At 61.0% G+C, this 112,761-nt stretch carries 108 protein-coding genes, 3 tRNA genes and 2 riboswitches (2 of these 113 running past the window's edge); of the genes, 62 read left to right on the forward strand and 49 right to left on the reverse strand.

All coding sequences use genetic code 11. The features are described from left to right. The 5 genes from gyrB to YH62_RS23330 form a co-directional block, all read right to left on the reverse strand. A protein-coding gene (gene gyrB / locus YH62_RS23310; protein ID WP_046796699.1) for a DNA topoisomerase (ATP-hydrolyzing) subunit B crosses the window boundary here: on the reverse strand, positions 1-16 show its beginning. Its footprint begins 2,420 nt before the window's first position; only the first 16 of its 2,436 coding nucleotides appear in the window; its start codon is at positions 14-16; the stop codon falls past the left edge of the window. Positions 17-163: 147 nt separating this feature from the next. Beyond that, positions 164-529: a helix-turn-helix transcriptional regulator gene (locus YH62_RS23315; RefSeq protein WP_046796700.1), complete on the reverse strand. Its 366-nt coding sequence runs from the start codon at positions 527-529 to the stop codon at positions 164-166. Beyond that, positions 526-1,095, reverse strand: a complete 570-nt coding sequence (locus tag YH62_RS23320; protein ID WP_046796701.1) for a Smr/MutS family protein — start codon at positions 1,093-1,095, stop codon at positions 526-528. Before YH62_RS23320 ends, YH62_RS23315 begins: the two co-directional genes overlap by 4 nt. Beyond that, on the reverse strand, positions 1,092-2,213 hold the full coding sequence (locus YH62_RS23325) for a murein transglycosylase A (protein WP_046796702.1): 1,122 nt from the start codon (positions 2,211-2,213) through the stop codon (positions 1,092-1,094). Before YH62_RS23325 ends, YH62_RS23320 begins: the two co-directional genes overlap by 4 nt. Beyond that, positions 2,210-2,908 (reverse strand): Tim44/TimA family putative adaptor protein, encoded by a 699-nt coding sequence (locus tag YH62_RS23330; RefSeq protein WP_046796703.1) that lies wholly within the window; start codon positions 2,906-2,908, stop codon positions 2,210-2,212. Before YH62_RS23330 ends, YH62_RS23325 begins: the two co-directional genes overlap by 4 nt. Positions 2,909-3,024: 116 nt before the next feature. Between YH62_RS23330 and YH62_RS23335 the strand changes: the two genes are divergently transcribed. Together YH62_RS23335 and secB are read left to right on the forward strand one after the other, a co-directional pair. After that, positions 3,025-3,531, forward strand: a complete 507-nt coding sequence (locus tag YH62_RS23335; protein ID WP_046796704.1) for an FxsA family protein — start codon at positions 3,025-3,027, stop codon at positions 3,529-3,531. Positions 3,532-3,619: 88 nt separating this feature from the next. Continuing rightward, on the forward strand, positions 3,620-4,096 hold the full coding sequence (secB, locus tag YH62_RS23340; protein WP_046796705.1) for a protein-export chaperone SecB: 477 nt from the start codon (positions 3,620-3,622) through the stop codon (positions 4,094-4,096). Between the two features lie 24 nt (positions 4,097-4,120). Here the strand turns inward: secB and dnaQ are convergent, their stop codons facing one another. The 5 genes from dnaQ to YH62_RS23365 are packed head-to-tail and all read right to left on the reverse strand — an operon-like array spanning position 4,121 to position 7,753. Next, positions 4,121-4,858, reverse strand: a complete 738-nt coding sequence (dnaQ, locus tag YH62_RS23345) for a DNA polymerase III subunit epsilon (protein ID WP_046796706.1) — start codon at positions 4,856-4,858, stop codon at positions 4,121-4,123. Next, entirely contained in the window at positions 4,851-5,459 is a 609-nt protein-coding gene (gene coaE, locus YH62_RS23350; RefSeq protein ID WP_046796707.1) for a dephospho-CoA kinase, read from the reverse strand. Before coaE ends, dnaQ begins: the two co-directional genes overlap by 8 nt. Further along, the gene (locus tag YH62_RS23355; protein WP_046796708.1) at positions 5,456-6,316 is read right to left on the reverse strand and encodes a shikimate dehydrogenase; all 861 of its coding nucleotides are present in this window, start codon (positions 6,314-6,316) and stop codon (positions 5,456-5,458) included. The genes coaE and YH62_RS23355 overlap by 4 nt, the downstream gene beginning before the upstream one ends. Continuing rightward, positions 6,309-6,902 (reverse strand): Maf-like protein, encoded by a 594-nt coding sequence (locus YH62_RS23360; protein WP_046796709.1) that lies wholly within the window; start codon positions 6,900-6,902, stop codon positions 6,309-6,311. Before YH62_RS23360 ends, YH62_RS23355 begins: the two co-directional genes overlap by 8 nt. A 29-nt stretch (positions 6,903-6,931) precedes the next feature. Beyond that, complete coding sequence (locus YH62_RS23365; protein ID WP_046796710.1) at positions 6,932-7,753, reverse strand: pyruvate, water dikinase regulatory protein; 822 nt, start codon at positions 7,751-7,753, stop codon at positions 6,932-6,934. Positions 7,754-8,155: 402 nt separating this feature from the next. Between YH62_RS23365 and hemE the strand changes: the two genes are divergently transcribed. From hemE to YH62_RS23405, 8 genes are all read left to right on the forward strand, one after another. Next, positions 8,156-9,190 (forward strand): uroporphyrinogen decarboxylase, encoded by a 1,035-nt coding sequence (hemE, locus tag YH62_RS23370; protein WP_046796711.1) that lies wholly within the window; start codon positions 8,156-8,158, stop codon positions 9,188-9,190. Positions 9,191-9,195: 5 nt separating this feature from the next. Continuing rightward, positions 9,196-9,732, forward strand: coding sequence for a protoporphyrinogen oxidase HemJ (hemJ, locus tag YH62_RS23375; protein WP_046796823.1), 537 nt, complete (start codon positions 9,196-9,198; stop codon positions 9,730-9,732). A gap of 198 nt (positions 9,733-9,930) precedes the next feature. After that, complete coding sequence (gene rho / locus YH62_RS23380; RefSeq protein ID WP_137326768.1) at positions 9,931-11,196, forward strand: transcription termination factor Rho; 1,266 nt, start codon at positions 9,931-9,933, stop codon at positions 11,194-11,196. Positions 11,197-11,272: 76 nt separating this feature from the next. Continuing rightward, a complete protein-coding gene (gene mnmE / locus YH62_RS23385; protein ID WP_046796713.1) occupies positions 11,273-12,577 on the forward strand; it encodes a tRNA uridine-5-carboxymethylaminomethyl(34) synthesis GTPase MnmE in 1,305 nt (434 codons plus the stop codon). A gap of 41 nt (positions 12,578-12,618) precedes the next feature. Next, a complete protein-coding gene (gene mnmG / locus YH62_RS23390) occupies positions 12,619-14,499 on the forward strand; it encodes a tRNA uridine-5-carboxymethylaminomethyl(34) synthesis enzyme MnmG (RefSeq protein WP_046796714.1) in 1,881 nt (626 codons plus the stop codon). After that, the gene (gene rsmG, locus YH62_RS23395) at positions 14,499-15,110 is read left to right on the forward strand and encodes a 16S rRNA (guanine(527)-N(7))-methyltransferase RsmG (RefSeq protein WP_046796715.1); all 612 of its coding nucleotides are present in this window, start codon (positions 14,499-14,501) and stop codon (positions 15,108-15,110) included. The genes mnmG and rsmG overlap by 1 nt, the downstream gene beginning before the upstream one ends. Before the next feature lie 22 nt (positions 15,111-15,132). After that, on the forward strand, positions 15,133-15,924 hold the full coding sequence (locus YH62_RS23400) for a ParA family protein (protein ID WP_046796716.1): 792 nt from the start codon (positions 15,133-15,135) through the stop codon (positions 15,922-15,924). Between the two features lie 27 nt (positions 15,925-15,951). Further along, positions 15,952-16,833 carry a ParB/RepB/Spo0J family partition protein gene (locus YH62_RS23405; protein ID WP_046796717.1) on the forward strand — a complete coding sequence of 294 codons (882 nt, stop codon included), beginning with the start codon at positions 15,952-15,954 and terminating at the stop codon, positions 16,831-16,833. Positions 16,834-16,893: 60 nt separating this feature from the next. Here the strand turns inward: YH62_RS23405 and holA are convergent, their stop codons facing one another. Genes holA through leuS form a run of 3 tightly spaced genes read right to left on the reverse strand, consistent with a single transcriptional unit; the run spans position 16,894 to position 21,093 of the window. Then, a complete protein-coding gene (gene holA / locus YH62_RS23410; RefSeq protein WP_046796718.1) occupies positions 16,894-17,934 on the reverse strand; it encodes a DNA polymerase III subunit delta in 1,041 nt (346 codons plus the stop codon). After that, a complete protein-coding gene (locus tag YH62_RS23415; RefSeq protein WP_245282165.1) occupies positions 17,922-18,473 on the reverse strand; it encodes a hypothetical protein in 552 nt (183 codons plus the stop codon). Before YH62_RS23415 ends, holA begins: the two co-directional genes overlap by 13 nt. Continuing rightward, positions 18,463-21,093, reverse strand: coding sequence for a leucine--tRNA ligase (leuS, locus tag YH62_RS23420; protein ID WP_046796720.1), 2,631 nt, complete (start codon positions 21,091-21,093; stop codon positions 18,463-18,465). Before leuS ends, YH62_RS23415 begins: the two co-directional genes overlap by 11 nt. A gap of 180 nt (positions 21,094-21,273) precedes the next feature. Here leuS and YH62_RS23425 point away from each other — a divergent pair, with 180 nt between their 5' ends. Then, positions 21,274-21,933: a YggS family pyridoxal phosphate-dependent enzyme gene (locus YH62_RS23425; protein ID WP_046796721.1), complete on the forward strand. Its 660-nt coding sequence runs from the start codon at positions 21,274-21,276 to the stop codon at positions 21,931-21,933. Positions 21,934-22,019: 86 nt separating this feature from the next. Continuing rightward, positions 22,020-23,954 (forward strand): propionyl-CoA synthetase, encoded by a 1,935-nt coding sequence (locus YH62_RS23430; RefSeq protein WP_046796722.1) that lies wholly within the window; start codon positions 22,020-22,022, stop codon positions 23,952-23,954. 60 nt (positions 23,955-24,014) lie between these two features. On the opposite strand, the gene YH62_RS23435 is transcribed toward YH62_RS23430, so the two are convergent. Next, on the reverse strand, positions 24,015-24,722 hold the full coding sequence (locus YH62_RS23435; protein WP_046796723.1) for a DUF1013 domain-containing protein: 708 nt from the start codon (positions 24,720-24,722) through the stop codon (positions 24,015-24,017). A gap of 343 nt (positions 24,723-25,065) precedes the next feature. Between YH62_RS23435 and acs the strand changes: the two genes are divergently transcribed. After that, on the forward strand, positions 25,066-27,018 hold the full coding sequence (acs, locus tag YH62_RS23440; protein ID WP_046796724.1) for an acetate--CoA ligase: 1,953 nt from the start codon (positions 25,066-25,068) through the stop codon (positions 27,016-27,018). Positions 27,019-27,054: 36 nt separating this feature from the next. On the opposite strand, the gene YH62_RS23445 is transcribed toward acs, so the two are convergent. From YH62_RS23445 to YH62_RS23455, 3 genes are all read right to left on the reverse strand, one after another. After that, positions 27,055-27,399, reverse strand: a complete 345-nt coding sequence (locus YH62_RS23445; protein ID WP_046796725.1) for a nuclear transport factor 2 family protein — start codon at positions 27,397-27,399, stop codon at positions 27,055-27,057. A 31-nt stretch (positions 27,400-27,430) separates the two neighbouring features. Beyond that, complete coding sequence (locus YH62_RS23450) at positions 27,431-27,892, reverse strand: thermonuclease family protein (RefSeq protein ID WP_046796824.1); 462 nt, start codon at positions 27,890-27,892, stop codon at positions 27,431-27,433. Between the two features lie 201 nt (positions 27,893-28,093). Beyond that, the gene (locus tag YH62_RS23455; RefSeq protein ID WP_046796726.1) at positions 28,094-28,312 is read right to left on the reverse strand and encodes a DUF1674 domain-containing protein; all 219 of its coding nucleotides are present in this window, start codon (positions 28,310-28,312) and stop codon (positions 28,094-28,096) included. Positions 28,313-28,419: 107 nt separating this feature from the next. Between YH62_RS23455 and htpX the strand changes: the two genes are divergently transcribed. The 4 genes from htpX (at position 28,420) to purH (ending at position 34,268) form a co-directional block, all read left to right on the forward strand. Further along, entirely contained in the window at positions 28,420-29,382 is a 963-nt protein-coding gene (htpX, locus tag YH62_RS23460; protein WP_046796825.1) for a zinc metalloprotease HtpX, read from the forward strand. A gap of 11 nt (positions 29,383-29,393) precedes the next feature. Further along, entirely contained in the window at positions 29,394-30,785 is a 1,392-nt protein-coding gene (locus YH62_RS23465) for a transcription antitermination factor NusB (RefSeq protein ID WP_046796727.1), read from the forward strand. Between the two features lie 98 nt (positions 30,786-30,883). Continuing rightward, positions 30,884-32,566 carry a heparinase II/III family protein gene (locus YH62_RS23470; protein WP_046796728.1) on the forward strand — a complete coding sequence of 561 codons (1,683 nt, stop codon included), beginning with the start codon at positions 30,884-30,886 and terminating at the stop codon, positions 32,564-32,566. An 85-nt stretch (positions 32,567-32,651) separates the two neighbouring features. Then, entirely contained in the window at positions 32,652-34,268 is a 1,617-nt protein-coding gene (gene purH, locus YH62_RS23475) for a bifunctional phosphoribosylaminoimidazolecarboxamide formyltransferase/IMP cyclohydrolase (protein WP_046796729.1), read from the forward strand. A 140-nt stretch (positions 34,269-34,408) separates the two neighbouring features. Here purH and YH62_RS23480 read toward each other — a convergent pair whose 3' ends face one another. Continuing rightward, positions 34,409-35,794, reverse strand: coding sequence for an MFS transporter (locus YH62_RS23480; RefSeq protein ID WP_245282166.1), 1,386 nt, complete (start codon positions 35,792-35,794; stop codon positions 34,409-34,411). A 36-nt stretch (positions 35,795-35,830) separates the two neighbouring features. Then, positions 35,831-40,603, reverse strand: a complete 4,773-nt coding sequence (locus tag YH62_RS23485) for an NAD-glutamate dehydrogenase (protein WP_046796731.1) — start codon at positions 40,601-40,603, stop codon at positions 35,831-35,833. Positions 40,604-40,817: 214 nt separating this feature from the next. Here YH62_RS23485 and pdxY point away from each other — a divergent pair, with 214 nt between their 5' ends. Continuing rightward, on the forward strand, positions 40,818-41,690 hold the full coding sequence (pdxY, locus tag YH62_RS23490; RefSeq protein WP_046796826.1) for a pyridoxal kinase PdxY: 873 nt from the start codon (positions 40,818-40,820) through the stop codon (positions 41,688-41,690). A gap of 86 nt (positions 41,691-41,776) precedes the next feature. Beyond that, positions 41,777-42,460, forward strand: a complete 684-nt coding sequence (locus YH62_RS23495) for a carbonic anhydrase (protein ID WP_046796827.1) — start codon at positions 41,777-41,779, stop codon at positions 42,458-42,460. A gap of 9 nt (positions 42,461-42,469) precedes the next feature. Here the strand turns inward: YH62_RS23495 and YH62_RS23500 are convergent, their stop codons facing one another. Together YH62_RS23500 and YH62_RS23505 are read right to left on the reverse strand one after the other, a co-directional pair. Continuing rightward, positions 42,470-43,282 (reverse strand): lytic murein transglycosylase, encoded by an 813-nt coding sequence (locus YH62_RS23500; RefSeq protein ID WP_046796732.1) that lies wholly within the window; start codon positions 43,280-43,282, stop codon positions 42,470-42,472. 194 nt (positions 43,283-43,476) lie between these two features. Beyond that, complete coding sequence (locus tag YH62_RS23505; RefSeq protein ID WP_046796733.1) at positions 43,477-44,511, reverse strand: aspartate-semialdehyde dehydrogenase; 1,035 nt, start codon at positions 44,509-44,511, stop codon at positions 43,477-43,479. 563 nt (positions 44,512-45,074) lie between these two features. Here YH62_RS23505 and YH62_RS23510 point away from each other — a divergent pair. Further along, positions 45,075-46,958, forward strand: coding sequence for an MFS transporter (locus YH62_RS23510; protein ID WP_046796734.1), 1,884 nt, complete (start codon positions 45,075-45,077; stop codon positions 46,956-46,958). 105 nt (positions 46,959-47,063) lie between these two features. On the opposite strand, the gene leuB is transcribed toward YH62_RS23510, so the two are convergent. From leuB to YH62_RS30845, 4 genes are all read right to left on the reverse strand, one after another. Then, on the reverse strand, positions 47,064-48,176 hold the full coding sequence (gene leuB, locus YH62_RS23515; RefSeq protein WP_046796735.1) for a 3-isopropylmalate dehydrogenase: 1,113 nt from the start codon (positions 48,174-48,176) through the stop codon (positions 47,064-47,066). 106 nt (positions 48,177-48,282) lie between these two features. Beyond that, the gene (locus YH62_RS23520; RefSeq protein WP_046796736.1) at positions 48,283-48,672 is read right to left on the reverse strand and encodes a RidA family protein; all 390 of its coding nucleotides are present in this window, start codon (positions 48,670-48,672) and stop codon (positions 48,283-48,285) included. A 12-nt stretch (positions 48,673-48,684) separates the two neighbouring features. After that, a complete protein-coding gene (leuD, locus tag YH62_RS23525; protein WP_046796737.1) occupies positions 48,685-49,290 on the reverse strand; it encodes a 3-isopropylmalate dehydratase small subunit in 606 nt (201 codons plus the stop codon). 135 nt (positions 49,291-49,425) lie between these two features. Then, positions 49,426-49,653: a hypothetical protein gene (locus YH62_RS30845; protein WP_046796738.1), complete on the reverse strand. Its 228-nt coding sequence runs from the start codon at positions 49,651-49,653 to the stop codon at positions 49,426-49,428. 109 nt (positions 49,654-49,762) lie between these two features. Here YH62_RS30845 and YH62_RS23535 point away from each other — a divergent pair, with 109 nt between their 5' ends. Beyond that, positions 49,763-50,665 (forward strand): CoA ester lyase, encoded by a 903-nt coding sequence (locus YH62_RS23535; protein WP_046796739.1) that lies wholly within the window; start codon positions 49,763-49,765, stop codon positions 50,663-50,665. Continuing rightward, on the forward strand, positions 50,662-50,868 hold the full coding sequence (locus tag YH62_RS23540; RefSeq protein ID WP_046796740.1) for a DUF1737 domain-containing protein: 207 nt from the start codon (positions 50,662-50,664) through the stop codon (positions 50,866-50,868). Before YH62_RS23535 ends, YH62_RS23540 begins: the two co-directional genes overlap by 4 nt. A gap of 15 nt (positions 50,869-50,883) precedes the next feature. Here YH62_RS23540 and YH62_RS23545 read toward each other — a convergent pair whose 3' ends face one another. Beyond that, positions 50,884-51,321 (reverse strand): metallopeptidase family protein, encoded by a 438-nt coding sequence (locus tag YH62_RS23545; protein ID WP_046796741.1) that lies wholly within the window; start codon positions 51,319-51,321, stop codon positions 50,884-50,886. A gap of 171 nt (positions 51,322-51,492) precedes the next feature. On the opposite strand from YH62_RS23545, the gene YH62_RS31120 reads away from it, so the two are divergent. From YH62_RS31120 to YH62_RS23560, 3 genes are read left to right on the forward strand one after another with little or no spacing between them, the layout of a single operon-like run. Beyond that, positions 51,493-52,440 carry a hypothetical protein gene (locus YH62_RS31120; RefSeq protein ID WP_046796742.1) on the forward strand — a complete coding sequence of 316 codons (948 nt, stop codon included), beginning with the start codon at positions 51,493-51,495 and terminating at the stop codon, positions 52,438-52,440. Between the two features lie 10 nt (positions 52,441-52,450). Beyond that, positions 52,451-53,896: a DNA polymerase Y family protein gene (locus YH62_RS23555; protein ID WP_348625789.1), complete on the forward strand. Its 1,446-nt coding sequence runs from the start codon at positions 52,451-52,453 to the stop codon at positions 53,894-53,896. Then, a complete protein-coding gene (locus YH62_RS23560; protein ID WP_046796744.1) occupies positions 53,893-57,372 on the forward strand; it encodes an error-prone DNA polymerase in 3,480 nt (1,159 codons plus the stop codon). Before YH62_RS23555 ends, YH62_RS23560 begins: the two co-directional genes overlap by 4 nt. Positions 57,373-57,411: 39 nt before the next feature. Here YH62_RS23560 and YH62_RS23565 read toward each other — a convergent pair whose 3' ends face one another. Then, positions 57,412-57,648 carry an Lrp/AsnC ligand binding domain-containing protein gene (locus tag YH62_RS23565; protein ID WP_046796745.1) on the reverse strand — a complete coding sequence of 79 codons (237 nt, stop codon included), beginning with the start codon at positions 57,646-57,648 and terminating at the stop codon, positions 57,412-57,414. Between the two features lie 270 nt (positions 57,649-57,918). After that, positions 57,919-58,833 (reverse strand): LysR family transcriptional regulator, encoded by a 915-nt coding sequence (locus tag YH62_RS23570; protein ID WP_046796746.1) that lies wholly within the window; start codon positions 58,831-58,833, stop codon positions 57,919-57,921. Between the two features lie 100 nt (positions 58,834-58,933). Here YH62_RS23570 and YH62_RS23575 point away from each other — a divergent pair, with 100 nt between their 5' ends. From YH62_RS23575 to YH62_RS23585, 3 genes are read left to right on the forward strand one after another with little or no spacing between them, the layout of a single operon-like run. Beyond that, a complete protein-coding gene (locus tag YH62_RS23575; protein WP_046796747.1) occupies positions 58,934-60,217 on the forward strand; it encodes an FAD-binding oxidoreductase in 1,284 nt (427 codons plus the stop codon). A 27-nt stretch (positions 60,218-60,244) separates the two neighbouring features. Further along, complete coding sequence (locus YH62_RS23580; RefSeq protein ID WP_046796828.1) at positions 60,245-61,786, forward strand: aldehyde dehydrogenase family protein; 1,542 nt, start codon at positions 60,245-60,247, stop codon at positions 61,784-61,786. Between the two features lie 4 nt (positions 61,787-61,790). Beyond that, entirely contained in the window at positions 61,791-62,789 is a 999-nt protein-coding gene (locus tag YH62_RS23585) for a P1 family peptidase (protein WP_046796748.1), read from the forward strand. Here YH62_RS23585 and cobD read toward each other — a convergent pair. Further along, complete coding sequence (gene cobD, locus YH62_RS23590) at positions 62,782-63,807, reverse strand: threonine-phosphate decarboxylase CobD (RefSeq protein ID WP_046796749.1); 1,026 nt, start codon at positions 63,805-63,807, stop codon at positions 62,782-62,784. The genes YH62_RS23585 and cobD overlap by 8 nt on opposite strands. Positions 63,808-63,811: 4 nt before the next feature. Between cobD and cbiB the strand changes: the two genes are divergently transcribed. Next, complete coding sequence (cbiB, locus tag YH62_RS23595) at positions 63,812-64,780, forward strand: adenosylcobinamide-phosphate synthase CbiB (protein WP_046796750.1); 969 nt, start codon at positions 63,812-63,814, stop codon at positions 64,778-64,780. Here the strand turns inward: cbiB and YH62_RS23600 are convergent. The 4 genes from YH62_RS23600 to YH62_RS23615 are packed head-to-tail and all read right to left on the reverse strand — an operon-like array spanning position 64,764 to position 67,793. After that, on the reverse strand, positions 64,764-66,221 hold the full coding sequence (locus YH62_RS23600; protein WP_046796751.1) for a cobyric acid synthase: 1,458 nt from the start codon (positions 66,219-66,221) through the stop codon (positions 64,764-64,766). The two genes, cbiB and YH62_RS23600, sit on opposite strands and share 17 nt — an antisense overlap. Before the next feature lie 3 nt (positions 66,222-66,224). After that, positions 66,225-66,839, reverse strand: a complete 615-nt coding sequence (gene cobO, locus YH62_RS23605; RefSeq protein ID WP_046796752.1) for a cob(I)yrinic acid a,c-diamide adenosyltransferase — start codon at positions 66,837-66,839, stop codon at positions 66,225-66,227. Then, a complete protein-coding gene (locus tag YH62_RS23610) occupies positions 66,836-67,603 on the reverse strand; it encodes a CbtA family protein (RefSeq protein WP_046796753.1) in 768 nt (255 codons plus the stop codon). Before YH62_RS23610 ends, cobO begins: the two co-directional genes overlap by 4 nt. Before the next feature lie 13 nt (positions 67,604-67,616). Continuing rightward, entirely contained in the window at positions 67,617-67,793 is a 177-nt protein-coding gene (locus YH62_RS23615; RefSeq protein ID WP_046796754.1) for a CbtB-domain containing protein, read from the reverse strand. Positions 67,794-67,828: 35 nt separating this feature from the next. Then, positions 67,829-68,026, reverse strand: a riboswitch (cobalamin riboswitch). Between the two features lie 59 nt (positions 68,027-68,085). Then, a riboswitch (cobalamin riboswitch) is annotated at positions 68,086-68,293 on the forward strand. A 112-nt stretch (positions 68,294-68,405) separates the two neighbouring features. On the opposite strand from YH62_RS23615, the gene YH62_RS23620 reads away from it, so the two are divergent. From YH62_RS23620 to YH62_RS23650, 7 genes are read left to right on the forward strand one after another with little or no spacing between them, the layout of a single operon-like run. Continuing rightward, positions 68,406-68,804, forward strand: coding sequence for a DUF1636 domain-containing protein (locus YH62_RS23620; RefSeq protein ID WP_046796755.1), 399 nt, complete (start codon positions 68,406-68,408; stop codon positions 68,802-68,804). After that, positions 68,801-69,850, forward strand: a complete 1,050-nt coding sequence (gene cobW / locus YH62_RS23625) for a cobalamin biosynthesis protein CobW (protein ID WP_046796756.1) — start codon at positions 68,801-68,803, stop codon at positions 69,848-69,850. The genes YH62_RS23620 and cobW overlap by 4 nt, the downstream gene beginning before the upstream one ends. A gap of 18 nt (positions 69,851-69,868) precedes the next feature. Next, complete coding sequence (gene cobN / locus YH62_RS23630) at positions 69,869-73,330, forward strand: cobaltochelatase subunit CobN (protein ID WP_046796757.1); 3,462 nt, start codon at positions 69,869-69,871, stop codon at positions 73,328-73,330. Continuing rightward, positions 73,327-74,640: a precorrin-3B synthase gene (gene cobG / locus YH62_RS23635; RefSeq protein ID WP_052760493.1), complete on the forward strand. Its 1,314-nt coding sequence runs from the start codon at positions 73,327-73,329 to the stop codon at positions 74,638-74,640. Before cobN ends, cobG begins: the two co-directional genes overlap by 4 nt. Beyond that, entirely contained in the window at positions 74,637-75,266 is a 630-nt protein-coding gene (locus YH62_RS23640; protein ID WP_046796758.1) for a precorrin-8X methylmutase, read from the forward strand. Before cobG ends, YH62_RS23640 begins: the two co-directional genes overlap by 4 nt. Further along, the gene (locus tag YH62_RS23645) at positions 75,263-76,003 is read left to right on the forward strand and encodes a precorrin-2 C(20)-methyltransferase (protein WP_046796759.1); all 741 of its coding nucleotides are present in this window, start codon (positions 75,263-75,265) and stop codon (positions 76,001-76,003) included. Before YH62_RS23640 ends, YH62_RS23645 begins: the two co-directional genes overlap by 4 nt. Then, positions 76,000-76,776 (forward strand): precorrin-3B C(17)-methyltransferase, encoded by a 777-nt coding sequence (locus YH62_RS23650; RefSeq protein WP_046796760.1) that lies wholly within the window; start codon positions 76,000-76,002, stop codon positions 76,774-76,776. The genes YH62_RS23645 and YH62_RS23650 overlap by 4 nt, the downstream gene beginning before the upstream one ends. Here YH62_RS23650 and YH62_RS23655 read toward each other — a convergent pair. Beyond that, positions 76,740-77,507, reverse strand: coding sequence for a cobalt-precorrin-6A reductase (locus tag YH62_RS23655; RefSeq protein WP_046796761.1), 768 nt, complete (start codon positions 77,505-77,507; stop codon positions 76,740-76,742). The genes YH62_RS23650 and YH62_RS23655 overlap by 37 nt on opposite strands. Before the next feature lies 1 nt (position 77,508). Between YH62_RS23655 and YH62_RS23660 the strand changes: the two genes are divergently transcribed. The 3 genes from YH62_RS23660 to cobM are packed head-to-tail and all read left to right on the forward strand — an operon-like array spanning position 77,509 to position 79,937. Further along, positions 77,509-78,753, forward strand: a complete 1,245-nt coding sequence (locus YH62_RS23660; RefSeq protein ID WP_046796762.1) for a bifunctional cobalt-precorrin-7 (C(5))-methyltransferase/cobalt-precorrin-6B (C(15))-methyltransferase — start codon at positions 77,509-77,511, stop codon at positions 78,751-78,753. A gap of 6 nt (positions 78,754-78,759) precedes the next feature. Next, positions 78,760-79,146: a cobalamin biosynthesis protein gene (locus YH62_RS23665; RefSeq protein WP_082118475.1), complete on the forward strand. Its 387-nt coding sequence runs from the start codon at positions 78,760-78,762 to the stop codon at positions 79,144-79,146. Beyond that, positions 79,143-79,937: a precorrin-4 C(11)-methyltransferase gene (gene cobM, locus YH62_RS23670; RefSeq protein ID WP_046796764.1), complete on the forward strand. Its 795-nt coding sequence runs from the start codon at positions 79,143-79,145 to the stop codon at positions 79,935-79,937. Before YH62_RS23665 ends, cobM begins: the two co-directional genes overlap by 4 nt. On the opposite strand, the gene YH62_RS23675 is transcribed toward cobM, so the two are convergent. Further along, the gene (locus tag YH62_RS23675; protein WP_046796765.1) at positions 79,913-81,034 is read right to left on the reverse strand and encodes a cobalt-precorrin-5B (C(1))-methyltransferase; all 1,122 of its coding nucleotides are present in this window, start codon (positions 81,032-81,034) and stop codon (positions 79,913-79,915) included. The two genes, cobM and YH62_RS23675, sit on opposite strands and share 25 nt — an antisense overlap. Positions 81,035-81,080: 46 nt before the next feature. Here YH62_RS23675 and cobA point away from each other — a divergent pair, with 46 nt between their 5' ends. After that, entirely contained in the window at positions 81,081-81,869 is a 789-nt protein-coding gene (cobA, locus tag YH62_RS23680; protein ID WP_046796766.1) for a uroporphyrinogen-III C-methyltransferase, read from the forward strand. Further along, entirely contained in the window at positions 81,866-83,179 is a 1,314-nt protein-coding gene (locus tag YH62_RS23685) for a cobyrinate a,c-diamide synthase (RefSeq protein ID WP_046796767.1), read from the forward strand. The genes cobA and YH62_RS23685 overlap by 4 nt, the downstream gene beginning before the upstream one ends. An 18-nt stretch (positions 83,180-83,197) precedes the next feature. Here the strand turns inward: YH62_RS23685 and YH62_RS23690 are convergent, their stop codons facing one another. The 3 genes from YH62_RS23690 to YH62_RS23700 all read right to left on the reverse strand — a co-directional run bounded on the left by YH62_RS23690 (position 83,198) and on the right by YH62_RS23700 (position 84,936). Further along, positions 83,198-83,524, reverse strand: coding sequence for an Atu4866 domain-containing protein (locus tag YH62_RS23690; protein WP_137326764.1), 327 nt, complete (start codon positions 83,522-83,524; stop codon positions 83,198-83,200). Between the two features lie 74 nt (positions 83,525-83,598). After that, positions 83,599-84,129, reverse strand: coding sequence for a nuclear transport factor 2 family protein (locus tag YH62_RS23695; protein WP_046796769.1), 531 nt, complete (start codon positions 84,127-84,129; stop codon positions 83,599-83,601). 84 nt (positions 84,130-84,213) lie between these two features. After that, on the reverse strand, positions 84,214-84,936 hold the full coding sequence (locus tag YH62_RS23700) for an SDR family oxidoreductase (RefSeq protein WP_046796770.1): 723 nt from the start codon (positions 84,934-84,936) through the stop codon (positions 84,214-84,216). 99 nt (positions 84,937-85,035) lie between these two features. Here YH62_RS23700 and YH62_RS23705 point away from each other — a divergent pair, with 99 nt between their 5' ends. Further along, on the forward strand, positions 85,036-85,923 hold the full coding sequence (locus YH62_RS23705) for a LysR family transcriptional regulator (RefSeq protein ID WP_046796771.1): 888 nt from the start codon (positions 85,036-85,038) through the stop codon (positions 85,921-85,923). An 11-nt stretch (positions 85,924-85,934) separates the two neighbouring features. Here YH62_RS23705 and YH62_RS23710 read toward each other — a convergent pair whose 3' ends face one another. After that, a complete protein-coding gene (locus YH62_RS23710; RefSeq protein WP_046796772.1) occupies positions 85,935-86,552 on the reverse strand; it encodes a TetR/AcrR family transcriptional regulator in 618 nt (205 codons plus the stop codon). Between the two features lie 76 nt (positions 86,553-86,628). Between YH62_RS23710 and YH62_RS23715 the strand changes: the two genes are divergently transcribed. Next, on the forward strand, positions 86,629-87,540 hold the full coding sequence (locus YH62_RS23715) for an SDR family oxidoreductase (protein WP_046796773.1): 912 nt from the start codon (positions 86,629-86,631) through the stop codon (positions 87,538-87,540). A 103-nt stretch (positions 87,541-87,643) separates the two neighbouring features. On the opposite strand, the gene YH62_RS23720 is transcribed toward YH62_RS23715, so the two are convergent. Next, positions 87,644-87,733 (reverse strand) — tRNA-Ser (locus YH62_RS23720). Positions 87,734-87,929: 196 nt separating this feature from the next. On the opposite strand from YH62_RS23720, the gene YH62_RS23725 reads away from it, so the two are divergent. Together YH62_RS23725 and YH62_RS23730 are read left to right on the forward strand one after the other, a co-directional pair. Continuing rightward, positions 87,930-91,058: a type ISP restriction/modification enzyme gene (locus tag YH62_RS23725; protein ID WP_046796774.1), complete on the forward strand. Its 3,129-nt coding sequence runs from the start codon at positions 87,930-87,932 to the stop codon at positions 91,056-91,058. After that, a complete protein-coding gene (locus tag YH62_RS23730) occupies positions 91,048-91,812 on the forward strand; it encodes a DUF429 domain-containing protein (protein WP_046796775.1) in 765 nt (254 codons plus the stop codon). The genes YH62_RS23725 and YH62_RS23730 overlap by 11 nt, the downstream gene beginning before the upstream one ends. Positions 91,813-91,918: 106 nt before the next feature. Here YH62_RS23730 and YH62_RS23735 read toward each other — a convergent pair whose 3' ends face one another. Then, positions 91,919-92,503, reverse strand: a complete 585-nt coding sequence (locus tag YH62_RS23735) for a hypothetical protein (protein WP_046796776.1) — start codon at positions 92,501-92,503, stop codon at positions 91,919-91,921. Between the two features lie 199 nt (positions 92,504-92,702). Between YH62_RS23735 and YH62_RS23740 the strand changes: the two genes are divergently transcribed. Continuing rightward, entirely contained in the window at positions 92,703-93,287 is a 585-nt protein-coding gene (locus tag YH62_RS23740; RefSeq protein ID WP_046796777.1) for a recombinase family protein, read from the forward strand. Here YH62_RS23740 and YH62_RS30285 read toward each other — a convergent pair. From YH62_RS30285 to YH62_RS23755, 4 genes are all read right to left on the reverse strand, one after another. Next, complete coding sequence (locus tag YH62_RS30285) at positions 93,261-93,458, reverse strand: hypothetical protein (protein ID WP_156176996.1); 198 nt, start codon at positions 93,456-93,458, stop codon at positions 93,261-93,263. The two genes, YH62_RS23740 and YH62_RS30285, sit on opposite strands and share 27 nt — an antisense overlap. A gap of 71 nt (positions 93,459-93,529) precedes the next feature. Beyond that, positions 93,530-93,745, reverse strand: a complete 216-nt coding sequence (locus YH62_RS23745; RefSeq protein ID WP_046796778.1) for a hypothetical protein — start codon at positions 93,743-93,745, stop codon at positions 93,530-93,532. A gap of 217 nt (positions 93,746-93,962) precedes the next feature. Then, positions 93,963-95,126, reverse strand: coding sequence for a hypothetical protein (locus tag YH62_RS23750; RefSeq protein ID WP_245282167.1), 1,164 nt, complete (start codon positions 95,124-95,126; stop codon positions 93,963-93,965). Positions 95,127-95,959: 833 nt separating this feature from the next. After that, the gene (locus YH62_RS23755; protein ID WP_046796779.1) at positions 95,960-96,979 is read right to left on the reverse strand and encodes a site-specific integrase; all 1,020 of its coding nucleotides are present in this window, start codon (positions 96,977-96,979) and stop codon (positions 95,960-95,962) included. A 181-nt stretch (positions 96,980-97,160) separates the two neighbouring features. On the opposite strand from YH62_RS23755, the gene YH62_RS23760 reads away from it, so the two are divergent. The 4 genes from YH62_RS23760 (at position 97,161) to YH62_RS23775 (ending at position 100,843) form a co-directional block, all read left to right on the forward strand. Continuing rightward, complete coding sequence (locus tag YH62_RS23760) at positions 97,161-98,444, forward strand: PAN domain-containing protein (RefSeq protein WP_245282168.1); 1,284 nt, start codon at positions 97,161-97,163, stop codon at positions 98,442-98,444. Next, positions 98,441-99,205, forward strand: a complete 765-nt coding sequence (locus tag YH62_RS23765) for a hypothetical protein (RefSeq protein WP_046796780.1) — start codon at positions 98,441-98,443, stop codon at positions 99,203-99,205. The genes YH62_RS23760 and YH62_RS23765 overlap by 4 nt, the downstream gene beginning before the upstream one ends. 173 nt (positions 99,206-99,378) lie before the next feature. Beyond that, positions 99,379-99,711 carry a type II toxin-antitoxin system RelE/ParE family toxin gene (locus YH62_RS29650; protein ID WP_082118476.1) on the forward strand — a complete coding sequence of 111 codons (333 nt, stop codon included), beginning with the start codon at positions 99,379-99,381 and terminating at the stop codon, positions 99,709-99,711. A gap of 43 nt (positions 99,712-99,754) precedes the next feature. Further along, positions 99,755-100,843, forward strand: a complete 1,089-nt coding sequence (locus YH62_RS23775; RefSeq protein WP_046796782.1) for a HigA family addiction module antitoxin — start codon at positions 99,755-99,757, stop codon at positions 100,841-100,843. A 9-nt stretch (positions 100,844-100,852) separates the two neighbouring features. On the opposite strand, the gene YH62_RS23780 is transcribed toward YH62_RS23775, so the two are convergent. The 4 genes from YH62_RS23780 to YH62_RS23795 all read right to left on the reverse strand — a co-directional run bounded on the left by YH62_RS23780 (position 100,853) and on the right by YH62_RS23795 (position 102,213). Then, on the reverse strand, positions 100,853-101,554 hold the full coding sequence (locus YH62_RS23780) for a hypothetical protein (RefSeq protein WP_046796783.1): 702 nt from the start codon (positions 101,552-101,554) through the stop codon (positions 100,853-100,855). Positions 101,555-101,600: 46 nt separating this feature from the next. Then, a tRNA-Tyr gene (locus YH62_RS23785) sits at positions 101,601-101,670 on the reverse strand. Positions 101,671-101,749: 79 nt separating this feature from the next. Beyond that, positions 101,750-101,971, reverse strand: a complete 222-nt coding sequence (locus YH62_RS23790; RefSeq protein WP_046796784.1) for a hypothetical protein — start codon at positions 101,969-101,971, stop codon at positions 101,750-101,752. Between the two features lie 152 nt (positions 101,972-102,123). Continuing rightward, positions 102,124-102,213, reverse strand: a tRNA-Ser gene (locus YH62_RS23795). Between the two features lie 316 nt (positions 102,214-102,529). Between YH62_RS23795 and rplU the strand changes: the two genes are divergently transcribed. The 12 genes from rplU to YH62_RS23855 form a co-directional block, all read left to right on the forward strand. Next, the gene (rplU, locus tag YH62_RS23800; RefSeq protein ID WP_046796785.1) at positions 102,530-102,841 is read left to right on the forward strand and encodes a 50S ribosomal protein L21; all 312 of its coding nucleotides are present in this window, start codon (positions 102,530-102,532) and stop codon (positions 102,839-102,841) included. Positions 102,842-102,872: 31 nt separating this feature from the next. Then, positions 102,873-103,142 carry a 50S ribosomal protein L27 gene (gene rpmA / locus YH62_RS23805; RefSeq protein ID WP_046796786.1) on the forward strand — a complete coding sequence of 90 codons (270 nt, stop codon included), beginning with the start codon at positions 102,873-102,875 and terminating at the stop codon, positions 103,140-103,142. Between the two features lie 130 nt (positions 103,143-103,272). After that, on the forward strand, positions 103,273-103,905 hold the full coding sequence (locus tag YH62_RS23810; protein ID WP_046796787.1) for a GNAT family protein: 633 nt from the start codon (positions 103,273-103,275) through the stop codon (positions 103,903-103,905). Next, positions 103,902-104,489, forward strand: a complete 588-nt coding sequence (locus tag YH62_RS23815) for a GNAT family N-acetyltransferase (protein WP_046796788.1) — start codon at positions 103,902-103,904, stop codon at positions 104,487-104,489. Before YH62_RS23810 ends, YH62_RS23815 begins: the two co-directional genes overlap by 4 nt. A gap of 183 nt (positions 104,490-104,672) precedes the next feature. Further along, positions 104,673-105,734, forward strand: coding sequence for a GTPase ObgE (gene obgE, locus YH62_RS23820; protein WP_046796789.1), 1,062 nt, complete (start codon positions 104,673-104,675; stop codon positions 105,732-105,734). Further along, on the forward strand, positions 105,731-106,909 hold the full coding sequence (gene proB / locus YH62_RS23825; RefSeq protein ID WP_046796790.1) for a glutamate 5-kinase: 1,179 nt from the start codon (positions 105,731-105,733) through the stop codon (positions 106,907-106,909). The genes obgE and proB overlap by 4 nt, the downstream gene beginning before the upstream one ends. Continuing rightward, positions 106,902-108,182, forward strand: coding sequence for a glutamate-5-semialdehyde dehydrogenase (locus tag YH62_RS23830; RefSeq protein ID WP_046796791.1), 1,281 nt, complete (start codon positions 106,902-106,904; stop codon positions 108,180-108,182). Before proB ends, YH62_RS23830 begins: the two co-directional genes overlap by 8 nt. A 42-nt stretch (positions 108,183-108,224) precedes the next feature. Further along, positions 108,225-108,845, forward strand: coding sequence for a nicotinate-nucleotide adenylyltransferase (locus YH62_RS23835; protein WP_046796792.1), 621 nt, complete (start codon positions 108,225-108,227; stop codon positions 108,843-108,845). 177 nt (positions 108,846-109,022) lie between these two features. Further along, the gene (gene rsfS, locus YH62_RS23840) at positions 109,023-109,412 is read left to right on the forward strand and encodes a ribosome silencing factor (protein ID WP_046796793.1); all 390 of its coding nucleotides are present in this window, start codon (positions 109,023-109,025) and stop codon (positions 109,410-109,412) included. A gap of 109 nt (positions 109,413-109,521) precedes the next feature. Continuing rightward, positions 109,522-110,004: a 23S rRNA (pseudouridine(1915)-N(3))-methyltransferase RlmH gene (gene rlmH / locus YH62_RS23845; RefSeq protein ID WP_046796794.1), complete on the forward strand. Its 483-nt coding sequence runs from the start codon at positions 109,522-109,524 to the stop codon at positions 110,002-110,004. A gap of 89 nt (positions 110,005-110,093) precedes the next feature. Then, positions 110,094-111,515 (forward strand): murein hydrolase activator EnvC, encoded by a 1,422-nt coding sequence (locus YH62_RS23850; protein ID WP_046796795.1) that lies wholly within the window; start codon positions 110,094-110,096, stop codon positions 111,513-111,515. Beyond that, positions 111,505-112,761 carry the 5' portion of a S41 family peptidase gene (locus tag YH62_RS23855; protein ID WP_046796796.1) on the forward strand. 75 nt of this gene lie beyond the right edge of the window, so only the first 1,257 of its 1,332 coding nucleotides appear in the window; its start codon is at positions 111,505-111,507; its stop codon lies beyond the right edge, outside the window. The genes YH62_RS23850 and YH62_RS23855 overlap by 11 nt, the downstream gene beginning before the upstream one ends.

Genomic DNA, 112,761 nt, shown 5'->3' on the forward strand with positions numbered 1-112,761 from the left:
CGGGTGTATCGGTCATCAAAGAACTTTCCATCTGATCGAGAGCGGGGCGATCGCCGCAAGCGAATCACCAGCCTTTTTCACTCTCGAATATAGGGAATCCAAGGCGATTTCTAAAGGTTAAGACCAGCCGAATGCGGCAGAAAGGAGGGGATGCAACAGCAACTCAGCGCCGGATAGAGGCCTTATCCAAAAGTTTCTCCATTTCGTCTATCACATCCGGCGGCAAAGAGCGAATCTCGCGGGCTATGCGATTGGCAAAAGCGGTGTATTTCGGCCCCAGGCCGGCGGTATCGAGCACTATGCGGGGATGGGAGGCTTCGGCCAGGAGGAAGAGATCTTCGGCCTCGTCCCAGATGATGTTGAAATAGCCCGCGACCCGCTGAAGGAAATCGAAGCTCGGCCTTCCCCGCCGGCCATGCTCCAGCGCCGAAAGATAGGCCGGCGAAACGCCGATCGCCCGAGCCATCTCGCTCTGGGTCACGCCCTTGCGGGCTCTCAACTCGCGCAATGCCTGCCCGAAAGGTGTCATGGGCGCTCCCCTCCCCTATGGCGGGCGAGGCGCACATACATTGCCCCTTCACCGCCGTGATGGCGCGCCGCCGGCTCATAGGAGGAGATGAGGAAGCGGAATTCCGGCTTGGAGAACCATAACGGCACCGCGCGGCGAAGCGCGCCCTCGCTGCCGAGCGAACTGCCCTTGCCGGTGATGACAAGCACATGCCGCAGCCCCCGTTCATGGGCGCGGAAGAGAAAGTCGAGAAGCAGATCGTGCGCTTCGCCTTGGAAAAGGCCGTGCAGGTCGATGCGCGCCTCGATCGGCAGATGGCCCTTGGCAAGCTTCTTCTTCACCGGTCTTTCGAGCGGATGGTGGGTGCCGGCCGGGCGTTTCGGCCGCGGAACCGGCGGCGCAAGAGCCTGCTCTTCGGGAGGATGCGTGAGCTTCGGCCTGACGGCCTCCGCCGCGGCGCGTTCTGCCGCCAGTTCCTCCTCGAATTCGAGGATTTCCTTCATGCGGCCCGGCAGGGCATGCGTGCTCTTCGCAACCTTGCCCCAGAGAATCCGCTCTTCCGGATCCAATTTGCGACCGCTCTTCATGCGCCGAACCTGACTGCCGCCACTCTCGGGACAAGAATATAAAAATCCGCCTCGTTGCGCACCGTGCCGGCAGCCTCGCCGGCGGCCTCGCCCGAGCCGGTGAATATATCGCCGCGAGCGGGCCCGACGATCGCCGAGCCGGTATCGAGCGCAAGCATGAGCCGCGCGAAGGGCTTGCCGGCATCGAGATGGGTCAATGTTTCCGAGCGGATGAAAAAGGGAAAACCGAAGGTGTGTATAGACCGGTCCACCGCCAGCGAACGGTTCGGGATCAACGGCACCTTGGCCGCAGCGACCGGCCCGAGCGCCGGATCGTCCACTTCCGCTTCGCGGAAGAAGATATAGGACCGGTTATGCCAGAGGACCTCATCGACCTTAGCCGGATTCTCCGCCAGCCAGGCACGAATGCTCTGCATGGAAACGGTGGCGGGATCGATCTCGCCACGATCGATCAGCAGGCGTCCGATCGGCGAAAAGGGATGGCCGGCCTTGGCCGCATAGGTGACCCGGCATGAGCGGCCATCAGGATATTTCAGCCGTGCCGCGCCCTGGATGTGCACGAAGAAGACATCGACCTTTGATTTCGCCCATGCGATTTCCAGTCCCCGCCCCTCTAGAAAACCTCGATCGATCGCCTCGCGATCCGGATAGGGCGTGACGATGCCGTTCTCCTGCCGCCCTAAGGCGTAGGAAGGGTCCATGCCATGAGGTCGGTTGGCCTCGTCGAGGTCGACCAGATCGTCAGGGCGACGGTAGAAGGGAAATCTCCAGACCTCGTCGCGCGTCTCGCGGACTTCTATTTCCGGCTCGTAGAAACCGGTGACGAAGCCACGGTGCGCATCCCCGCGGTTGATCAGGAACGGTGTGCAGTGCTCTTCGAAGAAGGCGCGGGCGGAGGCAGCATCATGAGGCTGGAAAACGGATGCGGCTTCCAGCAGCGGCTCGAGATCGGCGCTCGTCAAACCGAGAGAGCCGGTGCGATAGGGTTTGACGGAACGGATATGTTCCAGACAGGCGCGAAGGCCGGGGAAAAGCGGCGTGGGATCGTCGTCTTGCCATCCCGCAAGATCGGAAAAGGAAACCGAACGAAGCGCGAAATCCGGCAAAGCAGCGGTCATTGCTCGGATTCGGTGGCGATCAACTTCCAGTTAGGATCGCGCGATCGAATGTCGCGGGCGAAGGTCCAAATATCGGTGACCTCCGCAACCGTCTCCTGGTCACCCTCGATGAGCGTGCCGGCCTTATCATAGGTCGCGGAAATGAGTTGGCTGATGATGCGCAACGTCACCTGCTCCTCGGAATCCTTGATCGTCGCATTGGTGATATCGGCCTTCTCGATGCCGACAAAGGTGGACTTCACCACCTCGCCCCTCGCTTCGCGTTCCGAAATCGCCGCGTCGAAGCCGTCATGAACTTCCTTCGACAGCAAGCCCTTCAAGGTCTTCCGGTCACCATCGGCAAAGGCCATGACGATCATTTCATAGGCCATCTTCGCGCCGTTGAGGAATTCCCTCGGCTTGAAGGAGGGGTCGGCCTTGGCAATATCACGCAGCGACGCGTTGAGCGCAGTGCCGGGCTTGGCGAAGGTATCGATATCGGAGAAACGCTCCTCCTCCTCCTGGGCATCGCGACGAGGCAGCGTCACGACCTTGCCGTCATCACCGCCCGGAGCCCTTGCGACATCGCGAGGGCTGAACGGATCGAGCGGCGGCTTCTCGTTTCCGGTCCGCCGGCCCAGCACGCTGCGTAGCTGCAGGAAGATAAGAACTGCCGCGACCAGAAAAAAGAGAGTTATAAAGTCGTTCGAGCCCATCTTCACCCGCAATTGCCGTTTAAATCTAAAGCGTGTTTTCTCATATAGTCCGCATCCGCCAATCATTCAAATGGCGATGCTGTTATGAGCCGATTACCTGGAGGAACGACCAACACATGCGTCTATTCATCGTGCCGCTCATCCTGCTTGGACTACCGCTGGCCGAAATCGCCGGGTTCGTCGTCGTCGGCCGGGCACTTGGGCTTTGGGCGACCCTCGGACTGGTAATCCTGACGGCCGTTGCGGGTGCGCTTCTGCTCAGAAGCCAGGGGCTCCACATTCTCCGGCAGCTTTCCGCCGAGAGCCGGGAAGGCCGCCTGCCTGGCGAAACCCTGGTGGATGCGGCGATGATCGTGGTGGCCGGGATCCTGCTGCTGCTTCCAGGCTTCATCACCGACATCATCGGGCTTGCGCTGTTCATTCCGTTCGTGAGGCGTCTGGTCTGGTCGGCGATCGGCCGGCATATCGTCATCGTCGGCCCCTCGGGCGGAGGAAGCTACCGCCATACGCGCGAGCCTTCCGGCAAGGTCGGCCCAGGGCCCGTCGTCGATCTCGACGAAGAGGACTACACACGCGACCCCAATTCATCCTCGCCCTGGTCCCGGCAGAAGCGGGAGGAGTAACCCCAAGCCGCCGGCTGCGGCTGCAAGGGTTGTAAGGCCGGGGCCGAAATGCTAGAGCGCCTCAAAATTCAAAGTCGCGAGGAATCTCATGGCCAACGAAGACACCAAAGCAGCAAGCCCGTCGCTCAACATCCTTGCGCAATATACCAAGGATCTTTCCTTCGAAAATCCGGGCGCGCCGCGCTCCCTGCAGGCCCGTGACAAGGCCCCGGCGATCAACATCAATGTGAATGTGAACGCCAATCCGCTTTCGGATACGGATTTCGACGTGGTTCTGTCGCTGAATGCCGAGGCCAAGGAAGACGACAAGGTGGTCTTCGCCGTGGAACTCGTCTATGGCGGCGTCTTCCGCATCTCCGGTTTCCCGCAGGAACACATGCTGCCCGTGCTTTTCATCGAGTGCCCGCGGCTTCTCTTCCCCTTCGCGCGGCAGATCATCGCCGACGTGACGCGTAATGGCGGCTTCCCGCCGCTGCTGATCGACCCGATCGACTTCGCGCAGATGTTCGCCCGCCGCGTGGCCGAAGAACAGGCTCGCGCCAAGGTTCAGCCGCTGAACAGCTAAGCGGCGCAGTTTTTACGGATATTTTCAGGAAGCCCGGACTTGAACGTCCGGGTTTTTCGTTTCTGCGGTTTCGTATTTCGTCCAGATCGCCTTCTGGCCGAGCGATGCGACGAGCGCCTGATGCGCCTGGAGCTGCTCTTCGGTGAGGCGGGGGGCAAGCGGGCGGGGCCGGCCGGTGGCGCCAACCACCATTTCCTCGATTTCGATCACGGTCGCCGACTGCTCGACACCCGTCAGGCCGAGCGCCGCCTGACGGCCGCCGGTCATCTCGATATAGACTTCAGCGAGAAGCTCGGAGTCGAGGAGCGCGCCATGCTTGGTGCGGTGGGCATTGTCGATGCCGTAGCGCCGGCAGAGCGCATCGAGCGAATTCGGGCCCATCGGATGCTTGCGGCGCGCGAGCGCCAACGTATCCACTACCCTGTCCATCGTGACCGGAGGCAGGCCGATCCTTTCGAACTCCGCATTCACGAAGCCGATATCGAAGTTGGCGTTATGGGCGATCCACTTTGCACCATCGAAGAACTCGACGATCTTGTGGGCGACATCGGCGAATGCCGGCTTGTCCTTCAGGAACTCGTCGGTGATCCCATGTACGGCAAGCGCATCCGGATGAACCTTGCGATCGCCGGGATTGATGTAGAGATGCAGCGTATTGCCGGTCGGGAAATTGTTGATGAGCTCGATGCCGCCGATCTCGATGATGCGATCGAACTTCGATTCCAGGCCTGTCGTTTCCGTATCGAAGATGATCTCACGCATGATCTTTCCCGCTCCTTGTGCCTGACCGAAGGGCGGCGATGATTTCTTCCACCCTGGCTCTGGCCGCTTCCATGCCGTGCCCGGTATCGACCAGGAAATCGGCTCGTTTGCGCTTCTCCGCATCCGGCATCTGCCGGGAGAGAATCATGTCCAATTTTTCCTCGGTCATGCTGGGTCGCGCAAGCACTCTTTCACGCTGGATCTGTGGATCGCATGTGACGACCACGATGACATCCACGCGCGCTTCACCCCCGGCTTCGAAGAGGAGCGGTATATCGAGGAGGACCATGTCGGAATTGAGAGCGCGGTGACGCGCGAGAAATTCCGCCTCCCGCTTTCGGACCAGCGGATGGACGATCGATTCGAGGCGGCGAAGAGCTGCCGGATCGCCGGCAAGCCGGCGGCTCAGTTCCTGCCGATCCACCACGCCTTCCTTCACCGTTCCCGGAAAAGCGTGCTCGACCGGCCCGGCCGCTTCGCCGCGGTAAAGATCGTGCACCACCGCATCGGCATCGTTCACCGGAATGCCGGCTTCCGCGAACATTTTCGCGGTCGTCGATTTTCCCATGCCGATGGATCCGGTGAGGCCGATGATGATCATCCGTGCGTTTCCATGTCGGCAATAACGAGCTCGCGGAGCGCCTGGTCGACTTTCGGGCGCACGCCGAACCACTTCTCGAAACCGGGAGCTGCCTGGTGCAGCAACATGCCGAGCCCATCGACGATCGCAAAGCCCTGAGTTTCCGCCTGGGCGAGAAGCGGCGTCTTCAGCGGCACATAGACGATATCCGTCACCACCGCCCCTTCCGCCAACCTCGAGAAATCGATATGCGGCACTTCCCCGCCATCCATGCCGAGGGACGTGGTGTTCACGAAAAGCCCGGCACCCGCCATGACCTCGCCGAGGGCTTCGGTGGGATGGGCACGAACCTTCGGGCCGAAGCGATCGGCCAATTCCCGGGCGCGTGCGACCGTGCGGTTCACCACATGGATCTCGCCGACGCCGCGATCGCGGATCGCCTGGATAACCGCCCGGCTCGCGCCGCCGGCGCCAAGGACGACAGCGCGGGTCGCGCGATCCCAGCCGGGATGCCGGTCATCCAGATTGGCGACGAAGCCGTGGCCATCGGTATTGGTCGCATGCAGCAGGCCTTCATCCATCCACAGCGTATTGGAAGCGCCGAGTTCTTCCGCCAGCGCATCCGGCCGATCAGCAAGCCGGTAAGCCGCCTCCTTGTGCGGGATGGTGACATTGCCGCCCCGATAGCCGGAAGCGCCGCTTTTCAGCTTTTCGATGAAGCGCGGAAAATCCTCCTCGCTCACCGCTTCGGCGCGATAATCACCCTCAAGTCCGAGCCGCTTCAGCCAATATCCATGGATGAGCGGGGAGCGCGAATGCCGGATCGGCCAGCCCGTTACGAATGCTTTAACCATGATTGTTTCACGTGAATCATCCATCGATTGCCCCGATTTCGCGGAGCTTTGCCAAAAGCGGCAGCATCGGCAGGCCCAGAATGGTGAAGTAATCGCCTTCTATCGCCGAGAAAAGCTGGATGCCTTCGCCTTCCAACTGATAGGCGCCGACGCTGGAAAACGCCTTGCTCCCGACGCTGGCGAGATAGCGATCGACGAAATCTTCCGACAGCGTCCTCACCGTGAGATCCGCGTGGGCGACATGCCGCCATACGATCTGTCCATCCCGCACCAGGGCGACCGCACTGTTCAGGCGATGCGTCTTTCCCGAGAGCGAGAGCAGGTTTTCGCGCGCCTCGGCAAGGCTTTTCGGCTTGTGGTAGACCCGAGCCCCGAGCGACATGGTCTGGTCGGAGCCGATCACCAGTGCGCCGGGGACGTGCCGGCTGACATCTTCGGCCTTCGCGAGCGCGAGCGCGGCGGCAATTTCATCCGGCGATGCATCTCCGAGACCTGCCTCGATCGCGCGTTCATCGATATCAGCGGCACGGGCATCGAAAATCAGCCCGGCGTTCTCCATCAGCATGCGACGGAAGGGGCTGGAGGACGCCAGCACGATGGGCAGATTCACTATATATCCTCCTCGGATGATCGTCTCGCTTAGCGCAGCTTCAGGCGCAGCGCAACGATGGCCGCCGCCGTCTCTTCGATCGAGCGATGGGTGACGTCTATGACCGGCCAGTTGTGGCGGGCGCATAAAGCGCGCGCATATTTTAGCTCTTCGTTGGTGGGGGGGCGGTCCGTATAATGTTGCCGGTCAAAGCCTTGCGTGGTTCCGAGTTCCCGGTTTTCACGAACCTGGGAGATCCGGTTTGTGGTCGCCACCAGACCGACGATCAGCGGGCGCGTAGCGCGGAACAGATTTTCGGGAAGCTCCATGCCCGGAACGATCGGGATATTGGCGGTCTTGATGCCCCGATTGGCGAGATAGATGCTGGTGGGTGTTTTAGACGAGCGGCTGACGCCGACCAGAACCACATCCGCCTCGTCGTAATCCTCCGGCATCTGGCCGTCATCGTGATCCATGGTGAAGTTGAGCGCCTCAATGCGTGCGAAATAATCTGCATTCAAGGCATGTTGCGCGCCCACCCGGCGGCGGGAAGGCGCACCGAGATAGGCCTGAAAAGTGGCCATGATCGGTTCCAGAACGTTGACGCAGGGAATGCCGAGTTCGCGGCAGCGCCCGTCGAGAAGCTCTGCGAGTTCCTGATCGACCAGGGTATAGAGCAGGATGCCGGGCTCGCGATCCACCGCATCCAGGACCGCCAGGAGCTGCTGGCGATTTCGAATCAGAGGATAGACGTGCTCGATCGCCATGGACGCTTGAAACTGCACGGAAGCAGCCCGCCCCGCGGAGATGAGAGTCTCTCCCGTGGAGTCAGAAATGAGGTGCAGATGGAAGAAGTTTTTTTTGTTCTCCACGCTAATCCTTGCCCTTTGTTGAAAACCGGGGAGAGGTGGACGATGTTTCCGGCCGGGAGTTCAGCATGCGGGAAAACTGCCTGTTTTTCCACATTCGGCGCTCCGGTTCATGAGGAATTCGGCTTCTTGTGAGTTGCGGGGATTAACCGAGGTGGCTTTCAATTCTTCCACATATTCTCCACAGCCAAGTGCCTACTATCAGCATAGCCATCATTCTGGAATCCCGACAGGAATCGAACTCCTCCACAAGAGCGGAAGACTTGAGGAATTGTTTTTCCTCCTTCCCTGACGATGGCGGCAGATCGTCGCGTTTTCTGTGAGCTGCGTTTAATCCTTGCTACCCACAGACTCTAAGAAATAGAAACCTATTCAAATTTCCTTTTTTTAATTGGGGAGAACACATTGACCGGCGCACCCCGGAAGATCGTCGAAGTGCTGGAAGGCAAAACAGTGAGCCCTCCCCCGATCTGGCTGATGAGACAGGCGGGGCGCTATCTCCCCGAATATCGCGAGACACGCGCGAAGGCCGGAGGCTTCCTCGATCTCTGTTATTCCCCCGAGCTTGCCGTCGAGGTGACGCTACAGCCGATCCGGCGGTATGGCTTCGACGCGGCAATTCTCTTTTCCGATATCCTAGTCATTCCCGATGCCTTGAAACGGAATGTCCGTTTCGTCGAAGGCGAAGGCCCGCGCATGGACCCGATCGATGAGGGAGCCATCCGGCTCTTGAATGGTGACGGCGTCCTGGATCATCTCGCTCCGGTCATCGAGACTGTGCGGCGGCTGAGGAGGGAACTGCCGGAAGAAACCGCCCTGCTGGGCTTCTGCGGCGCACCGTGGACGGTCGCGACCTACATGATCGCCGGCCGGGGGACACCCGACCAGGCGCCTGCCCGTCTCTTCGCCTATCGCTTTCCGCAGGCTTTCGAACAGCTTCTGAGCTTGCTTGCGGAGATTTCGGCCGAATATCTGATCGAGCAGATCGATGCCGGCGCCGATGCGGTGCAGATTTTCGATTCCTGGGCGGGTGTACTGGGCGAACGGGAATTCGAGGCCTATGCGGTCAAGCCCGTGGCCCGGATGATCGAGATCGTGCGGAACCGCAGGCCGCAGGCGAAAGTCATCGCATTTGCCAAGGGCGCCGGTATGAACCTCAAGGATTATCGCCGCAAGACCGGCGCTGATGCGATCGGGCTCGATTGGTCCGTTCCGCTTTCCTTTGCCGCTGAACTTCAAAAAGACGGGCCGGTGCAGGGCAATCTCGATCCGATGCGGGTGGTTGCCGGAGGCGTTTCGCTGACCGAAGGGGTCGATGCCATACTGCAGGCGCTCGGTAACGGGCCGCTGATCTTCAATCTCGGCCACGGGATCACGCCGGAAGCCGATCCCGCTCATGTGGCGGAGCTCGTGGAGCGCGTGCGGGGGATGCGGCCGTGACCGAGATCGAGAAACAGACATCGGAAAAGGCGGGCAGCCGGGCTTCGGCGCGCGCCTTCACAGCACTTGCGGTTTTCGCGGGCATTCTGGCGGCGCTGTATTTCTGGCAGCCGGAAAATTTCTATCTCTGGGTCAAGGCCTTCCATGTGATCGCGGTGATCTCTTGGATGGCGGGCCTCTTCTACCTGCCGCGGCTTTTCATCTATCACAGCGATGCCGAGCCCGGTTCGCAGCAATCCGAGATCTTCAAGGTGATGGAGCGGCGACTGCTCAAGATCATCATGAACCCGGCGATGATGCTGACCTGGATGTTCGGGCTCTATCTCGCCTGGGATGTCTACGGATTTCGCGGCGGCTGGCTGCATGCCAAGATCGGGCTCGTCGTCCTGATGACAGTCGTGCATGTGTTCTTCAGCCGCGCGGTGCGGAATTTTGCCGCCGACGGCCCCCGTAAACCCCCGCGCCATTGGCGGCTGATGAACGAGCTGCCGACCCTGCTGATGATCGCCATCGTGATCCTGGTCGTCGTCAAACCATTCTGACAGCGTTCATCTGTTGCGGTTTGTTGAGGAAGATTTGCACCTCCCCCTCTTGCGGCGCTTTCCATGAGTCGCTATTTTCGCCCCATCTCATCTCGTGGCATGCGTGTTAATCTCATCGCTCCCGGATCATTTTCCGCGGTGGCGAATTTCCCCTACACGCCTGACTTCCCCCTTAAAATCTCAACGTGGTCCCCCTTCATGGCTGAAATGAAGCTTCAAGAACTCAAAAACAAATCGCCGACCGATTTGCTGACCTTTGCCGAATCGCTCGAGGTCGAGAACGCCAGCACGATGCGCAAGCAGGAGCTGATGTTCGCAATCCTCAAAATGCTGGCAAGCCAGGACGTCGAGATCATCGGCGAAGGCGTAGTCGAGGTCTTGCAGGACGGATTCGGTTTCTTGCGTTCGGCCAATGCCAATTACCTGCCGGGTCCCGACGATATCTACATCTCTCCTTCGCAGATCCGCCGCTTCTCGCTGAAGACCGGCGATACGGTGGAAGGCCCGATCCGCGGGCCGAAGGAAGGCGAGCGCTACTTTGCCCTTCTGAAGGTCAACACGATCAATTTCGACGACCCGGAAAAGATCCGTCACAAGGTTCACTTCGACAACCTGACGCCGCTTTACCCGAACGAGCGGTTCAAGATGGAACTCGACGTTCCGACCTCCAAGGACCTTTCCGCCCGCGTCATCGACCTCGTGGCACCGCTCGGCAAGGGGCAGCGCGGGCTGATCGTGGCGCCGCCGCGCACCGGTAAGACCGTTCTCCTGCAGAACATCGCCCATTCCATCACCGCCAATCATCCGGAATGCTATCTCATCGTTCTTCTGATCGACGAACGCCCGGAAGAAGTGACCGATATGCAGCGTTCCGTGCGCGGCGAGGTGGTCTCCTCGACCTTCGATGAGCCGGCGGTTCGTCACGTTCAGGTCGCCGAAATGGTGATCGAAAAGGCTAAGCGCCTCGTCGAGCACGGCCGCGACGTCGTCATCCTGCTCGATTCGATCACGCGCCTGGGGCGTGCCTACAACACCGTGGTGCCCTCCTCCGGCAAGGTTCTGACCGGTGGTGTGGATGCCAATGCCCTGCAGCGCCCGAAGCGCTTCTTCGGTGCCGCCCGCAATATCGAGGAAGGCGGTTCGCTGACCATCATCGCGACCGCGCTCATCGATACCGGCAGCCGCATGGACGAAGTCATCTTCGAAGAGTTCAAGGGCACCGGCAACTCGGAAATCGTGCTGGACCGCAAGGTGGCCGACAAGCGCATCTTCCCGGCCATGGATATCCTCAAATCCGGCACCCGCAAGGAAGACCTTTTGGTGCCGCGCCAGGATCTCCAGAAGATTTTCGTCCTCCGCCGCATTCTCGCACCGATGGGAACGACCGACGCGATCGAGTTCCTCATTGATAAGCTGAAGCAGACGAAGAACAATGGCGACTTCTTCGACTCGATGAATACCTGATCCTTAGCCGGATTCCGCTTTCTACGAAGCGCTCGGCCACTGGTCGGGCGCTTTTTGATTTAACGGTTCGAAAATCATGGTCAGCTCCGCCGATACGATATTCGCTCTTTCCAGCGGTAACCTACCCGCCGGCGTTGCCGTGATCCGTATAAGCGGCCCTACCGCCTTCTCAGCGGCTGAAGCGCTTGCGGGCGTGCTGCCGGCGCCGCGGCTTGCGCAGCTGAAAAAGATTCGCAACCGTAACGGACTGCTGCTCGACCAGGCGCTTGTGGTGATCTTCCCTTCTCCCAATTCGTTTACGGGTGAAGATTGCGTGGAATTCCACCTGCACGGCAGCAAAGCGGTGGTTTCTGCCGTGTTTGCCGAGCTTGGCGATATAGCTGGGCTTCGGATGGCCGAAGCCGGGGAATTTTCGCGGCGGGCTTTCGAAAACGGTAAGCTCGATCTCGTGGAGGCGGAAGGCCTGGGCGATCTGATTGCGGCCGAAACCGAGATGCAGAGGCGACTTGCCGTCGAGGAGGGTTTCGGCGGCCAGTCGGTGCTTTATGCCGGTTGGGCTGAGCGCCTCACGCGGGCGCGTGCCCTTATCGAAGCCGAGCTCGATTTCGCCGATGAGGACGATGTTCCGGGCTCCGTTTCCGAGCAGGTGTGGAGCGATGTGGCCCGCCTGCGTGATGAGATCGAGGGCCATATAGGCTCGTCGAAATCGGGAGAGATTATCCGCGACGGGTATAAGGTGGTGATCGCCGGGCCGCCCAACGCCGGAAAGTCGAGCTTGTTGAACACGCTCGCGAAGCGGGATGTGGCGATCGTCACCGAGATCGCCGGCACGACGCGCGATATCCTGCATGTGGATCTCGACATGGAAGGCTACCTCGTTCGCTTCTTCGATACGGCGGGACTGCGTGAGACAGGCGATCTCGTGGAGCAGGAAGGCGTTCGCCGCGCGAGGCGCGCAATGGAGGAAGCCGATCTCGTTCTGCTGGTGGAGGAGATCGATTCGTATCCGGAACAAAGTGTCATACCCGAAGGAAAACAGGTTCTCCGGATCGGCAGTAAGCTGGATCGCCACAAGAGCGCCGATACCTATGATATTTGCCTTTCCGTTCATACGGGAGAGGGATTGGAGAAGCTTCGGGAGAGGATTCTGGGAAATCTCCGGGGCCTATGGGCCGGCTCGACGATGCCGAGCCGCGCCCGTCATTGCGATTTTCTCAAACAGGCTTCCAATTCGATCCAGGAAGCTCTAAATGGCAGCCAACTCGACTTGAGAGCCGAGAACCTCCGGGCTGCGGCAAGTGCATTGGGCCGTATCACCGGACGGGTGGATGTGGAGCAATTGCTCGACGTCATCTTTTCGCAATTCTGTATCGGCAAATGATTCACGTGAAACATGGGTGATTGCCGCGGATAGGACCGATCATGGCAACGGCTTATGATGTGATCGTTATCGGAGGTGGGCATGCGGGCTGCGAAGCAGCCAGCGCGGCCGCGCGGCTGGGCGCCAGGACGGCGCTCATCACCCATAAAAAAGAGACGATCGGCGTCATGTCCTGCAACCCCGCAATCGGCGGGCCTGGCAAGGGCCATCTCGTCCGCGAGGTCGATGCGCTTGACGGATTGATGGGACGCGTCGCGGACGCGGCCGGCATTCAGTTCCGGCTTCTGAACCGCAAGAAGGGGCCGGCCGTGCGCGGACCCCGCACCCAGGCGGACCGGAAGCTTTATCGGCTCGCCATGCAGGCCGAGATAAATGCCCAGGAAAACCTGACGGTCATCGAGGGCGATGCCTTCGATATCTCGATCGACAACGGGCGGGTGACGCAGGTTTCGCTGCAGGACGGGCGGAGCTTTGCCTGCGGAGCGGCGGTGCTGACAACCGGAACCTTCCTCCGGGGCCTGATTCATATCGGTGACCGGAAGATTCCGGCTGGCCGGGTGGGTGAAGAGCCTTCGCTCGGCCTTTCCGCGACCTTGGCCCGGTTCGGGCTCAGCCTCGGGCGCCTGAAGACCGGGACGCCTGCACGTCTGGACGGGCGAACGATCGACTGGAACTCCATCGACCGTCAGGCGGCTGACGAAGAGCCCGTTCCATTCTCGTTCATGACGGACCGCATTGCCAATCCGCAGATAGAATGTGGCGTCACACGCACGACCGATGCGACCCACAGGATCATCTCAGACAATATCCATCGCTCGGCCATGTATTCCGGGCAGATCGAGGGAGTGGGTCCCCGCTATTGCCCGTCGATCGAGGACAAGATCGTCCGCTTCGGCGAGCGCGACGGTCATCAAGTGTTCCTGGAGCCGGAGGGGCTGGACGATCACACCGTCTATCCCAATGGTATTTCCACCTCGCTTCCCGAGGACGTTCAGGAAGCTTTCATCCGCACCATACCGGGGCTCGAAAAGGTGGCGATCCTGCAGTCGGGCTACGCGATCGAATACGATCACGTCGATCCGCGCGAATTGACCCCTGCCCTGGAGGTCCGGAAGATACCGGGACTTTTCCTCGCCGGACAGATCAACGGGACGACCGGTTATGAGGAAGCGGCGGCGCAGGGATTGGTCGCGGGCATGAACGCCGCGCGAAGCACGAGCGGTGAATGGGCATACCACTTCAGCCGAGCCGAATCCTACATCGGCGTTATGATCGATGACCTGACGTCCCGTGGGGTCACGGAACCTTACCGGATGTTCACCTCGCGGGCGGAATACCGGTTGTCCCTTCGCGCCGACAACGCGGATCAAAGGCTGACACCGCTTGGCATCCAATTGGGGATCGTGGGCACCGCCCGTCGGGAAAAATTCGATCTCTTCGAAGCTTCGATGAATGCCGGGCGAGAGACGCTTCGCAACTTGAGCCTGACGCCGAACGAAGCATCTCGTCATGGATTGAAGCTCAATCAGGATGGTCAACGTCGATCTGGATACGATCTTCTTGCCTATCCCGATATTACCTTTGGGCACCTGTATACGATCTGGCCGGAACTTAGCCGGATTCCGGGCAAAGTCAGCGAGGCCCTGGAGATCGAGGCTTCCTATGCCGTTTACATGGAGCGCCAAGCTGCCGACATCGCTACGGTCCGTCGGGACGAAGCGCGTGTTATCCCGCAAGGCTTTGATTTCAATGGTCTTCCTGGCTTGTCGAACGAACTCAGGCAGAAGCTGACCGCCGCGGCTCCACGAAATCTGGCGCAAGCGGCGAAGGTGGATGGGATGACCCCGGCTGCTCTCGCACTCATTCTGGCATTGTTGCGGAAAGCAGATATGGCTTCCGATCGCGCGATACGAGTCTCCTGATGCAACTTAACGGAAAGAGTGTTTCACGTGAAACGCAGGAGCGATTGGAGCATTTTGCACGATTGTTCCAGAAATGGGCCAAGTCCATAAATCTCGTGGCTCCCTCCACCCTGGATGAGCTCTGGACACGCCATATTGCGGACAGCGCCCAGATATTTCAGCTCGCTCCCCGACCGTTGCGATGGATGGATCTCGGCTCGGGCGGGGGTTTTCCGGGGGTCATAACGGCCATTTTCCTTGCGGAATTGCAGGATGGCTGGGTGCATCTTGTCGAAAGCAACCAGAAAAAGGCCGCATTCCTGCGTGTTGCCTTGAACGAGACCGGCGCGCGAGGTTCTGTCCACGCGGTCAGAGTCGAAGACACCGATGTCTCCATTCCGGCCTGCGACTGCATCTCCGCGCGCGCCTTGGCGGAGCTGAACCAGCTTCTCGCTTATATTTCTCAGCGAATGATCGGTACGGAAACAAGAGCCTTTTTCCATAAAGGGCGGGATTACGCGGCTGAAGTCGATAAAGCACGTGGTCGATGGGAGTTTGATCTGATAAAACATCCCAGCGCCGTCGAAGCGGATTCCGTGATTCTGGAGATAAGCAACCTACGGCGCAGGTAACTTCAACGTCGTCAGGTGCGGCATGTTCGAAAAAAACCGGATTATCACCATTGCCAATCAAAAGGGCGGTGTCGGTAAGACGACCACGGCCATCAATCTCGCGACCGCACTTGCGGCGATCGGGGAACGTGTACTGATCGTTGATCTGGACCCGCAGGGAAATGCGAGTACCGGCCTCGGGATCGATCGCCGGGATCGGAAGCTTTCCTCCTACGATCTTCTGATGGGCTATAGCGACGTCACCGAGACTGCGTTGGACACGGCGGTCCCGAATCTCTCGATCGTGCCCTCGACGATGGATCTTCTCGGTTTCGAATCCGAAATCGCCCAGCAGCCTGATAGGGCTTTCAAACTGCGCCGCGCTTTGAATTCGGAAGCAGCGAGCAATTATTCCTATGTCCTGCTGGATTGCCCGCCCTCTTTCAATCTCCTGACCATGAATGCCATGGCGGCGGCCCATTCGATCCTTGTCCCTCTGCAATGCGAGTTCTTCGCCCTGGAAGGGTTGAGCCAACTTCTCGAAACGGTCAATCAGGTGCGGCAGACGGTCAATCCGACCCTGGATATCCAGGGAATAGTGCTGACGATGTTCGATTCGCGCAACAACCTTGCCCAGCAGGTCGTCAGCGATGTGCGGACTTACTTGGGCGAGAAGGTCTATCATACGCTTATTCCGCGAAATGTTCGCGTATCGGAAGCCCCTTCCTATGGCAAGCCGGCCATTCTCTATGATTTGAAATGCGCAGGCAGTCAGGCCTATCTTCAATTGGCTTCCGAAGTGATCCAGCGCGAGCGCAGACGCAAGGCTGCCTGATAGATAAGACGAGACGGATGAAGCACGATGAATGACGATCTTTCGAAACGGCGCCTCGGGCGCGGCCTAGCGGCGCTGATTGGGGAGATGGATCAGCCGCTTCCCGCGGACACCGGCCCGCAGCAGACGGTCAATCCCGATCGGGCTGTGCCGATCGAACATGTCTCGCGCAATCCGAAGAACCCGCGCCGGCAGTTCGACGAGAATGAGCTCCAGGATCTGGCAAGCTCGATCAGGCAGCACGGGATCGTTCAGCCCGTCGTGGTGCGCCCCAGAGGCGAGCGCTTCGAGATCATAGCCGGTGAGCGGCGCTGGCGGGCTGCCCAGCTCGCCGGGCTCATCGATATCCCTGTCATCGTGCGCGATGTGGACGACCGGACGGCGCTCGAGCTTGCGATCGTCGAGAACGTTCAGCGCTCGGATCTCAATCCGGTCGAAGAGGCATTGGGTTACGAGCAGTTGATTGCCGAGCATGGATATACCCAGAACGATCTCGGCGAAATCATCGGCAAGAGCCGCAGCCATGTGGCCAATAGCCTGCGTCTTCTCAAGCTTCCAGCGCCGGTGATGGATATGCTTTCCGCCGGCAGCCTCTCCGCCGGCCATGCGCGCGCGCTGATCACCACATCCGATCCGGTTTCGCTGGCCCGCACGATCGTCGCCAAGGGAATGTCGGTTCGCGATGCGGAGCGGCTCGCGCAGAACGATATCAAGGCGCAGAACGAACCTGCGTCCGCGGGAAGGACCGAACAGAAGGATTCCGATACGCTCGCTCTCGAGCGCACGCTTTCCGACTCGCTCGGCCTCGATGTGAAGATCAATCATCGCGGTGGGGGTGGGCAGGTGCGGATCAGCTATCGCACGCTTGAGCAGCTGGAAGAAATCTGCCGCCTTCTGGAACGGCGTTAAGCCGCCAACATCTGAATCAGATTGGACTTTTCGGACGCTGTGAGCCCCACCGGCGGCGGGTCAGGACATCGAGCGGCTTGACTGCAAGGCCGTCGCCATCAACACCTGAAAGGCGATGTTCGGCTCCAGGCTCTGTCTCCGGCGCGATTGGAGAATGGCTGCCTGCAAGCGGGCCGTCTCGCGGGCGAGCGCTGCGGCGTTCCAATTTCTAAGCGCTTTTTCGACGATGGGCTTTCGCTTGAAATGGATATGGCGGCCGAGCGTCGCCATGACCTGGCCGCTCTGCATCTTCTTCTCATCCATCTCGCTGCGCATCAGGTCCAGCATCTGGAACTGTTTAAGGCAGGCCTGCAGAACAAGGAAAACGGGGGTCTTGGACACCAGAACCTTCTGCAACGCGTGGTGAAAGGCCGGCAGATCACCGCTGAGCACGGCGTCGACGACCTCGTCGGTGGAGATGGCGCTGGCATCACCTATAATTTCATCTACTTGAATTTCTTCAATAATCTGCATTCCGCGGCAGTAGAGCGCGAGTTTGCGGATCTCGTTTCGGGAGGCTGCCCTGTCGCCGCCCAGGAGCTCAAGGAGACGCTGGCGCGCCGGAGAACTTATCTTCAATCCTTCGGCCGCGAGTTCTGTATCGATCAGCGAGTTCAATGCGCGCGCGTCATCGGCATAGCAGGGGATGACGGCGATCGACCTTGCGGGCTCGACGATCTTGCGCAGACCGCTTCCCTTCTTGAGGTCGCCGGCCTCGATGATGAGGTTGTTCGCCGGCGGCGGACCATCGGCCAGGACTTGAACCGCATCAAGCAGAGGCTTTTCGTTCGCTGCTCCGCGAAGCCAGACCAGCTTGGCGCCGCCAAACAAGCCAAGGGAATTGACCTCATCCAGCAGGCGCCCGGGATCGCCCTGAAGATCGGAAACATCGAGCTTCAGCATGGAGAATGGATCGTCTGCCGAAACACCGGTCTTGCCGGCAATCTGAGCCGCGCGTTCCGAAACGAGCCCTCTGTCGGGCCCGTAGATGACGAAAATCCGATAGAGTTCCGCGCCCTTCTGGATGAAACGGTCGAACTCGTGGGACTTTATTTCTGCCATGTGACCGGTTGCGGCTGTGGCTCACGGGCAATAACCGCGGCAAGATCGGCGCGGACGAATTCGGCAACCTCGCGGGCAGCGCGGTCCTCGGCATCGCGAATTGCGCGCAGCTTGGCGAATTCCTGCCTGGAGATATCCATCAGGGCGGTAACCTGACGTCTGCCGGATCTCAGCACCTGGCCATCGCTGACGCGAGAAAGCGAATAGGTGGCGAACACCGTGACGCGGCCCGGCATGCCCAGCCTGTCCTCGTCGTCGAGAACGTCGATATACTGGGAGGTCACGTCAAGCTTGACGTCATAATCCGCCTTCGCCGGCTCCCCGGCGCCGCCGGAGGTCAGGAAGATCAGATGATTGCGGACAGCCTGTTCGACCCGGTTATCCGCGTGTGAGAAGGAGATCGCGGCGAGGCGCTGGGCCGTCCCGGAGGCTTCCGAATAGAGCGGGCGGACCTGGCATCCGGCAATGACGGCAAGCGCCGAGAGACCGGCCGCCACGGCAAGGGCTTTGGGAAACCTGTGAAAGAAGTCACACGACAATGTTCACGATCCTCTGTGGGACGACGATGATCTTTTTGGGCGCCCGGCCGTCAAGAGCCGCCTTCACCGCATCCAGCGCCAGAACCGCAGCTTCGACGGCACTTTGATCCGCGTCGCGGGCAATTGTCAATTCGCCGCGTTTCTTGCCGTTGATCTGGATCGGCAGCGTGACGTCGTTCTCGACCACGAGGGTTTCGTCATAGGCGGGCCATGGGGTGCGGCTGACCATTTCGGCATTGCCGAGCACGGCCCAGCATTCCTCGGCCAGATGCGGCGTCATGGGTGCAACGACCTGGACGAGGATTTCCGCGGCTTCGCGCACGGCGGCGCGATAGGTCGGATCTCCCTCACCCGAGGCCACCTTCGCCAAGGGAGCGGCAAGGGTGTTCACCAGCTCGTAGATGCGCGCCACGGCCCTGTTGAAGGAGAGCCTATCGTAATCTTCCTGAACCGCCTTCAGCGTCTTGTGCGCCGCCTGCGAAATAGGCAAGGCTTCGCCATTCTTAGCCGGATTCGGCTTAACGCCGACGAGATTCCCGGAGGCTTCCGAAATCAGACGCCAGAGGCGCTGAGTGAAACGGTGAGCGCCTTCGACGCCCGCCTCGGACCAGATGACGTCGCGATCCGGCGGCGAATCCGACAGAACGAAGAAGCGGGCTGTGTCGGCGCCGTAGGAGGCGATGATATCGTCCGGATCGACGACATTCTTCTTCGATTTCGACATCTTCTCGATCGAGCCGATCGAAATTTCCTCGCCATCGGACAGCAGGAAGGCGCGGCGCTTGCCGTCTATCTCTTCGATGCGGATCTCCGCCGGCGATACCCACTCGCCGTTCTGGCCAGTGCCGCGGCGATAGGTTTCGTGCACGACCATTCCCTGGGTGAACAGTCCCTTGAAGGGCTCCTTCACGTCCAAGTGACCTGTTTCACGCATGGCGCGGGTGAAGAAGCGCGAATAGAGCAGGTGCAGGATCGCATGCTCGATGCCGCCAATATACTGATCGACCGGCAGCCAGCGGTCAGCGACAGCCGGATCGGTGGGAGCGTCCTCACGCGGTGCCGTGAAGCGGGTGTAATACCAGCTCGAATCGACGAACGTATCCATGGTGTCGGTTTCGCGCCGCGCATCCTTGCCGCAGTTCGGGCAGGCGACGTGTCGCCAAGTGGCATGGCGGTCGAGCGGGTTGCCCGGCTGATCGAAGGTGACGTCCTCGGGCAGCTCGACCGGCAGATCCTTCTTCGGAACGGGCACGACCCCGCAATCGTCGCAGTGGATGACCGGGATCGGGCAGCCCCAATAGCGCTGGCGGGAAATGCCCCAGTCACGCAGGCGGAAGTTCACCTTGCGCTCGCCTTGCGGCTGGTTGCCGAGCAACGTGCTCTCCAGCTTTTCCGCGACGAGTTCGAAGGCGTCCGTGGTCGATTTGCCGTCGAGGAAACGCGAGTTGATCATCACGCCGTCATCGACATAAGCCGTATCGCCGATCTCGAAGGTGGCGGCGTCGCCATCCTTCGGCATGACCACGGGAACGACGGGCAGGCCGTATTTGCGCGCGAAATCCAGGTCGCGCTGGTCGCCGGAGGGGCAGCCGAAGATCGCGCCGGTGCCGTATTCCATCAGCACGAAGTTCGCCACATAGACGGGCAGTTCCCAGGAGGGATCGAGCGGATGCTTCACGCGAATACCGGTATCGATGCCCTTCTTCTCGGCCGTTTCGAGGGCGGCGAGAGAGGTGCCGTGCCGCCGGCACTCCTCGGCAAAGGCCTCGATAGCCGGATTCTTCTCCGCTGCCGCTCGGGCGAGCGGATGATCGGCGGCAATGGCGAGGAAGGAGGCACCGAACAAGGTGTCCGGCCGGGTGGTGTATACGGTGACCTCGGTTTCGCCGGCAGGTGCGGTCGAGGGCACGATTTCCCAGCGGACCGCCATGCCTTCGGAGCGGCCAATCCAGTTCTTCTGCATCAGCCGGACCTTTTCAGGCCACTGATCGAGCGTATCGAGCTCGTCCAGCAGATCCTGGCTGAAATCGGTGATCTTGAAGAACCACTGCACCAGCTCGCGCTGCTCCACCAGCGCGCCTGAGCGCCATCCGCGACCGTCGATGACCTGTTCGTTCGCCAGAACGGTGTGGTCGACCGGGTCCCAGTTGACCTTGGACTTCTTGCGGTAGACGAGGCCCTTTTCCATCATGTCCAGGAAGAGTGCCTGCTGGCGGTGATAATATTCCACGTCGCAGGTGGCGAATTCGCGGGACCAGTCGAGCGACAAGCCCATGGCCTTGAGCTGCGTCTTCATCGAGGCGATGTTCTGGTAGGTCCAGGATTTCGGGTGCACCTTGTTGTCGCGTGCGGCATTCTCCGCCGGCATGCCGAAAGCGTCCCAGCCCATCGGGTGCAGCACGTTGAAACCGCGGGCGCGCTTGTAGCGCGCCACCACGTCGCCCAGCGCGTAGTTGCGCACATGGCCCATGTGGATGCGGCCCGAAGGATAGGGGAACATCTCGAGGACGTAATACTTCTCGCGCGGATCGCCGTTGTCGGTTTCGAAAACCTTCGCCTCGTTCCACTTCTGCTGCCAACGAGGCTCGGCATCGCGCGGATTGTAACGTTCAGTCGCCATTTCGATGATATTCCGGGAAAATCTGGATAAAAGAGTCGGGCGAGACCTTCACCATGAAACCCCGCAAGCGTCAAGTTTTACGGGCTCGGAAGGGTTCAAAGTTTCGAGCGGAACGCCCTTGGCAGCCGCTTATATGAGCGCTAATCGCTCACTCGGCAAGAAATGCGGAAAGGTCGGATCATGAGCGTGGAAGAGCGGTTGCAGGATGTGAAGGCGCGGATCGGCAAGATGGAGCGCCAGGCTGGCAGATCGCAAGGGTCCGTCACCCTTGTTGCCGTCTCCAAGACTTTCGATGCGGAGCAGATCCGGCCGGTGATCGCCGCCGGGCAGCGCGTGTTCGGCGAGAACCGCGTGCAGGAAAGCCAAGGCAAATGGCCGGAGCTGAAGGCGGAAACGCCGGATATCGACCTGCACCTGATCGGGCCGCTGCAATCCAACAAGGCGGCGGACGCGGTGAAGCTCTTCGACGTGATCGAGACCGTGGACCGGGAAAAGATCGCGCGCGCGCTGGCTGACGAGATGAACAAGCAAGGAAAGGCGCCGCGGCTCTATGTGCAGGTGAACACCGGTCTGGAGCCGCAGAAGGCAGGCATCGAACCGAAGCGGACGGCCTCCTTCGTTGATTTCTGCCGCGATGAACTCGGGCTTTCGATCGAGGGACTGATGTGCATTCCGCCGGCGGAGGAAAATCCCGGTCCGCACTTCGCGCTGCTTGCGAAGCTCGCCAAGCAATGCGGTCTCGAGAGGCTGTCGATGGGCATGTCCGGGGATTTCGAAACCGCCGTCGAATTCGGCGCCACCAGCGTGCGTGTCGGCTCGGCGATCTTCGGGGCCCGCTGAGCCTAAAGCTTTCGTCGGGGTTTCCCGCACCTCCACCGCACCCTAGATTGCTCTCCTCAGGCAGCGCAATGTAACGGGAGGTGCAGATGCAAAGCCGCTATTTCGATGCTTACGAAGGCTGGAAGGCCGATCCGGAGCGGTTTTGGGAGAAAGCCGCCGAAGCGATCGACTGGTTCAGGCCGCCGGCGAAGATCTTCGACAGGGATCAGGGCGTCTATGGCCGCTGGTTCACCGGCGGAGAGACGAACACCTGCTACAACTGCCTCGATCGCCATGTTGCCGCCGGGCGTGGAGAGCGGCGCGCTTTCATCTATGACAGCGCGATGACGGGCAAGCAGAAGAGCTTCACCTATCGCGAGGTCCTTACCGAGGTGAAAGCCATCGCGGCGGTATTGCGCGATCTCGGTATCGGCAAGGGCGACCGGGTGGTCATCTACATGCCGATGGTGCCGGAAGCGGTGTTTTCCATGCTCGCCTGCGCGCGGCTCGGAGCCATCCACTCCGTCGTTTTCGGCGGGTTTGCGGCGCAGGAGCTCGCAGCGCGCCTCAATGATTCGGAGGCGAAACTGGTGATCAGCGCCAGTTGCGGACTGGAGCCCGGTCGAGTGATTGCTTACAAGCCGCTGCTGGATCAGGCGATCGAACTTGCGCGTGTGAAGCCCGCGCACTGCCTCGTTCTGCAGAGAGAGGAGCTTCAGGCGGAACTGCTGCCCGGACGGGACCTCGATTTTGCCGATGCCGTAGCGGCCGAAAGGGCCAAGGGCACCGATGTGGAATGCACGCCCGTGCTGGCCACCGACCCGCTTTACGTGCTCTACACATCCGGCACGACCGGCCAGCCGAAGGGCGTGGTGCGCGACAATGGCGGGCACATGGTGGCGCTTCACTGGAGCATGGAGAACGTCTTCGGCGTGAAGCCCGGCGAGGTCTTCTGGGCCGCTTCAGACATCGGCTGGGTGGTAGGCCATTCCTATATCGTCTACGGGCCGCTGCTTGCCGGCAATACCAGCGTGATCTTCGAAGGCAAGCCGGTGGGCACGCCGGATGCCGGAACCTATTGGCGGGTCATCAGCGATCACGACGTGAAGGTGATGTTCACCGCGCCGACCGCCTTCCGGGCGATCCGGCGCGACGATCCAGCCGGGGAACTGGTCTCCAAATACGATCTTTCGGGTTTCAGAGCCCTGTTTCTGGCGGGAGAGCGGGCCGATACGGAAACGCTGAAATGGGCCGAGGAGAGGCTGAAGGTTCCGGTGATCGACCATTGGTGGCAGACCGAAACCGGATGGCCGGTCGTCGCCAATCCGGTGGGGCTCGGGCTGATGCCGCTCAAATACGGTTCGCCGACGCGTCCCCTGCCCGGCTATGCGCTCGAGGTGCTGGACGATGACGGCAAGCCGCTGCCGGCAGGCACGCTCGGCAATATCGTCATCCGGCTGCCGCTGCCGCCCGGTTGCCTCGTCAGCTTCTGGAATGCGGACCAGCGGTTCCGCGAAACCTGCCTTGCGGAATTCCCGGGCTACTACAAGACCGCCGATGCCGGGCTGATCGACGAGGATGGCTATCTTTTCGTGATGGCGCGCACCGACGACATCATCAACTGTGCGGGCCACCGGCTTTCCACGGGTGCCATGGAAGAGGTCTGCGCCAAGCATCCGGACGTGGCCGAATGCGCGGTCATCGGCGTCAGGGACGAGGTGAAGGGGCAGATCCCCTGCGGCTTCCTCGTTCTCAAAAACAGGGTTTCACGGGAAACATCGGCGATCGCCAGGGAAGTGGCCGACCTGGTGCGCAATGAGATCGGCCCGGTGGCCGCCTTCAAAACCGTGATGGTGGTGCCGAAGCTTCCGAAGACACGATCGGGAAAGATCCTGCGGGGCACGATGCAGAAGATCGCCGATGAGATGCCCTGGACGATGCCGGCGACCATCGAGGATGCGGCGGTTCTCGACGAGATCACAGCCGTTCTCAAGGCGAACGGCTACGCCCAAGGCGGCGGTGGTTTCAGGCAAAGCGCCTGAAAAACAAAAGGCCCCGGAAGCGATCCGGGGCCTTGAACAGGCAAGAGGAGGCGGCCCTTCTCAGAAGTTTTCGTCCTCGTCCTCTTCGGGACGGTTGGACTTCAGCGAGCTGAGCTTTGCGAAGACCGCATCCGCATCGATTTCCTTTTCTTCCTCGCGCTCGCCGCGATAACCGAAATCGAGGTTCTCGGTTTCCGCCGCCGGCTGCAGCGAAGCGCCGAGCTCGGCCGCGCTTGGCAGCGGACGGCCCTTGGAGGCCTTTTCCACCTCGAGATCGAGATCGATCTGGCTGCAGAGGCCAAGCGTTACAGGGTCCATCGGCGTCAGGTTGGCGGAGTTCCAGTGGGTCCGTTCGCGAATCTGCTCGATCGTCGACTTGGTGGTGCCGACGAGGCGGGAAATCTGCGCATCCTTGAGTTCAGGATGATTGCGCACCAGCCAGAGGATGGCGTTGGGGCGATCCTGGCGCTTGGAAACCGGGGTATAGCGCGGGCCGCGGCGCTTCGATTCCGGCACACGAACCTTCGGCTCGGAGATCTTCAGCTTGTAGTTCACATCCGCCTCGCCGCGGGCGATCTCGTCACGGGAAAGCTGGCCGGTGGCTATGGGGTCGAGGCCCTTGATGCCCTGCGCCGCTTCGCCATCGGCAATCGCCTTCACCTCGAGCGGGTGCAGCTTGCAGAACTGGGCGATCTGGTCGAAGGAAAGGGCCGTGTTATCGACCAGCCAGACGGCCGTTGCCTTCGGCATGAGCAGTTGTTGAGCCATGGATATAGTTCCTCTGTCCGTCCGCGCCGGTGTCGCGGGCCGTGGGTATCAACCACAATTTCCGGGAATTAATGGCGCCTCTATAACCGGATTGAGACAGAATTGCAAATGTTTGAAACAGGCTTCGGCCCCTGGGACGCATCACCTCCAGAGAAAAATGAGGCGAGGCCTCAAGCCGTTGTTTTGACGCATGCCGCGGCCGGAAAAACAGGCTCTCACGTTTCCGCGACCTGCCTTCATGGACCATTTGTCTAATTGCCGCTCTTGCTTCACCTGTTATGAATGCCTCACATATCGCTGACGGTTCGGTGCATCGTCGTCGATGACAAGCAGGGAGGAATTCATGTCCGAAAAAGTCTATCCGGTTCTCAAGTCCGCAAAGGCAAAGGCTCTCATCGACAAGGCCAAATATGAGAAGTGGTACGAGGACAGCATTGAGAATCCGGACAAGTTCTGGGGCAAGCACGGCAAGCGCATCGACTGGTTCAAGCCCTATACCAAGGTCAAGAACACCTCGTTCAAGGGCAAGGTCTCGATCAAGTGGTTCGAGGACGGACAGACCAATGTTTCCTACAACTGCATCGACCGGCATTTGAAGAAGCACGGGGAACGCACTGCCATCATCTGGGAGGGCGACAATCCCTATATCGACAAGAAGATCACCTATAACGAGCTCTACGAGGCGGTCTGCCGGCTGGCCAACGTGTTGAAAAAGCACGGCGTCAAGAAGGGCGACCGCGTTACCATCTATATGCCGATGGTCCCGGAAGCGACCTATGCGATGCTCGCCTGCGCACGCATCGGCGCGGTGCATTCGGTGGTATTCGGCGGCTTTTCCCCGGATGCATTGGCTGGCCGCATCGTCGACTGCCAGTCGACCTTCGTGATCACCTGCGACGAGGGTGTTCGCGGCGGCAAGCCGATACCGCTCAAGGAGAATACGGACAAGGCCATCGAGATTGCGGCGCGCCAGAACGTGACGGTCGACAAGGTGCTCGTCGTGCGGCGCACCGGCGGCAAGACCGGTTGGACGTCCGGCCGCGACCTCTGGTACCATCAGGAAACCGCCGGCGCGAAGGCGCATTGCGAGCCGGTGAAGATGAAGGCGGAAGATCCGCTTTTCATCCTCTATACCTCGGGTTCCACCGGCAAGCCGAAAGGCGTTCTGCACACCACGGGCGGCTATCTCGTCTATGCCGCGATGACCCACGAATATGTCTTCGACTATCAGGATGGCGACATCTACTGGTGCACGGCGGATGTCGGCTGGGTAACCGGCCATTCCTATATCGTCTACGGACCGCTGGCGAACTGCGCCACCACGCTGATGTTCGAAGGCGTGCCGAACTTCCCCGACCAGGGGCGCTTCTGGGAGGTCGTGGACAAGCACAAGGTCAACATCTTTTATACCGCGCCGACCGCGATCCGCGCGCTGATGGGCGCCGGCGACGAGTTCGTCAAGCGCTCCTCCCGCAAAAGCCTGCGTCTGCTCGGCACGGTCGGCGAACCGATCAATCCGGAAGCCTGGGAATGGTATTATCACGTGGTGGGCGACGGCCGTTCTCCGATCGTGGACACCTGGTGGCAGACGGAAACGGGCGGCCATATGATCACCCCGCTGCCGGGTGTCACCGATCTGAAGCCCGGTTCGGCGACGAAGCCCTTCTTCGGGGTGAAGCCGGAACTCGTCGACAATGAAGGCAAGGTGCTGGAGGGGCCGGCGGACGGCAATCTCTGCATCGCCGATAGCTGGCCCGGCCAGATGCGCACCGTCTATGGCGACCACGAGCGTTTCGTGGAGACCTATTTCTCCACCTATAAGGGGAAATATTTTACCGGCGACGGCTGCCGGCGCGACGAGGACGGCTATTACTGGATCACCGGCCGCGTCGACGACGTGCTGAACGTCTCCGGCCACCGCCTCGGAACCGCGGAAGTGGAATCGGCGCTCGTCTCCCACGAGCTCGTCTCGGAAGCGGCTGTCGTGGGCTATCCGCACAATATCAAGGGCCAGGGCATCTACTGCTATGTGACGCTGATGGCGGGACAGGAAGGCAATGACGAGCTTCGCCAGGAACTGGTGAAGCATGTACGCCAGGAAATCGGTCCGATCGCCACACCCGACAAGATCCAGTTTTCGCCGGGCCTGCCGAAGACCCGTTCGGGCAAGATCATGCGCCGTATCCTGCGAAAGATCGCCGAGGACGACTTCGGTTCGCTCGGCGATACTTCCACACTCGCCGATCCCGGCGTGGTGGAGGATCTCATCGCCAACCGGCAGAACAAAGCGGGCTGAATTCGCGCGTCTTGCCGTTTCTCACGGAGCGGTAAATCAGGCGATCGGCGTCTGCTGGTGCTGGATGATCCGCCACTCGCCCGCGTGGCGGACATAGGTGGAGCTGCAGAAGGCCCAATAGGCGGGAGAACCCTGCCTGCGGCCTTCCGCCCTGTAGGCAAGAATCACGGTCTCGCCGTTGGCTTCCAGGCTGGATTGCTCGTCCAGCTTTACGCTCAGCCATCGAGGCGCCCCGTCGATACCGTTCAGGACGGCTTCCGCGCCCATGATCCCCGCGGGAGCCGGAAACACCATGATGCAATTCGGATGAAGCAGCTTCTCATAGGCCGGGGTGCCCTCCACCCATAGGCTTTGCTCAAATTTCCAGAAATCCTCGGCCATCGTTCCTCCAAAGGGCGTGGATCGAACAAGATCAATGATCGCCAAGGCTGGCGGTTCCGCAAACCTCGCGCGGCTTGCGGCCGCCGTCATAGCCGGTGACGAGACCGGCAAGCAGCAGGCGGTCGGCGGCGTTCACGCCGTCGGGGAGCATCACGTCCGCGACGATGCGGCCGAAATATTTATCGCCGGCGATGCGGGTGAGCTGAATTTTGCGTGAGCCTGAGGTGAGAGCCTCCAGTGCCTGACGGGCATTCAGCCCGGCATGGCGTATCGCCAGGCATTTCGAGCGGAGTTCCGGCGCATCGATGCCGCGAATGCGGACATAGACCTCGATCTTCTGCTGCGGCCATGGCTCTGCTTCGACAAGCAGGGTGTCGCCATCGATGACGCGGAGAATATGTGCCGCAACCGGTCCGGAAATCTCTTCGCGCGCGGCCGCCCCGGTGATCAGGGTCAGGAAAAGGCCGGCAAGAATCGGAAGCGACTTGACCATGAAAGGAATAAATTCCGACATGTGGCGTAAGTCAATAGGAATATTTACTTACGTTTCTGCCGTATCGTCACGGAAAACGGAAAACTTTCCTGCCGCTGCTTCAAAACATGTGCGCGAGCAAACATGCCGGGTTTGCGGCAAGCATGCCTGGAAGCAAAAGGTTTAAAGGCGAAGAGTGAAGCTGAAGGATCGCGGCACGTTCTAGAAATCGATGGCGCGGCCGTTGATTTCCCAATCGCCGAAACGCGCGGGATCGGCTCCACCGCGGCCGCCGAACTCCGGCGGCATCTTCGCGTGCATTTCACGCCGCCGCCGCTCTTCGGCCTCGTTCAGCGCGCGTTGCGCGGCGGGTGAAAGCGACTTTTTCGGCGCTGCGCCTTCCACCGTTGCTTCTATATTGTCGTTATCGGCATTCTGCATAGGTTGTGCTCCGCGGTTCGAATATTGAAAAATACCGCTGAATGACCACATCATAAGTCGTTCGCCGCCAGGAAGAAAGGCGGTGTCGGTTTTCGGGAGATATGACGATGAACGTGATGCGCACCGCCATGCTTCTGGCCTTCATGACCGCCTTGTTCATGGGCGTCGGATTTCTGATCGGCGGCCGGGGCGGGATGATGATCGCGTTGATCATGGCCGCGGCCATGAACCTCTTCTCCTACTGGAATTCCGACAAGATGGTGCTGCGGGCCTATGGCGCCCATGAAGTAGACGAGCGCAATGCGCCGGAACTCCATCAGATGATCCGGGATCTTTCGGCCAATGCCGGCCTGCCGATGCCGAAAGTCTATGTCTACGACAATCCGCAGCCGAACGCTTTCGCAACCGGCCGCAACCCGCAGAACTCCGCCGTTGCAGCCTCCACCGGTCTTCTGGAACGGCTGACGCATGAGGAAGTGGCGGGTGTGATGGCGCATGAGCTTGCGCATATCCAGAACCGCGACACGCTCACCATGACGGTTACAGCCACCCTTGCCGGCGCGATTTCCATGCTCGGCAACTTCGCCTTCTTCTTTGGCGGCAACCGGGAGAACAGCAATCCGCTCGGCTTCATCGGCGTGCTGCTCGCGATGATCGTCGCTCCGCTCGCTGCCATGGTGGTGCAGATGGCGATCAGCCGCACGCGCGAATATTCCGCCGACCGGCGCGGCGCGGAAATCTGCGGCAACCCGCTCTGGCTTGCCTCCGCGCTCGGCAAGATCGCCGGCGCCGCGCATGCGATCCCGAACTACGATGCCGAGCGCAACCCGGCAACCGCGCATGTGTTCATCATCAATCCGCTTTCCGGCGAGCGCATGGACAACCTGTTCTCGACCCACCCGAACACCGAAAACCGCATCGCCGCGCTCCAGCAGATGGCGGGCGAATTCGGGACCGGAGCCTCGACGGGGTCACTCGGGGCTGATAGACCGACCCGTACTTCGCGGTCGGTGCCGAATGCCGGCTGGGGCCGCGGTCCTTCCGAACCGCCCAAAGGCCCCTGGTCCTGAACGAGAACAAGTTGAACGACAGCAAGAAGAAGACTTCCAAGCCGCCGGTCCATAGCGGGAAACAAGCTTCCGCAAATCACGGTCCCGAGGCCAAGCCGGGTCTTGAGGTCCGAGCCACGGCTGCCAAGCTTCTGGCGGCCGTCGTGGATCGAAAGATATCGCTCGACGGTATGCTCGATCCCGCCCACGGCAATCCCGCCTACAAGGCGCTTAGCGAGGCGGACAGGGCGCTGACTCGGGCGATCCTCACCTCCGCGCTTCGCCATCTGCCGCGTCTCGAAGCGGCGATCAATTCCCTCATCGATACGCCGCTGCCGGAGGGCGCTCGGGCCCTGCATCACGTGCTGGTCGTCGCGGCGGCGCAGATCCTGCATCTCGACGTTCCTTCGCATGCGGCGGTTGATCTTGCCGTCGAGCAGGCTAATCGCGATCCGCGGAACCGGCGGTTTGCCAAGCTGGTGAACGCCGTACTGCGGCGGCTTGCGCGCGAGAAGGACGATATCCTAGCACGGACCGCTACGGTCTCCCCCCTGCCCGCCTGGTTCTCTGAACGGCTCTCGGCGGCCTATGGAAAGGAGCAGGCACACCGGATCGCCGAGGCGCAGCTCGAACCGCCGGCGATCGACCTGACGGTCAAGGCCGATCCGGAGCGCTGGGCTGCAAGGCTCGGAGGCAAGCTTTTGCCGACCGGCAGCATCCGTCTTCCGTCTTTCGAGGGTTCGGTCACCGCGCTCGAGGGGTTCGAGGAAGGCGCCTGGTGGGTGCAGGATGTGGCGGCCAGTATTCCGGCGAAACTCTTCGGCGAGCTCAAGGGCAAGCTGATCGCCGATCTATGCGCTGCACCGGGCGGCAAGACGGCGCAGCTCGCCGCTGCCGGCGCAAAAGTCATCGCCGTCGAACAATCGGCGAACCGGCTGGCGCGACTTGAAGAAAACCTGAAGCGCCTGAACCTCGATGCGCAGTTCATCGGAGCGGACCTCTTTACTTTCAGGCCGGATGCGCTGCTTGACGGCGTGCTTCTCGACGCGCCCTGCTCTTCCACCGGTACGACGCGGCGCCATCCGGACGTGCTGTGGACCAAGGGGCCCCGGGATATAGAAAAGCTCGCCGCGCTGCAGGAGAAGATGCTGCGCCATGCCATCACGCTGGTGAAATCCGGTGGCCTCGTCGTCTTCTCCAACTGTTCACTCGATCCCTCCGAGGGTGAGGATCTCGTCGCCCGGGTGCTTTCGGATACACCAGCCATCGAGCGCGTGCCGGTCGATCCCGGCGATTGGGCGGGCCTCGAAACGGCGATCTCGCCGCTCGGGGAGTTCCGCACCACTCCGGCAATGCTTCCGCCGGACGGGAGCTTCGCCGGAGGCATGGACGGCTTCTTCGCGTCCGTGCTGCGCGTACGGTAAGATTTTATTCACCATAGAGCCCCATTTTATTCACAGAGTCTAAAAGGTGCGTCGTCCCATGGGCGGCCGTAAATCCTGCGGAGTGTTTCAGTTTGGCCATGCAGCTCGCGGATCGTCGAAGGCTCGTTTCCTTCGGCTTGCGGGAACTCGGGCGGCGCCTTTGCCGGCGCACCGCCTCCTTGCGGCTGGCCTTGACGTCCTTCACGCTGAAAATTCCCGAACGGCTAATCGTCGCGCCCACGGACCTGCATTCGATAGACCTCTTCGTCGCCGAGGAGATACTCGAAGATCGCTTCCCGCTGGCCGGTACGGTGCTGACGACCTATGGGGAGTCCCCCTTCGCGGTGCAGCTTCCCTCGAAGATCTTCGCCGAGAGGCTGCATTCCTTCACCTGGCTCAGACATATCCGCGCCAACAAGACCGAGGAGGCTTGTGCACAGGCCCGCAGCATCGTTGCCGACTGGATCACGCTTCACGGGCGCAACCGCAGCGGCGTTGCCTGGGAGGCCAATGTCATGGCCGAAAGGGTCATCGCCTGGCTTTCCCATTCCACCGTGGTTCTGCAAGGCGCCGAAGCGGGCTTCTACCGTCGCTTCATGCGGAGCCTTGCCCAGCAGGTTCGATATCTGAAGAAGATAGCCGGCTGTGTTCCGGAAGGCGAAACGCGACTGAGGATACGCATCGCGCTCGCCATGGCCTCGATTTCGATGCCGACCCGCAATGCCTATATCCGCCGGGAGGGGCAGAAGCTCGACCGCGAGCTGGAGCGGCAGATCCTGGCCGATGGCGGGCATGTCTCGCGCAACCCGCGCGCCCTCCTTGATATCCTGATCGACCTCCTGCCGCTTCGCCAGACCTATATCAATCTCGGTCATGAACTGCCGCAGAAGCTCATTCCGACGATCGACCGCATGTATCCGGCTTTGCGCTTCTTCCGCCATCAGGATGGAGACCTCGCGCTTTTCAACGGCGCAAGCTCGACGCCCGCGAGCGAGCTGATGTCCGTGCTGCGCTACGATGAGACGGCGGGCAAGCCGTTCAAGTCGCTTCCGCACATGAACTATCATCGCCTGACCTCCGAGAACGAGACGGTCATCGTCGATACCGGACGCGCTCTATCGCCCGAACTTTCGCGCACGGCCCATGCGGGCTGCCTTTCCTTCGAGATGTCGGCAGGCCGCCATCGCTTCATCATCAACTGCGGCGCGCCGAAATTCGCCGGTCGCAATTATCGGACGATCGCAAGGGCGACGGCGGCCCATTCGACGGTGACGCTCAACGAGACCTCCTCCAGCCGGATCCTTCGCTCGCGGTTTTCCGGACCTTTCCTCATTTCCGGCGTCTCCAGGATTGAGGTGGAGCGTTCCGACGACCAGCACGGCAACGACTGGCTGCGCGCCCGGCACGACGGCTATGTCAGGCAGTTCGGCTATGTCCATGAGCGCGAGATCGGTCTCAGCCTCAAGGGAGGCAAGATCAAGGGCCACGACAGGCTGGTGCCGGCGGAAGGAGGGGGAGCATCCGATGAGCCGCTTCTGGCGACGGCGCGCTTCCATGTCCATCCGGTGATCCATCTTTCGAGGCAGGACGAGGAGAGCGTGACGATGCAGGCTCCGGATGGTGAAACCTGGGTCTTCTCCGCCCCAGGCCTTGCGGTGGCGATCGAGGAGGATATCTTCTTTGCAGATGCCTCCGGTTTCCGCCCCAGCCAGCAGCTGGTGATCGAGTTCTCGCCGCCCGCGGTGAGCGAAATCCGCTGGATGATGAGGCGGAGCGAATAGCGGTTTCCTCCCGGACGAGGCTGTGCTAACGCGGCGGCATCCGTCCCTTGCGCCCGTCCGTGGGCCGTGTTCCAAGGAGAAGCCCATGGCCGTCGTTTCAAAGAAAATTCCCGCCCCCGACCGGATCAAGGTCCGCACCGCGCTGCTCTCGGTCTCCGACAAGACCGGCATCATCGAACTTGCGCAGGCATTGGTGGATCACGGGGTGCGGCTGCTTTCGACCGGAGGCACGCACAAGGCCATCGCGGCGGCCGGACTTCCCGTGACCGACGTCTCCGAAGTGACGGGCTTTCCGGAAATCATGGATGGCCGGGTCAAGACGCTGCATCCGACCGTGCATGGCGGGCTTCTGGCGATCCGCGACGATGAAGAGCATGCCGCGGCCATGAAGGAGCACGGGATCGACGGCATCGATCTCGCCGTCATCAATCTCTACCCCTTCGAGGAAGTGCGCGCCGCTGGCGGCGATTATCCCACCACCGTCGAGAACATCGATATCGGCGGGCCGGCGATGATCCGCGCCTCGGCAAAGAACCACGCGTATGTGACGATCGTTACCGATCCTTCCGATTATCCGGCGCTCATCGAGGCTTTGCGCAGCGATGAAGGCCACACCGTCTATGCCTTCCGGCAGCGGCTGGCCGCCAAGGCCTATGCACGCACGGCCGCTTACGACACGGCGATCTCCAACTGGTTCGCGGAAGCGCTCGACATCGAAATTCCGCGCTACCGGACGATCGGCGGGGTGCTGAAGGAAGAGATGCGCTATGGCGAAAACCCTCACCAGAGCGCGGGCTTCTACGTCACCGGCGAGAAGCGGCCGGGCGTTGCGACCGCCACCCTCATCCAGGGCAAGCAGCTCTCCTACAACAATATCAACGATACCGATGGCGCCTATGAGCTGATCGGCGAATTCGCGCCGGAAAACGGCCCGGCCTGCGCCATCATCAAGCATGCCAATCCTTGCGGCGTTGCGGTTGCTCCGACCCTTGCGGAAGCTTATCGGCAGGCGCTCGCCTGCGATTCGACCTCGGCCTTCGGCGGCATCATCGCGCTCAATCAGACGCTGGACGCGGAAACAGCCGAGGAGATCGTCAAGCTCTTCACTGAGGTCATCATCGCACCGGAGGTTTCCGAGGAAGCCAGGGCGATCATCGCCAGGAAACCGAACCTTCGCCTGCTTGCCGCCGGCGGCCTTCCCGATCCGCGCTCGCGCGGCCTGACGGCCAAGACGGTTGCCGGGGGACTTCTGGTGCAGACCCGCGACAACGGCATGGTGGAGGATCTCGATCTACGTGTGGTGACCAAGCGCGCGCCGACCGAACAGGAACTCGCCGACCTGAAATTCGCCTTCAAGGTCGCCAAGCACGTAAAATCGAACGCAGTCGTCTATGCCAAGAACGGCCAGACCGCCGGCATCGGCGCAGGCCAGATGAGCCGGATCGATTCGGCCCGTATCGCCGGCATCAAGGCTGAAGAGGCGGCGAAAGCGATGGGATGGGCGGAGCCGATGACCAAGGGTTCGGCGGTCGCATCGGAAGCCTTCTTCCCCTTCGCCGACGGCCTGCTTTCGGCGATCGCGGCGGGCGCCACCGCCGTTATCCAGCCGGGCGGCTCGATGCGTGACGAAGAGGTGATCGCCGCCGCCGATGAGCATGGCGTGGCGATGGTCTTTACCGGGATGCGGCATTTCAGGCATTAATTCCGCCCGTCATCCCTGTGCTTGTCACAGAATCCAGCAGCGCCGCGTCTGCGGCGCATGGAAGCCTTTTCACGCGAAGGACTTCGCGTGGCTGGATTCCTGTGACAAGCACAGGAATGACGAGGGAAGCTTGGCAAGCATTATCGACGGCGGTCCGCCGGATAAGGCGTGGCCAGCAGCAGCAACAGTCCCGCGGCCAGGAAGATGATCAGCGTCGCCATGCCGAGCCGGGCCGAGCCGCTGGCATAGGTCACCATCGAGAAGAGAAGGGTGGCGAGAAAGCTCGTCGCGCGGCCGGAAAACGCGTAGATGCCGAAATAGCGGCCGCTTTCCGAGGGTTCGATGCTGCGGGCGAGATAGGAGCGTGACGAAGCCTGGACGGGCCCGAATGCGATGCCGATCAGAAGCCCGAAGAGAATATAGGCCTTTTCCGCAGCGGTGCCGAAAAGACCGCCGGCGTCTTCCTGCGAAAGCGGCAGCAGTCCGAAGAAGACGAAGCCCGGACCGGTCGAAACGATGCCGATGGTCGCGACGATGAGCAGCACGAGGCTTATGACGACCATGATCTTGGAGCCGAGGTGCCGGTCGAGCCTGCCTGCCAGCAGGCAACTGAAGATCGCCACGACATTCAAGATGATGCCATAGATGCCTATCTCGATCGTCGCCCAGCCGAACATGCCGGCTGCGAAGGCGCCGCCGAGGATCAGAAGACCGTTGACGCCATCCTGATAGAGCATGCGGGCCACCAGAAATTTGGCGATGCCGATGCGCCGGCGCAGATCTGTGAGCGTGCCGGCAAGTTCCGAAAGACCAGCGCGCACGGCCTGCGCCATGGGCAGGCCCTTGGCGGCATCCGGCGTGAAGAAGAACATCGGCAGAATGAAGACGAGATACCAGAGGCCGGCGATCGGGCCGGTAATGCGGGCATCCTCGCCCTGATGCGGATCGAGGCCGAAAAGCGGGGGCAAGCCGATCAGCGTGCGGCCGGTTTGCGGGTTTGCGGCAAGCAGCGTGACGACGGCGATCAGAACCACCATGCCACCGAGATAGCCGAGCCCCCAGGCGATATTCGAGATGCGTCCCACCTCGTCCCTGCCGACGAGCCTCGGCATCATGGAATCGTTGAAGACGGTCGAGAACTCAGCGGCGATCGAGGCCAGGATCATGAAGATCATCGGCCAGATGATCGGCGAGCCGGGCGCGGCGAACCAGAGCGCCGAGACGCAGGTGATCTTGACCAGGGCAAAGAAGGCGATCCACGGCTTGCGCGGGCCGGATTGATCGGCAATCGAGCCGAGAACGGGGGAGAGAATGGCGATGATCAGCGAAGAGATCGTCGCCATATTGCTCCAGGCGGTCTGGGCGGAGACCGGATCTGCGGTGAGCCGCGAGACGAAATAGGGGCCGAAGATGAAGGTGGTGACGACGGTGAAGAAGGGCTGGGCGGCCCAGTCGAACAGCATCCAGCCCCAGACACCGCGCCGGCCGGCTTTCGCCGGCACTTCCTCAAGATGAGACACGGCCACCTTTTCCCCCGGGTTCAAGCTATCGGTCCCGTTGTCTCACCTCACCCTTCCATGCGCAAGGTCGCTGAGCAGGCCTGCCGCCACGGTGATTTTAGGCAGGGTCGGATCGCTGCCTTCGCTTAAAGTCACCAGTTCCGTCCCGATGCGGTTTATCCGCAGGCGATCGGTCGAAACCCAGGCTCCCAGCGGTTTCTTCTCTTTCGGATAGGCCGCAAGCGCCGCAATCACGATATCGCGCCGCGCCGTGGTGATCTGCTGAAGGCTGCGGGAAAGCGCAAGGCTCTCGTAGTGGTCCGAGGTGGCAATGCGTCTACCGACTTCCAGCAGGCGATCGACCCGGAAGGTTTTCGTGACTGCGAAGTATATATCCGCTGCGCGGGAGAGGCTTTCGCCCGTCCGTTCGGCGATCAGCATGATCTCGGGCGTGAGAACGAGGGTCGCAAGCAGAGCGATTTCGGCCGCGAGCTGTGCGGGAGTTCCCTGCGCCTCGAGCTCCGCGGCGTTCGTTTCGATGGCATCGGCAAGGCCGAGGGATCCAATCGAGGCACGCAGGCCCTTGATCGCGTTCTTGAGCCGGCGAATGGCGCTTTCCATATCGCCGACAGCCGCGCCGGTCTCGAGGATGAGCCGGGTCGCTTCGGAGAATATTTCGCTGATCCGTGCGTAGAGACCGTTCTGCGCCTCGCCGGATATCTTCCCGTCCAGGGCGTCCGCCTCAGCCCAGAGTTTCGGCAGATCGAATCCATCGCGGGCGAGATAGGCTGCCTTGACGACGCTTGCCGCGGATGTGCCTGTCAGATCGCTCATCTTCTGGACGAAGCCCGGCCCGCCGCGGTTGATGGCTTCGTTGGCAAGCGAGGTCGCTATGATCTCGCGGTGCAGGCGATGGTTTTCGATATCGCCGGCGAAAGCCTTCTGCATCCTGGCGGGGAAATAAGCCTTAAGCATCGTCAGGAAATAGGGATCGTCGGGCAGCTCGCTCGCCACGAGCGCATCGAACAGGACGATCTTGGCATAGGAGAGCAGAACGGCGATTTCGGGCCGGGTCAAAGGCCTGCCGGAAACATAGCGTTCGGCCAGCTCGGCATCGTTCGGTAGGGTTTCCACCTTGCGGTTGAGCTGGTCCTGCGCTTCCAGAACCGACATCAATCGCGACAGTTCCTCACGATTGGCGGTTCCCTTACGCTCGGTGAGCGAGATCGCCAGCGGCTGCAGATAGTTGTTGCGCAGCACGAGGGCTGCGACTTCGTCGGTCATGGATGAGAGAAGCTGGTTGCGTTTGCCCCGCGTCAGCCGGCCATCCTGCATGGCGGGGTTCAGCGCGACCTTGATATTGACCTCGACGTCGGAGGAATTGACGCCGGCGGAATTGTCGATCGCATCGGAATTGCAGCGGCCGCCGGCCAGCGAATAGGCGATACGCCCCTTCTGGGTGACGCCGAGATTGGCGCCCTCGCCGATCACGCTCGCGCGTACTTCGCCGGCGGTGATGCGGATCGGATCGTTGGCACGGTCGCCGACCTCGGCATCCGTCTCCGAAGCGGCCTTGATATAGGTGCCAATGCCGCCGAACCAGAGGAGATCGACAGGGTTCTTCAGGATCGCGGTCATGATCTCGAAGGGGGTGGCGACGGTCTTTTCCATTCCGATCGCCGCCGCCGCCTCCCTGGTGAGCTTCACCGATTTTTCGGAGCGGGAAATGATCATCGCACCTTGCGAAAGCGTGCTGCGATCATAGTCCTGCCAGCTCGATCGCGGCAGCTTGAACAGCCGCTCGCGCTCAGCGAAGGATTTTTCGATATGCGGATCGGGATCGATGAAGATGTCCCGATGGTCGAAGGCGGCGATCAGGCGGATCTGGCGCGACAGCAGCATGCCGTTGCCGAAGACGTCGCCGGACATATCGCCGACGCCCGCCACGGTGAACGGCGTCGTCTGGATATCGATATCCTTTTCGCGGAAGTGGCGCTTTACCGCTTCCCAGGCGCCGCGTGCGGTGATGCCCATCTTCTTGTGGTCATAGCCGGCCGATCCGCCCGACGCGAAGGCATCGTCCAGCCAGAAGCCGGCTTCCTGCGCCAGCCCGTTGGCGGTATCGGAGAAGGTGGCGGTTCCTTTGTCTGCCGCAACGACGAAATAGGGGTCGTCACCGTCGATGCGCGCAGTGTCCGGCGGGCCAACCACTTCGGAGCCCAGGATGTTGTCGGTGACGGAAAGAAGCGTGCGGATGAAGGTCTTGTAGGCCTCGCGTCCGGCATTGAATATCTCGTCGCGCGAGCCTCCGGCCGGCAGCGCCTTGGGGAAGAAGCCGCCCTTGGCGCCGACCGGCACGATGACGGCGTTCTTCACCTGCTGCGCCTTGACCAGGCCAAGGATTTCCGTGCGGTAATCCTCGCCGCGATCGGACCAGCGCAGGCCTCCGCGGGCCACCTTGCCGAAGCGCAGGTGTACGCCTTCCACTTCCGTTCCATAGACGAAGATTTCGCGGAAGGGCCGCGGCTGTGGCAGGCCATCCAGCAATTTCGGATCGAATTTGAAGGCGAGAACCTTTCTCGGCGCTCCGTCGGCATCGCGCTGGAAATAATTGGTCCGAAGCGTGGCGTCGACCGCGTTGACATAGCGGCGCAGCGTCCGGTCCTCATCGAGATTGGGCACGCCTGCTAGCGCCGTTTCGATGGCGGCATGATGATCGGCGAGCTTTTTGACGCGCGCCTTATCGCCAAGCTTCGGATCGAAACCATCCCGGAACAGGCGGAAGATAGCGGCGGAAATCTCCGGATATTTCGTAAGGGTATCGGCAATGTAGTTCTGCGAATAGACGATGCCGGCCTGGCGCAGATAGCGCGCATAGGCGCGCAGTACCGTCACCTCGCGCGCCGAAAGGCCGGCGAGCAGGACAAGGCGGTTGAAGCCGTCATTGTCGACCGTGCCTTCGAAGGCGGCGAGGAAGGCCTCTTCCAGAAGCGGCCCTTCGCGGGAAAGGTCGATCGTCTCCTGTCCGGTGAGCTGCAGTTCCATGTCGTGCAGCACGACGAGCTTGCGGTCGTCCTCAGGGCCTACACCTATATCGAAGGTTCGCTCGCTGACCACGTGAAAGCCGAGATTTTCCAGAAGCGGCACGCGGCGCGAAAGCGAAAGATGACGGTCGTGGTGGAAGATCTTGAGGGAGACGGTGCCGGGCTTGTCCGTCGGGTCGTGGTAGAAGGCGATGCGGATCGTCTCCCCCGCCGCGCAGGCGGCAATGTCCTCGAGATCGGCGAACGCCTGGTCGGGAGTAAAAGCCTCCTGGAACGCATTGGTGACGGATATGCGCGGCCCCGTCTCTGCAAGGGCGGCGAAGCGCTCTTCCCAAGGCGTGGCGATGAGACGGATCGTCTCTTCGAGCTTCGCCTGGGGAATGCGCGGTGTCTTTCCGCCGCGACGGCCGATGATGATATGGACGCGGGCCACGCCGCCTGCCGGGAAAGCCGGATAATAGGCCGAGACATGTCCGTCATAGGCCTGGGCAAGATAGTCGCTGACCTTTTCGCGGACGAAGGAATTGTAATCTTCACGCGGCACATAGACGATCACCGAGACGAAGCGGTCGAAATGATCTACCCGCGGCAGGACCCGTACCCTCGGCCGCTCGCTCAACTCCATGATCTGTTCGCAGAATCGCGCCAGGACGTCGGTATCGATCTGGAAGAGATCGTCGCGAGGATAGGCTTCCAGCGTGTTGGCAAGCATGCGGCCGGAATGGCTGTCCGGATCGAAGCCGAAATGATCCTCGACGCGGGCGGCCTTGGCCCGCAGCAGCGGAATTTCGCGGACGGAATGGGTATAGGCGGTCGCTGTGAAGAGTCCGACGATCCTCAGTTCGCCGATCACCTGGCCATCGGCATCGAAGCGCTTGACGCCGATATAGTCCATATAGGCGCGCCGGTGCACGACGGATTTTACATTCGCCTTCGTGACGATCAGGAAATCCGGCCCTTCCAGGAACTCGAGGATTTCCGGCGTCGTCATCACCGCATCCTTGCCCTGGCGCAGCACGAGCACGTCAGGGTCGGAGAGGATGCCGAGCCCCCTTCCCTTGCCCCGCTCCACCTTGGCTTCTGCGCCCTTGCCGGAATAGACGTATTCGCGCATGCCGAGGAAGGCGAAATTATCGTCGCGCAGCCAATCGAGAAATGCGAGAGCCTCGTCCCGGTCGGCCTTCCTGCGGCTTGCCGGATGCGCGCGAAGCTGGGTGGCGGCCCCTTCCAGCACCTCCAGCATCGGTTTCCAGTCGGTGATCGCCAGATGCACCTGCTCCAGCACGTGACGGATGCGCTCGGCAAGCGAGGCGGCCTGTTCCTGCGAGAGCGGCGCTATGTGGATCTGGATGAGGCTGACGTGGTGAGAGGGATCGCCGGGCGCTTCGTTCGAGCGGAGCACCGGCTCCTTTCCCGGCGTCATCAGCAGAATGGGATGGACCGCCATATAGAGATCGCGATGGGTGCCGGTGACCTCGCCCATCACCGAATCGAAAAGAAAGGGCATGTTCCGGTCGATAACGGTGAGTACCGAAACCGGGACGCCGGCGGGTTCCACGCCCGCTACCTGCTCGATCGTGATATCCGGCCGCATCCGCGTCCAGGCCTTGAGCCGCCGGGCGGCATGGGCCGTGGAAAGCTCCAGCATCTCAGGCGTATAGGCCTCGAGGTCGTCATTGCTGGCGCGTCCGAATAGAATGAGAGGGTCCAGATGTTCCGCCTTGTCTCCGGTCGCGATCTTGCGTGCTTTCTCGATCAGCTTTTCCCGTTTCGGATTCTGCCTGGCGGCCATCGGGTTTCCCTTCCCTTGTTTCCACGTCGCCGATTTTGCGGCGACGAACCTCATGAAGCTTGTATTTTTGCTTCATGCCGTCGTGAAGCTATTTCTTTTCAGCCCGGCTAAAAGATGGCCGATTCGTCTAGAGTTTATCCTTTCACGTGAAGCCTTGTTGACATGCCGCAAGGAAGAAACGATCAACAAGCCTTCGAAGCCGGAAGCCAAGCCCATGCAGGAATCCCAAAGCGCCGTCATCGTCATCTCCAGTCATGTGGTTCGCGGTTCCGTCGGCAATCGCGCCGTTGTTTTCGCGCTGGAAACATTGGGCTTTCCCGTCTGGGCGCTGCCGACGATCGTGTTGCCCTGGCATCCCGGCCATGGGCGGGCGACCCGCCTCACATTCACCGAGGCCGATTTCGACAAGGCGATCGACGACCTGATCCGGGCACCCTGGCTCGGAGAGGTGAAGGCGGTGCTGACCGGCTATTTCGGCAATGCCGCCCAGCCGCGCGCCGTCGCGCGGCTCGTCAGAGCGCTTCGGGAGAAAAACCCGGAGCTTCTCTACGTTTGCGATCCGGTGATGGGCGATCTCGGAGGCCTCTATATCCCGCAGGAAACGGCGGAAGCGATCCGTGACGAACTCATTCCGCTCGCCTCGCTTGCCACGCCGAACCGCTACGAGCTCGCCTGGCTTTCCGGGGCGGCGCTGGAGAACAATACGCAGATCATGGATGCGGCCGTGGCGCTCGGTCCGGCGCGCATGCTGGTGACTTCCGCCGTGCCGATGATGGCGGGTGGGACCGGCAATCTCTATCTCACCGGCAAGCACGCCCTGATGGCGGAGCACCGGCTGATCGAAAACCCGCCGAACGGTCTCGGCGATCTTCTCTCGGCGGTTTTCCTTGCGCGCCTGCTCGGCGGCATGGACGAGGAACGGGCACTGCAGCTTGCGACCGCGAGCGTCTACGAGGTGCTGGCCCGCACCGTCAAACGCGGCAGCGACGAACTGACGCTCGAAATGGACGCATCCAGCCTGGCAAATCCGATGGCCATGGTGCAATTGCGCCGCCTCGTGCATCCGCTGCAGCGGACGCGCCGGTAGGCCGGTTTCATCCATCCGGCGTTCGGCTGGAAAGTTCCCCTGCGGGGACATTGATCTTCGCCGCGCGCCGGGATAAGCCTTGCGCCATGACGGACTTTCCAGAAACCCTTCTGAACGGCTACCGCAACTTCATGAGCGGTCGCTATGCGCATGAGAGCGACCGTTACCGCGTGTTGGCGGAACACGGCCAGCAACCCCACACCCTTCTTGTCGCCTGTTGCGATTCGCGCTCGGCGCCGGAGACGATCTTCGACTGTGGCCCCGGCGAGCTGTTCGTCGTCCGCAACGTCGCCAACATGGTGCCGCCCTATGAGCCGGACGGACAGTATCATGCCACCTCGGCTGCGCTTGAATTCGCGGTTCAGGCGCTCAAGATCCAAAATATCGTGGTGATGGGCCATGGCCGCTGCGGCGGCATCAAGGCCGCGCTCGATCCGGCCGCAGAGCCGCTTTCGCCGGGCGATTTCATCGGCCGTTGGATGTCGCTCCTTCGCCCGGCCGCTGAGCAGATCCAAAGCAACGACCTGATGACGCAGTCGGAGCGGCAGACGGCACTCGAGCGGGTGTCGATCCGCAATTCGATCAACAACCTGCGCACCTTCCCCTATGTGCGCGCCCTGGAAGAGCAGGGAAAGCTGCATATCTATGGCGCCTGGTTCGACATATCGACCGGCGAATTGTGGGTGATGAACGGCAAGACGGGCGATTTCTTCCGCCCGGAGCTCGAGGTCTCCGCTGAAGCGGACAGCGTCGAAGAAGCGGAAACCTGATCGACGGGCTTACTCCCCGTCGATCCGTGCGCCGATATAGGCGATCGCCTGCTGATAGACGCTTGCAGCATTCCAGCCTTGGATAGCATTGTAGTTCGCCTCACCCGGCTGATAGCCGGCTCCGCGCCTCCAGCCGTGACCGACCAGGAAGTTGGCGGTCGAAGCCAGCGCGTCGGCGCGCGACCTGACCATATCGACATGGCCGTCGCCGTCACCATCGGCACCGTAGCGGATCACGTTTGCCGGCAGGAACTGCGTCTGACCGATTTCGCCGTGCGCTGCGCCCTTGGCGGAGGGGCTGAGATCGCCGCGGCCCACGAGCCGGAGGGCGGCATAGAGTTGATCGGTAAAATAGGCGGAGCGACGGCAGTCATAGGCAAGCGTTGCGACAGCCGAGAGCGTGTGCTGGTTGCCCATGAAGCTGCCGAAGCCGGTTTCCATGCCCCAGATGGCGAGCAGCGGACCGGCCGGCACGCCATAACGGCGTTCGATGGCGGCGAAGAGCGCGGCGTTGTTCTTCTTCATGCTCTTGCCGCGGGAGATGATGGCCTGGCCGCCGCGCTTCTGCATGAACTGATCGAAGGAAAGCTTGAAGCTCCGCTGGCCGCGGTCGGCCTTGATCGTTTCGCGATTGTAGGAGACGTTGGCGAATGCCTTTTCGACAACGGAAGGACTGATGCCGTTGGCGGAGGCCTGCCGTTTGAAATCCTGAACCCATTGCGCAAAACCGGAACCATCATTGCCGCATTGCGCCGCCATGGCCGGCACGGCGCCGGCAAAAATCCCAGTGGCGACTAATCCTGCCCGCAAAATCTTCAACATGAGCGTCAGACTCGTTTCAAAGCCGGAGCCGCTTGTTCAAACGCCCGGACTGAGGTGGCTATATCTGGCCTTATGGCTGTGGTTGAGAACAATCGCAACCCAAGCGAATATGAACAGTTCGTGAAATTGGCGTTTCTCAAGCAAAAGCTCCACCATTTCTGGCGGAGCTTTATCATGCCATGGTTAACGATCGATTATGCCGCGGCCTTGCGCGGCTTCACCAGCCCGCGGTTGACGAGCAGCTCGGCGATCTGGATCGCGTTGAGTGCTGCACCCTTGCGCAGGTTGTCGGAGACGACCCAGATGTTAAGGCCGTTCTCCACCGTCGCATCCTCGCGGATGCGGGAAATGTAGGTGGCGTCCTCGCCGGCGCATTCATAGGGCGTCACGTAGCCGCCGTTTTCATGCTTGTCGACGACCAGGCAACCCGGTGCCTCGCGCAGGATTTCACGGGCCTGTTCGGCGGTGATCTCGTTCTCGAATTCGATGTTGACCGACTCGGAGTGGCCGATGAACACGGGAACGCGCACCGCAGTGCAGGTCACCTTGATCTTCGGATCGAGCATCTTCTTGGTCTCGGCGAGAACCTTCCACTCCTCCTTCGTATAGCCGTCCTCCATGAAAACATCGATATGAGGGATGACGTTGAAGGCGATCCGCTTGGTGAACTTCTTGGATTCGATCGGATCGGCGACGAAGACCGCGCGCGTCTGGGAGAAAAGCTCGTCCATGCCTTCCTTGCCGGCGCCCGAGACCGACTGGTAGGTCGAGACGACGACGCGCTTGATCTTGGCGGCATCATGCAGAGGCTTCAGCGCGACGACGAGCTGTGCCGTGGAGCAATTCGGGTTGGCGATGATGTTCTTCTTGGAGAAGCCTTCGATGGCATCCGGGTTCACTTCCGGCACGATCAGCGGCACCTCGGCGTCGTAGCGCCAGGCGGAGGAGTTGTCGATGACGATGCAGCCCTGGGCACCGATCTTCGGCGACCACTTCTGCGAGATCGAACCGCCCGCCGACATCAGGCAAATGTCGGTATCGGAGAAGTCGTAATTCTCTAGGTTGGAAACCTTCAGCGTCTTGTCGCCGAAGGAAACCTCGGTGCCCTGCGAGCGGGCGGAGGCCAGCGCCACTACTTCGTCGGCCGGAAAGCCCCGCTCCGCGAGAATGGACAGCATTTCCCTACCGACATTGCCGGTTGCCCCGACGATTGCGATCTTGAAACCCATGATATGCTCTCTTTCTGTCTCTCCTCGATCCGGTGAGGGGGAAACCGCAGCATGTTGCGCGGATTTCCTTGTCCCCGGCCATGCCGGGGAGAGAGCGGCGGGCCAGAGACGTCAGACGGTTTTCGTCGTCGTTTTGGCCGTGGTTTTGGAAGAATCGGAAAGACGGAAATCCCGTCCGGCATATGATGCCGGCGGTCCGAAGGCGGCGATGTAAAGTTCGCTGCAATTCATGGAGGCGTCTTCCCGTTCGCCGAAGCTGTTTAGAAGATTTTGGCCCCGAGTCAAGCCTGAGCCCGCCGTTTCAAGCGCGTCCCGACGATCGCGGCAAGATGCGGCCGGCTGCCTGAGTGTCCTTCGGAAAGAAGAAGGAGAATCATGACAACGGAGACCCGCTATGCCGGCATGGCAACGAAGAGGCGGCATTAGACGAAAGTCATAATCCCAAAGCATCTCTCTTCCTCGAATCAGATTTCTGCCAATCTGCTGGAATGCGCGCCATCCTGACATCCGGGAGGAGAGTCGGAGCAGGCTGGTGCGTCGGTTGATCTTGTGGAGGACGGATCATGGCAAATGTCACGACCACTGCCGACGTAAAGTCAGGCAGTATGACGCGGGAGGAGAAGAAGGTCATCTTCGCCTCTTCGCTCGGCACCGTATTCGAATGGTACGATTTCTATCTTTACGGCTCGCTCGCCACTTTCATCGGCGCGGCCTTCTTCAGTCAGTATCCGGAAACGACCCGGAATATCTTCGCACTTCTTGCCTTCGCGGCAGGCTTCCTGGTCCGCCCGTTCGGCGCGCTGGTCTTCGGCCGGCTGGGTGACCTCGTCGGCCGCAAATACACCTTCCTCGTCACCATCCTGATCATGGGTCTTTCGACCTTCCTCGTCGGTCTTCTGCCCGGCGCGGCTTCGATCGGCATCGCCGCTCCGATCATCCTGCTCCTCCTGCGCATGTTGCAGGGCCTGGCGCTCGGTGGCGAATACGGCGGTGCCGCGACCTATGTGGCCGAGCATGCGCCGCATGGAAGACGCGGTTTCTTCACGTCCTGGATTCAGACCACGGCCACGCTCGGTCTCTTCCTGTCGCTGGTGGTCATTCTTTTGGTTCAGGCGATCCTCGGCCGCGAAGCCTTCGCCGCCTGGGGCTGGCGCATTCCCTTCCTGGTCTCGGTGGTCCTGCTCGGCGTTTCCGTCTGGATCCGTCTGAAAATGAACGAATCGCCCGCCTTCCTGCGAATGAAGGAAGAGGGCAAGGGCTCCAAGGCACCGCTTTCGGAAGCCTTCGGCCAGTGGAAAAATGCCAAGATCGCCCTTCTGGCTCTGTTCGGCGCCGTCGTCGGCCAGGCCGTCGTCTGGTATTCGGGGCAGTTCTACGCTTTGTTCTTCCTTCAGAACATCCTGAAGGTGGAGGCCCAGTCGGCAAACATCATGGTCGCAGCCTCGCTGCTCCTCGGCACGGGCTTCTTCGTCTTCTTCGGCTGGCTGTCGGACAAGATCGGCCGCAAGCCGATCATCATGGCGGGCCTGCTGCTTGCCATCATCACCTACTTCCCGTTGTTCAAGGCCATGACCTGGGCAGGTAATCCGGCACTGGCACAGGCACAGGAAACGGTTCGCGCGACCGTGACCGCCGCTCCGGGCGACTGCAAATTCCAGTTCAACCCGACCGGTACGGCGAAGTTTACCACCTCGTGCGATATCGCGACCTCGTTCCTGACCCGCAACTCCGTTCCCTACGACGTGGTTGCAGGCCCCGCCGGCTCGCCGGCGACCGTCAAGATCGGCGAATCCACCGTCACCAGCTATGACGCGACCCAGGCCGGTGCGGGCGCCAAGGCGGCGGACACGGCCTTCCAGAAGCAGGTCAACGTTGCCCTGCAGGCCGCAGGCTATCCGCTGGCACGCGGTGCATCGAACGTTCCGGAAGCCAAGCTCGATGCCTTCGTCGCCGCCAATCCGGAACTGCAGCTCGATGCCGCAGCCATCCGTGCGGGGAATGCAACGACGGTGTCCGGCGCCGATCTCGTCACGCAGAAGCTGCTGACGGCGGAAGAAGCCGCCGGCGTTACGGAGATGGCGGTCTACTCCATCCCGAACTCCGGCAATTTCACCATGGTGGCCGATCCGGAAGCCGTGAACTGGGCGATGCTCATCGCCATCCTGACGGTACTGGTCATCTACGTAACCATGGTCTACGGCCCGATCGCCGCACTGCTGGTCGAACTCTTCCCGACCCGCATCCGCTACACCGGCATGTCGCTGCCCTACCATATCGGCAACGGCTGGTTCGGCGGCCTGCTGCCGGCAACGGCCTTCGCGATGAGCGCCGCCAAGGGCGATATCTATTACGGTCTCTGGTACCCGATCGTCTTCGCGGCCATTACGCTGGTGATCGGCCTGCTCTTCCTGCCGGAAACCAAGGACCGGGATATCCACGCGGAATAATCCACCGCTTCGCCGGCCGGCATTCTTTTCCGGCCCACAACGAGAAAACCCGGCGCCTCAAGCGCCGGGTTTTCCATTTGCAGGATGTCGATCCGTCAGGACAAATCAGGCCGAGAGCGCCTTGAACTCGGAAAGGATCGCATCGCCCATTTCGGCGGTGCCGACCTTGCGGCAACCTTCCGCCATGATATCGCCGGTGCGGATACCCTGGTCGAGGACATTGGCGATCGCCTTTTCCAGGTTGTCGGCTTCCTTCACCATATTGAAGGAGTAGCGCAGGCACATGGCGAAGGATGCGATCATGGCGATCGGATTGGCGATCCCCTGGCCGGCGATATCGGGTGCGGAGCCGTGAACCGGTTCGTAGAGCGCCTTGCGCTTGCCGGTCTTGGTATCCGGCGCGCCGAGCGAGGCCGAGGGCAGCATGCCGAGCGAGCCGGTCAGCATGGCGGCCACGTCGGAAAGCATGTCGCCGAAGAGGTTGTCGGTGACGATGACGTCGAACTGTTTAGGCGCCCGCACGAGCTGCATGCCGCCGGCATCCGCCAGCATGTGCTCCAGCCTGACGTCGGAATATTTCGCCTTGTGCGTTTCGGTGACCACCTGGTTCCAGAGCACGCCCGACTTCATGACGTTGCGCTTTTCCATCGAGCAGACGGAATTGCGGCGCGTGCGGGCAAGCTCGAAGGCGACGCCGGCGATGCGCTCGATCTCGTAGGTATCGTAGACCTGGGTGTCGATGCCGCGCTTCTGGCCGTTGCCGAGATCGACGATTTCCTTCGGCTCGCCGAAATAGACGCCCCCGGTGAGTTCGCGGACGATGAGGATATCGAGGCCTTCCACCAGTTCCGGCTTCAGCGACGAGGCGGAGGCAAGCGCCGGATAGCAGATCGCCGGCCTCAGATTGGCGAAGAGTTCCAGATCCTTGCGCAGCCGCAGGAGGCCGGCCTCCGGGCGCACTTCATAGGACACGGAATCCCACTTCGGTCCGCCGACCGCGCCGAAAAGCACCGCATCGGCCGCCTTGGCCTTGGCCATGTCCTCTTCCGAGATCGCCGCGCCATGGGCGTCATAGGCCGAGCCGCCGACGAGGCCTTCGTCCGTGACGAAACCGGCGTTCATGGCGTCGTTCATATAGGCGATGATCTTGCGGACCTCGCCCATGGCCTCGGGGCCGATACCGTCGCCGGGAAGAAGAAAGAGCTTGTGAGACATGATGCTGTGGCGTCCTTGCGATCAGGCGGGCTCGTCCTCCCCGCGGGATCTTCCCGCAGTTGGCTGTAAACCTCGTCCGAGCCCGCCGGAAGGGACGAGGCCGAACGTGTTATGCCGAGCCGGCGCCGATGCGGGCCGTGACCTCGATCTCGATCTTCATTTCAGGTGTCGTCAGCCCGCAGACCACCATGGTCGCCGCGGGGCGGATTTCGGAAAAGGTTTGGCCGAGCACCTCGACCAGGGCATCATAGTCCGCCATGTCGGTGAGGTAGTAGCGAACCCTCAGCACGTCGTGCAGGCCGCTGCCGGCTTCCTTCAGCGCTTTCTCGATGGTGCCGAGCGCATTGCGGGTCTGGGCCGCAACGTCCTCCGGCATCTCCATGCGGGCATAGTCATAGCCGGTGGTGCCGGAAACATAGACCATGTCGCCGTCCACCACGGCGCGGGAATAGCCGATGCGCGCTTCGAAGGGTGAGCCTGAGGAAATCCGCTTGACCATCGTGACGGCCGATCAGAGCCAGGGGCGTTCGGTGCGCAGCTTGTTCTCGAAGCTGCCGATCACCGCATCGCTCTTCAGCGTCGAGGCGATGTCGTCCAGGCCTTCGAGCAGGATATGGCGGCGTGCCGGATCGATGTCGAAATGCAGCGAGCCGCCGTCCGGACCAGTAATCTCCTGGGCTTCGAGATCGACGGTGAGGATAGCGTTGGCGCCGCGCGAGGCATCGTCCATCAGCTTGTCCAGGTCTTCCTGGCTGACGACGATCGGCAGGATGCCGTTCTTGAAACAGTTGTTGTAGAAGATATCGGCGAAACTGGTGGAGATCACGCAACGGATGCCGAAGTCCAGGAGCGCCCAGGGCGCATGCTCGCGCGAGGAGCCGCAGCCGAAGTTATCTCCGGCGACCAGGATATTGGCATTCCGGTAGGCGGGCTTGTTCAGCACGAAATCCGCGTTTTCGGAACCGTCTTCCTTGTAACGGGCTTCCGCGAAAAGTCCCTTGCCGAGGCCGGTACGCTTGATCGTCTTCAGGTAATCCTTCGGAATGATCATGTCGGTGTCGACGTTGACGACCGGAAGCGGCGCCGCGACGCCGGTGAGCTTGACGAATTTTTCCATGACCTGCCTCCGCGTTACTCTATGCGCGGAAGCTGCAATAGAACAAATCCCGGCGGATTTGAAGGGCAGTTTACCGTCAACCGGTACGGTTTGCTTTGCGCACCGGTGTCCTTTCCACGCGCAGCGGAAGATTTTCTAGAGATCGATGATGGTGCCGCGTCCGTCGTTCCAGACGCGCATCTGCGGTTTTCCGGCCTTGGCGCGCACCGGCACCGGCTTCAGCCGGGCGGAAAGGGCGCGTCCTGCAGCGAGGATCGCCAGGATGCCCGCGAAGGCGACCGTCAGCGATGCCGTGAGAAGGGCAAAGAAAGCAAAAATGGCGGCCCCGGATGTAACGAGGAAGAATGTGCGGATGTTCTGCATGATCCAAACCTTTCTAGACTTGAATGTGGGCCCTTCCGGAACATCTTGCAAGAGCCTTCACGAAGTTGCGATATTGCGCCGCGCCGGAAAGCTTGGCAGAAAGCCTCCCATGATCCTTGAAGACGTGTCCGCTTCTGCCGCTGTTCGTTTGCGCCGCTCTCTCCTGAGCGTGCCTGCCGGCAATCCGAGGGCGCTCGAAAAAGTGCCGAGCCTTGACTGCGATGGAGTGATCCTCGATCTGGAGGATTCCGTCTTCCCGGAAAAGAAGATGGAGGCGCGTGAAAATCTCAGGCGCTTCTTCGGGCAGCCTCCGCTCGCGGGACGGGACATCGTCATCCGCATCAACGCGCTTTCTTCCGAATTCATTGAGGCGGACATCGAGCTCGTGGCGGAACTCAAGCCGGATGCCGTCCTGCTGCCGAAGATCGGCGAAGCTGCGGATGTGCTGACAGCCGCCGCTATGCTCGACAGGGCGGGGACACCGGAAGAGCTTCCCGTATGGGCGATGATCGAAACGGCGAGCGGCGTGATGAATGCCCCTTCGATCGCTGGGGCGAGCCGAAGGCTTTCCTGCTTCGTGGTCGGCCTCAACGACCTGCGCAAGGAAACCGGTGTGCTTATGCAGCCGGGAAGGACCTATCTTGTCCCTTGGTTGATGCAGGTCGTGCTTGCCGCCCGCGCCAATGGGTTGGACGTTCTCGACAGCGTCTTCAACGATTTCAGGGATGCGGAAGGCTTCGATGCCGAATGTGCCCAGGGCCGAGCTATGGGCTTCGACGGCAAGATGCTGATCCATCCGACCCAGATCGAGCCCGCCAACCGGCATTTCGGCCCACAGCCGGAAGCCATCGAAGAGGCGCAGGCGATCATCGCCGCCTTTGCGCTGCCGGAAGCGCAGAACCTCAATGTCATCAACATGAACGGCCGCATGGTCGAGCGGCTGCATCTTCTCGAAGCACAGAAGCTCGTCCACAAGGCGCAATCGATCGCCGAAAGGAAGAAAAGGTCATGAAGCTCTATCGTTTTCTCACCGGCCCCGACGATGCTTCTTTCTGCCACAAGGTGACGGCAGCGCTGAACAAGGGCTGGGAGCTTTCAGGCTCGCCGACCTATGCGTTCAATGCCGAGACCGGACAGATGCAATGCGGCCAAGCCGTGGTGAAGATGGTCGAGGGCAAGGAATACACCCCGGACATGAAGCTCGGCGAGCAATAGGAAAAGCCGTGGCGCTCAGCGATCCGCTGCCTGCTCCGCGCTGGCCTCGATCCGCTCCATGTCATCGTCGCTGAGACCGAAGTGGTGGCCGATCTCGTGGATCAATACATGGGTGATGATATCGCCCAGGGTCTCCTCGTTTTCGGCCCAGTAATCCAGGATCGGGCGGCGGTAGAGGCGGATGCGGTTCGGCAGTTCGCCGGTCTCCATGGTGAAACGCTCCGAAATGCCGCGGCCCTCAAAAAGGCCGAGCAGGTCGAAGGGCGTTTCCAGCGCCATGTCCTCGAACACGTCGTCGTCCGGAAAATCCTCGATCTCGATGATCAGGTTGGTGGTAAGCGCCCGAAACTCTTCCGGCAGATGGCCATAGGCCTCTATTGCCAGAGACTCGAACGCGCTGATCGTCGGTGCGTGGCGATCCCGCCAATCATCGGTCTGGTCAATGCGGGCCATGTTTGCTCCTTTTAGGAGAGCCATATAGGCATTTCTGCAAAGTTTTTCGAGAGTTGAATCATCGGCCTTCCCAGGGAGGGCCGGTTTCGTGGAAATTGTCTGTTGACTCTCCGGGCGAGCTCTGGAATCCATAAGAACATAAAGTGAACATTTATGAACGGAGCTGACGCCATGGCCGGAGATGCCACGGCGCAGGAGAAGCTTTTTGCCCTGCGTGAACAGATTGCCAGACTGGAAGGCAGGCCGGTGCCGGCTCTGGCGGCGGCAGAGCAGGGTATGCTTGCACGGGAGCCGGAAAGAACTGCGAAGAGTAATGAACTTCGCCTGTCCTTCGGCATTCCGGAACTCGATGCTGCTCTCGAGGGAGGGCTGCCCATGGATGGCATTACGGAGATCCGTTCCCGCCTTTCCCGCGATGCCGGGGCCTTGAGCGGCTTCGCGCTCGCGCTGGCTGCCCGGCTTCAGCGGCAGGAGGAGGGGGAAGGACTTGCTTGCGCTCCAATCCTTTGGATCGGCGACGCGGCCTCGATGCAGGAAGCAGGTGTGCCCTATGGCATAGGCCTTCTGCAATTCGGCCTGAGGCCAGAGACATTCCTATATGCCGCGCCCCGGAAGCTCAGCGAGGCGTTGTGGCTTGCGGAAACAGCGGTGGCGAGCGGGGCTTTGGGCGTCACCATTCTGGAAATCAGGGGCAATCCCGCGCATTTCGGGCTTGCCGAAAGCCGGCGGCTCGCGCTTCGGGCAAAGGCGGCGGGGCGGCCGCTTTTCCTGCTGAGGCATGCCGGGGAGGAGGAGGCGAGCAGCGCCCTCTTTCGCTTCCTGGCAGAACCGGCGCCGGCTTCAAAACGTCGCCTGCCGGATGGATCGATGCTTGGCGGGAGCATCGGTCAACCCTCCTTCCGTCTCATCCTGGAGAAGAGCCGCAATCCGGCTCCGCTCTCCTTTCTTCTGGAGTGGAACGCCCATGACCGTCAATTTCTCCCTGCCGAGCGAACAGGCATCCCTTTCCCTTTCGGGAACGAGCCAGCGCATTCTCTCCCTCGTCTTCCCGCATCTTCCGACCGATCGCATCGCCCGCCGGAAATGGGGGCCGTCCTGGCGCTCGACCGGGCGTCCTGAACATCCGCCGATCGTCTGTTCCGGGCGGCGTGACAATGCCATGCGGCTGACGGCCCTTGATGAAGCGGCCGAGCGGATTGGCCTGAAGCGAGGGCAGGGGCTGGCGGAAGCGCGCGCCATGCATCCCGGGATCGATGTCGTTGAAGAGAACCAGACGGCGGACCGTTCCATTCTCGAAGCCCTTGCCGACTGGTGCGATCGCTATACGCCGCTTGTGGCGCTCGACGGCCGCAATGGATTGTTCCTGGATATCACCGGCTGCGCGCATCTGTTCGGCGGCGAGCGGGCCTTGCTGGATGATGCGCTTTCGCGGCTGTTCCTGATGGGCTTCGACGTTCGCGGGGCTATTTCCGGATCGCCGGGCTTGTCATGGGCGACCTGCCGTTTCGGCCGAGGCGGCGTGATTGCCAATGAGGATATGCGCAAGATGCTCGCACCCCTTCCGGTCGCATCGCTGCGCATCGACGAGATCACGGTCGCATCGCTCCAGAAGCTCGGTCTGAAGCAGGTCGGCGATCTTCTGGCCATGCCGAGGGCGCCGCTTGCCCGCCGCTTCGGCGCCCATGTCCTGCTGCGGCTCGATCAGGCGCTCGGCAGCAGCGAGGAACCGGTCTCGCCGCGGCGGCCGGTTCCCTGTCTCTCCTCTGAGCGCCGGCTCGCCGAGCCCATCCAGACGGAAGAAAGCATCTTGCAGGTGACCCACCAGGTCGCAGCGCTCCTGAAACCCGGCCTGGAGGCACGCGGGGCAGGGGGACGGATTTTCGAGCTGGTGCTGTTCCGGGTGGATGGCCGGGTCTTTCGCATTCAGGCAGGGGCTTCCCGCCCGTTGCGGGATGCCGGGCGGATCGCCGGTCTGTTTTCCGAACGCCTGAAGGCCGTCCATGACGATCTCGATGCCGGCTTCGGTTTCGAGATCCTGCGCCTCAACGTCCTCGAGCATGAGGCCTTCGATGCATCCCAGAAGGATTTCGAGGGGAATGGGCAGCGGGAGACCTCATTGGCCGAATTCGTGGATCGGGTCTCGGCCCGTCTCGGGGCGGCTTCGCTTCAATGTTTTCAGCTTCGGGAAAGCCACGTGCCCGAACGGGCGGTCGTTTCCGTGCCCGCCATGGAAATCCGATCCATCGGCAAGCGGGAGGCGAAGGCATTCGCCTTTCCGGGCGGCGACCGGCCCTTGCGGCTCTTTCCTCATCCCGAGCGGGTGGAAGCGGTTGCGGCCGAAGTGCCGGATGGACCACCCTTCCGCTTCCGCTGGCGACGCATGATGCACGAGGTCTTGCATGCCGAGGGGCCGGAAAGGATTTCGCCGGAATGGTGGCACGATGAAGAGGCGGCGGCGGAACGGGATTACTTCCGGCTGGAGGTCGGGACAGGGCATCGCCTCTGGGTTTATCGCAATGGCCATTACGAACTCGAACGGCCACCCAACTGGTTCATCCATGGGGTCTTTGCATGAGTGCCGCTCCCGCCTTTTTCGAAATCGGCGCCAGGACCAATTTCTCCTTTTTGGAAGGAGCTTCGAAACCGGAGGAGATGGTGGTCACAGCTTCCTTGCTGGAGCTATCTGGTCTCGGCATCGCCGACCGCAATTCGGTTGCCGGGGTCGTACGGGCATATAATCAAATTCTGGCAATGGCCGAAACCTATGGCAGGGAGAAACTTGAGAACGAGAAACGACGCCAAAAAGGAGAAAAGGAGAAGCTCCTTTTAAAGCCCATTCCCTTCCAGCCAGGCGCCCGGCTGGTCTTTTCCGATGACACACCGGAAATTCTCGCATTTCCCCAGAATAGGCAGGGATGGGCAAATCTGTGCCGATTGCTCAGTACTGGAAACCTGAGAACGGAAAAAGGCAATTGCCTTCTCTATGAGGCTGATCTTCTGGAATGGGGCGACGAGATGATGCTTGCTCTCGTTCCAAGCCGATCCGTTCTTGAAGATGAGGCGGCTTGGGCAAATCTTGAAGATGGCCTCGTTCGCTTTCGAAAGCGTTTCCGTCAAAAGCTCCATATCGCTTTATCGCCTTTGTATGATGGCCGAGATTTTTTGTTCTTTTCGGCAATCTCAAAACTTGCTGCACGAACACGAATAGCTTTGCTGGCGACAAATCAACCGCTTTACCATCAAAAAAGCCGCCGTCCGCTTTCGGATGTCGTGACCTCGATCCGGGAGCATGTGCCGATAGCCGAGGCAGGTTTCCGGCTGGCGCAAAATGCCGAACGCCATCTGAAGGACGGTCGGGAAATGTCGCGCCTGTTCAAGAACTATCCGGATGCGATCGACAATACGGAAAAATTCTTCAGCCAGCTGACTTTTTCACTGGAGGAACTGAAACACAATTACCCCGATGAGAGCGTGGCAGGCGAGACACCTTTCGAAACCTTGGAAAGGCTCACGGGAGAGGGAGCGAGACGGCGCTATCCGGAGCACATTCCGGATAAGGTTACGAAGCAGATAGAGTACGAACTCAATCTGATCCGCTCCAAGAAGTATGCCCCTTACTTCCTGACAGTTCGCAACATCATGGAATTTGCGCGTGGTGCCAACATTCTATGCCAGGGCCGCGGGTCTGCGGCGAATTCCACGGTTTGCTATTGTCTGGGAATCACCGAAGTCGATCCGCAAAAATCGACACTCCTATTCGACCGCTTCCTTTCCACCGAACGCGATGAGCCGCCGGATATCGATGTCGATTTCGAGCATGCGAAGCGCGAAGAGGTCATTCAGCACATCTACAGAACCTATGGCAGAGAACACGCCGGTCTCACGGCAGCGGTAACCAGCTATCGGACCCGTATGGCCGGCCGAGAGGTTGCGAAGGTTTTCGGTCTGTCGAATGATGTGCAAACAGCACTTTCCAGCACTGTCTGGGGATGGTCCGAGGAAGGCCCGTCGGAGAGAGAGGCAAAGGCGGCGGGCCTTGACGTCGGCGATCCTGCAACAAAGCGGGTCCTGAAATTGGCAAAGGAGCTCATGGGCTTCCCCCGTCACCTGACACAGCATGTTGGCGGATTCGTCATTACGAGGGATCGGTTGGACGAGGTGGTGCCTATCATGAATACGGCCATGCCTGATCGCTACATGATCGAGTGGGACAAGGATGACCTGGACACGCTTCGCATCCTGAAGGTTGATGTTCTCGCACTTGGCATGCTCACCTGTATCGCCAAGGCGTTCGATCTTCTTGAAATGCATTACGGCGTGAAGAAGACCCTGGCCGATCTTGGCAATACCGATCATGAGGACGGAGAGCCGGTCTATGACATGATCTGCCGTGCCGATACGCTCGGGGTTTTCCAGATTGAAAGCCGGGCGCAGATGAGCATGCTGCCTCGTCTCAGGCCGCGGAAGTTCTATGATCTTGTTATCGAAGTAGCGATCGTGCGGCCGGGGCCGATCCAGGGCAACATGGTGCATCCTTACCTCAAGAGAAGGGAGGATGTGCGTAACCGGATAGCGATCGAATATCCCAGCGAAGAGCTAAGGCTGGTTTTGGAAAGAACTCTTGGGGTACCGCTCTTTCAAGAGCAAGCTATGCAGATCGCTATTACAGCAGCGAAATTCACCCCGAGCGAAGCGGACAGGCTGCGGCGGGCGATGGCGACGTTCAAACGAACGGGCACCATAGGCACTTTCGAAACCAAAATGGTCGAAGGTATGGTCAAGCGCGGTTATTCCCGGGAATTCGCACAAAATTGCTTCAACCAGATCAAAGGTTTCGGCGAATATGGTTTTCCGGAAAGCCATGCGGCCTCCTTCGCGCTGCTCGTCTATGCTTCGTCCTGGATCAAGACCTATTACCCGGATGTCTTCTGCGCAGCCCTCATGAATTCGCAACCCATGGGCTTTTATGCGCCGGCTCAGCTTGTCCGCGATGCGCGCGAGCACGGCGTCGAGATCAGGCCGGTGGATGTCAACGACTCCGATTGGGATTGCCTGCTGGAGGAGACGGAGTTCGACAAGAATTCGATCGATGCGCGCCATGCATCCATGCGCGAGATCATCCTGACGAAGAAAGCTGTCCGTCTCGGCTTCCGCCAGGTCAAGGGGCTCTCGGAGAAGGACATGAGGGAGAAGCTCGTCGCCAACCGGGGTGATGGCTATCTCTCCATCCGCGATCTCTGGCTGCGATCGGGTCTCGACAAGGCCGATATCGAGCGATTGGCGGATGCGGATGCCTTCAGCTCGCTTCGTATCTCACGCCGCGAGGCGCTTTGGCAGGTGCGGGGATTGGACAGGAATGCGGCTGAAAAGCTGCCTCTGTTCGATCAGGTGAGGCATTCCGAGTTTAGGGCCGAGTTTCTGGGCGAACTTCAGGCCGAACCGCAGGTCCGGCTGCCGGAAATGCTGCCCGGCGAACAGGTAATCGAAGATTACCGCTACCTCTCCCTGTCGCTCAAGGCGCATCCCGTTTCATTCCTCCGGGGCCGACTTTCGCAAATGAGTGTCACCCGGAATGTCGATCTTCTCACCGTTCCGAATGGGCAAAAGGTGACGATTGCCGGGCTCGTTCTGGTCCGTCAGCGTCCGGGCTCGGCCAAAGGCGTGATCTTCATGACGCTGGAGGACGAGACGGGGGTGGCCAATGCCATCGTCTGGAACAAGGCCTTCGAGCGTTATCGTCCGGTGGTCATGGGCGCGCGGCTGGTCAGGATCCGCGGCAGGCTGCAAAGCCAGAGCGGGGTGATCCACACCGTGGTAGAGCATATCGAGGACATGACGCCGATGCTGGGGCTGCTCCAGCAGGAGGCGGAGCGGTTCGGCGGTTCCGCCCGGTCAGACGAGGCCTTGCAGCTCTTGGAAGATCACCGGAGGAAGCCGGTTGCGAAGGGGAGGGCGCAATCCAGGCCGGGCGAAGGCCTTGGGAAAGCCGTCGATCATGACGAAGTGGCCGAGACGGTCCGGGTCATGCCGAAGGGCCGGAATTTCCATTGAACCGAGATCAGGCGGACGAGATACCTATCCCGCCTGGTCTCAGAAAGCGGTGAAGGTGATCGTCGTCAACGAGCGCTCGATGCCGGGAATGGAAGCGATCTTCTCGTTAACGAAACGGCCGATCTCGTCTTCGTCCTTGATGTAGATCTTCAAGAGCAGATCCCAATCACCGCTGGTGGAATAGAGTTCGGAAACCAGCTCGGTCTTGTAGATCGCATCGGCGACCTCATAGGTCTTGCCCGGCTTGCAGCGCAACTGGACGAAGATGGGCTTCATGACATTTTCCCGTTGGTCGTTCGGCACTCGATACTGCACTAATGGCCGATGCCCGGCCGCTTCGCAAGATGCGACTGCCTCGGGTAGAGGTGGCACATCATCTCCGGGCGGCACACCGAACAATGGATGGAGGCCCCCCTTTGCAGTCTTGGGCCCCGGTTTATCAAGGGCCAGTCGCCAGGGGAGTATCAGGTGCGGCCAATGATTACGCGGTGTTGTGAATCATTAGCCAAGGCCTGTTCGCGTTACTTCGAAATCGAACTATTTCTCTCACGCTCCGCTGGGTGGAGCGCCCTCCTTTGCAATTTCCTCCAAAATCCATGTCTTGAATGCAGCCAGGGGAGGGTAAGTCGCCCGATCGGGTAGATAGGCGAGGTGATAGCCGGAGGTGGCCACCGCCGGTGCGTTCGAAGCCGGCACGAGAGTTCCGTCCGCAAGCTCCCGGTCGATGAGGAAGCGCGGCAGGAGGGCTGCGCCAAGTCCTGCTGCGGCGGCTTCCGCTATGGCGGCGAACTGGTCGAACAGCATTCCATGCAGTGCATCGAAAGCGATCTTCTGTTCGGAAAACCAGTTCTCCCAGGCATCCGGCCGGCTGCTCAAATGGAGGAGTGGAACGTTCAGGAGATCGGCAGGAGCTGCGAGACCATATCGCTCGCGGAATTCCCTGCTGCAGACGGCGACCACCTTCTCCTGCATGAGGAAGGTGAGCTCGGCACCTGGCCAGCGGGCAGGGCCGAAATGAATGGCTGCGTCCAGCGTGTCGAACCGGAAGTCGAAGGGTTCAAGCCGGGTCACGAGATTGACCGCCATGCCCGGATGGGCGGCAAGAAACCGCCCGATGCGCGGGGCCAGCCAGCGGGAGCCGAAGAAGGGAAGAACGGCAAGATTGAGGGTGCCGCCCTGCGGATTGGCGCGGAGCGTGAGGGAGGCGTTGGAAATGCGCCGCAAGGCCTCGCGTATCTCACGCGCGTAGCCGTCGCCGGCCAGCGTCAGGCGGATGGTCTGCCGTTCGCGGCGGAAGAGGGCGACGCCGAGCTGGGCCTCCAAGGCGGCGATCTGCCGGCTGACGGCGCTTTGCGTCAAACCAAGCTCGTTGGCGGCGGCGGTGATGCTGCCGGTCCTTGCGGCGGCCTCGAAGGCGGAGAGAAGCGAAAAAGAAGGCAGAAAGCGCCGTGGCGGCAGCATGTCATTCCTCCAGCGAATGACCTGTTGAGAAGACGTCGATATTCATCCATAAACGCGATCTGTAAAGTGTTGAGCGACAAACGGTTCTCTGGTTCTCGACATGCTGAATGACCCCCGCTCCCACGGCCTTTGGGAAAAGACGGCGCCCGCGCCTCCCGCGACCCAGCTCCTGGAAGGGATGGTTTCCGCCGATGTCGTGATCGTGGGTGGCGGCTATACCGGTCTTTCGGCGGCCCTGCACCTTGCTGAAGCGGGCGTGAGCGTCGTTCTGCTCGAGGCCGTCGAGATCGGCTTCGGAGGCGCTGGCCGCAATGTGGGCCTTATAAACGCCGGCATGTGGGTCATGCCCGACAATTTCCCCAAGGAGCTCGGTCCCGTTTATGGTGAGCGGCTGCTCGACCTGCTCGGAAACGGCCCTCATTTCGTCCGCGAGATGATCGAGAAACACGGCATCGCCTGCGAGCTGGAGACGAGCGGCACGCTGCATTGCGCTGTCAGCAAAGAAGGGCTGAAGGAGCTGGAGGAGCGCGCCGGGCAATGGCAGAGGCGCGGCGCGCCCGTGACCCTGCTGGATGCGGCCGAAACCGAGCGCCGGATCGGTAGCGGGGCCTATGCCGGATCACTGCTCGATCTCCGCGCCGGCACGTTGCAGCCGCTTGCCTATGCACGTGGACTTGCCCATGCGGCGGCAAAGGCTGGCACCAAGCTTCACACAGGCAGCGCGGTGACCGGCATCAGCGAGGCGGACGGCAGGAAGATCGTCAGGACCGCTCAAGGCGAAGTTTCGGCCGACTGGGTTATCGTCGCCACGGATGCCTACAGCACCGGCCCCTGGGAAGAGATGCGGCGCGAGCAGGTTCATCTGCCCTATTTCAATCTCGCAACCACGCCTTTGAGCGATAATCTCCGGAAATCCATCTTGCCCGGTCGTGAGGGCTGCTGGGATACAAAGGAAATCCTTTCCTCCTTCCGCATGGATCAGGCGGGTCGGTTGGTCTTCGGTTCCGTCGGCGCTTTACGCGGCACCGGTATCGCCATTCACAAGAACTGGGCGCGGCGTTCGCTGAGAAGAGTCTTCCCGCAGCTTGGCGAAGTGGAATTCGAGGCCGAGTGGTACGGCAAGATCGGCATGACCGACAACGCCCTGCCGCGCCTCCACAGGTTCGGAAGCAACGTGATCGGCTTTTGCGGCTATAATGGCCGCGGCATTGCGCCCGGCACGGTTTTCGGCAAAGTGCTCGCGAGGCATATCCTCGGCGAGGTCGCTGAGCGGGACCTACCGCTGCCGTTCACCAACCCGAAGGAGCCGTCCTTCCGCGCGGCACGGGAAGCGTATTACGAAGCCGGAGCCCAAATCGCCCATTTCGCCGGCGAACGGTTCTGAAAAATTATGACATTCGAAGGAAAGACCATGACGCTCGCCAATCTCGATCTCGCAACGGAAGTCGACAAGATCCTCAGCGATCTCGGCGTGGCCATAGACCGTTACAAGGGCGGCACGCTCGTGGTTCGTTCGCCGGTCACCGGTGCCGAAATCGGCAAACTGCCCGAGGAGACGGCTCAAGGCGCGGCCAAGGCGATCGAGGCTGCGCATGAGGCCTTCCTCGAATGGCGTCTGGTGCCGGCGCCGAAGCGCGGCGAGCTGGTCCGCCTGCTTGGCGAGGAGCTGCGCGCCGCAAAGGCAGCGCTCGGTCGCCTGGTATCGATCGAAGTCGGCAAGATAACCTCCGAGGGGCTCGGTGAAGTGCAGGAGATGATCGACATCTGCGATTTTGCCGTCGGCCTTTCCCGTCAGCTCTACGGCCTGACGATCGCCACCGAACGCGCCGATCACCGCATGATGGAGACCTGGCATCCGCTCGGCGCGATCGGCATCATCTCCGCCTTCAATTTTCCTGTAGCCGTCTGGTCCTGGAATGCGGCGCTTGCGATCGTCTGCGGCAATTCCACGATCTGGAAGCCTTCCGAAAAGACGCCGCTGACGGCGCTCGCCACCCAGGCGATTTTTGAGAAGGCGCTCGCTCGCTATGTCGCCGAAGGCAATACCGCACCGAAGAACCTTTCGACGCTTCTGATCGGTGACCGTGAGATCGGCGAAATCCTCGTGGATCATGAAAAGGTTCCTCTGGTTTCCGCCACCGGCTCCACCGCCATGGGCCGCGCCGTCGGGCCGCGCCTTGCTCAACGCTTCGCCCGCTCGATCCTGGAACTCGGCGGCAACAATGCCGCGATCGTCACGCCGACCGCCGATCTCGACCTGACCCTTCGCGGCGTTGCCTTTGCGGCAATGGGCACCGCCGGGCAGCGCTGCACGACGCTGCGCCGCCTCTTCGTACATGAAAGCGTCTACGACACGCTCGTGCCGCGCCTGACCAAGGCCTACCAGTCGGTTACCATCGGCAATCCGCTCGCCGACGGCACGCTGGTCGGACCGCTGATCGACAAGGCGGCCTACGAGAAGATGCAGAAGGCGCTCGACGCGGCCAGGGCAGCCGGCGGCAAGGTCACCGGCGGCGAACGCGTTCATGACGGGGAGGCCGAGGGTGCCTATTACGTGCGCCCGGCGATCGTCGAAATGCCGGCACAGGCCGGGCCGGTGAAGGAGGAGACCTTCGCGCCGATCCTCTACGTCATGAAATATTCGAGCTTCGACGAGGCGCTGTCGCTGCATAACGACGTGCCGCAGGGGCTTTCCTCCTCGATCTTCACCAACGATATGCGCGAGGCCGAAAGCTTCGTCTCCGTGCGGGGTTCCGATTGCGGCATCGCCAACGTCAACATTGGTCCTTCGGGTGCGGAGATCGGCGGCGCCTTCGGCGGTGAAAAGGAAACCGGCGGCGGCCGCGAATCCGGTTCCGATGCGTGGAAGGCCTATATGCGCCGCGCCACCAACACGCTGAACTATGGGCGTACCCTGCCGCTGGCTCAGGGCGTCAAGTTCGACGTCGCCTGAGCGGATGAGCCTGACTCTCAACCTGCTGACGGATATCGAGGGCGTGGCTGTCGGCCATGCCACCGATCCAGTGCTCGGGTCCGGCGTGACGGCGATTGTCTTCGATGAGCCGGCGATCGCGTCTGGTTCCGTGCTCGGCGGGGCGCCGGGCGGCCGGGATACCGCGCTGCTCGACCCTTCCATGACGGTACAGGCGGTGGATGCCTTCGTGCTTTCCGGCGGCTCAGCCTTCGGGCTCGATGCAGCAGGCGGCGTGCAGGCGGGCTTAAGGGAAATCGGCCGGGGTTTTCAGGTGGGCACGATGCGCGTGCCCATCGTGCCGCAGGCGATCCTGATGGATCTGCTGAACGGTGGCAACAAGGGTTGGGGGCTCTATTCTCCCTATCGCGAGATGGGCTACGAGGCCTTCAAGGCGGCGAAGGCAGGCGCATTCGAACTCGGTACAGTCGGCGCCGGCACGGGCGCCACGACGGCCACCTTCAAGGGTGGGATAGGCTCGGCAAGCGCGGTGACCTCGAGCGGACACAAGGTAGGGGCGCTGGTCGCCGCCAATGCGCTAGGCTCAGCGACGGTCGGTGAAGCCCTGCATTTCTGGGCGGCACCTTTCGAGGAAAATGAAGAATTCGGCGGACTTGGACTGCCAGCCGATTTCGACACCCGCATGCGCCTGAAAGGCGTAAACGTAACTGCCACGACGATCGGTGTCGTCGTCACCGATGCCGTGCTCACCAAGCCCCAGGCGCACCGGCTGTCCATCATGGCTCATGACGGGCTGGCACGGGCGATCCTGCCAGCCCATCTGCCGCTCGACGGCGATACGATATTTTCGGCATCGACAGGCCGAAAGGCATTGGGTAATCCGGCGGAGTTTCTGGAAATCTGCCATCTGGCCACTCTGGTGACGGCTCGTGCCATAGCGCGCGGCGTCTACGAAGCGACTTCCTTGCCGGTGCCGAATGCGCAAGTCGCCTGGCGCGACAAATTCGGTTCGCCGGCTAAATAGTTCTCAGAGCTTCCTCCAGGCGCGGCCAGCCGTTTTCACCCGGCAAACCGATTCTCAGGTCATCCGGTCGTTCTTCGAACCGCCGCGTGATGATGCCGTGTTCACCGAGATGTCGGAAAATCGCCTGTACCTGGCGGTCGCGGATGAAGCGGAAGAGTGAGGTGCCGCCCGCGACGGGAATGCCGACTGAGGCAAGCAGGGTGTCCATGCGCGCCGCCTCCCGGGCCAGCCGTTTCCGCATGGCTTGCTGCCAGACCGTATCCGCCAATGCCTCGCCGGCCACATGAAGAGCCGGACCGGAGACCGCCCAGGGGCCAAGCCGTTCCTCGATCCTGCGGGAAATATCGGGACGCGAGATTGCAAAGCCAAGCCGCAGGCCCGCCATGCCATAGAACTTGCCGAAGGAGCGCAGCACGACCAGCCCGCCTTCCTCCACGGCACCGGCGACGCTTTCCGCCTCGGAGACATCCATGAAGGCTTCATCCACGATCAGCAAGCCGCCTTTGGCCCGCATCAAGGCTGCGAGCGCCAGGAGATCGCCGCGCGCGACGATACGGCCGGTCGGATTGTTGGGATTGACGACGACCGCCAGCCGGCCATCGGCGAGCTTCTCGATATCCTGCGTTTCTGAGACTTCAAACCCGGCGAGACGCGCGGCGCGGGCATGTTCTGCATAGGTGGGTGAAAGAACAGCGGCCTGGTTGCCCCCCCCCCCCGCCTGCAAGCCGGCGACGATCGGCAGCAGGATCTGCGTGCCCGGACCGGCGACGACATGCGCCGGAGACCGCGCACCGTAAACGGCTGCGGCAAGTGCCTTCAGCCACTCGGTCGCCGCCGGTTCCGGCAAGCGTGAGAAAGCATTGGCCGGTAGGGCCGAATGCGGGTAGGAATGCGGATTAATGCCGGTGGAAAGATCGATCCATGGTTCGGGCGCATGGGGAAACAGCGTCCGGGCCCGAGCGAGATTTCCGCCGTGCTGGATCGGTCCCCCGTCGCTCGACATTTCGGTCTCAGACATACGCATGTTCCTCTTTCTTGCCTTCCTTGCCCTGATTGTCGAACGGTTCGCCGGTTATCCTTACCGACTTTACCGATTGATCGGTCATCCGGTCACCTGGATCGGCCGGCTGATCTCGATCCTCGACAGGATTTGGAACCGGGAAGATGAGACCTTTGACCAGCGCAAGGTCAAGGGTATCCTGGCGCTCCTCATCCTCATCGGTGTGACGATGCTTGCCGCACTTGCGATCCAAGCCGGCCTGCTTGCCTTGCCTTTGGGATTCATTTTCCTGGTGCTGGCGGCCGCAAGCCTGCCGGCGCAGAAGAGCCTCGAGCAGCATGTCGAAGCCGTGGCCGCCGCACTCGAAACCGGCGGACTCGATGCCGGGCGGAAGACCGTATCGATGATCGTCGGCCGGGATCCCGATCAGCTCGACGAGGCGGCCGTCTGCCGCGCGGCGATCGAGAGCCTTGCGGAAAATTTTTCGGACGGCGTTGTCGCACCCGCCTTCTGGACGGGTATTGGTGGGCTTGCCGGCGGCGCGGCCTACAAAGCGGTCAACACCGCCGATAGCATGATCGGCCATCGCTCTGCGCGGCACGAAGCCTTCGGCTGGGCGGCGGCGCGTTTCGACGATTTCGTGAACTTGCCGGCTTCGCGGCTGAGTGCGATGCTTTTCATCGTCGGCGCTTTCTTTGTTGAAGGTGCTTCGCCCAAAAAAGCCATTGCTGCCGTGCGCCGGGACGCCCGCCACCATCGCTCGCCCAATGCCGGCTGGCCTGAGGCGGCGATGGCGGGTGCGCTTGGCATCGCGCTTGCCGGCCCAAGAAGCTATGGCGGGCAGATGATCGAAGCCCGCTTCATGGGCGAAGGCGGAAGGGCGAACCTGAACGCTGTCGATATTCGCCGTGCGCTGAAGCTCGCCCGGATGGCGGACGGATTGCTGATCGGCCTTTTCGGGCTGCTGGCGCTGATTATCTGGCAAGCCTGAGCAGTCCGGTGAGATCGAGGTGCCGTTCCATATGGGCGGCAAGGCGATCAAGGATCGCATCGACATTCGCCTCGTAATCGAGGCTGGAGGGGGAGGCTCCGAGACGGGTCAGCCAGGCGGAACGCTGGCGGTCGTCGGAAAACAGGCCGTGGATATAGGTTCCGCAAACCCTGCCATCCGTGGATATAGCGCCCTCCGTTTCTCCACCGATGCTCGAGAACGGGCGCGCGCAGTCCGTGCCGGAAGTCTGGCCGATATGCATTTCATAGCCGGACAAGGAAACTCCGTCGAAACTCTCGCCCGAAACCGCCTCAAGGCGTTTGTCACCGGAAAGCACCGTCTCGACATTGAGCAGGCTTAAGCCCTCGACCGATCCCGGCGGTCCTTCGATGCCATCGGGATCGGCAATCCGTCGTCCCAGCATCTGGTACCCGCCGCAGAGGCCGAGCACACGCCCACCGCGACGGTGATGCGCTGCGATGTCGATATCGAAGCCGGCCTTTCGAAGCGACGCCAGATCGGAGATCGTCGCCTTCGAACCGACCAGCAGCACCAGATCGCAATCGCCCGGAATCGCCTGGCCTGCCTTGACCCGGATCAGCTCGACGTCCGGCTCGGTTTCCAACGGGTCGAGGTCATCGAAGTTGGAGATATGCGGAAGAACAGGCACCGCGACACGGATTTTAGCTCCGGTCTTGCGAGTGAAGGACTGGTTGAGACCGAGCGCATCCTCCGCCGGCAGCAAGGCGGCATCGGGAAAATGCGGCAGCAGCCCGATCTGCTGCCAGCCGGTAAAGACTTCGATCATCCGCATGCCTTCGGCAAACAGCGCCGGATCGCCGCGAAAGCGGTTTACGATGAAGCCGCGGATCATCGCCGCGTCTTCCGGGTCGAGCACCAGTTTGGTGCCCGCAAGGCTGGCGATCACCCCGCCTCGATCTATATCGCCGATCATCACGACCGGCACATCAGCGGCGCGGGCGAAACCCATATTGGCGATATCATTATTGCGCAGGTTGATTTCGGAGGCGCTGCCGGCTCCCTCTATCAGCACCAGATCCGCGTCGCGCCGCAGGCGTTCGAAACTCTCCATTACCCTTGGCATGAGCTTCTGCTTGAGATGCTGGTACTCGGCCGCTTTGGCATTGCCCTCGACTTTGCCCTGTACAACGACCTGCGCACCAACGTCGCTTTGCGGCTTAAGAAGCACCGGATTCATATGCACGCTGAGCGGGACTTTCGCTGCCCGCGCCTGCAGCGCCTGGGCGCGGCCGATCTCGCCGCCATCGGCGGTAACCGCGGCATTGTTGGACATGTTCTGGGGTTTGAACGGCAGAACCCTGAGGCCACGTAAGGTGAAGGCGCGGGCAAGCCCGGCCACGACCAGCGACTTGCCCACATCCGAGCCCGTTCCCTGAAACATGAGAGATCGGGCTGTCATGTATCAGAACTCGATGCCGGCCTGGGCTTTGACGCCCGCCTTGAAGTGATGCTTCACCAGCGTCATCTCGGTCACCATATCGGCGGCCTCGATGAGGGCGGGTTTGGCATTGCGGCCGGTGACGACCACATGGAGATCCGGCCGGCGCTCTGTAAGCGCCGCAACGATCTTGTCGAGATCGAGATAATCATAGCGCAGCGCGATGTTGAGCTCGTCGAGGATGACGAGGCCGATCGTCTCGTCGGCCATCAGGTCGAGTGCCTTTTCCCAGGCCTTTTCCGCAGCGGCGATATCGCGTTTCAGGTCCTGGGTTTCCCAGGTGAAGCCCTCGCCCATCGTGTGCCAGACGACGCGGTCGCCGAAGGTCGCCAAGGCCGGCTGTTCGCCGGTGGACCATGCGCCCTTGATGAACTGCACCACGCCGACGCGGCGGTTGTTGCCGAGCATGCGCAGCGCCAATCCGAAGGCGGCCGTGGATTTTCCCTTGCCGGGCCCGGTATGGACGATGAGAAGACCCTTTTCCTGGGTCTTCTCCGCCACTTCCTTGTCCTGAACCGCCTTGCGGTTCGCCATCTTGGCGCGGTGGCGCTCGGCTGCGGCCTCGTCGATTTCCTTCATCGGGATGCGAGCCTTCCGGACGAACCGGCAAAGGCCTCCTCTCCGGCGCGGAACCGCTCACGCAGCAGCCCCGCCGCTACACCCAGCGCCGCCCAGAAGACAAGGTTGGTGGCATAGACGGCATTGACGAAACGGGCATGCAGATCGACCGGTACGACCGTTTCATGGCTCGGCGGCAGCGGTGCACCGACGAGATGCGGCGCCACCAGAAGAACGATGGCGACAGCTGCCAGAATGGCGGAACGGCTATAGGCCAGAAGTCCGAGCGCAACGGCCGTCGCGAGCGCCGTCGAAATCCACCAGATCTGGCGCGGGCCGAGTTCTGCCGCCGGCATGCCTGGCAGTTCCGGCGGCAGGCCGAGACCCGGCGCGAGGCTCACTGTCAGGAAGCCGGCAATGCCGAACATGAGACCGCTGCGCCAGCCTTTCAGGCCGCCGAGCGCTTCTGCGGCAGCCAGCAGTACGAGACCGAAGCCGATTGCCGAAAGAATATTGGCGGCAGCCGTATAGATGAAGCGCTCGAAGCCATCCGCCGGCATCCAGGCCTCGTCGTCATGGTGATGCGCGGCGGCGGGAGCGGCTGTACCGTCAACCGGAGCAGCTTCATGGCTGTGGCTGTGTCCTGCTTCCTCGCCGCCGGTTTCGAAGGTCTCCGCCTGAAGGATGAGCGGAATGGTGGAGAAGCTCTGCATGACGGTGAGGAGGAGCCCGGACAACAGCCCGGCGATCACCGCCGCGAAGACGATGTTACGAAAGAGCGACATGTTCGGATGCTCCTCAGTGGCAGGGAAAGGCCAGCGAATGGCGGGTGTCGTGCGCGGCGTTGTGGACGACTTCCAGATGCGAGAAGCCGACGAAGCCGACGATGAACAAGCCGAGCAGAGCCGTCATGCCGAGGGGAAGGATCTTCGATGCGGAAAGCCCGATCGCCGTCGAAGCGGAGTTCGTAACCATGTATTCGTCCTTTCGCCCTCCACCCGAGGGCCGTTCAAGTTCCGTTCGCCGAAGGCAGGTCTCCTGGCTCGCGAATCAGACGCCCACATCCGCCTTCCCGGGGAAACCCAGTGGCATTTGGATGGAAGCTTTCCGCTTACAGTTGCGGGGGCAGCCGCGGGCTCGACGGGTCCCTCCGTCTCACCGCATTCCCTCTCTAGGCCCTTTCGGGCGCCATCGACCGCTCCACTATAGCCGAATTCGGTCCTGCGGCAATCGCCTTTGCGACGCATTGACATGCGCGGGCGACCGGGCTTACTTGGAAGAAGACGGTCCTTTTCCGGCAACGGGGAAGGCCAAGAGGGAATGCGGTGAGACCTCGAGCAGGGTCAAAGCCGCGGCTGCCCCCGCAACTGTAAGCGGAGAGCCCGGGCCAAAAAGCCACTGGAGAGATCCGGGAAGGCGGGCCAGACGGCGAAGACCCGCGAGCCAGGAGACCTGCCGTCAAAGACATCATGCTTCGCCGGGCGGGGTGCTCCGGATCGAGGATTTCGTTCACGGCCGAACCGGCGAGAGCCGGCCGAGCCCGCACCCCGACATGTTTTCTGTGGCGGACAGGCGGCGAAGCGACGAATGATGACTGACGAGCAGTCCAGAACCGAACCGGACGTGACGATCTTCGTGTGCACCAATTGCCGCGACGAGCAGGATGCTGATGTTCGTCCGGGTATTGCCCTGATTACGGCGCTTCGCGAGGCGGCCGCCGGCAAGCCGCTGGCGGTCAAGCCGGTGACCTGCCTCGCAAATTGCCAGAAGAGCCCGAGCGCCGCCTTCAATCACCGCACCGGCTGGTCCTACGTCTTCGGACATCTCTCGCTCGAAAATGTCGAAGACATCGTCACCGGAGCGATGATGCTGGCCGAGGACGAACGCGGCTTCCTTCCCCTTCGCGGACGACCCGCCTGCCTGCGCGGCAACGGCATGTCGGCCCGCATCCCACCCTTTCATCACCACGAGGACATGCCAACATGAGCGTCAGCTTCGCCACCACGTTCGATAGGGTTCCCTGCACCGTCGTTACCGGTTTCCTGGGCGCCGGCAAGACCACCCTGATCCGGAACCTGATCGAGAAGCTCGACGGCAAGCGGCTGGCGATCATCGTCAACGAGTTCGGCGACGTCGGCATCGACGGCGAGGTGCTGAAAGGCTGCGGCATCGAAAGCTGCCCGGAAGATAATATCATCGAACTCGCGAATGGCTGCATCTGCTGCACAGTGGCCGATGATTTCGTGCCGGCGATCGACCAGATTCTCTCCCGTGAACCGCGCGTCGACCATATTCTCATCGAGACCTCCGGTCTTGCTCTGCCCAAGCCGCTCGTTCAGGCCTTCCAGTGGCCGGACGTCAAGGCACGCGTGACGGTGGACGGCGTGATCGCCGTCGTGGATGGCGTGGCCCTGGCGGAGGGCCGCGTCGCCGACGACCACGTGGCGCTCGAAGCGCAGCGCCAAGCGGACGGTTCGATCGATCATGACGATCCGGTGGAAGAAGTCTTCGAAGATCAGGTCGCCTGCGCCGACATGATCGTGCTGACCAAGACGGATCTTCTCGACCAGGCCAGCCTGGCGGCGGCCAAGGGACGGGTCCAGGCGCACTTGCCGCGAGCGGTCAAGATCGTGCCTGCTGCCAACGGTGCCGTCGATCCGAGCGTGCTGATCGGTCTCGGCCTGGCGGTGGAGGATGACATCGAGAACCGCAAGACCCATCATGACGACGAGCTCGACCATGACCACGACGACTTCGACAGCTTCGTCGTCGACCTGGCAGCCGTGACGGATCCGGAAGCGCTGGCTGCGCGCATTTCCGCAACAGCTGAGGCCGAGAACGTATTGCGCATAAAAGGCTTCGTAGAGGTCGCGAACAAGCCGATGCGCCTGCAGGTTCAGGCGGTAGGATCGCGCGTGAACCACTATTTCGACCGGGCCTGGGCGCCCGGCGAAGCGCGGCAGAGCCGCCTCGTCGTGATCGGCGAGAAAGGCATCGACCGCGCCGCGATCGAGAGGATGCTGGCTGCTTAAAGTAGCCCTGAGGAAAGGATGCATATACTCGCCACCACATCGTCGTCGCTCGACGACCTGATAGAGCCGGTCGATCTCAACCAGTCGCCGGCCGATGTGGTGGTGCTGTCCTTTTCCGGCAGCGACCTGAACGGCATTGCCGCGGCATGGGACTCGGCGCTAAGCGGCAGAGAATCCCCCTCTGGCCTGCCGGCCATCTCCCCCACAAGGGGGGAGAATACTTGTGTCATGGCCTCGGCCCCCACTGAAGGTGAGTGTGGCAGAGAAAGCCCCTCCCCCTTGTGGGGAGGGGTTGGGGAGGGGACTTCTTCCGACAGTGGTGAGGCATCGCCTTCTCTGCGTCTCACCAACCTATCCGACCTACGCCATCCCATGTCCGTCGATCTCTGGGCGGAGAAGACGGCGGCACATGCCAAGGTCATTCTCGTACGCATCCTCGGCGGTTATGACCGCTGGTCCTATGGTGTCGAGGAGCTTTCGCGTCTGGCAAGGCGCAGAAAGATTGCGCTGGTTCTGCTGCCCGGCGAGTGCAGCATCCGCGACGAGCGGCTTGCTACCGCCTCCACGGTGCCGGAAGAGGAGCTTGCCGCGATTCTCGCCTGTTTCCGCGAGGGCGGACCGGACAATATGCGGCTTCTCGCTCGGCGTTTGACGAGGCTTGCGAAAGGTGAGACGCAGGCGCTGCCGCAGGCAGCGCCGATGCCGAAAGCGGGTTTCTACAGACCGGGCCACGGCATCGTGGGCGCCGAAGCACTGCTTTCCGGCTTTGCGTCCGAAGCACCGCGCCTGCCGATCCTGTTCTATCGCTCCATGCTGCTCGCCGGTGATGCGGCTCCGATCGATGCATTATTCGATGCCCTGGTGTCGCGCGGCTTTGCTCCGATGCCGATCTTCGTCAGCGGCTTGAAGGATGAAGATGCCATTGCCTTTGTCGAAGAGGCGATCTTGAACTTCAAGCCCGAGGCGGTTCTGACCACCACAGCCTTTGCAAGCGGTACCGACGACAAGGGTGAAACGGTCTTCGACCGAACCGGCGTTCCGGTATTCCAGATCGTCGTTGCCACGACCCGGCGGGAAGGCTGGGCGGAAGGACGCCGCGGTTTGAACCCGGCCGATCTCGCCATGCATGTGGTCCTGCCCGAGCTCGACGGGCGCATCCTGGCCGGCGCGATCTCGTTCAAGGCCGGGGAGGCCTCGGCAAACCTGGTCAACCGCCCGGAACCCGACCGGGTCGAGCATGTCGCGGATCGCATCGCCGCCTTCCTGCGGCTGAAGACGACATCGCGCGCGGAGCGTCGGATCGTCATCCTGATGCCGGATTATCCGAACGCACCCGGACGAACCGGCTATGCCGTCGGCCTCGACGTGCCGCAAAGCGTACTCGGTATGTTGAAAGAGCTTTCCAAAGCCGGCTATTCGGTTTCCGATATCCCCGGCGCGGCGAGGGAGCTGCTTGACCAACTTGAAGCGAAATCCACTCGCTTCCCGCTTTCTTCCTACCGCCCTGTGCCGGCTGCGAATGCCGCCTGGGGCTTGCCGGAAGACGACGAGGATCTCGAGAACGGCGTCTATCGCTTCCGTGCCGCGACCTTCGGCAATATCACGGTGGCGCTGGCGCCGGATCGCGGCCGCAATGCTGACCGGCGCGCCGATTACCACAGCCCCGATCTGCCGCCGCGCCACGCCCTGATCGCCTTCGGCCAATGGATGCGGGATGCGCTCGGCGCCCACGCGATCGTCCATGTCGGGGCTCATGGCACGCTGGAATGGCTGCCGGGCAAGACGGTGGCGCTTTCGAAGGATTGCTTTCCGGAAATCGTCACCGGCGGTCTGCCGGTCATCTATCCCTTCATCGTTTCTAATCCCGGTGAGGCGGCCGTCGCCAAGCGGCGCATCTCCGCCGTCACCATCGGCCATTTGCCGCCGGTTCTTGTCGGAGCCGGCCTCTCGGAAGAACAGAAGAAGCTCGAACTGTTGGTGGACGAATATGCCCAGGCCGATGGTCTAGACCGCCGCCGCCGTGACCGGCTGGCAAAGCTGATCGTGGAGACCGCCGGCGATACGGGGCTGGCCTCGGAAGCCGGCGTTTCCCGCGATGACGATCCGGACACGGCGCTCAGCCGTATCGACGCCTTCCTTTGCGATCTCAAGGATTTCGCCATCAAGGACGGCCAGCATGTATTCGGTGAGGTCGCGCCGGGAGATGATGATCCGCTGCGCATAAAAAGCGCTGAAACCGAACGGCAGGCGCTGATCGACGCTCTCGACGGAAAGCATATCCGTCCCGGCCCCTCCGGGGCTCCGGCACGAGGACGTCTGGACGTCATGCCGACGGGCCGCAATCTTTTCGCCAGCGACCCGCGCACGCTGCCGACTCCGACCGCCTTCGAGCTCGGCAAACGCGCAGCCGATGAAATCCTTCGCCGTTACCTCCAGGACCACGGCGATTGGCCGAAAAGCCTCGTCTTCGATCTCTGGGGCAGCGCCTCTCTCAGAAGCGGCGGCGAGGAAGTGGCGCAGGTGCTCGCCCTGATGGGGGCGAAACCGGTGCAGGACATGGCAACCGGCCGCGTCACCGGTATCGAGGTCCTGCCTCCCGCCCAGCTCGGGCGGCCCCGGGTCGACGTTAGTTTGAGGATTTCCGGCCTTTTCCGCGACATGTTCCCGGCGCTGATTGCACTGCTGGATACCGCCATGCGGGCGATCGCTGCTCGCGAGGAAGCGCCGGGCGATAATCCGCTGGGCGAAGAGGCGCAAAGGCTGGGGCATGTGCCACCCCGCATCTTCGGTTCGGCACCCGGCACCTATGGTTCCGGCATTGAGGAAAAGCTCGCCGACGGCACGTGGGGCGAGCGGGAAGAGCTCGGACGCATCTATCTGGATGCCGCGAGCCATGCCTTCAGCGGTGCGGAGGGCGAGGCGACCCACGTGCCCGGTCGATTTGCAGATCGCATCGGAACCGCCGACCTCCTGGTCCATACCGGTGATGATCCCGGCCGCGATCTCCTGGACGGCTCGGCGGATGTCGCCTTCATCGGCGGATTTTCGGCGGCTGTCGCGGCCCTCGGCGGCAAGGCGGACGTGATCGCGCTCGATACGACCGATCCGCAGAAGCCGAAGGCGCGCTCGATTTCCGAAGCCGTGACACGCGTGGTGCGGGCCCGCGCCGTCAATCCACGTTTCATCGCCGGCCAGATGCGACACGGCCCGCGCGGTGCGGCCGAACTGGTCGAGAGCGTCGACCGGTTGATCGGCTTTGCAGAAACGACCCATGCGATACCGCAATCGCTGATCGAGGCGACCTACGACGCCTATATAGGTGACGAAGTAGTTCGTGATTTCCTGCTGGCGCAGAACCCGGAGGGCGCGCGCTACATGGCTGAGCGTTTTCGTTCGGCCCTGCGCCGTGGTCTCTGGCATCCCCGCCGCAATGCGATCGATGCGGAACTTGAAATGCTGATCGGGGAGAAGGCGGCATGACAGCCCTTTCTTTCGACCGGTTCACGCTGGATATGCGGCGCGGCGCTTGTCCCGCTCTTTCCGCGCCGATGATGACGGGAGACGGGCTGCTTGCGCGAGTGCCGCTAACCGATGCGATCACGCCTCAACAACTGGCTGAGCTGTGCCGTCTTGCCCGTCGGCACGGCAACGGAATTGTCGATGTTTCCGCCCGTGGAAACCTGCAGGTCCGAGGGCTGACGAAAGCTTCCGCACCTGTGCTTGAAGCCGATATACGCGCGCTCGGCCTGCCTTTGCGCGAAGGGCTTGCTGTGGAAATCCCGCCTTTGGCGGGTATGGACCCGACCGAAATAGCCGACCCCCGACCCATAGCGGAAGCGATCAGGGAAGGCGCGCGCGACATCCAAGGGCTGGCCCCGAAAATGTCCGTGGTGGTCGATGGCGGCGGGCAATTGCGCCTCTCCTCGCTGCTTGCGGATATCCGCTTGGTCGCGGCCGCGATGGATGGAGACATCCGTTGGAAGCTCCTGCTTGGTGGCACGGAGGCAACGGGACGCGTGTTTGGCGATTTCCGTGAAACGGAGGCGGTCGCTGCCACGCTCGGCCTGCTTCGCAGGCTTGCGGCCCTGGGCACGTCTGCGCGAGGGCGTAATCTGGCTGATAACCTGCCCATGAACTCTGGCATCGAGGCTAGTGCGCCGCCCTTCCGTCTGTTTCCGCTTTCGGATGATCTCTGGACCGTTGGCATCGGTCCTGCATTCGGGCAGGCAAGCGCCGAGGACTTGATGGGGCTCTGTGAAGAAGCCATGCGGCTTGGGGTGAATTCCGTAAAGCCCGCGCTCGACCATTCGCTGCTGTTCTTTGGGCTCAGGGCAGCTTGCGAAGCGCTGGCGGCGTACGCCGGGAACGGCGGCTTCATCGTCTCTCCAGCCGATTCTCGGAGCCATATCGCCGTCTGCTCCGGGCGTCCTGCCTGCCGTTCGGCGAGCTTTGCCACGCACGACGTCGCGGCCACGGCCGCCGCCGAATGCGCCGGTCTGTTCGACGGCTCGTTCCGGCTGCATGTGAGCGGATGCGCCAAGGGATGCGCCCACCCTCAACCGACGGCGCTCTCGCTCTCGGGTGCCGCCGCCGGCTTTTCCTTCATCGCTGACGGAAAAGCGGGCGATCGGCCCTTTGCTTCCGTCACATTTGCCGATACCAACGCCGCGCTGCGCCGCATCGCCGACCTTGTTCGGGCCGAACGGCAAGGCGACGAAAATTCCGCCGCATGCCTTGCCCGCCTGGGGCCTGCAAGGCTTTCCGCGGCTGTTACGTCAGGACGACCATGAACGCCTATGATTACATCCGCGAGGGTGACGCGATTTACGAAAAATCCTTCGCCATCATTCGCGAGGAAGCCGATCTTTCCGCATTTTCCGTCGAACAGGCGGAAATCGCGGTCAGAATGATCCATGCCTGCGGGCTCGTCGAAGCGGCCGAACATTTTCGCTTCTCGAAAGATTTCGTCGCCCAGGCGCGCGGCGCATTGCATGCCGGAAAACCGATTTTCTGCGACGCTGAAATGGTGGCTCACGGGATCACCCGGGCACGGCTGCCGGCCGAAAACCAGGTGATCTGCACGCTGCGCGACAGCCGCACGATCGAGATCGCGAGAACCATCGGCAATACCCGCTCGGCGGCCGCGCTCGATCTTTGGGACGAGATGGAGGGTGCACTGGTGGCGATCGGCAACGCACCGACCGCGCTCTTCCGCCTGCTCGAGCTTCTGGACGCCGGTGCGCCGCGTCCAGCCGCCATCATCGGCATGCCGGTCGGCTTCGTCGGCGCGGCCGAATCCAAGGAAGCGTTGATGGAATCGCGGCTCGGCATTCCCTATGCCGTGGTGCGCGGGCGCATGGGCGGCTCGGCAATGACGGCGGCTGCGGTCAACGCTCTCGCGAGGGCGGGGCTTTGAACGCGGCAATCCTGAAAGGGCGGCTGACCGGCGTCGGCACGGGGCCCGGCGATCCGGAGCTTTTGACGCTGAAGGCGGTACGCGCCATCAACGAGGCCGACGTGATCGCCTTCTTCTGCAAGAAGGGCTCGAGCGGCAACGGCCGGGCGATCGTCGAGGCGCATATCCGCCCCGGTACGCTGGAACTGCCGCTCGTCTACCCGGTCACGACCGAGAGCAACAAGGACGAAGACGCCTATCGCGGGCCTATCGCCGAATTCTTCGATCGTTCTGCGGAAGAGATTGCCGCCTATCTCGACGCCGGCAAGAATGTCGCTGTTCTGAGCGAAGGCGATCCGCTTTTCTACGGCTCCTATATGCACCTGCATGTGCGGCTCAGCGCGCGCTATCAGGCAGACGTGGTGGCGGGCGTGACGGCAATGTCGGGCTGCTGGTCGATGACCGGACTGCCGCTGGTTCAGGGCGATGACGTCCTGAGCGTGCTGCCGGGCACCCTTCCGGAAGAGACCCTCGCCGAGCGGCTTGCCGGCACGGACGGCGCCGTCATCATGAAGGTCGGCCGCAACCTGCCGAAAATCCGCCGGGCGCTCGCTTCCGTGGGCAAGCTTTCCGGCGCACTCTATGTCGAGCGCGGCACGATGGCTAACGGTGTGGCGCAAAGGCTTGAGACACGCGATGAAAGCCCGGCGCCCTATTTCTCGATCGTTCTCGTTCCCGGATGGAAGGCGAGGCCATGACGGGTTCGCTGACGGTCGTCGGCCTCGGTCCCGGAAATCCGGACCAGATGACGCCGGAAGCCCGCATCGCAGTTGCGGCAGCCGAGGATTTCTTCGGCTATTTTCCCTATGTCGACCGGCTTGATCTCCGGCCGGATCAGCGCCGCCACGCCTCCGACAACCGTGAGGAACTGGCACGTGCCAGGGCAGCGCTCGAACTTGCCGCGAAAGGCGGCAAGGTCTGCGTGGTTTCGGGCGGCGATCCGGGCGTCTTCGCCATGGCTGCGGCGGTCTGCGAAGCGATCGATGAAGGCCCTGCCGAATGGCGCGATATCGATTTATCCATCGTGCCAGGGCTAACCGCTATGCTGGCTGTGGCGGCCAAGGCCGGCGCGCCGCTGGGGCACGATTTCTGCGCCATTTCGCTGTCCAACAACCTGAAGCCTTGGGAGATTATCGAGAAGCGGCTGATCGCGGCGGCTGAAGCGGGCTTCGTGATGGCCTTCTACAATCCGATCAGCAAGGCGCGGCCCCATCAGCTCGGTGATGCTTTCGCAATCCTGCGTCGGCATCTGCCCGGCACGGTGCCGGTGATCTTCGGCCGCGCTGCGGGCCGCCCGGATGAGGCGATCCGCATCGTGCCCCTTTCGGAGGCCGAAAGCGGAATGGCCGACATGGCAACCTGCGTGATCGTCGGCTCCGCGGAAACGCGGATCATCGAGCGGGAGGGAAAACGGCCGATCGTCTATTCGCCCCGTTATTTCAAGGGCGGCACGGGGGAAGCCGGCGCATGAGAGAGCCAGGCCAGCATCTCCTCGACGGTTTCAACAGACGGTACATCAGGCAAATCGGGCCTGCGGATCAGGATCACCTCGATGCCGAGCGAGCGGGCAGCGGCAATCTTGCCATAGCTGGCCGGTCCGCCGCTATTCTTGGCGACGATCACCTCGATGGCGTGTTCTTGAAGCAGGCGCGCCTCGTCCGCTTCCGCAAAGGGGCCGCGCGAGGTCAGATAGATCGCATGCGGTACATCGAGTGGCGGCTCCACCGGGTCGACGCTGCGGATAAGATAGTGGTGCTGAGGGGCGGCCTCGAAGGGCAACAACTCCTGGCGGCCCAGCGTCAAGAAGACCTTTTGTGGTCTTTCGCCAAGCATCTGGACGGCTTGTATAACGCTCTCTACTTCCGTCCAGCGGTCGCCCCGCCGGCGCTCCCAGGGCGTACGGCGAAGCGCCACGAGCGGCACGCCGGCAAGTTTGGCCGCAACAGCCGCATTGCCGGAAATGCGCGCTGCATAGGGATGGGTGGCGTCGATCATAATGGTGATCTTTTTCTGTTTCATGTAGGCGGCGAGGCCTTCAGGGCCGCCAAAGCCGCCAATCCTTACCGGAACGGGCTGCGCGACCGGCGCGCGGGTGCGACCGGCCAGCGAAAGCTCGACCTCGAAACGTTGATCGCCGGCGAGCGCTTCCGCAAGCTGCCGAGCTTCAGCCGTGCCGCCGAGTATGAGGATGGAGTGTTTCACGATGCCTCCTGAATCAGAGCGAGCAGGTTTAAACCAAAGCCGCTGGCTGTCCATCGTCGGCATCGGCGAAGACGGTGTGAGGGGGCTTGGCGAGAACGCCCGCGATGCAATTTCCTCCGCCTCCGTCGTCTTTGGCGGCAGGCGCCACCTGGAACTTGCCGCTTCGTTGATTTCCGGTGAGGCCCGGCCCTGGCCGACGCCCTTCGACGCGGCCATGCGCGATGTGATTAGTCTGCACGGCCAGAAGGTCTGCGTGCTAGCTTCGGGCGATCCCTTCTTCTTCGGCGTCGGCGCGACACTTTCGCGCCATGTCTCTGCGGAGGAGTTCGTCGCCTTTCCCGCGCCCTCCGCCTTCTCGCTTGCGGCCTCGCGTCTCGGCTGGCCGCTGCAGGAGATCGAGACGGTATCGCTTCATGGGCGTTCGCTCGACCTGATCCGTCCCCTCCTGCATCCTGGCCGGCGGGTCATCGCATTGACTTCGGATGAACAGGGGCCGGCGGCGCTGGCTGCATTGCTGACCGCTTTGGGCTTCGGCAAGTCGCGGCTGACGGTGCTAGAGGCGTTGGGAGGGAAGGCGGAACGTACCCGTTCCGCGCGGGCCGATAAATTTGAATTGCAGGCTATCAACGTGCTGAACGTCGTTGCCGTCGAGGTCGAAGCGAAGGCCGATGCCCGTATCCTGCCCCGCGCCTTCGGTCTGGACGATGCCTTGTTTGAGCATGACGGGCAGATCACCAAGCGGGAAATCCGCGCGCTGACGCTTTCGGCGCTTGCTCCCCGTCGCGGCGAGCTTTTGTGGGATATCGGCGCGGGATCGGGCTCCATCGGCATTGAATGGATGCTCGCCGATCCGTCGCTCCGGGCGATCGCGATCGAAGCGGACCCCGAAAGGGCGGCGCGGGTCGCTCGCAATGCCGTCGCTTTCGGCGTGCCGGGGCTGCACGTCGTGCAGGGAAAAGCGCCGACCGCCCTTTCGCAACTGGAAACACCGGATGCGATCTTCATTGGCGGCGGCGGCAGCGAACCGGGCGTGTTCGATGCGGCCGTCGCAGCATTGAAGCCGGGCGGGCGGCTGGTCGCCAATGCCGTGACGCTGGAAATGGAAGCGGTTCTTCTTGCCGCCCATACCCGTCTCGGCGGCGAACTGATCCGCATCGAAGTATCGCGGGCCGCCCCGATAGGCGGCATGTCGGGTTGGCGGCCGGCCCTGCCGGTGACGCAATGGAAATGGCAGAAACAGGGGTAAACGATCATGATCGTAGCGGGATTGGGATGCCGCAAGGGCTGCTCGGCGGAAGATGTGATGTCCGCGCTGGATGCGGCTTGCGCGGAGGCGCGCATTTCACGGATATCCATAGCTGCGCTGGCGACCGGCGAGATCAAACGGGAGGAAGCGGGCATCATCGAGCTTGCCGAAAAGCTCGGGCTTCCGCTGCACATCGTTGATGACGAGGCGCTCCTTGAAGCCGAACCGCGCACCCGAACCGTCTCCAGGCACAGCATCGCCAAGACGCTTTCCTCCAGCCTTTCGGAGGCCGCGGCTCTGGCTGCGGCAGGCGAGCGCTCGGAAATCATCGTGGCACGGCTGATATCCAATGGCGCCACCTGCGCGCTCGCAGAAGTGAAGGAGCCTGGATGACCGTTCACTTCATCGGCGCCGGGCCAGGGGCGGCGGATCTCATCACCGTGCGGGGGCGCGATATCCTCGCCCGTTCGCCCGTCTGCCTCTATGCCGGCTCGATCGTGCCACGCGAACTCTTGGACTACTGCCCGGAGGGTGCCCGTATCGTCGATACGGCGTCGATGTCGCTCGATGAGATCGAGGCGGAATATGTCTCCGCGCATATTCAGTGCAAGGATGTCGCGCGGCTGCATTCCGGCGATCTTTCCGTCTGGAGCGCGGTTGCCGAGCAGGTCCGACGGCTCGAGAAGCACGGCATAGATTATACGATGACACCGGGCGTTCCTTCCTTCGCGGCGGCCGCCGCCGCGCTGAAGCGCGAGTTGACGATACCGGAAGTCGCCCAGAGCCTGGTGCTGACCCGTGTTTCCGGCCGAGCCTCGAAAATGCCGGAGGGCGAGACGCTTGCGGCCTTCGGTGCGACGGGTGCGACGCTTGCGATCCATCTCGCCATCCACGCGCTCGATCGGGTGGTGAACGAACTCACCCCGCTTTACGGAGCCGATTGCCCGGTTGCCATCGTGGTGCGGGCTTCCTGGCCGGACGAGCGGGTCATCCGCGGCACGCTGGCGGACATCCGAGAGAGGCTGGCGGTCGAGCCGGCGGAGCGTACCGCGCTGATCCTCGTTGGAAAGGGTCTCGGCTCGACGGATTTCGTGGAAAGCCAGCTATACAATGCCGATTATGTCCGCCGCTTCCGACCGGGTTGGCCGCATATCGACAGTCAGCCTGACAAGGATTCCGAATGATCGGAAGGCGTGAACGGCGTTCGGCCTATGAGCCTGCCCTGGCGATCGAAGACGAGGATTTCCAGGGCAATGCTCCGGTCATTGAGAGCCTTCGCCGCCGTCTTCCAGGCCCGCGCAGCAATCCGATCGCCGAGCGGCAATCCGCTTTCATCGGCCAGTGCGAAAGCCTGCGAGACAGTATTGGCCGTCGCGATGCGCTGAACCAGATCGCTATCGGCGCCGGCTTCCGCCGCGACCTTTGCCAAGGCTTCGAGATCGGCAAGCCCGCGCTTGGAATGCACGTCGAGCATGCCCTGGGCGAGCTTGGTCATCTTGGCGACGCCGCCGGCGATCGTGATCTTGGGGACCGGATGGTCGCGCAGGTATTTCAGCATGCCGCCGACGAAATCGCCCATGTCGATCAACGCGATCTCGGGCAGATCATGATGGGTCTGAACCGCTTTTTCGGAAGTGTTGCCGGTGGAGCCCGCGACATGATCGAGACCGGCGGCGCGGGCCACATCGATGCCGCGCCAGATCGAATGAATCCAGGCCGAGCAGGAAAACGGAATGACGATCCCGGTCGTACCGAGGATCGAAATGCCGCCGAGAATACCGAGCCGGCCGTTCAAGGTCTTCTCGGCGATCTTCTCGCCGTCCGGAACCGAGATTTCCACCTCGAAATCGCCTGCCTCTCCCGCAACCTCGGCGATCGCCTGGGCGATCATCTTGCGCGGCACGGGATTGATCGAAGGTTCGCCGGGCGGCAGAGGAAGTCCAGGTCTCGTAACCGTGCCGACGCCTTTGCCCGCGCGAAAGGTGATGCCGCTGCCGGGTATACCGCGTCGGACCGTGCTGACGATCAGCGCGCCATGGGTGACATCCGGATCGTCGCCGGCATCCTTGATAATGCCGGCGCTGGCAAACCCTTCGCCACTTTCCTCCAGGGCAAGCGCGAAACTCGGACGTTGCCCTCCGGGCAGCATCACGTCCACCATGTCGGGGAATTTGCCGGAAACGAGTGCCATGCACGCCGCTTTGCTGGCCGCCGCCGCGCAGGTTCCCGTGGTCCAGCCACGGCGCAGGTTCTTGCTATCTGGTTCCTTGGCCACTTCCATGGGGCTTCTATATCCCGACCGGCGATCACCGGCAAAAGGTTTGCATATGCGTTTAAGTGAAACCATCGAAACGATCATCGAGGCACCGGCCTTCGAGCCCGGCCATGTCTGGCTTGCCGGCGCCGGTCCCGGCCATCCGCGCTACCTGACGCTGGAGGTGGCCGATGCGCTTATGAAAGCGGATGTGGTAGTCCACGATGCGCTGGTGTCCGAAGCCGTGCTGTCGCTTGCGAAAACGGCCGAGCTGGTCTTCGTCGGAAAGCGCGGCGGCAAACCCTCGATCGCCCAGGACGAAATCACCGCCAAGCTCGTCGAACTCGCCCGCAAGGGCAAGCGGGTACTGCGGCTGAAGGGCGGCGATCCGTTCATATTCGGCCGAGGCGGCGAGGAGGCCGAGGCGCTGGCAAGGGAGAAGATTCCTTTCCGTATCCTGCCTGGCATGACCTCGGCGCTTGCGGCGCTCGCCAGCGCCAATATCCCGGCCACCATGCGCGGCATCAGCCGGGCGATCACGCTGGCCACCGGCCATGCCGCGGGGACGGAAGACGATCTGGACTGGAAGGCGCTCGCCAAGACCGGCGAGCCGATCGTCGTCTATATGGGATTGCGGACGATCGGCGCCATTGCCCGGCTTCTCGTGGAAGGAGGCCTATCGCCGGACACGCCCGTCGCGGTGCTGATGTCGGCGACCACGCCGGAAGAGCGCTCGCTCGTCGCGACGCTTTCCACCGTGGAAACGGAAGTCGAGAAGCAGGGATTTGCGGCGCCGGCTCTTGTCGTGATCGGCAAGATCGTCTCCATGCAGGCGGTATTGGAAGGCAAGGTCGTTCGATGACGGCCCGTGCCCTCATCATCGGGGCACCGCGCTCCGGTTCCGGCAAGACAAGCGTCACCATCGGCCTGTTGCGGGCCTTCGCGCGGCGTGGGGTGAAGGTGCGCGGTATCAAGACCGGTCCCGATTACATCGATCCGGGCTTTCACCAGGCTGCGACCCATTTGCCCGGCCTCAACCTCGATAGCTGGGCCATGGCGCCGGACCTGCTGCGGCATCTCGCGCGCGGCCAGGCGGAAGATGCCGAACTTCTGCTGATCGAAAGCGCCATGGGGTTGTTCGATGGCATACCGGGGGAGCCGAACCGCTCAGGCGCGGCGTCCGACCTCGCTCGGCTCTTCGGCCTGCCGGTGCTGCTGGTGCTCGACGTGTCCGGTCAGTCCCAGACGGCTGCCGCCATCGCCTACGGCTTTGCCCACTACGATCCGACCGTTAAGATCGCCGGCTGCGTCCTCAATCGCGCCGGCAGCGAACGGCACAGGAGGCTCTGTGGCGATGCGATCCAGGCGGCCGGACTGCCGGTGGTCGGCACGATCCTGCGCGATCCAACGCTCATCCTTCCCGAACGGCATCTCGGCCTCGTGCAGGCGAGCGAGCATCCGGAAATGGACGCGCATATCGAGCGGCTGGCGGATGCCATGGAAGCCTCGCTCAATCTCGATGCGATTTTCCGCTTGGCAAAACCATTCGATATTCCGTCCGGCTCGGCGGAAAAGTCGCTCGCCCCGCCCGGCCAGCGGATCGCGCTTGCGAGCGATGCGGCCTTTACCTTTCTTTACCCCCATCTCGCCCGTGAGTGGCGGGCAGCGGGTGCGGAAATCGTCCCCTTCTCGCCGCTCGCCGATGAGGCTCCGCCGGAAGACTGCGACATCTGCTGGTTGCCGGGCGGTTATCCCGAGCTTCATGCCGGAAAGCTGGCGGCTGCCATGAACTTCAAGGCAGGGCTTTCCCGTTTTGCCGCGACGAAGCCGGTTCATGGCGAATGCGGCGGCTACATGGTGCTCGGCGAGACATTGGAAGATGCCGACGGTGTTACCCACGAGATGACCGGACTGCTTTCCCACAGCACCAGTTTCGCCCGGCGCAAGATGAATCTCGGCTATCGGCAGGCGGAGCTATTGGAAAACGGACCGCTCGGCCGGAAGGGCGAAACGGTCCGGGGGCATGAATTCCATTATGCCAGTACGGTTTCGCCCGGCACGGATGAGCCTTTCGCCAGAATTGCCGATGGCGCCGGCAAGGAGATCGGCCCATCGGGAGGCCGGCGCGGCCCGGTCAGTGGCACTTTCTTTCACGCGATCGCCCGCGGCTGAGCGGATATTCGTCCGCTTTCACTGGCGATAGAGGATCATGCCGGCGTGGTGCAGAACGTCGTCTATGAAATCGCCATCCGCGGTAAATCCGGTATCGTCCCAATATTCGATATGGTTGCCGCTCACTTCGTAGCGTCCTTCGTAGGCGCGCTCGCGCGTTCCGCGTGCTTCAACATAGCGCCCGTTCGGCAGAAGTTCATGGCGGATATGGCGGTCTTTTGTGACCCAGAGCCCGACATAGGGGTGATCGGCTTGCAATTCGGTTTCCTCGGCTTTTGCGGATTGGGTCAGGAGTGCGACGGTCATCAAGACTGCAAAGGCATGCTGCATGGTCAGGCTCCTCATGATAAATGTTTCGGGGTAGGGGGGGAGCCGAAGCGTGCTTTGCTCCGGCCCCGCAATCGAATTCGAGACCGCTGTTATTGCGCGCGGGGTTCGTTGTTTTCCACGACGTTCTGATAGGCAGCGAGATCGAGAAAGGCTTCCGCCTCCACGACGGAACCCTCCTCCATGCGGAAGATCCAGACGAACTGGTTGCGGTAGGGAGCGCCCGAGGTCGTGGTGGCCGATCCGTCGAAGCGAATGATGACGGTATTGCCGTCGGCAAAGATATCATGCACTTCCGGCATCAGAGGGGTCGCGAGACGGCTGATCAGCGGAGCCGATGCCCGCTCGATGAAATCCTCCACGCTGCGGTAGGTGCCGGCCACCGGGCCGGAGCCGTGGATCGTCCAGACGACATCGGGCGCGAGAAGCCCCGCGAAGATATTGCCACCGGCACGCCATTTATCGAATGCCTCGCTTACGATGGCTTGGTTGCGGGCTTCGATATCGGTATCCGGCACGGCGGTATTGGCCTGCGCCGGGCCTATTGTGGCCACAAGTGCCGAAACGATCAGCAGCTTATGGCCGGCGCCGGCAAGTCGGTTGATCTGCGAGGAAAAGGTCATGGGATCATTCCTTTCGTTCGGTTGCTGAAGGATGAAAAATGCCGCTGTCGCGGAGCCGGCTCCGATCGGAGGGCTCCCGCCGCGTCAATTGCTCGACGCAGTCGGCCGGATCGTAATCTCGGTCGTATCCACGCCCTGCGGAGCCTCGATCACCTGCCGAACTGCGCGTGCGATGTCGGCGGGCTGGAGCGCGATCGCCCGATAGGCGTCCATCACCGCTATGGTTTCCTCATGTGTGATGGTCGAGGCGAGCTCGCTTTCCACCACGCCGGGATTCACGCAGGTGACGCGGATATGGCTGCTCTCCTGGCGCAGCCCGTCCGAGATCGCGCGGACCGCGAACTTCGTCGCGCAATAGACGGCGGCCGTGGGAACGACGGAAAGCGCGCCGATCGAGGCGATGTTGATGATCTGTCCGCTGCGCTGCGTCTCCATGACCGGCAACACCGCCCCGATGCCCCAGAGAACGCCCTTGATGTTCACGTCGACCATGCGCTCCCACTCATCCAGCTTGACGGCGGCAAGAGGCGAGAGCGGCATGACCCCGGCATTGTTGACCAGGACGTCGATGCGTCCCCAGGCCTCGACCGCGGCTCCCGCGAAGGCGGCCATGGATTGGCGGTCCGTCACGTCCAACACTCGGGCCTCGGCGCGTCCGCCCGCTTCCCGAATTTCAGCGGCTATGGCCTCGATGCGATCCAGGCGGCGTGCGCCCAGCAATAGCGTCGCCCCGGCCGCGCCGAGTTCCCGGGCAATGCCCTCGCCGATGCCGCTGGATGCTCCGGTGATCAGAATGACCTTGTCCATGTCGTGCTCCGTTCTTCGATTTCACGGGAGAAGATGGACTTTTGTGATTGTTGCCGGTATCCGTCACCCGTTTAACTCGGTGGTTAGCATGGCTGGACAATGAAGATCGACATGAACCTCCTGCCGCTCTTTCTGGCCGTCGCGGAAGAGGCCAATTTCAGGGCTGCCGCCGATCGTCTCGGCGTGACCCGCTCGGCCGTCAGTCAGGGGATCCGTCGGCTGGAGGACGTCTTCGGGACGATGCTCGTTACCCGCACCACGCGCTCCGTGCACCTGACGGAGGCGGGCGAGCGGCTGCGTGAGGCCCTGTCGCAGCCGATGTCGGATATCGCGACGGCGCTCGACCGGGTCGCGGGTGAAGATGAGCCACGGGGCCTGTTGCGGATTGCGGTGACCTCTATTGCCGAGCAGTTCCTGTCCGGGCCGCTGCTTGCCTCCTTTGCGGATGCGCATCCGCATGTGACGATAGACGTCACGGTCACGGACGAGGAGTTCGACATCGTCGCTGCCGGCTTCGATGCGGGTGTGAGGCTGGGTGAGGTGATCGAACAGGACATGATCGCGGTGCCGCTGACGGGCGATCAGCGCGAGTCGGCCGTTGCGGCACCGGCTTATCTGGCGGCGCACGGCGCCCCGAAGCATCCGCGCGAATTGGTCCATCATCGCTGCATCGGTTGGCGTCCTGCGCCGAATGTTGCGCCACATCGCTGGGAATTTGAAGAGAACGGCATTCCCTTCGATGTGGCGGTCGAGCCGCAGATCACCACCAATGACCTGCGCCTTATGCTTCGCTCGGCGCTCAGCGGGGTCGGGATCACCTTCGCGCTGGAAGAGACCTTCCGGCCCTATGTGGAGACCGGTCGGCTCGTTCCGCTGCTGCAGGATTTCCTGCTGCCCTTTCCCGGCTTCTTCCTTTACTTTCCCCATCGGCGCAACATGGCACCGAAGCTTCGTGCCCTGGTCGAACACGTGCGGCGATGGCGATAGCCGTCGGCCATCTATTCCGGTGAAGGGCGGATTTCGGCCTCAAGCGCGTCAAATGCTTCGTGGAGCAGTTCCACCATAGGGCGCCTGCCGCCTTCACGGTTGAAGGCATCGGATGCGAGGCGCATCGCGCCGATCGCGAGCATGGCGACGAGCCTCAGGCCGGCTTCGCGCTGAGGGTCCGGCCATCGCTCCCGCAGCGCCGCAAAGAGAGCCTTCTCCTGCTGAACATAGCTCGCTTGCTTTCGAGCCTGAACGGCTTCGCTGGAGCGCATCAGGCGATCGATGGCGATCATGTCGTCGGCAGGAATGAGCGCGCAGACCTTTACGACCGCGTCTCGGATCGCCTCGAGAGGCCGCTTGTCCCGAGGTACTTCCCTGAGCGCATCGACGATCATGTCGCCCACACCGCTTTGCAGGGACAGCAGAATCTCGTCCTTGGACTTGAAGTAGTAGAAGAACGTCCGCCGGGAAATGCCGGCCGCGGCCGCGATCGCATCGAGCGTCGTCGCTTCGTAACCCTTCTCGATGAACAGGCAGATTCCCGCGTCCGTGATGCGCTGCAGAGTCTCGCGGCGCTTGCGCTCCCGCAAGCCTTCAGGGGGAACTTCCGGCCCGCTACTCGTTCTCATCCAGTTAGCCTCTTGAAAATTACACTGAGTGCGATATTATTTTACACCAAGTGCGGTTTTCTGAAAAGGTAAGATCATGGCAAAGTGGACGGTATCCGACATTCCCTCGCAGAAAGGTCGCTCGGCGATCGTCACCGGCACCGGAGGACTGGGGTTCGAGGATACCTTGGCGCTGGCGCGAGCGGGTGGTGAGGTCATCATCGCGGGCCGCAACCCTGAAAAAGGTGCTGCCGCGGTCGCGAAAATTCGGAATGACGCGCCGGGTGCGAATGTGCGGTTCGAGCGTCTCGATCTCGCGAGTCTGAAGTCCGTCGCGGATTTCGGCGAAAGGCTGCGAAACGAGAGGGACAGCCTCGATCTGCTGATCAACAATGCCGGCGTGATGGTGCCGCCAAGGCGGCAGGAAACGGCGGATGGCTTTGAATTGCAGTTCGGCACCAACTATCTGGGTCACTTCGCGCTGACAGGGCAACTTCTGCCGCTTCTGCGCAAGGGCAAGAATGCGCGCGTGGTCACGCTGTCGAGCATCGCTGCCCGCAACGGTGCGATCGACTTCGACGATCTGAACGCGGAGAAGAACTACAGGCCGATGCCGGTCTATAGCCAGTCGAAACTCGCCTGCCTTATGTTTTCTTTCGAGCTGCAACGGCGGAGCGAAGCCGGTGGATGGGGGATCGCCAGCATTGCCGCACACCCGGGTGTGTCCCGCACCGATCTTCTCCACAACGCTCCGGGACGCTGGAGTGCCGCAGGCATGGCGCGCACATTTCTGTGGTTCCTGTTCCAGCCGGCATCGCAAGGCGCTCTTCCCACGCTCTTTGCCGCGACTTCGCCGGATGTGAAGGGCGGTGCCTATTACGGCCCGGACGGATTGAGCGAGGGGCGGGGATATCCGGCGGAAGCGAAGATACCGCCGCAGGCGCTCGACGCCACGGCGGCGGCACGTCTGTGGGATGTCTCGCAGCACTTGACCGGGGTCGCTTTCTGACGAACGTGACGACGCGCTGTCGGCGGGAAGGCCGCTCGCTCTGCGGACATCAGGCGTATCGGATGGTTGGGATGTTCCTCAAACTTGGCCGCTTTGGCCAAAATGGCGGAGAGGGTGGGATTCGAACCCACGATAGAGTTGCCCCTATGCCGCATTTCGAGTGCGGTGCTTTCGACCACTCAGCCACCTCTCCGCGGGGGCTGGTCGCGCTTTGGATGGCGCGGGCGTTCTCATAGCGATGAAAGATGGGGCTGGCAAATCGGAAGGGGCTGCCGCAAGCGTGCCTTCTGCAGCCGCCCCGGCGGTGGATCCTTATAATTGCCGACGACAAGAACATTACGCTATCCATGACTGAACGATCCATCTAGTTTCTGCTCACGGGGGACCTCATGAGCCAGCAACTGATCAATCAATATCTCAATGAACTCGACCGCTTGCGGAAATTCTCAGGCTCGGTCGCGGAAGGTGTTATTTCAGAAGCCTTCAAGGACCTCTTGAAGACTTGGGCTCGACAGCTGAACTGGCAGTTCGCTGCGCAATACGAATTTGCCTCTGTGCAAAAGTCGCGCATCCGGCCGGACGGCACAATCTTCCATTCGATCGGCCTTCCCTTCGGCTACTGGGAGGCCAAGGACACTGCCGACGATCTGGATGTCGAGATACGCAAGAAGCTCGCCAAGGGCTATCCGCAGGACAACATCATCTTCGAGAACTCCCACACTGCCGTGCTCATTCAGGATCGGCAGGAGGTGTTCCGCTGTTCGATGACCGACAACAGTGCGCTGCTGAAGCTGCTCACGCTGTTCTTCGCTTATGAGCGCGCCGAGATCCGCGAATTCCGCAAGGCGGTTGAGGAGTTTAAGACCTATTTGCCGCGCGTGCTAGATGCGCTGCGCTCACGCATCGATATAGCCTATAGCCAAAGCCCAGCCTTTTGCGCTGAGGCGCAGAAATTTCTCGATACTTGTAAGGAAACGATCAACCCGACGCTTTCGGAAGCCGACGTGCGAGAAATGCTGATCCAGCACATCTTGACCGAAGAGATATTCGCCAATGTCTTCAACGAGGGTGATTTTCACCACGAAAATAACATCGCAAAGGAACTCTATGCGCTGGAAGGCAAGTTCTTCACCGGCGCGGTGAAGAAGGAAACGCTAAAGGGACTAGAGCCCTATTACGCCGCAATCCGTGCCAACGCGGCGCAAATCACCAGCCATGCTGAAAAGCAGACCTTCCTGAAAGTGATCTACGAGAATTTCTACAAGGTCTATGACACTAAGAAGGCCGACCGGCTGGGCGTGGTCTACACGCCGAACGAGATCGTCAAGTTTATGATCGAGGGGGCAGACTGGCTATGTGAGAAGCATTTCGGCAAGAACCTGATCGATGAACATGTCGAAATCCTCGACCCGGCGACCGGCACCGGCACTTTCATCTGCGAACTGCTTGATTATTTTCGAGGCGACCCAAAAAAGCTCGCGAACAAATACAAGAACGAGTTGCATGCTAATGAAGTGGCGATCCTGCCTTACTACGTCGCCAACCTGAACATCGAGGCGACCTATGCGGCGATCACTGGCCAGTTTGCAGAATTCTCCAATCTTTGCTTTGTCGACACGCTGGACAATGTGAACGCCCTCAGCATCAAGACGGGGCAGCATGTTGGTGACCTGTTTGGCGCATTGTCGGATGAGAACATTCTTCGTGTAAAGCGACAAAATGCTCGGAAGATCTCAGTGGTCATCGGCAATCCACCATATAATGCCAATCAGCAGAACGAGAACGATAACAACAAAAACCGCGTCTACGAACATATAGATCGGCTAATTAAGTCGAGCTACATCCGGCTGTCGTGCGCCCAGAAGACCAAGGTCTACGACATGTATGCTCGCTTCTTCCGTTGGGCCTCCGACCGCATGCATGACGATGGCGTGCTGGCTTTCGTCACCAACCGTTCCTTTATAGACAGCCGCACCTTCGACGGCTTCCGCAAGGCGGTGGCGGAGGAATTCCACGAGATCTATGTCGTCGATCTCGGCGGCGATGTGAGAGCCAATCCAAAGCTTTCCGGCACCAAGCACAATGTCTTTGGCATCCAGACAGGTGTGGCCATCTCTTTCCTAGTCAAACGGCGGCGCCAGAAGGGCTGCAAGATCTTCTATGCTCGCCGCCCGGAGTTTGAAACCGGGGTAGAAAAGCTGAGTTTTTTGGCTTCATCAAAGCTGTCAGGACTGAGCTTCGAGCGAATCGAGCCGGACAAGAAAGGGAATTGGATTAACCTGGCGGAGAACCAGTGGGATGATCTGATTCCGCTCGCAGACAAGAAAACGAAATACGCACGGACGAAAGCGCAGGAGAGGGCAATTTTCCGTCTGTATGGACCAGGGGTGAACACAGCCCGAGATGAATGGGTTTTCGGTGAGGCCGAAGGTGATCTCAAGCCAAAAATCGACTATTTGATCAAACGCTACAATGCGTCTGCTGAAAAAGCGACGGGTCTATCAGGGGCAGCGTTCACCGCGGTCCTAGACCCTACTGTTAAATGGAGCGAAGCGCTTCATAACAGAGCGCGACGTGGCCTCAAATTCAAGTGGGAAAATAGACTCCGCCCATTTATGTATAGACCGTTCTTCCAGCAGCTTTATTACGCTGACGCCGCTTTCTCGGACAGGCTGACGAGTATTCACGGTGAGATGTTTGGTAGTGACTATCGCTCCAGGAACCAAGTCCTTGTCATGTCGGGAGCCGCGTCCACGAAGCCATTCCAGCTGTTGGTAATTGATGGCCTTTTCGGCTTCGACACTCTTGAGAAGGCAGTGGGGCTCCCTCTCCACCGCTACTCATCACTTGGCGAACGTGTCGATAATATCACCGACTGGGGCCTTAAGCAGTTCCAGACCCGCTACGGCAAAACTGAAAAGATCACCAAAACAGATATCTTCTACTATGTCTATGCCGTCCTACACGACCCTGTCTACCGCGAAAGATACGCCCCCAACCTGAAGCACGAGTTCCCGCGCGTTCCATTTTATCCGGATTTCCGCCGCTGGGTCGATTGGGGCGCGCAGTTGATGAAGCTGCATACCGGCTACGAAACTGTCGAGCCCTGGCCACTTGAACGTCTAGATACGCCCGACAATCGAGCAACAGCGGCCGGCGTTGCGCCAATAGCCGTCCTCAAGGCCGATAAGAACAACGGGACGATCCAAGTCGATAGCGAGACGCAACTCTCCGAAGTTCCGCACGAGGCATGGGCCTACAAGCTAGGCAACCGCTCCGGGCTTGAATGGATTCTTGACCAATACAAAGAGAAGACGCCGAAGAACCCGACTATCCGGGAGAAGTTCAACACCTATCAGTTTGTTGACTACAAGGAGAAAGTAGTCGACCTCCTGATGCGCGTCACCCGCGTTTCTGTCGAGACAATGGAAATCGTGGAAGCAATGAAGTCAGCACGAAGACGACAGCCAGGGGTTGAAAACCACGCTGAAACGATGGAACCTGTTGATGGACCTTAACTCCATCGCACTTCTTGGCATCGACGTCGGCTTTTCGAAGTCACGGCCGACAACAGGCATCGCCTGGAGCAATGGCGGACAATTCAACGCAGCAAGGACACACTCGGACTGGGAGCGTCGTAGCCTCCACATCCCTCCATCGACAACGTTTTCAGTGATTGCAATCGACGGGCCGCTTGTCCCTCTCGGTGCGAATGACAGCTTGGACCGCGTGTGCGAACGCCTGTTCATTCGCGGTGCCTTTCAGACACGCTGCAAGCCGGGCCTGAGCAATCATGGCTATGGCAAGGATCTGCGCCGCGCGGCGTCTCATACTGCAGAGCAGATTCTCCATCTTGCATCGTCGAGCGAAGCCATTGAGAAGGCTATTCGGCCCGGCACCTCAGTGATCGAAGCCTTCCCTAACGCATTCCTCGGCGTTCTTTTGCCCGAGGCGCGTTTCGCTTTGCCCGCGGCGGGGAAGCGGAAGAAGTTCGACTGGCTGTATGACCATGCCGTCGACAGTGGCGTTCTCAACGACATTTTCGAGGCTCTTGAATGGCGCAATCAGGCACTGCTCGATGTAATGCTAGCAGAGACGGACCACGAGAAACGAGCAGCGTGGATCTGCCTGTTAACTGCGGCCTGCGCGGCGATCGGCACATCGGAGGTCGTCGGTGACGATGCAGGCGGCTGGTTCTGGTTGCCGCCAGCGGATTTATGGGCTCCGTGGGCTCGAGAAGCGCTGGAGAAGAACCGGCTGGCTCTGGCATAGCTGCCTTTGACTCGAGGATGGTCACTGGCTGGCGCGGCGGTCGTAAACGTCGCTTCATAGCTCTCGTCATGCCGAACGCGCAGGTGAGTCTCCTAGGCAAAGGCGATTAACTGCCATTCAGGACTTCACATCCGCGAACTAAAGCGGCAGCATTTGTGCGAAACATCTGGCTCCTAGCTTCGGGAAAGATGACCAGATCGAGATCGTTGAGCCCTCCTCCTGGGGACGCCTTCACCTTGATGGGAAACCCCTGCATCCAGGAGCGCACAACATCTCCCGCACGGCCGGTAATGTCGATACTGATGGTCATGAGATGGGTAACGCGAGAAGCCTTCAGCTTAGTTTGGAGTTCCGGAAAGGAACCTGTCTGAGAGATAAGCCTTGCATCTGTATCGACATCTTGATCGTCGCGGACTGACGGCCAGGGATCCAGATTATCGGCGGTGTCGATAGACATGACTTGGCGGCCGCCATCATAGCAAGTTAGCCAAACGCGCGGCGTGCGCATGAATTCTCGTGCAGTGAGAGCCTTGTCAGTCAACTCGGCTCGCAAGCTGACGTTGAGGCCATCAAACTTGGTCTCGGCGGTGTCCTCGTTGAGAAAGAGGTAGACGCTCGCTTCTTGCGCGCGAACTATAGCGGGAGCGCTTAAGGCGAATGCGAGGGCGATAAGCGCAGCATGAAATCGCATGCAAGATCCAGGAAATCGAGCCGACAAAAGGGAACCTTTATCCCATAGCTTGGACAACACTCCGCCGCCGCCCTAACCCTCTGTTTCTTCACAAGCGGGCAAGGCGGTTCACAGCTAATCCCATGCCGGACAAAAAGGTTCCTTTAAGTCAATGGCTTAACGGGTATCATGCGGTTGTGGATGGGCAGGATAGGTCGCTTTGAAGAAAATTGGATACGCCCGGGTCTCGACGAACGAGCAGCATCTGGATCTCCAGCTAAAAGCTCTGGAGCTGAGCGGCTGTCATCGGGTCTTTACCGACCACGGCATCTCTGGCTCGACGTTCGATAGGCCGGGACTGACCGAAGCTCTGGATAGGGTCCAGACCGGCGACATGCTTGTCGTTTGGCGCCTGGACAGACTTGGCCGATCGCTGATTGATCTTATCGGCGCGATCAACGACCTTGGGAATCGCGGCATAGAGTTCAGGTCCCTTAACGAGGCCATCGATACGTCGACGTCCGGTGGCCGTCTCACGTTCCATATCATGGCAGCAATGGCTGAATTCGAGCGCGCCATAATTAGTGAGCGCACAAAGGCCGGAATGTCTGCGGCTCGCTCGAGGGGCAGCTTTATCGGTAGACCTCCTGCGCTCACGCCGCAGCAGATCCTTGAGGCTCGCGACGCACTGGCCACTGACAAGGTATCGCTCGACGTGCTTGCCGAGCGATACAAGGTGCATCCTCGCACTCTCGTGCGCGGTATGAAGCAGAGCTTACTATTCCCTTCCAATCCCGGCGTCTGAAGCAACCGTGGGCGACCAGCGGTGTGAAACTGCCTGGACACGGATTCTGGGCTTGGGCGGCTTGGGCATCGGATGATCGATCCGGCCGAGCATGTCGAGGAAATCGAGTTCCTGCTGACGGCCCTTCTCGACCAGCTCAGCCAAACGCTGCTTAAGTTCAGCGCTGAGCATCACTCTGCCTCCCCGTGAAGGCGACATCACGACCGCGCATGCCGTCAATGAGACTGCCGCAGTCGAGGACATCACTGACCCAAAGGCCACTGGCCGCAAAGCCGCCGAAGATCCCGGTCGTAGTGCCTGGGAAAAGGCTCGACATCATTAGCCAAGATTCCGCACAGCTCACGGAATCCAATGGCGGAACCATCACCGGCGCCGGAGCCACCCGCATCATTGTGGTTGACGAAGCGCTCGAACCTGTTCCGGAAGAACCGGCGCAGGTCCAACATTGCATTCTTCATAGTAGTTTCCTTTCGTTGCAGGTCATCGTCCACGCCGCCGGAAGGCGGCGTGGTGTTGTCTTCTGGATCGTTTGGATAAGACGTTTCCGTTTCCCGGGAAGAGCTTATAGAAGCTGCCTTCGAGGGGAGGACGCTGGACGATGTAATCGCTCCCTATGTTTATATTTCTTTTTAAGAAGAGATACACATAGGGAGCGATTACATTGGCTATTACTGGTCAACTCACCCCGGCTTCGGGAATCGTCAGATGTTCCTGGGTCGAAAGCTTACGTGACCGCCAGTTCGCGACGTTGCCGGCCACCCGGCGCTTGTCGGCCTCCCACAGCGGGGATGAGTAACCGGTAAGCCGAGCAGTGATGTCCATTGCCTTGCGCCCGAACACTGAGCACTTATCCACTAGCGGACAATTGGAGCAATGAGACCCCTCGGCGTTGAAGCTCTCGGCAATCCCAAAGCAACTGGGAAGCTGCTGAGATGGCGTGAGCTTGACTAACGGTGCCTCCGGCCAATCGCCGTGCGAAAGACTCGACTGCGCGCGATTGCTCACCTCTTCACGATCGTCCGGCACGACCCGTGCGAGTGCAGAAGCAAGATCGAGATGTCGCTTCGCATATACGCGCTCCGCAATCTGATCTGCCATTCGGCGGCTGGAAAACGACATCTCGGAGAGCATAATCTCCCGGAACTGCACCTGGGCTGGCAAGCCAAGATCATTCTCCAGGCGATACTCGGGAATCTCACCGGCATTCTTGACCAAAGCAGTGATGCGATCTGCATAGAACCGATCAAAGCTTTCGAGCCAAGCTTCACGGTTCTTGAGAGAAGGATGAAGCTGGCTTGGCAACATCGTCCAATACCGCTTCCGGCGCGACGAAAAATCGAAGCAGAACTCGATATATTCATCGTAAGGCAGGAAGAAGTCGTCGGCCCGTTGTCGCGCCTTCCACAGAATAGTGAACCACTTTGCTGGCTCGTGGGGAACTCCTTCCCTCGTGCCACTCACGGTTTCCGCCTTCCCCACATCCTCATGGCGGCGGATATGAGCACGCAACTTTTCCCTGTAGATCTCTCCGAACTGGAGGGTCAGCGAAAGAGGAGAGGTGAACCGATAGTCAAACCACCTGTTCATCATCAACACGCTCTCGGCCTTCCAGTCCTTCGGATGCAGAAGCATCCGCATACGAACAATTTCATCCAGGCGTTGGGCCAAGATCACGCCGTCACTTGCCATAAGTAGCTCCCTGGTCGCCGCCTGATACGGCTCCTTTTGATTGTCCGGAAGCAGCACATCGCCGCTTGACTTGGTTATAGCGTCGACTGCTTTGAGATGACGCAGGTCATGAGCGAACGACGATTGGACTGCCGTTGAAGCGATCGCCAATGCGCTCTTGCCTTGTTTACTTTATAGCTCGAACCAACTGAGATGCAGACGATTGCGCTCGTGGTGCCTAACCCTCGAGGTTCATCCCAGGCGAGCTCCGGTAGCTGGCGATATTGAAGTTGTCGCTTCTTTACCGAGCTAGCCTACGATCGCCAGCATCGACTTCAACAACATGGGAGGATCCGTCCCCGGACATCGGTGGACGCTAAACCCATCCCCATCGAGCTCATTGACGGCGTCTAGGACTTCGTGTTTCGGGAAGGAGCAGAGACCTCAGAGGGTGGTTGGACGAGCCGGCGTAGGAGGATTGCGGCATCCAGAAGCGAATGAGCAATACGGAGCCGCCGGAATTCACAACGTCCGGTGTGGCGACAACAAGCTAAGAGCTAACCTGGCGGCACAGACTGCGCTCACAGATCCAGCTCTCCACGGAACGATTGAGCTAGTGTTCTGGAGCGCGAGCAGGCCCTGAGCGCGTCACCTAGGAAACGTTTTCGATTTTGCCACACACGGCTTCCTTGGTTGGACTAGCGCAGCCGCGGATCAGCATTATCATCGCATGAATGCAAAACGTCGGACTGCGGCGTCGCCATCTAATAGAACGCGGCCAACTCGGCTATATTAGAATAACCTGAAGTTGACGCGGCGGCAAAAACGACCGAAATCAGCAAAAAGTGTCAATCAAATGTAAACCTCTGTCAACTTAGCGAGGGTAAACCAGCTGTTTTGAGATGGATGCCAGTCGCGAAGTTGACATTTCAGCAGCTTTCTAGGTTTGAAAGTTGACACTTTTCAGCACCCGTGCGTTGAAGTGTCAACTTTCGGCAACATCCCTATACGTGTGCTGCGGATGGTTTCGGCGCCGCGAGACGAGTTACGAGATCGTCGGCAGACAGATGCGTGTATCGCTTCAGCATCCGCAGTTCTTTGTGGCCCGAGATGCTGCTGACCTCGATCACGTTCAAACCTCGCTCGAAGAGGCGGCTGATACCTTCATGTCGGAGGTCGTGGAACCGGAGCCCCTTGATCCCGGCGCGTATCAACAGACGGCGCCAAGCTTGTTCCAGAGCTCCTGCTGTCATCGGGAATACCGCGGATTGGTCTACATCCGCGTTTTGTTTCCAGTCCATCAGCACGTCAAAAGCTCGATTGCTCAGTGGCACCTGTCGGCCAGATCCATTCTTGGTCAGCCTCAACGTGATGACGCGGCGGTTGTGCGAGACGTCGGACCATTCAAGCCCCAGAAGCTCTCCTCGACGCATCCCGGTCTCGATTGCGACGATGAGCAGCGTGCGCAGATAAGGGATCTGACCAGCATCGCATCCGTCCAGTAGCCGCTGCTCCTCGTCTCCTGTAAGGCGTCGGCAGCGTTCGTTGCGTATCACCGGACGACGCACGAGCTTCACGACGTTCTTAGCGAGAGGCATCCCCCAATCGCGGGTCGCAACCTCGAGAACATGGCTTAGGATTGCCATCTCTCGAACGGTCGTAGATGGAGCTACGGCTTGAAGCCGCTCATCGCGAAAACATGCGATGTCTTGCTGGCTGAGACCTATCAACGTCCGATGCGAGAGATCATGGCGACGAAGCACGTCGATCCGCTGATCCTCCTGAACCGCCCCACGCTTTGTCGGCGTGATCTCACGTTGATAACGCTCAAGGAGCTGCCCCAGCGTCGTGCTCTCGAGGATCTTTGTATCCGGTGCCGCGCCAAACCGATCGACCTGACTCTCAAGATCCCGTGCCCACTTCTCTGCGTCGGCCTTGCTGTCAAAGCTCTTCGCCCGCGGCTTCATACCACGACGACGGACCTGTGCTTGCCAGCGTCCTCTGAGTTTTCTGATCGTTGCCATCTCAATCTCCGTTGGTGATCGAGACGATGCGTAGGATGCCCCGTTGAGGAGGCCAAGGATAATTCCGGCACGCCATGGCGAAGATTAACGCACATCCAAAATAGCTAGCCCATGCCGCCGGGAGCTCCTTGCTCCCTGAGTGCCGATGTAGTTTGATGGCCGCGGGTAAAGGGTCTGTTCTATGCGTAATCGACTTCAAGTTGCGTTCGCTGGCGTTATGCTATCGCTTCTATCAGTCTCCGGTGCGTCTGCTGCAGTAAAGACGTTCGGTCCGTTTTCCGTTGACGATGCAAATCCCGGCGTCATCGCGCTCAACGGCGACATCGACGTCAACTCTGGCTTGAACTTCCGACGGGCACTTCAAGCGGCGCCGAACGCGAAGCTTGTCACGCTCAACAGCCCAGGCGGCAACGTGCAGATGGGCCTGCTGATCGCCGACGATATCCATCAACGGAAGCTGGCGACCTACATATCGAAGGAGAGCAAGTGCTTCTCGGCGTGCTCGTTCGTGTTCCTCGCCGGCGCTGAGCGGAAAGTTGACGGGGCACTTGGCGTTCATCAGATTTCATCTGACTCGCCCGACCTGGTCGGCGCTCAGCTCGCTATCTCTGACATCATCGAAGTGCTGAACCGGTTTGGAACGCCGATTGATGTGATGCACATCATGTTCAAGACGCCACCGAACGACATGCATGTCTTCAGCCAGGAAGAGGTGGCGCAATACAAGCTCAACCGCGCTGCCGGCTATGGAACTCCAGCAGAAGGCGCTGTAGATGCGCCCGCTTCTATCGCAAGTGTGGATGCGAAGACCCATGAGCAAACTGCGAGCGGCAACGTCTCGACTGAGACGGATGTCGCCTCGGTAGCACCAGAGGCAAGCCAGCTGGCTAAGCTGTCGCCTCTGGAAGAGTTTACACGTCGTCCGAACCGCATAGCAGTCTACACCGGCCTGGATCTCTTCGGCGACGATATTTCATCGATACGCGCGACGGACGCAGGAGAATGCGCAAAGAGCTGTCTCGTGATGGATGGCCAATGCAAGGCATTCACTTTCAACGCCAATCCTAAGATCAAGCGCGGCCCAAATTGCTTCCTGAAGGCCAGTGCCGGCCGAGCTGATGGTAACAGTGTCGCATTCTCGGGCCGCTTTTTGAGTGGAGCAGAGTCAGATCCCCCTGCTCTGACGCTCGGGACGATCGATCCGACCACCGCCCTCTACGACGATATCGATCTGCCTGGTGGAGATCTTTCGCGCCGACCAGAGCGCGCGGCGAGGACACCACTCGACTGCCGACTCGCGTGTATCGATGAGAAAAGCTGCGTAGCGTTCACCTATATCAAGCCAAAAAAGGAGTGCTGGCTCAAGGGCTCGATCGGCACCCCTACATTCGGCAAGGGTATGGTGTCTGGGCTGAAAAAGCTCGAGACGTTTGCGCCTGCTAAGATCATAAGCTTGAACGAATGAAACCACGTTTCACCGAAGAAGTATGCAAGCGCTTAGGCAATTATGTCTATCGGCTGATCGATCCACGTAACGGCGAGACCTTCTACGTTGGTAAGGGTCGAAATAACCGCGTCTTCGATCACGCTGCTGGCATCGCTGACGTGGCTGACAGCCAGACACTCGGGTCAAAGCTCGATCGCATCCGGGCTATAAAGAGCGCTGGGTTAGAAGTCCTGCACGTCATCCATCGTCACGAGATACCCGACTCCGCAGTGTTCGAGGTCGAAGCCGCACTAATCGATGCTTATCCGGGTCTCACTAACCTTCAAGGAGGTCATGCCAGCAGCGATCGCGGACCGATGAACCATGTGGAGATCCTGGATAAATATAATCTGCCGGAGTTTCCTCAGAATCCCGAGCACAAGCTGCTCCTGATCAATGTCAACAAGCTGGATGACCGGTTCGATCGCCGAGCCGTATACAATCTCGTTCGTTACTGCTGGCGCATTTCGAAATCTCGAGCCGAGAACGCCCAGTATGTGCTCGCTGTTGTTCGAGGCGTTGTCGTAGGCGCATTCGAGGTCGAACGCTGGATGTCCGCGACGAGGGAAAACTTTCCAGATATCCAATATGCGGATGGATCAGAAGCCCATAGGCTGGGCTTCATCGGGCGGGAAGCTCCGGCCGATGTATGGGATCTCTACGTTGGGGCGAGAGGTAAGAGGGTTGTTGCGGCCGAACAAAAGCACATTCAAAATCCAATCCGGTTCTGGAATTGCTGAAGGATGTGGTCGACCGCTCGGCTGGGAGCGAGTTCGGGTGACCAGACGATTTTAGCCCTACCAACGATTACCCTGCTCCTTCTGGGAGTCGAACTTTATTAAGCGACGATCACGTGTTACCTATTGCGTAACGATTCCGATTCTATTACTTATTGGGTAACAGGCAACAGCTGATGAAAATCGATTTTGCAAGTGGCAAACTTCGACGTCAGCTGGAGTCTGACAAGGCGTTAAGGAAGGCATACGGTGATCGCGCTAGCCGCCTGAAAATGCGACTAGCGGTGTTGGAGCAGGCAAGCAATCTCAGCGAGGTCCCTACCGATGCGCCAGATCGATGCCATCAGCTTGATGGCGAATGGGCTGGCTGTTTTGCGGTAGCTATCACCGGGAATTGGCGGCTCATATTTGAGCCTGATCACGACCCGGTCCCAATTCGCGATGACGGAGGCATAGACCGTGCCGCCGTTGTCGCGATTCGGATTCGCGCTATTGTTGACTACCACTGAACCAAATGACCTTTCAAACAGTGAATGGCGATGGGATTGGGCAATGGTTGCTGTAGCGAAGAAGGAAGATTGGGCGCCAGATTGGGCAACTCATCCCGGCGAGCATCTTGCCGAGTATCTTGAGGATCGGGGATGGTCTCAAGCCGAATTTTCCAGGCTCGCAGACATGAGCCCCAAGCATGTCAGCACTATCATCAACGGCACCAACCCGGTGACGGCAGACACGGCACTGAAACTAGAACGCGTTCTTGGTTTGAAGGCCAGCATCTGGGCAGGCTTGCAGGCTAAATGGGATCTCTATGAAGCGAAGGCCGTAAACCACCAGGCCCTGGCAGACGCGGATGAAGTTCTTTCCAGGTTCCCGATCAAAGAACTTAAAGATCGTGGTGTGCTGCCCGCCACCAATGATAACGGCCGACTTCTGAGCTCCCTGCTGGAATTTTTTGCTGTCGGAAGCCCGCATGCTTTCGGTGCCAGATGGGCAAACTTAGCTGTCCATCATAGACAATCTAAAGCCTTCGAGACGAGTCAATACCATGTTGCTGCGTGGCTGCTTCTCGGAGAGAAGAAAGCGCGCGGGATGAATCTGCCGGCGTTCGACGCCGAGAAATTTGCGAACGCTGTGCTCGAAATCCGTAAGCTAACAACCAGCGAACCGGAGACTTTCTATCCGCGCATGGTGGATCTGTGCGGCAGCGCTGGCGTCGCGCTTGTGCTTGAGAAGCCGATCTCGAAGACCTGTCTCTTCGGTTCCGCACGATGGTTCGAGGGCGATAGAGCAATCATTCAGATGTCGTTGCGAATGAAGAGCAATGACCACTTCTGGTGGACATTCTTCCATGAAGCCGCCCACATAACGCTTCATAAGGGACGAGCCTTCGCTGACGATAAGGGCGGCGAGGGTGATGGGGTAGAAGACGAAGCCGACTCCTGGGCCGAAGAGATACTGGTGGGTCGAGCGAGGTTCGCAGCTTTTAGAAAAACAAACCCGAGATCTGAGTTTGCGGTAAAAGCCTTTGCCCAACAGATCGGGATCCATCCGGGGATAATAGCTGGAATGCTCCAACATTGTGGCGCAATCCCCTATCGAAACTTAAACGGGCTCAAGGTGCGATACGACTGGAATGACTAAGAAGCTCTTTTAGCTGAAGCTCGGCGCTCGTTTCGGTTTAAGGCGGGATCGTTTTGACGACATCGTCCAAGTAGCTCGATCGACAGGGATTTGCTCGACTCTTTCAATCATGCCCCAGTAAGAAGCCATAAACGCCCTGTTAGGCGACTCGATCAGCAATTCGATGATTTCGCAAAGGATCTTCTGGCAATCAAACCAGAGTTCAATTTTTATGAGATCAAGGGATTGGAGAGAGCCTGTGATCTGGCTGTTGATCTTGGTATTCCCTCTATTCAGAGCATGCTTCCACTGACCATGAGCCACCTTATTACGAATAAGGCTGGGATCTTTCACGTATAAATCAATCAGGATTCTCAGCCGTTGCTTTGCATTCGCAGTGAAATTACTCTTCTTAGCAGCGCTTTTTAGGAAGGCCAGCTGGATACACCTCTCCCAGCCGTCAACTACGCTACCATCCCGAATGGCCGCTTTTATTTGAGCTATTTCCGCGAGAGAAAAACCCTTGGGCGTATGAATGGTCTTTGAGAAGCTCGCCTCTACCCAGGCACAGAAGACAAGGGCTAAAGATTTGGTGTGAACGTCAGCAGAAACAGAGTTTCCGGTCCGCAACGCATCGTTAGTCGACCGCCTAAGCTGTCTCCGCGCAATTTCCAGCGCATGAACATTGGCACACTGAGCAGCATATACTGCGAGCCGATCGGCACTATCCATCTCTTATCAACCCGGGCTGTCGAAACGCAGCCTAATGAGACAACGTTTCAACAGCCCGGAATCGAACCAGGGCCTCACGACTACGTCGTGCGCTCTACCTTGCTGAGCTACTGCTGCAGTTTGTCGATAGCACCACAACTGCTTTCTATCAAGCGCGCTCCCGGAGACCGTGACGGGCGATCGGAAGACCAAGCTCTATTCAAAGCGGTCCAAATAGACCCAAGGACCACTTTCATTGATCCGGTCAGCTGTCCGCTCCGCTATAGCCGGATCCACATCAACGAAGTTCTCCTCGATCCATTCTCGTGGATCGATGTTCCAATCTTCAACAAGATCTCCAGCATAGTCCTGGTGATCAACCGCCAGCCCAATGTTCTCTTGGCTTACAAAAGCCGCGATGATTTCGTCCTCGTTCATAGATTTCTCCAGGTCGTGCATTTTCGGAGCGGCGTGACGTTGCAACGAAGCTGAGCGCGCCGCTAGTGTGGCCCTGACTAAATGTCCAGATACAAAGAAAGGGCTGAAAGCATCGGTTAAGTAGGAAAAGCCTTACGGCCGAAGGTTCAAAATGGCGGAGAGGGTGGGATTCGAACCCACGATAGAGTTGCCCCTATGCCGCATTTCGAGTGCGGTGCTTTCGACCACTCAGCCACCTCTCCGCGGGGGCTGGTCGCGCTTTGGATGGCGCGGGCGTTCTCATAGCGATGAAAGATGGGGCTGGCAAGGGGCGAATATCAAGACTTTACAAGCTTTCATCTTGACAGTTTTTTGTCTGTCACGTATGCCCGCACGCGATCAGAGGTGGAAAAGGATTCCCTCTCTCTTTTCTTCGCGAAGAACCCTTCCGGTGTTCCGAGCGAAATTCACCGGCAGACGTCTTCAAAAGCTTGCTTTCGAAAATCCTGCTAGACCGACTGACAAAAAGACGGCCGTTCCGAAAGGGACAGAGCCGGAACGAACATGAAAGGATAAAAAATGTTCGCAGTCATCAAGACCGGCGGTAAACAGTACCGCGTGGCCGCCAACGACGTGCTTACCATCGAAAAGCTGGAAGCCGATGCTGGCGCCGTCGTAGAATTCAATGAAATCCTGCTCATCGGCGAAGGCGCCGATGCAAAGATCGGTGCCCCCTTCGTCAAGGGTGCGACGGTCAAGGCCGAAGTGGTCGAGCATAACCGTGGCAAGAAGGTTCTTTCCTTCAAGAAGCGCCGCCGCCAGAACTCCAAGCGGATTCGCGGTCATCGGCAGCACCACACGGTCGTCCGCATCACGGACATCTTGGCTTAATCGGGATTTCGAAGGTTAAAGGAGAACACCAATGGCACATAAGAAAGCTGGCGGTTCGTCGCGTAACGGTCGCGATTCCGAATCCAAGCGCCTTGGCGTGAAGAAGTTCGGCGGCGAAGCCGTCATCGCAGGCAACATTATCGTGCGTCAGCGCGGCACGCAGTGGCATCCGGGTCAGAACGTCGGCCTCGGCAAGGACCACACGATTTTTGCGCTTACGGCCGGCAATGTGAACTACCGTACGAAGGCCAACGGCCGAGTGTACGTGTCCGTAATGCCGAAAGCCGAAGCAGCAGAATAAAGCCGGTAAGCGTTCTTAAGCAGCCGGTGTCACATCGACCCGGCTGAACGTCCAAGGTTCAGTAAGAAAAAAGGGAAGATGGGACACCACCATCTTCCCTTTTTCTTTACCCCCAACAGGAGGACTGAACATGCAAGGCGAATTGTTGAGGGCGAGCCAATCCCGGCCGCCAGAGGAACGGCTACGGCCGGAGCGGTCGAGGCGCGATTGCCCCGTCTTACTGTCGCAGAGATTGGTTCTGCGAGCCCCCCACGAAGAAGACATCGACGCCCTTGCCCATCTCGCCAACAATGCGAATATCGCGACCATGGTATCGCGTATGCCGCATCCCTATACGGCAAAAGACGCAGCCGATTTCGTGCGACGCGCGAAAAACGGCGAGATTGGCAAGTGCGTCTATGCCATCACGCGAGCCGACAACGGCGCCTTCCTGGGCTGCTGCGCGCTGGAGCCACAGGAAGACGAAAAGGCGCTGGAAATCGGTTACTGGCTCGGCGAGCCCTATTGGAATCAGGGCTATGCCACCGAGGCCGCCCATGTGTTGATCGACATGGCTTTCCGGACCCGCGAGATCGAATATATCGATGCGCGCTGCCGGGTCACCAATGTCGCGTCCCGCCGGGTCATCCAGAAATCGGGCTTCCAGTTTCAGGGCAGCGGCATGGTAGGCTCGCTGGCGCTGGGCGGCATGATCGCCGTCGAATGGTACAGGCTCGATCGCAAGACCTGGATGTCGCTGAGAAGCTGGGGGGAACTCAGATGAACGCCGCCGTTCTGGAAAGGCGGGTCGTAACCCGTCCGATGCCGGGGCCCTGCCCCGTCATCTCCACGGGCCGGCTGGTGCTGAGGCCCCACCGAATGAGCGATGCGGCAAGCATTGCGGAATCGCTTGCGGACTTTCAGGTGAGCCGCATGCTTTCGCGCGTGCCACAGCCCTATGACAGGCAGGATGCACTGGATTGGCTCGTTCCGCGGATTTCCGGCGACCTCAACGAATGGGCGCTCGCAATTACGACCGGCGACGACGTCCATATCGGCGTTGTCGGCATCGAATTGAGGCATGGGCTGTGGCATCTCGGCTATTGGCTGAACCGCTTCTACTGGGGCCGTGGCTATATGACGGAAGCGGCAGGCGCGGTGTTGGAGCGCTTCTTCCGGCGCATGCCGGAAACCAAGCTTCACTCCGGGGCCTTTGCCGACAACATTGCTTCACTGCGGGTGCAGACGAAGCTCGGCTTCAACATCGTCGATGCCAGCCAGCTTTTCAGCCTGTCCCGCAACAGCATGGCGCCACATATCAAAACCGTTCTGGATGCCCGGAACCTGCGGTTCTCCAGCCGACCGTGACGCTTCCAAAACAGCCGGCGGAGGCAAGCCTCCGCTGGCTGCAGAGCGACGCCCATGCCATTTCCGATTGATATAATGGCTTGCGGACTTCGTGATAGTCTTTGACCTTCGCCTTAACCGGCGATACGAAATCCACCGATTGCCTAAACGTCAGGCGCCGACAAAGACAGGACTTCCCAGCAGATGAAATTTCTCGACGAGACAAAGGTCTACATACGCTCTGGCGACGGCGGCGCGGGCGCGGTCTCGTTCCGGCGTGAAAAGTTCATCGAGTTCGGAGGTCCGGACGGCGGCGACGGCGGGCGCGGCGGCGATGTCTGGGTCGAAGCGGTAAACGGTCTCAATACGCTGATCGACTTCCGCTACCAGCAACACTTCAAGGCCAAGACCGGCACGCACGGTATGGGCCGCAACCGCACCGGCGCGAACGGTGCCGACGTGACGCTGAAAGTGCCGGTCGGCACGCAGATCTTCGAGGAAGACAGCGAGACGCTGATCGTCGACATGACCAAGGAAGGCCAGCGGTTTCGCCTTGCGAAGGGCGGCAATGGCGGCTTCGGAAACGCTTATTTCAAGTCCTCCACCAACCAGGCGCCGAACTGGGCCAATCCCGGTCTCGAAGGGGAAGAGAAGACGATCTGGCTGCGGCTCAAGCTGATTGCGGATGCCGGTCTTGTCGGCCTGCCAAATGCCGGCAAGTCGACCTTCCTGGCGACCGTCACGCGGGCGCGGCCGAAGATCGCCAATTATCCTTTCACCACGCTGCATCCCAATCTGGGAGTTGCGACCATCGACGGTCGCGAATTCGTGCTGGCCGATATTCCGGGGCTGATCGAAGGCGCCCATGAAGGCGTGGGCATCGGCGACCGATTCCTCGGCCATGTGGAGCGCACCCGGGTGTTGCTGCACCTCGTTTCGGCACAGGAGGAAAACGTCGGCAAGGCCTATAAGACAGTGAAGCATGAGCTGGAGGCCTATGGCGGGGGATTGATCGACAAGCCGGTGGTCGTGGCCCTCTCGCAAATCGATGTGCTGGACGAGGCCGAGCTCAAGAAAAAGGCCAAGGAACTGGAAAAGGCGAGTGGGCAGAAACCCTTCCTGATCTCCGCAGTCACCAACAAGGGCATGACGGAGGTTCTTCGTGCGCTCCGCGACGTGATCGTCGAGGCGAGCGCAGGCGAAGAGACGACGCTGCCGGACCGCTCGGTACCGTTCCAGGACGGCAGCGAGGAGGAGGCGCAATGAGCGTCGCCCGCAAGCCGCTCGCCAGTCATCGCCGGATCGTCATCAAGATCGGATCGGCCCTGCTTGTCGATCGCAAGAGCGGATTGAAGAAGGCTTGGCTCGACGCGATCTGCGCCGACATCGCCGCGCTGAGGAAACAGAATGTCGATGTGCTGGTCGTGTCCTCGGGCGCAATTGCCCTTGGCCGCACGGTCCTCGATCTGCCTTCCGGGGCCTTGAAGCTCGAGGAAAGCCAGGCCGCCGCCGCCGTCGGCCAGATTGCGCTCGCCCGCGCCTGGTCGGAAAGCCTGTCGAGGGACGATATCGTCGCCGGTCAGATCCTGTTGACGCTCGGGGATACCGAAGAGCGCCGCCGCTATCTGAATGCGCGCGCGACGATCAGCCAGCTCCTGAAGATCGGCGCCGTGCCGATCATCAACGAAAACGACACGGTCGCGACCTCGGAGATCCGGTATGGGGACAATGACAGGTTGGCGGCGCGCGTCGCAACCATGACCGGAGCGGACCTTCTCGTCCTGCTTTCCGATATCGACGGCCTCTACACGGCTCCGCCGCATCTCGATCCAAACGCGAAATTCCTGGACATCGTATCGGCCATCACGCCCGAGATCGAGGCTATGGCGGGGGGCGCGGCCTCGGAGCTTTCGCGCGGCGGCATGCGGACCAAGATCGATGCCGGAAAGATTGCGACCGGCGCAGGTTGCGCGATGATCATTGCTTCCGGCAAGACCGATCATCCGCTGAAGGCGATCGAGGAAGGGGGGCGCTCCTCCTGGTTTGCGCCTTCCGGCACGCCGGTGACGGCACGCAAGACCTGGATCGCCGGGCAGCTTCAGCCGGCCGGGGAACTTTTCGTGGATGCGGGCGCGGAAACCGCCCTCGGCAGCGGCAAGAGCCTCTTGCCGGCCGGCGTGCGCCGCATCGAAGGCAATTTCCACCGCGGCGATACGGTCGCGATTATCGGGTCGGACGGCCGGGAGATCGCCCGCGGGCTGGTGAGCTACGATGCCGAGGAGGCGCGCCAGATCACCGGCCGTAAATCCAGCGAGATCGAGGCGGTGCTTGGCTATGCGGGGCGTGCCGCCATGGTCCATCGCGATGATCTGGTGATGACCGCACCGGCCGGACGCAAGGCCCGTAAAGAGGATCACAAGGAGGATGCCGCTCATGCTTGACAGGGTCGCGATGACGGATGTGACGGCCATCATGGACGAGATCGGCAGCAACGCCAAGGCGGCTGCGCGGGCGCTCGCGACGGCCGGCACCGAGGCAAAGGACAAGGCCCTCCTTGCCATGGCCGATGCGATCCTGGCGTCCCGGGACAAGATACTCGCCGCGAACGCGGCGGACCTGAAGAATACCGAAGGCAAGGGGCTCTTACCCTCGTTCGTCGATCGCCTGACGCTGACCGAAAAGCGTATTTCCGACATGGCGCAGGCGCTTCGCGAGATCGCCGCTCTGAAGGACCCGGTCGGTGATGTGATCGCCGCCTGGGACCGCCCGAACGGATTGAAGATCGAACGGGTACGCACGCCGCTCGGCGTCATCGGGGTGATATACGAGAGCCGCCCCAACGTGACCGCCGATGCCGGTGCGCTCTGCCTCAAGGCCGGCAATGCGGTGATTCTGCGCGGCGGATCGGATTCCATCCATTCGTCCCAGGCGATCCATGCCTGCCTGGTCGAGGGGCTGAAGGCTGCGGGCCTTCCGGAACATGCGATCCAGGTCGTGCCCACGACCGATCGTGCGGCGGTCGGCGCCATGCTGTCCGGTCTCGGCGGCGCGATCGACGTGATCGTGCCGCGCGGGGGCAAAAGCCTCGTCGCACGCGTTCAGAACGAGGCCCGTGTGCCGGTCTTCGCTCACCTCGAAGGCCTTTGCCACATCTATGTGGACGCTTCTGCCGATCTCGAAATGGCCAGGAAGATCGTCGTCAACGCCAAGATGCGCCGCACCGGCATTTGCGGCGCGGCCGAGACCCTGCTGGTCGACAGCGCGGCTATCGGCACGCACCTGATGCCGGTCCTGGAAGCGCTGACGGAGGCGGGCTGCGAAATCCGCGCTTCCTCGGCGGTGCTGAAGGTCTTCCCTGGCCTCAAGCCGGCGACTGAGGAAGATTGGCGTACCGAATATCTCGATGCGGTCATCTCGGTCGCGATCGTCGACGGCATTTCCGGCGCCATCCGCCACATCAATACCTATTCCTCCAACCATACCGAGGCGGTGATCGCGGAAGACTCCAAGGTGGTGGAACGCTTCTTCAACGAGCTCGACTCGGCGATCCTGCTGCACAATGCCTCGACGCAGTTCGCCGATGGCGGGGAATTCGGCATGGGAGGCGAGATCGGCATTTCCACCGGCAAGATGCATGCCCGTGGGCCCGTAGGTGTCGAGCAGCTCACTTCGTTCAAGTACCGCGTGCATGGCACCGGGCAGATACGGCCCTGACATCACGTGGAGGGGGAACGAACAGACCGACGCTATCTTGTCATGCCGCATGTGGAGCGCGGCATGGTCGTCGGGCTTTTCGGCGGCTCCTTCAATCCGCCGCATGAGGGGCACCTGCTGGTCGCGGAGATCGCGCTTCGGCGGCTCGGTCTCGATCAGCTCTGGTGGATGGTGACGCCCGGAAACCCCTTGAAGAGCCGCAGTGAACTCGCTTCGCTCGAAGACCGGCTCGCCATGAGCGAACGGTTGGTTCACGATCCGCGGATCAAGGTCACCGCCTTCGAAAAGAGCCTCGACAGCGCCTATACGGCCAGGACGCTCGCCTTCGTCAAGGCGCGCAACCCGGATATCCGCTTCATCTGGATCATGGGTGCGGACAGCCTCAAGACCTTTCATCAATGGCAGAAGTGGCGGCAGATCGCCTGCACCTTCCCGATCGCCGTCATAGATCGGCCAGGCTCGACATTGTCGTTCCTGTCTTCGCGGATGGCCCGTGCTTTCGATTATGCCCGCGTTGACGAGGATGATGCGGGCGTGCTCTGGAAGAAGCGGGCTCCGGCCTGGACCTTCATTCACGGGCCCAGGTCGGCGCTGAGTTCCACCGCAATCCGGGCAAATGGCTGGGAAACGGGCAAAAGTCACGAAAAACCGGCCGCCGAATGATACCAGGCATGGTTTCCCGTCTCTCCCCTTCACCTTTTGGCACCATCTCTTGAAAGATCGCCAATTCGATGCCACCTTCTGAACAGGCGGCCCGGATCATACCGGATTCGCCGGGAATGCCTGTAACTGTTACGGAAGAAAGGAAGACCCCTGACAACAGTGCACGCAAAGGGAAAGATGGCCTCCGTCCTCCCGCAGAGCCTGGAACGTGGCGCCGATGCCGCCGCCCGCGCTCTAGAACTGGTCCTCGCAAGCCTCGAGGACTCCAAAGCCGAAGATATCGTCACCATCAACATCGCCGGAAAATCTGCGCTCGGGGACTACATGGTCGTTGTCTCCGGACGATCGAGCCGGCATGTCACGGCGATCTGCGATCACCTGATCTCGGACCTCAAGGACGAAGGGTATGGAAGTGCCCGAGTCGAGGGCCTGGAGACGGGCGATTGGGTGCTGATTGACACCGGTGACATCATCATCCATGTGTTCCGCCCCGAAATCCGCGAGTTCTACAACATCGAAAAGATGTGGGCCGCTCCGGATATCGAGGAAGGCGCGCTGCTACACTGATCGGGCTTAGGCTTGTCCTGAGCCGATCGGATCGAAGGTCAGATCCTGGTGGTCGGGCGTAGGCTCGGCGCCATAAGGAATTCGACCGCCAAAATCATCAGGACAGGACATGCGGATAAGCCTCTTTGCCGTGGGACGGCTGAAAGCCGGACCCGAAAAGGAACTTGCGTCCCGTTATATCGACCGCTTCGCCAAGGCAGGGCCGGCGGTGGGACTTGAATTGGCCAAGCAGATCGAGATCGCAGAAAGCCGCGCGGCCAATGCCGAAACCCGCAAACGCGAGGAAGCGGCGGGGCTCGAAAAATCGCTTCCGGAAGGTGCCGTCCTCATCCTGCTCGACGAACGAGGCAAGAGCCTCGACAGCGAGGCATTCGCGGAGTTGATCGGCCGTTACCGCGACGGGGGCAAGCGCGACATGATGCTGGCGATCGGCGGCGCCGACGGACTCGATCCGGAGCTTCGAAGCCGAGCGGACGCGGTCCTGAACCTCGGGAGCATGACCTGGCCGCACCAGCTCGTGCGTATCCTGATCGCCGAGCAGCTCTACAGGGCCGTCACCATTCTCGCAGGCCATCCCTATCACCGGGCGTGAACGGCAAACACAATCTTGTTTCTGGCCTTGAGCGACAAATCAGCTTAGCCTTGAGACGCTTCAAGCGATCCAGCCTTATCGGAACGGGCATGAAACCACCGGCTTCGCAATTTCCCAGGCGCGCCCTGCCGCTCATCGCGGCAGGCCTCGGCTTGGCCTGTCTTGCCGGTTCTGCTTCATCCGTGGCACTGGCTCAGGTCACCGAGCAAGCGCCCGCCGCAGCCGCACCGTCCACTCCAGCCACCCCCGCAGATCCTTCGACCGATCTTCAGCGCAAGCGCGACGAAACGCGCGGCGAACTGGAGGAACTGACGCGCACGATCACGATTTCGGAGGAAAAGGCTGCGGCGATCGAACAGAATATCGCCGAGCTCGAAAAGACCGCGACCAATCTGCGCCAGGCGCTCATCGATTCCGCGGCTCGCCGGAAGGAGTTGGAAAATCAAATCCTGGCGAGCGAACAGAGGCTCGCGCGGCTGCACGTCCAGGAAGGCGTCATCCGCGGCTCCTTGAAGGAGCGGCGGGCGGTTCTCGCGGAAGTGCTCGCCGCCCTGCAGCGCATGGGGCGCAATCCGCCGCCGGCGCTTCTGGTCACGCCGGAAGACGCGCTCGCCTCGGTGCGCAGCGCTATCCTGCTCGGCGCGGTCGTTCCGGGAATGCGTGCCGAGACCGAGAAACTGGTGGTCGATCTTCAGGCGCTGGCCGACCTCCAGGCCGAAGCGGTCGATGAAAAGACCGCGGTTGCCGGTACCATCGCCGCGAGCCTGGAAGAAGAAAAGCGCATGGATCTTCTTCTCGCGGAAAATGAAAAGCTGAACCAGAAAAGCACGGCCGAGCTGGAGGCGGAACGACATCGTTCCGAGGAGCTCGCTGGTCGTGCCACATCGCTCGAAGGCCTTATCAGCTCGCTCGAGGGTGAAATCGCCTCGGTGCGCGAGGCAATGGAGCAGGCCCGCCGGGAGGAGGAGCGCCAAAAGCGGCTTTCTCAGGCCGAACGCGACAGGGCGAAGGAGCTTGCCGAGAGCGGCATGCCCGACAAAAACCGCATTACCCCCGCATATGCGTTTTCGAGCCTGAGGCAGAAGCTGGAGCTTCCGGTCGCCGGCGACGTCCTGCGTCAGTATGGCGACGCGGACGGGACCGGACATACCGCCAGGGGCATCACCGTTGCCTCCAATCCGGGTTCGGTGGTGACGGCGCCGGCCGATGGCCTGGTCGTTTTCGCCGGCGCCTTCAGGAGCTACGGTCAGATGATCATCCTCAATGCCGGAGACGGTTACCACCTGGTCCTTTCCGGCATGGACGAAGTGAACGTGAGGCAGGGAAAATTCGTCTTTTCCGGCGAACCCATCGCGGTGATGGGACAGAAAAGAGTGGCAAGCGCAACGGCATTGGCGCTGGAAACCGAGCGGCCAACGCTTTACATTGAATTCAGAAAGGACGGCACGCCGGTCGATTCGAGACCGTGGTGGACCGCGCAGGAAACTGGAAGGGCACGAAATGATTCGTAGGGCTTCTCTCGTCATCGTCGGCGCGCTCATGGGGGCGACCGCGATGAGCATGATTTACTCGGCCGGAGTGCCGGCGCAGGCGGCCGGCCCCTCGACCTATCGCGAGCTGTCGATTTTTGGCGATGTTTTCGAGCGCGTTCGGGCGCAGTACGTGACGCCGCCGGATGAGCAGAAGCTCGTCGAGAATGCCATCAACGGCATGCTGACTTCGCTGGATCCGCATTCCAGCTTCATGAACTCCAAGGATGCCGAGGACATGCGCACGCAGACGCGCGGCGAGTTCGGCGGGCTTGGCATCGAAGTCACGATGGAAAACGAGCTCGTCAAGGTGATCGCGCCGATCGACGACACGCCCGCAGCGCGTGCCGGCATTCTGGCAGGCGACTTCATTTCCGAAATCGACGGCGCGCCGGTTCGCGGCCTCAAGCTCGAAGACGCGGTCGAGAAGATGCGCGGCGCGGTCAACACGCCGATCAAGCTGACGGTCATCCGCCAGGGTGCCGACAAGCCGCTCGAGATCACCGTCGTACGCGATATCATCGCCGTGCGTGCCGTTAAATCCCGCGTCGAGGGCGAGGATGTCGGTTATCTGCGCGTGATCTCCTTCACGGAAAAGACCTATGACGATCTGGAAAAGGCGATCCAGAAGATCAAGGCGGACGTGCCGGCCGACAAGCTGAAAGGCTACGTTCTCGATCTTAGGCTCAATCCAGGCGGTCTTCTCGACCAGGCGATCAATGTTTCCGATGCCTTCCTGGAGCGTGGCGAAGTGGTTTCCACGCGCGGCCGCAATGCCGACGAGACCCGTCGCTTCAATGCCGGACCGGGCGACCTGACGGATGGAAAGCCGGTGATCGTGCTCATCAACGGCGGCTCCGCCTCGGCCTCGGAAATCGTGGCGGGTGCCCTGCAGGATCTGCGCCGGGCAACCGTAGTCGGCACCCGCTCCTTCGGCAAGGGATCGGTCCAGACGATCATCCCGCTTGCAGATGCGGGCGCTCTTCGGTTGACGACGGCGCTTTACTACACGCCGTCGGGTAAATCGATCCAAGGCACCGGCATCGAGCCGGACGTCAAGGTCGAGCAGCCCCTGCCGGAAGAGTTGCAGGGCAGGGTGCGCGCCGAAGGTGAATCGAGCCTCCGCGGGCATATCCAGGGCCAGAACGAGACCGACGAAGGCTCGGGCTCCGTCGCCTATGTGCCGCCGGAAGCCAAGGATGATATCCAGCTCAATTATGCGCTCGAT

It is taken from the genome of Rhizobium sp. LC145, assembly GCF_001005825.1.
In the GTDB taxonomy this organism is placed as follows: Bacteria; Pseudomonadota; Alphaproteobacteria; order Rhizobiales; family Rhizobiaceae; genus Neorhizobium.

Bases quoted from the DNA above. Each gene is read 5' to 3' on its own strand.
- holA (WP_046796718.1), bottom strand. From the start codon at position 17,934: ATGGCAGAAATAAAGTCCCACGAGTTCGACCGTTTCATCCAGAAGGGC.
- coaE (WP_046796707.1), bottom strand. From the start codon at position 5,459: ATGATCATCATCGGCCTCACCGGATCCATCGGCATGGGAAAATCGACG.
- YH62_RS23335 (WP_046796704.1), top strand. From the start codon at position 3,025: ATGCGTCTATTCATCGTGCCGCTCATCCTGCTTGGACTACCGCTGGCC.
- YH62_RS23435 (WP_046796723.1), bottom strand. From the start codon at position 24,722: ATGGCTCAACAACTGCTCATGCCGAAGGCAACGGCCGTCTGGCTGGTC.
- cobM (WP_046796764.1), top strand. From the start codon at position 79,143: ATGACCGTTCACTTCATCGGCGCCGGGCCAGGGGCGGCGGATCTCATC.
- YH62_RS23815 (WP_046796788.1), top strand. From the start codon at position 103,902: ATGAACGCCGCCGTTCTGGAAAGGCGGGTCGTAACCCGTCCGATGCCG.
- YH62_RS23755 (WP_046796779.1), bottom strand. From the start codon at position 96,979: ATGGCAACGATCAGAAAACTCAGAGGACGCTGGCAAGCACAGGTCCGT.
- leuS (WP_046796720.1), bottom strand. From the start codon at position 21,093: ATGGCGACTGAACGTTACAATCCGCGCGATGCCGAGCCTCGTTGGCAG.
- purH (WP_046796729.1), top strand. From the start codon at position 32,652: ATGGCCGTCGTTTCAAAGAAAATTCCCGCCCCCGACCGGATCAAGGTC.
- YH62_RS23615 (WP_046796754.1), bottom strand. From the start codon at position 67,793: ATGGTTACGAACTCCGCTTCGACGGCGATCGGGCTTTCCGCATCGAAG.
- YH62_RS23445 (WP_046796725.1), bottom strand. From the start codon at position 27,399: ATGGCCGAGGATTTCTGGAAATTTGAGCAAAGCCTATGGGTGGAGGGC.
- YH62_RS31120 (WP_046796742.1), top strand. From the start codon at position 51,493: ATGGCCGGAGATGCCACGGCGCAGGAGAAGCTTTTTGCCCTGCGTGAA.
- YH62_RS23570 (WP_046796746.1), bottom strand. From the start codon at position 58,833: ATGCTGCCGCCACGGCGCTTTCTGCCTTCTTTTTCGCTTCTCTCCGCC.
- YH62_RS23430 (WP_046796722.1), top strand. From the start codon at position 22,020: ATGCAAAGCCGCTATTTCGATGCTTACGAAGGCTGGAAGGCCGATCCG.
- YH62_RS23485 (WP_046796731.1), bottom strand. From the start codon at position 40,603: ATGGCCGCCAGGCAGAATCCGAAACGGGAAAAGCTGATCGAGAAAGCA.
- YH62_RS23565 (WP_046796745.1), bottom strand. From the start codon at position 57,648: ATGAAGCCCATCTTCGTCCAGTTGCGCTGCAAGCCGGGCAAGACCTAT.
- YH62_RS23505 (WP_046796733.1), bottom strand. From the start codon at position 44,511: ATGGGTTTCAAGATCGCAATCGTCGGGGCAACCGGCAATGTCGGTAGG.
- YH62_RS23665 (WP_082118475.1), top strand. From the start codon at position 78,760: ATGATCGTAGCGGGATTGGGATGCCGCAAGGGCTGCTCGGCGGAAGAT.
- cobG (WP_052760493.1), top strand. From the start codon at position 73,327: ATGACAGCCCTTTCTTTCGACCGGTTCACGCTGGATATGCGGCGCGGC.
- pdxY (WP_046796826.1), top strand. From the start codon at position 40,818: ATGCAGGAATCCCAAAGCGCCGTCATCGTCATCTCCAGTCATGTGGTT.
- cobN (WP_046796757.1), top strand. From the start codon at position 69,869: ATGCATATACTCGCCACCACATCGTCGTCGCTCGACGACCTGATAGAG.
- YH62_RS23620 (WP_046796755.1), top strand. From the start codon at position 68,406: ATGATGACTGACGAGCAGTCCAGAACCGAACCGGACGTGACGATCTTC.
- YH62_RS23690 (WP_137326764.1), bottom strand. From the start codon at position 83,524: ATGAGGAGCCTGACCATGCAGCATGCCTTTGCAGTCTTGATGACCGTC.
- cobA (WP_046796766.1), top strand. From the start codon at position 81,081: ATGCGTTTAAGTGAAACCATCGAAACGATCATCGAGGCACCGGCCTTC.
- YH62_RS23775 (WP_046796782.1), top strand. From the start codon at position 99,755: ATGGTTGCTGTAGCGAAGAAGGAAGATTGGGCGCCAGATTGGGCAACT.
- YH62_RS23710 (WP_046796772.1), bottom strand. From the start codon at position 86,552: ATGAGAACGAGTAGCGGGCCGGAAGTTCCCCCTGAAGGCTTGCGGGAG.
- YH62_RS30845 (WP_046796738.1), bottom strand. From the start codon at position 49,653: ATGCAGAACATCCGCACATTCTTCCTCGTTACATCCGGGGCCGCCATT.
- cobD (WP_046796749.1), bottom strand. From the start codon at position 63,807: ATGTCTGAGACCGAAATGTCGAGCGACGGGGGACCGATCCAGCACGGC.
- YH62_RS23610 (WP_046796753.1), bottom strand. From the start codon at position 67,603: ATGTCGCTCTTTCGTAACATCGTCTTCGCGGCGGTGATCGCCGGGCTG.
- YH62_RS23835 (WP_046796792.1), top strand. From the start codon at position 108,225: ATGCCGCATGTGGAGCGCGGCATGGTCGTCGGGCTTTTCGGCGGCTCC.
- YH62_RS23540 (WP_046796740.1), top strand. From the start codon at position 50,662: ATGAAGCTCTATCGTTTTCTCACCGGCCCCGACGATGCTTCTTTCTGC.
- YH62_RS23575 (WP_046796747.1), top strand. From the start codon at position 58,934: ATGCTGAATGACCCCCGCTCCCACGGCCTTTGGGAAAAGACGGCGCCC.
- rho (WP_137326768.1), top strand. From the start codon at position 9,931: ATGGCTGAAATGAAGCTTCAAGAACTCAAAAACAAATCGCCGACCGAT.
- YH62_RS23675 (WP_046796765.1), bottom strand. From the start codon at position 81,034: ATGGAAGTGGCCAAGGAACCAGATAGCAAGAACCTGCGCCGTGGCTGG.
- YH62_RS23810 (WP_046796787.1), top strand. From the start codon at position 103,273: ATGCAAGGCGAATTGTTGAGGGCGAGCCAATCCCGGCCGCCAGAGGAA.
- rsfS (WP_046796793.1), top strand. From the start codon at position 109,023: ATGGCCTCCGTCCTCCCGCAGAGCCTGGAACGTGGCGCCGATGCCGCC.
- cbiB (WP_046796750.1), top strand. From the start codon at position 63,812: ATGTTCCTCTTTCTTGCCTTCCTTGCCCTGATTGTCGAACGGTTCGCC.
- YH62_RS29650 (WP_082118476.1), top strand. From the start codon at position 99,379: ATGAAAATCGATTTTGCAAGTGGCAAACTTCGACGTCAGCTGGAGTCT.
- rplU (WP_046796785.1), top strand. From the start codon at position 102,530: ATGTTCGCAGTCATCAAGACCGGCGGTAAACAGTACCGCGTGGCCGCC.
- rsmG (WP_046796715.1), top strand. From the start codon at position 14,499: ATGCAACTTAACGGAAAGAGTGTTTCACGTGAAACGCAGGAGCGATTG.
- YH62_RS23685 (WP_046796767.1), top strand. From the start codon at position 81,866: ATGACGGCCCGTGCCCTCATCATCGGGGCACCGCGCTCCGGTTCCGGC.
- YH62_RS23320 (WP_046796701.1), bottom strand. From the start codon at position 1,095: ATGAAGAGCGGTCGCAAATTGGATCCGGAAGAGCGGATTCTCTGGGGC.
- YH62_RS23705 (WP_046796771.1), top strand. From the start codon at position 85,036: ATGAAGATCGACATGAACCTCCTGCCGCTCTTTCTGGCCGTCGCGGAA.
- YH62_RS23640 (WP_046796758.1), top strand. From the start codon at position 74,637: ATGAACGCCTATGATTACATCCGCGAGGGTGACGCGATTTACGAAAAA.
- YH62_RS30285 (WP_156176996.1), bottom strand. From the start codon at position 93,458: ATGCTCAGCGCTGAACTTAAGCAGCGTTTGGCTGAGCTGGTCGAGAAG.
- YH62_RS23695 (WP_046796769.1), bottom strand. From the start codon at position 84,129: ATGACCTTTTCCTCGCAGATCAACCGACTTGCCGGCGCCGGCCATAAG.
- mnmE (WP_046796713.1), top strand. From the start codon at position 11,273: ATGGTCAGCTCCGCCGATACGATATTCGCTCTTTCCAGCGGTAACCTA.
- leuD (WP_046796737.1), bottom strand. From the start codon at position 49,290: ATGGAAAAATTCGTCAAGCTCACCGGCGTCGCGGCGCCGCTTCCGGTC.
- YH62_RS23450 (WP_046796824.1), bottom strand. From the start codon at position 27,892: ATGGTCAAGTCGCTTCCGATTCTTGCCGGCCTTTTCCTGACCCTGATC.
- YH62_RS23330 (WP_046796703.1), bottom strand. From the start codon at position 2,908: ATGGGCTCGAACGACTTTATAACTCTCTTTTTTCTGGTCGCGGCAGTT.
- htpX (WP_046796825.1), top strand. From the start codon at position 28,420: ATGAACGTGATGCGCACCGCCATGCTTCTGGCCTTCATGACCGCCTTG.
- YH62_RS23735 (WP_046796776.1), bottom strand. From the start codon at position 92,503: ATGCGATTTCATGCTGCGCTTATCGCCCTCGCATTCGCCTTAAGCGCT.
- YH62_RS23560 (WP_046796744.1), top strand. From the start codon at position 53,893: ATGAGTGCCGCTCCCGCCTTTTTCGAAATCGGCGCCAGGACCAATTTC.
- YH62_RS23725 (WP_046796774.1), top strand. From the start codon at position 87,930: ATGAGCCAGCAACTGATCAATCAATATCTCAATGAACTCGACCGCTTG.
- cobW (WP_046796756.1), top strand. From the start codon at position 68,801: ATGAGCGTCAGCTTCGCCACCACGTTCGATAGGGTTCCCTGCACCGTC.
- YH62_RS23510 (WP_046796734.1), top strand. From the start codon at position 45,075: ATGGCAAATGTCACGACCACTGCCGACGTAAAGTCAGGCAGTATGACG.
- rlmH (WP_046796794.1), top strand. From the start codon at position 109,522: ATGCGGATAAGCCTCTTTGCCGTGGGACGGCTGAAAGCCGGACCCGAA.
- YH62_RS23405 (WP_046796717.1), top strand. From the start codon at position 15,952: ATGAATGACGATCTTTCGAAACGGCGCCTCGGGCGCGGCCTAGCGGCG.
- YH62_RS23355 (WP_046796708.1), bottom strand. From the start codon at position 6,316: ATGGATGATTCACGTGAAACAATCATGGTTAAAGCATTCGTAACGGGC.
- YH62_RS23400 (WP_046796716.1), top strand. From the start codon at position 15,133: ATGTTCGAAAAAAACCGGATTATCACCATTGCCAATCAAAAGGGCGGT.
- YH62_RS23500 (WP_046796732.1), bottom strand. From the start codon at position 43,282: ATGTTGAAGATTTTGCGGGCAGGATTAGTCGCCACTGGGATTTTTGCC.
- YH62_RS23715 (WP_046796773.1), top strand. From the start codon at position 86,629: ATGGCAAAGTGGACGGTATCCGACATTCCCTCGCAGAAAGGTCGCTCG.
- YH62_RS23600 (WP_046796751.1), bottom strand. From the start codon at position 66,221: ATGACAGCCCGATCTCTCATGTTTCAGGGAACGGGCTCGGATGTGGGC.
- YH62_RS23455 (WP_046796726.1), bottom strand. From the start codon at position 28,312: ATGCAGAATGCCGATAACGACAATATAGAAGCAACGGTGGAAGGCGCA.
- YH62_RS23315 (WP_046796700.1), bottom strand. From the start codon at position 529: ATGACACCTTTCGGGCAGGCATTGCGCGAGTTGAGAGCCCGCAAGGGC.
- cobO (WP_046796752.1), bottom strand. From the start codon at position 66,839: ATGAAGGAAATCGACGAGGCCGCAGCCGAGCGCCACCGCGCCAAGATG.
- YH62_RS23470 (WP_046796728.1), top strand. From the start codon at position 30,884: ATGCAGCTCGCGGATCGTCGAAGGCTCGTTTCCTTCGGCTTGCGGGAA.
- rpmA (WP_046796786.1), top strand. From the start codon at position 102,873: ATGGCACATAAGAAAGCTGGCGGTTCGTCGCGTAACGGTCGCGATTCC.
- YH62_RS23765 (WP_046796780.1), top strand. From the start codon at position 98,441: ATGAAACCACGTTTCACCGAAGAAGTATGCAAGCGCTTAGGCAATTAT.
- YH62_RS23730 (WP_046796775.1), top strand. From the start codon at position 91,048: ATGGACCTTAACTCCATCGCACTTCTTGGCATCGACGTCGGCTTTTCG.
- YH62_RS23545 (WP_046796741.1), bottom strand. From the start codon at position 51,321: ATGGCCCGCATTGACCAGACCGATGATTGGCGGGATCGCCACGCACCG.
- mnmG (WP_046796714.1), top strand. From the start codon at position 12,619: ATGGCAACGGCTTATGATGTGATCGTTATCGGAGGTGGGCATGCGGGC.
- YH62_RS23760 (WP_245282168.1), top strand. From the start codon at position 97,161: ATGCGTAATCGACTTCAAGTTGCGTTCGCTGGCGTTATGCTATCGCTT.
- YH62_RS23700 (WP_046796770.1), bottom strand. From the start codon at position 84,936: ATGGACAAGGTCATTCTGATCACCGGAGCATCCAGCGGCATCGGCGAG.
- YH62_RS23830 (WP_046796791.1), top strand. From the start codon at position 106,902: ATGCTTGACAGGGTCGCGATGACGGATGTGACGGCCATCATGGACGAG.
- YH62_RS23790 (WP_046796784.1), bottom strand. From the start codon at position 101,971: ATGAACGAGGACGAAATCATCGCGGCTTTTGTAAGCCAAGAGAACATT.
- YH62_RS23325 (WP_046796702.1), bottom strand. From the start codon at position 2,213: ATGACCGCTGCTTTGCCGGATTTCGCGCTTCGTTCGGTTTCCTTTTCC.
- YH62_RS23535 (WP_046796739.1), top strand. From the start codon at position 49,763: ATGATCCTTGAAGACGTGTCCGCTTCTGCCGCTGTTCGTTTGCGCCGC.
- YH62_RS23850 (WP_046796795.1), top strand. From the start codon at position 110,094: ATGAAACCACCGGCTTCGCAATTTCCCAGGCGCGCCCTGCCGCTCATC.
- YH62_RS23520 (WP_046796736.1), bottom strand. From the start codon at position 48,672: ATGGTCAAGCGGATTTCCTCAGGCTCACCCTTCGAAGCGCGCATCGGC.
- YH62_RS23580 (WP_046796828.1), top strand. From the start codon at position 60,245: ATGACGCTCGCCAATCTCGATCTCGCAACGGAAGTCGACAAGATCCTC.
- obgE (WP_046796789.1), top strand. From the start codon at position 104,673: ATGAAATTTCTCGACGAGACAAAGGTCTACATACGCTCTGGCGACGGC.
- YH62_RS23780 (WP_046796783.1), bottom strand. From the start codon at position 101,554: ATGGATAGTGCCGATCGGCTCGCAGTATATGCTGCTCAGTGTGCCAAT.
- proB (WP_046796790.1), top strand. From the start codon at position 105,731: ATGAGCGTCGCCCGCAAGCCGCTCGCCAGTCATCGCCGGATCGTCATC.
- YH62_RS23425 (WP_046796721.1), top strand. From the start codon at position 21,274: ATGAGCGTGGAAGAGCGGTTGCAGGATGTGAAGGCGCGGATCGGCAAG.
- YH62_RS23495 (WP_046796827.1), top strand. From the start codon at position 41,777: ATGACGGACTTTCCAGAAACCCTTCTGAACGGCTACCGCAACTTCATG.
- YH62_RS23650 (WP_046796760.1), top strand. From the start codon at position 76,000: ATGACGGGTTCGCTGACGGTCGTCGGCCTCGGTCCCGGAAATCCGGAC.
- secB (WP_046796705.1), top strand. From the start codon at position 3,620: ATGGCCAACGAAGACACCAAAGCAGCAAGCCCGTCGCTCAACATCCTT.
- YH62_RS23585 (WP_046796748.1), top strand. From the start codon at position 61,791: ATGAGCCTGACTCTCAACCTGCTGACGGATATCGAGGGCGTGGCTGTC.
- YH62_RS23745 (WP_046796778.1), bottom strand. From the start codon at position 93,745: ATGAAGAATGCAATGTTGGACCTGCGCCGGTTCTTCCGGAACAGGTTC.
- dnaQ (WP_046796706.1), bottom strand. From the start codon at position 4,858: ATGCGTGAGATCATCTTCGATACGGAAACGACAGGCCTGGAATCGAAG.
- YH62_RS23660 (WP_046796762.1), top strand. From the start codon at position 77,509: ATGCCTCCTGAATCAGAGCGAGCAGGTTTAAACCAAAGCCGCTGGCTG.
- acs (WP_046796724.1), top strand. From the start codon at position 25,066: ATGTCCGAAAAAGTCTATCCGGTTCTCAAGTCCGCAAAGGCAAAGGCT.